Origin of the sequence: Scandinavium sp. NPDC088450 (assembly GCF_044900545.1) — a bacterium.
GTDB lineage: Bacteria > Pseudomonadota > Gammaproteobacteria > Enterobacterales > Enterobacteriaceae > Scandinavium.
The window spans coordinates 114540-218604 of sequence record NZ_JBJDNI010000005.1; the positions used below are offsets into that span (position 1 = coordinate 114540).

At 55.9% G+C, this 104065-nt stretch carries 70 protein-coding genes; 35 read left to right on the forward strand and 35 right to left on the reverse strand.

Features of this window, described 5'->3' with window-relative positions; genetic code table 11:
- Nucleotides 1–335: 335 nt before the first annotated feature.
- Together fumA and ACI2I2_RS06810 are read right to left on the reverse strand one after the other, a co-directional pair.
- Nucleotides 336–1985 (reverse strand): class I fumarate hydratase FumA, encoded by a 1650-nt coding sequence (gene fumA / locus ACI2I2_RS06805; RefSeq protein WP_404657215.1) that lies wholly within the window; start codon nucleotides 1983–1985, stop codon nucleotides 336–338.
- 52 nt (nucleotides 1986–2037) lie between these two features.
- Nucleotides 2038–3549 (reverse strand): anion permease, encoded by a 1512-nt coding sequence (locus tag ACI2I2_RS06810; RefSeq protein ID WP_404657216.1) that lies wholly within the window; start codon nucleotides 3547–3549, stop codon nucleotides 2038–2040.
- Nucleotides 3550–4186: 637 nt separating this feature from the next.
- On the opposite strand from ACI2I2_RS06810, the gene ACI2I2_RS06815 reads away from it, so the two are divergent.
- Together ACI2I2_RS06815 and ACI2I2_RS06820 are read left to right on the forward strand one after the other, a co-directional pair.
- Complete coding sequence (locus ACI2I2_RS06815) at nucleotides 4187–6961, forward strand: flavocytochrome c (protein WP_404657217.1); 2775 nt, start codon at nucleotides 4187–4189, stop codon at nucleotides 6959–6961.
- A 273-nt stretch (nucleotides 6962–7234) separates the two neighbouring features.
- A complete protein-coding gene (locus ACI2I2_RS06820) occupies nucleotides 7235–8200 on the forward strand; it encodes an FAD:protein FMN transferase (RefSeq protein WP_404657286.1) in 966 nt (321 codons plus the stop codon).
- Here ACI2I2_RS06820 and dcuR read toward each other — a convergent pair.
- Both dcuR and ACI2I2_RS06830 read right to left on the reverse strand, forming a co-directional pair.
- Nucleotides 8181–8900, reverse strand: coding sequence for a two-component system response regulator DcuR (dcuR, locus tag ACI2I2_RS06825; protein ID WP_404657218.1), 720 nt, complete (start codon nucleotides 8898–8900; stop codon nucleotides 8181–8183). The two genes, ACI2I2_RS06820 and dcuR, sit on opposite strands and share 20 nt — an antisense overlap.
- Complete coding sequence (locus ACI2I2_RS06830) at nucleotides 8897–10516, reverse strand: sensor histidine kinase (RefSeq protein WP_404657219.1); 1620 nt, start codon at nucleotides 10514–10516, stop codon at nucleotides 8897–8899. The genes dcuR and ACI2I2_RS06830 overlap by 4 nt, the downstream gene beginning before the upstream one ends.
- Nucleotides 10517–10688: 172 nt before the next feature.
- On the opposite strand from ACI2I2_RS06830, the gene ACI2I2_RS06835 reads away from it, so the two are divergent.
- A complete protein-coding gene (locus ACI2I2_RS06835) occupies nucleotides 10689–11600 on the forward strand; it encodes an N-acetylmuramic acid 6-phosphate etherase (RefSeq protein WP_404657220.1) in 912 nt (303 codons plus the stop codon).
- A gap of 25 nt (nucleotides 11601–11625) precedes the next feature.
- On the opposite strand, the gene ACI2I2_RS06840 is transcribed toward ACI2I2_RS06835, so the two are convergent.
- The 8 genes from ACI2I2_RS06840 to ACI2I2_RS06875 all read right to left on the reverse strand — a co-directional run bounded on the left by ACI2I2_RS06840 (nucleotide 11626) and on the right by ACI2I2_RS06875 (nucleotide 35125).
- Entirely contained in the window at nucleotides 11626–12609 is a 984-nt protein-coding gene (locus ACI2I2_RS06840) for a J domain-containing protein (RefSeq protein ID WP_404657221.1), read from the reverse strand.
- 101 nt (nucleotides 12610–12710) lie between these two features.
- Nucleotides 12711–14834, reverse strand: a complete 2124-nt coding sequence (locus tag ACI2I2_RS06845) for an HlyD family efflux transporter periplasmic adaptor subunit (RefSeq protein WP_404657222.1) — start codon at nucleotides 14832–14834, stop codon at nucleotides 12711–12713.
- The gene (locus ACI2I2_RS06850) at nucleotides 14834–16186 is read right to left on the reverse strand and encodes an efflux RND transporter periplasmic adaptor subunit (protein WP_404657223.1); all 1353 of its coding nucleotides are present in this window, start codon (nucleotides 16184–16186) and stop codon (nucleotides 14834–14836) included. Before ACI2I2_RS06850 ends, ACI2I2_RS06845 begins: the two co-directional genes overlap by 1 nt.
- Complete coding sequence (locus ACI2I2_RS06855; protein ID WP_404657224.1) at nucleotides 16183–16962, reverse strand: efflux RND transporter periplasmic adaptor subunit; 780 nt, start codon at nucleotides 16960–16962, stop codon at nucleotides 16183–16185. The genes ACI2I2_RS06850 and ACI2I2_RS06855 overlap by 4 nt, the downstream gene beginning before the upstream one ends.
- Before the next feature lie 25 nt (nucleotides 16963–16987).
- On the reverse strand, nucleotides 16988–18901 hold the full coding sequence (locus ACI2I2_RS06860) for a TolC family protein (protein ID WP_404657225.1): 1914 nt from the start codon (nucleotides 18899–18901) through the stop codon (nucleotides 16988–16990).
- 41 nt (nucleotides 18902–18942) lie between these two features.
- Nucleotides 18943–31575, reverse strand: a complete 12633-nt coding sequence (locus ACI2I2_RS06865; RefSeq protein WP_404657226.1) for an Ig-like domain-containing protein — start codon at nucleotides 31573–31575, stop codon at nucleotides 18943–18945.
- Nucleotides 31576–31799: 224 nt separating this feature from the next.
- Complete coding sequence (locus ACI2I2_RS06870; protein WP_404657227.1) at nucleotides 31800–33776, reverse strand: alkyl/aryl-sulfatase; 1977 nt, start codon at nucleotides 33774–33776, stop codon at nucleotides 31800–31802.
- Nucleotides 33777–34018: 242 nt separating this feature from the next.
- A complete protein-coding gene (locus ACI2I2_RS06875; protein WP_404657228.1) occupies nucleotides 34019–35125 on the reverse strand; it encodes a GGDEF domain-containing protein in 1107 nt (368 codons plus the stop codon).
- 246 nt (nucleotides 35126–35371) lie between these two features.
- Here ACI2I2_RS06875 and ACI2I2_RS06880 point away from each other — a divergent pair, with 246 nt between their 5' ends.
- From ACI2I2_RS06880 to ACI2I2_RS06920, 9 genes are all read left to right on the forward strand, one after another.
- Nucleotides 35372–45049, forward strand: coding sequence for an autotransporter-associated beta strand repeat-containing protein (locus ACI2I2_RS06880; RefSeq protein ID WP_404657229.1), 9678 nt, complete (start codon nucleotides 35372–35374; stop codon nucleotides 45047–45049).
- Nucleotides 45050–45160: 111 nt separating this feature from the next.
- Nucleotides 45161–46777: a mechanosensitive ion channel family protein gene (locus ACI2I2_RS06885; protein WP_404657230.1), complete on the forward strand. Its 1617-nt coding sequence runs from the start codon at nucleotides 45161–45163 to the stop codon at nucleotides 46775–46777.
- The gene (locus ACI2I2_RS06890; RefSeq protein ID WP_404657231.1) at nucleotides 46774–47901 is read left to right on the forward strand and encodes a BamA/TamA family outer membrane protein; all 1128 of its coding nucleotides are present in this window, start codon (nucleotides 46774–46776) and stop codon (nucleotides 47899–47901) included. The genes ACI2I2_RS06885 and ACI2I2_RS06890 overlap by 4 nt, the downstream gene beginning before the upstream one ends.
- Nucleotides 47902–47930: 29 nt before the next feature.
- Entirely contained in the window at nucleotides 47931–48887 is a 957-nt protein-coding gene (locus tag ACI2I2_RS06895) for a hypothetical protein (protein WP_404657287.1), read from the forward strand.
- Nucleotides 48887–50017 carry a BamA/TamA family outer membrane protein gene (locus ACI2I2_RS06900; protein WP_404657232.1) on the forward strand — a complete coding sequence of 377 codons (1131 nt, stop codon included), beginning with the start codon at nucleotides 48887–48889 and terminating at the stop codon, nucleotides 50015–50017. The genes ACI2I2_RS06895 and ACI2I2_RS06900 overlap by 1 nt, the downstream gene beginning before the upstream one ends.
- Nucleotides 50017–51123, forward strand: a complete 1107-nt coding sequence (locus ACI2I2_RS06905) for a DUF4056 domain-containing protein (RefSeq protein ID WP_404657233.1) — start codon at nucleotides 50017–50019, stop codon at nucleotides 51121–51123. The genes ACI2I2_RS06900 and ACI2I2_RS06905 overlap by 1 nt, the downstream gene beginning before the upstream one ends.
- A gap of 180 nt (nucleotides 51124–51303) precedes the next feature.
- Nucleotides 51304–52479 carry an OmpP1/FadL family transporter gene (locus tag ACI2I2_RS06910; RefSeq protein WP_404657234.1) on the forward strand — a complete coding sequence of 392 codons (1176 nt, stop codon included), beginning with the start codon at nucleotides 51304–51306 and terminating at the stop codon, nucleotides 52477–52479.
- Between the two features lie 177 nt (nucleotides 52480–52656).
- A complete protein-coding gene (locus ACI2I2_RS06915) occupies nucleotides 52657–53727 on the forward strand; it encodes a hypothetical protein (protein WP_404657235.1) in 1071 nt (356 codons plus the stop codon).
- A 58-nt stretch (nucleotides 53728–53785) separates the two neighbouring features.
- The gene (locus ACI2I2_RS06920; protein WP_404657236.1) at nucleotides 53786–55975 is read left to right on the forward strand and encodes a TonB-dependent receptor; all 2190 of its coding nucleotides are present in this window, start codon (nucleotides 53786–53788) and stop codon (nucleotides 55973–55975) included.
- A 33-nt stretch (nucleotides 55976–56008) separates the two neighbouring features.
- On the opposite strand, the gene ACI2I2_RS06925 is transcribed toward ACI2I2_RS06920, so the two are convergent.
- Complete coding sequence (locus ACI2I2_RS06925; RefSeq protein WP_404657237.1) at nucleotides 56009–56212, reverse strand: hypothetical protein; 204 nt, start codon at nucleotides 56210–56212, stop codon at nucleotides 56009–56011.
- 262 nt (nucleotides 56213–56474) lie between these two features.
- On the opposite strand from ACI2I2_RS06925, the gene pheP reads away from it, so the two are divergent.
- Entirely contained in the window at nucleotides 56475–57866 is a 1392-nt protein-coding gene (gene pheP / locus ACI2I2_RS06930; protein WP_404657238.1) for a phenylalanine transporter, read from the forward strand.
- A 158-nt stretch (nucleotides 57867–58024) separates the two neighbouring features.
- On the opposite strand, the gene ACI2I2_RS06935 is transcribed toward pheP, so the two are convergent.
- Nucleotides 58025–59266, reverse strand: coding sequence for a mechanosensitive ion channel family protein (locus ACI2I2_RS06935; protein WP_404657239.1), 1242 nt, complete (start codon nucleotides 59264–59266; stop codon nucleotides 58025–58027).
- Between the two features lie 64 nt (nucleotides 59267–59330).
- Complete coding sequence (locus tag ACI2I2_RS06940; RefSeq protein ID WP_404657240.1) at nucleotides 59331–60749, reverse strand: MFS transporter; 1419 nt, start codon at nucleotides 60747–60749, stop codon at nucleotides 59331–59333.
- A gap of 108 nt (nucleotides 60750–60857) precedes the next feature.
- Here ACI2I2_RS06940 and ACI2I2_RS06945 point away from each other — a divergent pair, with 108 nt between their 5' ends.
- The 3 genes from ACI2I2_RS06945 to ACI2I2_RS06955 all read left to right on the forward strand — a co-directional run bounded on the left by ACI2I2_RS06945 (nucleotide 60858) and on the right by ACI2I2_RS06955 (nucleotide 62653).
- Complete coding sequence (locus tag ACI2I2_RS06945) at nucleotides 60858–61724, forward strand: helix-turn-helix transcriptional regulator (protein ID WP_404657241.1); 867 nt, start codon at nucleotides 60858–60860, stop codon at nucleotides 61722–61724.
- Between the two features lie 331 nt (nucleotides 61725–62055).
- Complete coding sequence (locus ACI2I2_RS06950) at nucleotides 62056–62373, forward strand: type II toxin-antitoxin system RelE/ParE family toxin (RefSeq protein ID WP_404657242.1); 318 nt, start codon at nucleotides 62056–62058, stop codon at nucleotides 62371–62373.
- Nucleotides 62366–62653 (forward strand): helix-turn-helix domain-containing protein, encoded by a 288-nt coding sequence (locus ACI2I2_RS06955; RefSeq protein WP_404657243.1) that lies wholly within the window; start codon nucleotides 62366–62368, stop codon nucleotides 62651–62653. Before ACI2I2_RS06950 ends, ACI2I2_RS06955 begins: the two co-directional genes overlap by 8 nt.
- Nucleotides 62654–62690: 37 nt before the next feature.
- Here ACI2I2_RS06955 and nfsB read toward each other — a convergent pair whose 3' ends face one another.
- The 3 genes from nfsB to ACI2I2_RS06970 form a co-directional block, all read right to left on the reverse strand.
- Nucleotides 62691–63344 (reverse strand): oxygen-insensitive NAD(P)H nitroreductase, encoded by a 654-nt coding sequence (gene nfsB, locus ACI2I2_RS06960; protein WP_404657244.1) that lies wholly within the window; start codon nucleotides 63342–63344, stop codon nucleotides 62691–62693.
- Nucleotides 63345–63465: 121 nt separating this feature from the next.
- A complete protein-coding gene (locus ACI2I2_RS06965; protein ID WP_404657246.1) occupies nucleotides 63466–63834 on the reverse strand; it encodes an MmcQ/YjbR family DNA-binding protein in 369 nt (122 codons plus the stop codon).
- Complete coding sequence (locus tag ACI2I2_RS06970) at nucleotides 63831–64412, reverse strand: TetR/AcrR family transcriptional regulator (RefSeq protein WP_404657247.1); 582 nt, start codon at nucleotides 64410–64412, stop codon at nucleotides 63831–63833. Before ACI2I2_RS06970 ends, ACI2I2_RS06965 begins: the two co-directional genes overlap by 4 nt.
- A 190-nt stretch (nucleotides 64413–64602) precedes the next feature.
- Here ACI2I2_RS06970 and ACI2I2_RS06975 point away from each other — a divergent pair, with 190 nt between their 5' ends.
- The 3 genes from ACI2I2_RS06975 (at nucleotide 64603) to ACI2I2_RS06985 (ending at nucleotide 67528) form a co-directional block, all read left to right on the forward strand.
- The gene (locus tag ACI2I2_RS06975) at nucleotides 64603–65703 is read left to right on the forward strand and encodes an MBL fold metallo-hydrolase (protein ID WP_404657248.1); all 1101 of its coding nucleotides are present in this window, start codon (nucleotides 64603–64605) and stop codon (nucleotides 65701–65703) included.
- Between the two features lie 32 nt (nucleotides 65704–65735).
- On the forward strand, nucleotides 65736–66077 hold the full coding sequence (locus ACI2I2_RS06980) for a RamA family antibiotic efflux transcriptional regulator (protein WP_404657249.1): 342 nt from the start codon (nucleotides 65736–65738) through the stop codon (nucleotides 66075–66077).
- Between the two features lie 131 nt (nucleotides 66078–66208).
- Nucleotides 66209–67528, forward strand: coding sequence for an alpha/beta hydrolase-fold protein (locus ACI2I2_RS06985; protein ID WP_404657250.1), 1320 nt, complete (start codon nucleotides 66209–66211; stop codon nucleotides 67526–67528).
- On the opposite strand, the gene ACI2I2_RS06990 is transcribed toward ACI2I2_RS06985, so the two are convergent.
- From ACI2I2_RS06990 to ACI2I2_RS07005, 4 genes are all read right to left on the reverse strand, one after another.
- Nucleotides 67514–67753, reverse strand: a complete 240-nt coding sequence (locus tag ACI2I2_RS06990) for a DUF1158 domain-containing protein (protein WP_404657252.1) — start codon at nucleotides 67751–67753, stop codon at nucleotides 67514–67516. The two genes, ACI2I2_RS06985 and ACI2I2_RS06990, sit on opposite strands and share 15 nt — an antisense overlap.
- 53 nt (nucleotides 67754–67806) lie before the next feature.
- Complete coding sequence (locus ACI2I2_RS06995) at nucleotides 67807–68922, reverse strand: YbdK family carboxylate-amine ligase (protein WP_404657288.1); 1116 nt, start codon at nucleotides 68920–68922, stop codon at nucleotides 67807–67809.
- A gap of 102 nt (nucleotides 68923–69024) precedes the next feature.
- Nucleotides 69025–69705, reverse strand: coding sequence for an AbgT family transporter (locus ACI2I2_RS07000; protein ID WP_404657253.1), 681 nt, complete (start codon nucleotides 69703–69705; stop codon nucleotides 69025–69027).
- Nucleotides 69705–70586: an AbgT family transporter gene (locus ACI2I2_RS07005; protein WP_404657254.1), complete on the reverse strand. Its 882-nt coding sequence runs from the start codon at nucleotides 70584–70586 to the stop codon at nucleotides 69705–69707. Before ACI2I2_RS07005 ends, ACI2I2_RS07000 begins: the two co-directional genes overlap by 1 nt.
- A gap of 278 nt (nucleotides 70587–70864) precedes the next feature.
- Between ACI2I2_RS07005 and ACI2I2_RS07010 the strand changes: the two genes are divergently transcribed.
- Entirely contained in the window at nucleotides 70865–71566 is a 702-nt protein-coding gene (locus tag ACI2I2_RS07010; RefSeq protein WP_404657255.1) for a GNAT family N-acetyltransferase, read from the forward strand.
- Here the strand turns inward: ACI2I2_RS07010 and entD are convergent.
- Both entD and ACI2I2_RS07020 read right to left on the reverse strand, forming a co-directional pair.
- Entirely contained in the window at nucleotides 71537–72199 is a 663-nt protein-coding gene (entD, locus tag ACI2I2_RS07015) for an enterobactin synthase subunit EntD (RefSeq protein ID WP_404657256.1), read from the reverse strand. The two genes, ACI2I2_RS07010 and entD, sit on opposite strands and share 30 nt — an antisense overlap.
- A 104-nt stretch (nucleotides 72200–72303) precedes the next feature.
- Entirely contained in the window at nucleotides 72304–74529 is a 2226-nt protein-coding gene (locus tag ACI2I2_RS07020; protein ID WP_404657257.1) for a TonB-dependent siderophore receptor, read from the reverse strand.
- 137 nt (nucleotides 74530–74666) lie between these two features.
- Between ACI2I2_RS07020 and fes the strand changes: the two genes are divergently transcribed.
- The 4 genes from fes to ACI2I2_RS07040 all read left to right on the forward strand — a co-directional run bounded on the left by fes (nucleotide 74667) and on the right by ACI2I2_RS07040 (nucleotide 80558).
- Entirely contained in the window at nucleotides 74667–75869 is a 1203-nt protein-coding gene (gene fes, locus ACI2I2_RS07025) for an enterochelin esterase (protein WP_404657258.1), read from the forward strand.
- A 25-nt stretch (nucleotides 75870–75894) separates the two neighbouring features.
- The gene (locus tag ACI2I2_RS07030) at nucleotides 75895–76110 is read left to right on the forward strand and encodes an MbtH family protein (RefSeq protein ID WP_404657259.1); all 216 of its coding nucleotides are present in this window, start codon (nucleotides 75895–75897) and stop codon (nucleotides 76108–76110) included.
- Nucleotides 76103–79966: an enterobactin non-ribosomal peptide synthetase EntF gene (gene entF, locus ACI2I2_RS07035; RefSeq protein WP_404657260.1), complete on the forward strand. Its 3864-nt coding sequence runs from the start codon at nucleotides 76103–76105 to the stop codon at nucleotides 79964–79966. The genes ACI2I2_RS07030 and entF overlap by 8 nt, the downstream gene beginning before the upstream one ends.
- A 160-nt stretch (nucleotides 79967–80126) precedes the next feature.
- Entirely contained in the window at nucleotides 80127–80558 is a 432-nt protein-coding gene (locus ACI2I2_RS07040; RefSeq protein WP_404657261.1) for a hypothetical protein, read from the forward strand.
- 180 nt (nucleotides 80559–80738) lie between these two features.
- Here ACI2I2_RS07040 and ACI2I2_RS07045 read toward each other — a convergent pair whose 3' ends face one another.
- From ACI2I2_RS07045 to fepD, 4 genes are all read right to left on the reverse strand, one after another.
- A complete protein-coding gene (locus ACI2I2_RS07045; RefSeq protein WP_404657262.1) occupies nucleotides 80739–82238 on the reverse strand; it encodes a YadA-like family protein in 1500 nt (499 codons plus the stop codon).
- An 821-nt stretch (nucleotides 82239–83059) separates the two neighbouring features.
- Complete coding sequence (fepC, locus tag ACI2I2_RS07050; protein ID WP_404657264.1) at nucleotides 83060–83860, reverse strand: iron-enterobactin ABC transporter ATP-binding protein; 801 nt, start codon at nucleotides 83858–83860, stop codon at nucleotides 83060–83062.
- Nucleotides 83857–84849 (reverse strand): iron-enterobactin ABC transporter permease, encoded by a 993-nt coding sequence (fepG, locus tag ACI2I2_RS07055; protein WP_404657265.1) that lies wholly within the window; start codon nucleotides 84847–84849, stop codon nucleotides 83857–83859. Before fepG ends, fepC begins: the two co-directional genes overlap by 4 nt.
- Nucleotides 84846–85853: a Fe(3+)-siderophore ABC transporter permease gene (gene fepD, locus ACI2I2_RS07060; protein WP_404657266.1), complete on the reverse strand. Its 1008-nt coding sequence runs from the start codon at nucleotides 85851–85853 to the stop codon at nucleotides 84846–84848. Before fepD ends, fepG begins: the two co-directional genes overlap by 4 nt.
- Before the next feature lie 111 nt (nucleotides 85854–85964).
- Here fepD and entS point away from each other — a divergent pair, with 111 nt between their 5' ends.
- Nucleotides 85965–87212, forward strand: a complete 1248-nt coding sequence (gene entS / locus ACI2I2_RS07065; protein WP_404657267.1) for an enterobactin transporter EntS — start codon at nucleotides 85965–85967, stop codon at nucleotides 87210–87212.
- A gap of 73 nt (nucleotides 87213–87285) precedes the next feature.
- On the opposite strand, the gene fepB is transcribed toward entS, so the two are convergent.
- Nucleotides 87286–88272, reverse strand: coding sequence for a Fe2+-enterobactin ABC transporter substrate-binding protein (gene fepB, locus ACI2I2_RS07070; RefSeq protein WP_404657268.1), 987 nt, complete (start codon nucleotides 88270–88272; stop codon nucleotides 87286–87288).
- 148 nt (nucleotides 88273–88420) lie between these two features.
- On the opposite strand from fepB, the gene entC reads away from it, so the two are divergent.
- Genes entC through entH form a run of 5 tightly spaced genes read left to right on the forward strand, consistent with a single transcriptional unit; the run spans nucleotide 88421 to nucleotide 93247 of the window.
- A complete protein-coding gene (gene entC, locus ACI2I2_RS07075) occupies nucleotides 88421–89596 on the forward strand; it encodes an isochorismate synthase EntC (RefSeq protein ID WP_404657269.1) in 1176 nt (391 codons plus the stop codon).
- Nucleotides 89597–89605: 9 nt separating this feature from the next.
- A complete protein-coding gene (entE, locus tag ACI2I2_RS07080) occupies nucleotides 89606–91216 on the forward strand; it encodes a (2,3-dihydroxybenzoyl)adenylate synthase EntE (RefSeq protein WP_404657270.1) in 1611 nt (536 codons plus the stop codon).
- A gap of 11 nt (nucleotides 91217–91227) precedes the next feature.
- Nucleotides 91228–92079, forward strand: a complete 852-nt coding sequence (locus tag ACI2I2_RS07085; RefSeq protein ID WP_404657271.1) for an isochorismatase family protein — start codon at nucleotides 91228–91230, stop codon at nucleotides 92077–92079.
- Entirely contained in the window at nucleotides 92079–92834 is a 756-nt protein-coding gene (entA, locus tag ACI2I2_RS07090; protein ID WP_404657272.1) for a 2,3-dihydro-2,3-dihydroxybenzoate dehydrogenase EntA, read from the forward strand. Before ACI2I2_RS07085 ends, entA begins: the two co-directional genes overlap by 1 nt.
- Nucleotides 92834–93247 carry a proofreading thioesterase EntH gene (gene entH, locus ACI2I2_RS07095; protein WP_330984535.1) on the forward strand — a complete coding sequence of 138 codons (414 nt, stop codon included), beginning with the start codon at nucleotides 92834–92836 and terminating at the stop codon, nucleotides 93245–93247. The genes entA and entH overlap by 1 nt, the downstream gene beginning before the upstream one ends.
- A gap of 105 nt (nucleotides 93248–93352) precedes the next feature.
- Here entH and ACI2I2_RS07100 read toward each other — a convergent pair whose 3' ends face one another.
- Genes ACI2I2_RS07100 through ACI2I2_RS07110 form a run of 3 tightly spaced genes read right to left on the reverse strand, consistent with a single transcriptional unit; the run spans nucleotide 93353 to nucleotide 95659 of the window.
- Nucleotides 93353–94465: a M20 family metallopeptidase gene (locus ACI2I2_RS07100; protein WP_404657273.1), complete on the reverse strand. Its 1113-nt coding sequence runs from the start codon at nucleotides 94463–94465 to the stop codon at nucleotides 93353–93355.
- Nucleotides 94466–94478: 13 nt separating this feature from the next.
- Nucleotides 94479–94943, reverse strand: a complete 465-nt coding sequence (locus tag ACI2I2_RS07105; RefSeq protein ID WP_330984533.1) for a YjiG family protein — start codon at nucleotides 94941–94943, stop codon at nucleotides 94479–94481.
- Nucleotides 94940–95659 carry a nucleoside recognition domain-containing protein gene (locus tag ACI2I2_RS07110; RefSeq protein WP_404657274.1) on the reverse strand — a complete coding sequence of 240 codons (720 nt, stop codon included), beginning with the start codon at nucleotides 95657–95659 and terminating at the stop codon, nucleotides 94940–94942. Before ACI2I2_RS07110 ends, ACI2I2_RS07105 begins: the two co-directional genes overlap by 4 nt.
- A 292-nt stretch (nucleotides 95660–95951) precedes the next feature.
- Here ACI2I2_RS07110 and cstA point away from each other — a divergent pair, with 292 nt between their 5' ends.
- On the forward strand, nucleotides 95952–98057 hold the full coding sequence (cstA, locus tag ACI2I2_RS07115) for a pyruvate/proton symporter CstA (RefSeq protein ID WP_404657275.1): 2106 nt from the start codon (nucleotides 95952–95954) through the stop codon (nucleotides 98055–98057).
- 118 nt (nucleotides 98058–98175) lie between these two features.
- A complete protein-coding gene (locus ACI2I2_RS07120) occupies nucleotides 98176–98373 on the forward strand; it encodes a YbdD/YjiX family protein (RefSeq protein ID WP_097164648.1) in 198 nt (65 codons plus the stop codon).
- Here ACI2I2_RS07120 and ACI2I2_RS07125 read toward each other — a convergent pair.
- The 3 genes from ACI2I2_RS07125 to ACI2I2_RS07135 all read right to left on the reverse strand — a co-directional run bounded on the left by ACI2I2_RS07125 (nucleotide 98370) and on the right by ACI2I2_RS07135 (nucleotide 100024).
- Nucleotides 98370–98777 (reverse strand): helix-turn-helix domain-containing protein, encoded by a 408-nt coding sequence (locus tag ACI2I2_RS07125; RefSeq protein ID WP_404657276.1) that lies wholly within the window; start codon nucleotides 98775–98777, stop codon nucleotides 98370–98372. The genes ACI2I2_RS07120 and ACI2I2_RS07125 overlap by 4 nt on opposite strands.
- Complete coding sequence (locus ACI2I2_RS07130; RefSeq protein WP_404657277.1) at nucleotides 98752–99075, reverse strand: type II toxin-antitoxin system RelE/ParE family toxin; 324 nt, start codon at nucleotides 99073–99075, stop codon at nucleotides 98752–98754. The genes ACI2I2_RS07125 and ACI2I2_RS07130 overlap by 26 nt, the downstream gene beginning before the upstream one ends.
- 205 nt (nucleotides 99076–99280) lie before the next feature.
- Entirely contained in the window at nucleotides 99281–100024 is a 744-nt protein-coding gene (locus tag ACI2I2_RS07135; protein ID WP_404657278.1) for a 3-oxoacyl-ACP reductase family protein, read from the reverse strand.
- 332 nt (nucleotides 100025–100356) lie between these two features.
- Here ACI2I2_RS07135 and ACI2I2_RS07140 point away from each other — a divergent pair, with 332 nt between their 5' ends.
- From ACI2I2_RS07140 to ACI2I2_RS07150, 3 genes are read left to right on the forward strand one after another with little or no spacing between them, the layout of a single operon-like run.
- Nucleotides 100357–101859, forward strand: a complete 1503-nt coding sequence (locus ACI2I2_RS07140; RefSeq protein ID WP_404657279.1) for a sugar ABC transporter ATP-binding protein — start codon at nucleotides 100357–100359, stop codon at nucleotides 101857–101859.
- Nucleotides 101856–102854, forward strand: coding sequence for an ABC transporter permease (locus ACI2I2_RS07145; RefSeq protein ID WP_404657280.1), 999 nt, complete (start codon nucleotides 101856–101858; stop codon nucleotides 102852–102854). The genes ACI2I2_RS07140 and ACI2I2_RS07145 overlap by 4 nt, the downstream gene beginning before the upstream one ends.
- 36 nt (nucleotides 102855–102890) lie before the next feature.
- Nucleotides 102891–103955, forward strand: coding sequence for a sugar ABC transporter substrate-binding protein (locus ACI2I2_RS07150; RefSeq protein ID WP_404657281.1), 1065 nt, complete (start codon nucleotides 102891–102893; stop codon nucleotides 103953–103955).
- Nucleotides 103956–104065 lie beyond the last annotated feature (110 nt).

Genomic DNA, 104065 nt, shown 5'->3' on the forward strand with positions numbered 1-104065 from the left:
AAGGTCCTTTTGAGTATAGATAAGGCTAGTACTTTGCAAACTTTTAATTAGTGCAAAAATAAATGGTTACGATTTAATTTATTAATGATCTGGCTAGTTAAGTAAGTGATTTAAAAAGACGCATCATTATGAATTTAAAGCAATAATAAATTATTCAAATCAATATTGAATGAATTTAAAAATAGGCTAGCTGGTGTGAGGGGGTGCCGAAAAATGCAGAGTGCAAAATGACATAATGACAAGCGAGAATGAATCAAAAGCAAGCGGGGCGAGGAATCGACGAGTGGGAAATGAGAAAGAGAACAGCCAGAGCGACCTCTGGCTGTTGAAGGGCATTAACGCTGAGGACAACCCGCGCATTGTTTATTCTGAATTTGCTTAAAGAAGTCGTTTCCTTTGTCATCCACGAGGATAAACGCCGGGAAGTTTTCCACTTCAATTTTCCAGATAGCTTCCATGCCTAATTCCGGGTATGCAACGCATTCAAGGCTCTTAATGCTCTGTTGTGCCAGCACCGCTGCCGGGCCGCCGATGCTGCCCAAATAGAAACCGCCGTGTTTGTGGCAGGCGTCGGTCACCTGCTGGCTACGGTTGCCTTTGGCCAGCATCACCATGCTCGCGCCGTGGGATTGCAGAAGATCAACATAAGAATCCATGCGCCCGGCAGTGGTTGGGCCCAAAGAACCAGATGCGTAGCCTTCTGGCGTTTTCGCCGGGCCAGCGTAATAGATGGGGTGATCTTTCACGTACTGCGGCAAGGCTTCGCCGTTATCGAGCAGCTCTTTCAGCTTCGCGTGCGCAATATCGCGCGCCACGATGATGGTGCCGTTCAGCATCACGCGAGTCGAAACCGGATGCGCGGAAAGCTGAGCCTGAATGGTTTTCATCGGCTGGTTGAGATTGATGCTGACCACCTCGCCTTCGCCTTGCTGACGCAGGGCTTCAGGAATGTACTGGCCTGGGTTGGATTCCAGTTTTTCAATCCAGATCCCCTCGCGGTTGATTTTCGCTTTGATGTTGCGGTCTGCCGAACAGGACACGCCCATGCCGATTGGGCAGGATGCACCGTGACGTGGCAGGCGGATCACGCGAATATCGTGGGCGAAATATTTGCCGCCAAACTGCGCGCCGAGGCCCAGATTTTGCGCTTCCTGCAACAGTTCCTGTTCCAGCTGTACGTCGCGGAAAGCCTGGCCGTGTTCGTTGCCTTCGGTTGGCAGCTCATCGTAATAACGGGCTGAAGCCAGTTTCACCGTTTTCAGCGTGGCTTCTGCGGAAGTGCCGCCAATCACGAACGCAATGTGGTACGGCGGGCAGGCTGCGGTCCCGAGGGTACGCATTTTCTCGACCAGATAGTTTTTCAGCTTCGCCGGGGTGATCAGCGCTTTGGTTTCCTGATACAGATAGGTTTTGTTGGCTGAACCGCCGCCTTTCGCCATGCACAGGAATTTGTATTCGTTGCCGTCCACGCTGTAGAGGTCGATTTGTGCGGGCAGGTTGGTGCCGGTATTCACCTCTTTGTACATGTCCAGCGGTGCGTTTTGGGAATAACGCAGGTTGTCTTCGGTGTAAGTGTTGTACACACCGCGAGCCAGCGCCGCTTCGTCGCCGCCGCCAGTCCACACGTTCTGGCCTTTTTTGCCCATGATGATGGCGGTGCCGGTGTCCTGACAGGTCGGCAGCACGCCTTTGGCAGCAATCTCAGAGTTGCGCAGGAATTGCAGGGCGACGTATTTGTCGTTATCGCTGGCTTCCGGGTCGAGCAGAATCGAGGCGACCTGTTTCTGGTGAGAAACGCGCAACATAAAGGAAGCATCATGGAAAGCTTGTTGTGCCAGCAGCGTCAGCGCTTCAGGGGCAACTTTCAGCACTTCCTGACCGTCAAACTCCGCGACAGAAACGTGTTCACGGCTCAGCAGGTAATACTCGGTATCATCTTTGGCGAGAGGGAAAGGGGTCTGAAAGACAAACGGTTTATTTGACATACTCAACTCCAAAAGTGAAAAAACCGCCGGAGTGTCCCCCGACGGTTAAGAATCAAAACATCATCGACATCCACGGATAACCAATCAGCAGCAGGGCGGCGAGGAAGATAGCCCCGAAGAGGGTGCCCAGACGCCAGTAGTCTTTGGTCGGCAGGTAGCCGCTGCCGTAATAGATTGGGCTAGGGCCGGTACCGTATGGGGTGATAATCCCCATCACGCCGAGCGAGGTTACCATCAGCAGACAGAACACTTGCATATTCATGCCCGGAATGGTGGAGGCGATGGTCAGCATCGCGGGCAACAGCGCGGTGGTGTGTGCGGTGGTGCTGGCAAATAAATAGTGCAGCAGATAGAACGCCAGCAGCAGAGCAATGGTCGCTGTGCCCGGGGAGATACCGCCCATCAGCGCGCCACCTTCTTTACCCAGCCAGGCGATAAAGCCAGTGGAAGAAAGGCCATTCGCCAGCGCGACCAGCGTCGCAAACCACACAAAGGTGTTCCATGCTGCTTTGTTGCTGGTGATGTCATTCCAGTTCAGCACGCCAGTCCACAGCATCAGCACGATAACCAACAGGGCAGCCATTGCCGGTTCGATAAAGTCGGCGGCGAAGATCCACATCATCAGCGCACAGCACACGAACACCAGCAGCAGGATTTCATTGCGCGACAGTTTGCCGAGTTTTTCCAGCTCACGAGCGGCCCACAGCGGCACCTCGTTGTTCACTTTCACTTCCGGCGGATAGAACCAGTAAGCCAGCAGCGGCATCACCAGAATCAGGATCACCCCGAGCGGCAGGAACGCCAGGAACCACATGCCCCAGGAGATGTTCAGACCCACAATGCTTTTCACCAGCGCCAGCGCCAGCAGGTTCGGTGCCAGAGCAGACAGGAACATTGAGCTGGTAATACAGGCTGCGGTAATCGCCACCCACATCAGATAAGAACCGATTTTACGCGCGCTTGGGTCATTCGGTTTTGAACCGTACAGCGGCGGCAGGTTAGCGATGATCGGGTAGATAGTCCCGCCGCTACGCGCAGTGTTAGACGGGGTGAATGGGGCCAACAGCAGGTCTGCAAAGGTGATGGCATAACCCAGCGTCAGGCTGCGGCGGCCGAGGTATTTCACCAGGATCAGCGCCAGACGACGACCAAACTGCGTTTTGTCGTAACCGGCTGCAAACATAAAGGCACCGAAAATCAGCCAAACGGTGGAGTTACCGAATCCGCTGACCGCCCATTTAAAGGAAGCGGTCGCCAGTTTAAATTTCGGCTCCAGCATCTGATCCGGGCTAAACAGCAGCCACTGGCTGCACAGCGCGATGACCACCACGCCGGTCAAGCCGATCACGGCACCTGGCAGTGGTTCAAAGATAAGGCCAACAATCACGCCGACGAAGATAGCGAAGTAGTGCCAGGCATACGGAGGAAGTCCGTCCGGAACCGGAACGAACAGCAAAAGCACCGCGACGATGACGGGCAGAGCCATCATCAGCAGACGGTTCTTATTACCGGTTTTTGCGCTTGCTGAAGGAGCGGGCGCGGGGGTTGCAGTTTTGTCTTTCATAGTGAGACTCGACAAGTAGTTAAAAATACGGTGTGCTCCTGAAATAACCGATCGCTTTTTTTTAGTTTCTAAAGTTTCTTTAATTATTAATGGCGATATTGGTTTATTTCATTAAGCGATATTTAACGCCTTTGTGTTGGCATTAAATTAAATTCTTGGGTTATTTATATATTGCGCTTTCACTCTGTGTTGCAATTGATCGAGATCAAGAAATTGAAAATAGTCGCCGTTTTTTTTCATTAAGGAATAACCCTATTGTAGCATGGGGTTATTTTCATAAATTCTGAGGTATTGTTAGTTTTTTATTGTGATAAATTCTCATTTGAGTTTTTATTTAAGTGTAATCTATTGATTTCGATGGTTTTATTTATTGCATTTAACCGCTATTTAAATTTAACAAACGTAACCATTTTGTTATCTATGATGGCAGTGATGTGAATGCTCTATTTTTAAAATGCTAATACCGTGGTGGTATCTCTGTTATAGCAGGTATTAAATAGTTTAATAACTAACGTAATAACTTTAGTAATTAAAGAAAGCGTATATTAATAAGCATGAAATCGGACCACTAAATAAAACGCAAAAACTGTCCGTCACCGAATTCTTAAATTTCAATCTTAAAATCTGGAGTTCTATTATGACCAGTAACGAACGCATTCTGAGCCCTTTCACTTTACCGAATGGGACCGAGCTGAAAAACCGTTTGTTAATGGCTCCGATGACCACCTGCACAGGGTATTTTGACGGAACCGTCACCAGCGAGCTGGTGGAGTATTATCGGGTTCGCGCGGGCAGCATCGGCACCATCATTGTTGAATGCTGCTTTATTGACGATCTGGGGCTCGCGTTCCCGGGCGCTATCGGCATCGATAACGACGAGAAAATTGCCGGTCTGGCAAAAATTGCCGCCGCGATCAAAGCCGAAGGCTCTAAAGCGATCCTGCAGATTTACCACGGCGGCCGCATGGTCGACCCGAAACTGATCGGCGGACGTACTCCGGTTGGCCCAAGCGCTGTGGCTGCACCGCGTGATGGCGCTGCAACCCCTGTTGCACTGACCACGGAAGAAGTGGCCGGCATGGTAACCAAATTTGGTGACGGCGTGCGTCGTGCCATTCAGGCCGGTTTCGACGGTGTCGAAATCCATGGCGCTAACACCTATCTGATTCAACAGTTCTTCTCCCCGAACTCTAACCAGCGTGACGACGAGTGGGGCGGCAGCCGTGACAATCGCGCCAAATTCCCGCTGGCGGTGCTGGACATCACTCACAAAATGGTACGCCAGTACGCTGATGACAGCTTCATTATCGGCTACCGCTTCTCGCCGGAAGAGATGGAAGTCCCGGGCATCCGTTTTGACGACACGATGTACCTGCTGGAAAAACTGGCGGCGCGTGGTCTGGATTATCTGCACTTCTCGCTGGGTGCCAGCCTGCGTCCATCCATCGTGGACACCCAGGACCCAACCCCACTGATTGAAAAATTCTGCTCGCTGCGCTCCGACGCGCTGGCGCAAATTCCGGTGATGGGCGTGGGCGGTGTGGTGAACGCTAAAGATGCCGAAGAAGGCATCGACCATGGCTACGACCTGATTGCCGTAGGCCGTGCGACTATCGCTTATCCGGACTGGACCGACCGTATCGCCAACGGCGAAGAACTGGAACTGTTCATCGACAGCACCCAGCGTGAAGCCCTGAATATCCCTGAGCCGCTGTGGCGCTTCTCGCTGGTTGAAGCGATGATCCGCGACATGAGCATGGGCGAAGCGAAATTCAAACCGGGCGTGTTCAGCGAAACCGTGAACGACGACGCCAACGAACTGGTGATTAACGTCAGCCTCGACAACGACAGCATTGCCGATATCGAACTGGTTTCTGGTCCTTCGCAGGTTGAGTTCGTCACCAGCTTTGAAGAAATCAAAACCCGCATTCTGGATGCAAACACCCCGCATGTGGACGCCATCTCTGGTGCAACCAGCCAGAGCGAAGCGGTGAAAAAAGCCGTATCCAAAGCCATGCTGAAATCCACCAAAGCCCGCGTTGCGGAAGAGGGCGGCGATGAGCAAGCACCGAAAAACTACGACGTGGTGGTGGTGGGTAGCGGCGGCGCAGGTCTGGCGGCAGCGATTCAGGCGCACGATGAAGGCGCGAGCGTGCTGATCGTGGAGAAAATGCCGACCATCGGCGGCAACACCATCAAAGCTTCTGCGGGGATGAACGCCGCAGAAACTCGCTTCCAGCGCGTGAAAGGCATTCAGGACAGCAAAGAGCTGTTCTATGCCGAAACCCTGAAAGGCGGCGGCAACAAAAACAACCCTGAGCTGCTGCGTCGCTTTGTGGAAAATGCGCCGGAAGCTATCGAATGGCTGGCTCGTCGCGGCATCATGCTGAACGACATCACCACCACCGGCGGCATGAGCATCGACCGTACTCACCGCCCACGTGATGGATCGGCCGTCGGCGGCTACCTGATCAGCGGCCTGGTGCGCAACATCACCAAACGCGGCATTGACGTGATGCTGGATACTTCCGTCGACGACATTCTGTTTGTCGGTGGCGAAGTGAGCGGCGTGCGTCTGATCAATGACGAAAACGAAACCTTCACCGTGCAGGCGAAAAGCGTGGTGGTGGCAACCGGTGGCTTCAGCGCCAACAGCGCGATGGTGGTGAAATACCGTCCTGACCTCGAAGGCTTCGTGACCACCAACCATAAAGGCGCGACTGGCGGCGGTATCGCCCTGCTGGAACGCATCGGGGCAGGCACTGTCGACATGGGCGAAATCCAGATTCACCCAACCGTCGAGCAGAAAACCTCTTACCTGATTTCTGAATCTATCCGCGGTGGCGGTGCGATTCTGGTCAATCAGCAAGGTAGCCGTTTCTACAACGAAATGTCGACCCGCGATAAAGTCTCTGCGGCAATTATCGCGCTGCCGGAACACTTCGCTTACATCGTGTTTGATGAGCACGTGAGAGCGAAAAACAAAGCGGCCGACGAGTACATCGCCAAAGGTCTGGTGGTCAGCGCCAGCTCACCGCGTGAACTGGCTGCGAAACTGGGCATGGATGAGAACGCTTTCCTCGCCACCCTGGAACGCTACAATGGCTTTGTGGAAAAACAGCATGACGACGATTTTGGCCGCACCACCGCGCTGCGTGCGCCCATCAACGAGGGCCCGTTCCACGCCATTCAGATTGCCCCAGGCGTGCACCACACCATGGGCGGCGTGACCATTAACACCCAAACTGAAGTGTTGAACGCCGAGCATCAGGTGATACCGGGTGCGTATGCCGCTGGTGAAGTGGTCGGCGGTATTCACGGTGGCAACCGTATTGGCGGTAACGCTGTCGCGGATATCATTATTTTTGGTACGCTGGCGGGCCACCAGGCGGCTGTCAGAGCGCGGGGGTAAGTTAAGCGCGCGCCCCTCTCCCTAACCCTCTCCCAAAGGGAGAGGGGATCGACGGTGTTCTCCCTCTCCCAAAGTGAGAGGGGATCGACGGTTTTCTCCCTTTCCCAAAGGGAGAGGGGATCGACGGTGTTCTCCCTCTCCCAAAGTGAGAAGGAATTGCCGGATTTCTCCCTCTCCCTTTGGGAGAGGGCAGGGGAGAGGGGGAACAAATCGGCTCTATAGCCAAACGACTTTTGACCACTAAGAGCAGTAACCATGATGAGGGCAACCGCGATGCCAACAGACGAATCGGTTTACAGCTACTCCGCCGTCCTGATGGGCTCGCCCATTCTTCTCAAACTCTTCAGCGATAACCCGGCTCTGGCTTCCCGCGTGTTTGGCCTGATCAAACAGTATGAAGACCTGTTTACCGTCAACCGGGCTGAATCGCAGGTAATGGACATCAACCACGCCGCGGGCGTGCGTCCGGTCGTCGTGAGTCGCGCTGTTTACCAGCTCATCAAATGTGCCAAAGCCGCGAGCATCCTGCCGGGTAGCGCGTTCAATCTGGCTATCGGCCCGTTGGTGAAACGCTGGCGAATTGGTTTTAAAGGCGACAGCGTGCCGCCGGAAGCTGAAATCACTTCGCTGCTGGCGATAACGCAGCCGCAGGATGTGGTTCTCGACGACGCTCAACTGAGCGTGTTTCTGACTCACAAAGGAATGGAAATCGATCTTGGCGCGATAGCCAAAGGCTACATTGCCGACAGGGTTCGCGATTTACTGCGTCGGGAAGGTGTCACCGAAGGGCTGATTAATCTTGGCGGTAACGTACAAACGCTGGGCACGCCGCAAGGGCACTGGAGCATCGGGCTGAAAAAACCGTTTTCTGATGCGGATGTGTTAGTCGGCGCGATGGAGGTCAGCCATAAATCTGTCGTCACTTCAGGCACTTATGAGCGCTATTTCGAACAGGATGGCCGCCGATATCACCACATCCTTAATCCGCAAACTGGCTATCCGCTGGATAACGAACTGGACAGCGTGACTATCATTTCCACCGATTCGCTTGATGGCGATATCTGGACCACGCTGATTTACGGCGCGGGCATTGAGAAAGGCTGTCAGATGCTAAAAGGCAGAGACGACATCGAAGCGATTTTCGTCACGAAAGCGCGGGAAGTGGTTCTTTCTTCCCAGCGCCAGTTCCGTTTTACACTGCTGGACGACAGCTACCGGCTTATTGACCGTACTGCTTGAGCAAGCCGTATTGTTCCGCGACCAGACGATAGCGGTACACCGGTCGCCCGGTCGCGCCGTAGTGAATGCTGGTGAACAGAATGTTGATCTGCGCCAGCCAAATCAGGTATTTGCGGCACGATACGCGTGAAATATTCACCGCTTGTGCGAGATCGTCGGTCGAAAACTCCTGCTCGGGGTGAGCATCAATCCACTGGCAAATCGTGCGCAGGGTTTGCGGCGTTAATCCTTTCGGCAGCTTCTTGTTGTCGGCCACTTCCGGCGTGCCGCCGTGCAGCAATCTGTCGACATCGGCCTGCTCATAATAAGCATGGCTGCCCATCAGGTTTTTCTTCTCGCGCCACGCGCTCAGCGCCTCTTCAAAACGCGGGAACTGGAACGGTTTAATCAGATAATCCACCACGCCATAGTGAATAGAGGTCTGAATAGTGGCGGCATCGGCCGCCGAAGAGATCATGATGACGTCGATAGCGCGGCCAGACGCGCGGATAACCGGCAGGAGATCCAGCCCGTTGTCCTGCTGCATATAAACGTCGAGCAGCACCAGATCGATGGCAAGCGACGTGTCGTTGATCATCATTGTGGCCTGGGCCAGCGTGGAAGCCGTGCCGCAGCAGGAGAAACCGGGCACCCGGGCAACGTACATCCGGTTCAGCTCGGTGACCATCGCGTCATCGTCAACAATTAATACATTTATCACGCACTCTTCCTTTCACTGTCCCACGGGAGATGAACAAAAAATTGGGTAAACACGCCGGGTTCGGATTCCACCGTCAGGGTGCCGCCCAGCTCGTCAAGTTGTTGGCTGGCGAGGAATAACCCGACCCCACGGTTCTCGCCTTTGGTCGAGAACCCTTTGGCAAAAATGGCCTCCAGATTGGCTTGTGGAATGCCTGGGCCGTCGTCGCTCACTTCGCCCATTAGCCAACCGTTCTGATAATGCAGCAGCAGGCTCACTTCACCTTCAGACTGGCCGCTCATCGCGTCCAGCGCATTCTCAATCAGATTCCCCAGCACGGTCACCAGCACCGTGACCTGTTGCTCATTGGGATTATCCGGCACCAGGCTCTCTTCTGCCAGCGTCAGGCTGAAACCGCGCTCTTTGGCCCGGCTGATTTTGCCGAGCAGGAAGCCCGCCACGACCGGGGATTTCACCTGGTGCTGAATGGCCCCAATGTCGGTCTGGTAAGTTTGTGCGGTTTGTAGCACGTATTTCTCAAGGCTGTCATAGCTTTTCATACTGAGCAGGCCGAGGATCACGTGCAGCTTGTTCATAAATTCATGCGACGTGGTACGCAGCGCATCCACGTAATTCACCATGCCATCAAGACGCTGAAGCAATTGGCTGACTTCAGTTTTATCGCGGAACGTGCTGATGGCACCAATCACCCAACCCTGGCTGCGCACTGGCACGGTGTTGCTGAGTAACAACCGTCCGTTGCAGCCAAGCTCACGGTCCTGAATCGCGTTGCCGCTGGCGAGCACTTCTTTCAGGCTGGCGACCAGCGCAGCTTGCCCTGGTTCGCCCTGCATCAGGCTTGAAGAGGAAAGCAGAATTTGGCGTGCGGCGTGGTTTATCACGGTGACTCGCCCTTGGGCATCCACCGCCATCACGCCTTCTTTAAGCGATTGCAACATGGCCTGTCGCTGTTGATACAAGCTGGAGATTTCTGCCGGTTCTAACCCCAACAGCACGCGCTTTAAAACACGCACCAGGCAGAGAATGCCAAAGGTGCCGACAATCATGCTGAAAAGGGCGCTCCACACCACGCTCCAGCGGCTGCGGCTTATCTGTTCATCCACTTTACTCAGCGATATCCCAACCACCACCACACCAATTTGCTGATGATTATCGTCATACACCGGCGTGAACACCCGCAGGGCTTCCGCCAGCACGCCATGGTTGATGGAAACGTTCTCTTTGCCTGCCAGCGCTGGTTTAAGGTCTTCGCCGATAAACGGTTTGCCGATGATGGATTTATCCGGATGCGAGAAGCGAATGCCGTGCATGTCCGTCACCACCACAAACAGCAGGTCGTTGCGTTGCTTCACCGCCTGCGCCAGCGGCTCAATAACATTGTTCTGCGGCGACTGGCCTAATCCACGCTTCGCTTCCGGTGAATCGGCAACCGTGCGGGCAATCGCCAGGGCGGTCTCTTTCACGCCGTCGCGGGTGGTGTTGCCAATCTGCCCAAGCCACAAGGCATAGACCAGGATCAACACCGCACCCACAACGCTGCAGACCATGATGGTGACTAAGGTACTCAGTTTCATCGGGCGCTTAGCGGCGCTGCCGGGAAGGGGCGAATCGCTCATGTCAGGTCCAGACTCACAACAAAGAAGTCATTATCGCCGTCAGGGTGGTTTTTTTAAAGGCTGGTAAAGAAAAGGAAATTTATGCGGCTTGCCGGGGAAGCGTGACGGCACTCGCAGGTTCTTTTTAGGAATATCCTTATAGTGGGTGTGGATGCTTACAAAGGAGGATGTTATGAGCATAAAGCCAATGGGTCATGCAATGGAACGTCGCAACGCCGCCACCGTGGATATCGATAAACTCGCCACCCACGACATGCTGGCGTTGATCAACAGGGAAGATAAACAGGTCAACGATGCTATTGCCTCCTGTCTGCCGGACATCACCCGTCTGGTGGACAATGCCGCCGCTACGCTAAGCCGTGGTGGGCGCGTAATCCTGGCAGGAGCCGGAGCCTCCGGGCGCACAGCGGTAATTGCCGCAGGCGAATTTGCCCCGGATAACAAGCACTCGCTGATGGCACTGATTGCCGGTGGCGCGCAGTCGATGATCAAAACCGAAGAGGGCGTCGCTTCCGATTACGAGCGCGGCGTGAAGGATCTTGAGGTTATCGCCTTCAGCAATAACGACATGCTGGTGGGCTTGAGCGTCAGCGGGAAAACCCCGTGGCTGTGGGGCGCGCTGCGCTATGCGTGGTCGCTGGGCGCAAGAACCGCCATCATCACGCAGGACGCGGCAAGTGAAGCCGCACAGCTGGCAGATATCGCCGTCGTGCCGCCGACTGGCCCGGAAGTGGTCGCCGGGTTCAACAACCCGAAAGCCCATCTGGCGCAGAAACAAATTCTGACTATGCTGACGACCGGCATCGCCATTCGCAGCGGGCGGGTCTACAGCAACGTGCGCGTCGACGTGCAGGCCAACACCACGCGCTGGCAGGAGAGGCAGATTGCTCTGGTGATGGAAATTACCGGTTGTCAGCGTGCGCAGGCCAAAACCGCGCTGGAACAGTGCAACCATCATTGCCGCACGGCCATGCTGATGCTGATGAGCGGGCTGGATGCGTGGCAGGCGCGCGAAGTCCTGAGTGAGAATAACGACAACCTGCGCATCGCTTTGCGCGAAGCACAGGCAGTGAAAGCCAGTTAACCCTCATACTTCCCGGCGGCGAGCCTCAGAAGAGGTTGGCTGCCGGGCAAGCTTCGCTAAAGGGCAGGCTGACAGTGACCGTCTGGTCACGATAGTGATAGCGATAAGCAAACTGAAAATCTTCCGGCACGCCCGGTTTAGCGTCCCCCAGACTGCACACTTTCTTCAGGTTGCCGTGATCAAAGGCATCCAGCAAATTCTGCCGCAATCGGGCTTTTGAATAGCCTTTACTGAAGCTGGCGTTGACCGTAAAGATGTACATCAGCGTATGGTCTTCGGCCTGTAACGCATCGAGCGTCACGCCTTTTGAGGCGGTTTTCGGCAACTGCTGATTGGCCTGCGCGATATAGTCTTTCATCCCCTGATAGAACGTTGCCAGATTCTCTTCCCGCGTGGGGGCAGCAGGCGCGACATAGCTTGTGGCCTGGCTCTGTGAAGCGCCTTTCATCGCCTCGTTGATGATCCCCACCGCACCGCCCGCGAGGATCAATCCGCCAATTCCCAGTGCAATCTTCACCAGCCGACGAACAAGCGTTTTGCCGCGATCAACCACTCGCGTTTCCGCGATAAACGATTTCACGGCGGCAGATTTCTCCGCAATGTCATTGCGCAAATCTTCCCGGCGGCGTTCTTTGAACCACTGCTCTTTGCGTTTTTGCAGCTGGTATTCTTCTTCCCACAACGATTCCACCTGCCGCCAGAATTCGGCATATTCCTGCTCGGTTCTTTTTTGTTGCTCCCACCACGCGCTGTCGTACTGCGCCCCAGCGGTTTGCCTTTCAGTGGCTTGCTGCTGATCCAGCCACTGGTCATAGCGTTTGCGCGCTTCGCTGTCGCCCAGGATTCGCCATGCTTCGTTAATAGCTTTGATTATTTCGGTCTGAGCTTGCCGTTTATCTTCCGGAAAACGGTCCGGATGATTAAGGAAGGATAAACGTTTCCAGGCGCGCTTGAGTTCTTCCGTCGTCGCGTGGCGTGTGACCTTTAACGTATCGTAGTGGCTGTGCATTCAGGGTCTGTGAAATCGAATTGAGGGGAGTTTCCATTGTAAACAGCCCGCGAAAAAGCGCGAGCTACCCGTTCTGATAGTTAAGTTTGACTTAAATCTCGCTACGCCTCTTTGCCAAATCCGGTTTGCTGGATCAGCATCAAAATAATGCTGTTCAGCCAGCGGTGCGCGAGGCTTTGTTTCTCCGTGTTGATCGCGACCTGCACGGTTTGCTCATGGCCCACGTTGTGGTCAGCGGTTTCGCCCTCTATCGACACGCGATACCAGACGCTGTCCGGACGCAGATCTTTCACCGGAGCCTGAGCGTTGAGAGCCACCGGGCCGCCGTGATTTTTGGCCAGGATCAGCGAAGGCAATGTTTTCACGGCTTCATGATCGACGGACACGACTTCCCCGATCATTGGTTTCCACCGCCCACTCAACCAGACTTTTGCTTGCGCGCCTGTGGCGATGCGGGAGAGATCTTCCTCGCGCACCAATGCACGCACGCGCCAGTGACGGTCGTCGATCACCATCGCGATGGGCTCACCGGGCGATACCCAGTTTCCCGGCTGCAAAGTGATATCGCTGTCTGTCACCACGCCGTCTGCTGCGGCAACCAGCCTTAACCGTTGCAGCTCAATGGCTCCGGCGCTGGCTTCAAGCTGATACTGGCGCATCATCTGCTCGGCAATCACCTGTTTGGCCGGGCCGTCTTTCGCCAGCGCCAGTGCACCACGCGCGCTGTTTTCCCACGCCTGATGTAGGGCGCGAGCGCGATCCTGCGCATCCTGCGGCACAGAGGCCTGAAGCTCGAAAAGTGCCTCTCCGGCTTTCACTCTTTCACCATCACTGACGTGAATTTGCGTCAACTTCGCCGGGAAAGGCGTGTAGACAGGCTGCACCAGCGCACTTTCGAATACGCCATCAAGCGACACTCGACCCGACCAGGGCACAAAGAGCACGGCACCCAGAACCGCCAGCAGTGCGAACAGTCGCCAGCGGCGGCGGGGCTGGATTTCACTGCGACGCTCATACCAGACGCGCAGCTCACGCCACACGGGGTACACCACAAAAGTCATGATTTCCACCAGAAAAAGAATGACGCCCAGCGCTTTAAAAAACGCGTGATAGACCACCAACGCGATGCCGATAAACAGCATCAGACGGTAGATCCAGGTGACAAACGCAAACAGGGTCAGGAAGCGGGCGAAGGCCGGGGTGACGTTATCCGGCAGTGGATCGCGCAGGCCGATAAGATGCCAGCGCAGCCAGCGTTTGGCCCAGTTGCCCGCGCGTTCGTGCAGGCCGGGAAAATCCAGCAGATCGCTGAGAATAAAATAGCCGTCAAAACGCATAAACGGGCTGGCGTTGACCACCACGGTCATCACCCAGGCGGTGGTGGCGAGGAAAAACAGCGCATTTTTGATGCTGCCTTCTGGCGTGAACGACCACAAAAAGGTGGCCCAGCCTGCCAGCACCAGTTCAGAAATGATCCCGGCGGCGGCAATACGAAAACGCTCGGTTGAGCGTGAGAGTTTCCAGCTTTCGCCGGTGTCGGTGTACGCCATCGGTAGCATCACCAGCAGCGCCACGCCCATGTGTCCGACGCGCACGCCGTGCCGGGTCGCGGTAAACGCGTGCCCCAGCTCGTGCCAGAGTTTGGAAAACACCAGAGCGACAGCGAAGGCCAGCGCCCCGTGCCAGCTCACTGCGTTGTGCAGGCTGGCGACGACGCTATCCCACTGACGTGTTGCCAGCACTATTCCGGTGAGTGCGACCAGTAATGTCAGCAGTAAAAAGGGCAGGCTGAACAAGCCATTCACCCACGGCATCAGGGCTTGCAGCATTCGCTGAGGGTGAATGAGCGGAATGCGGATAAACAGATAAGTATGCAGCAGGTGCTGCCAGAGCGATTTTTCCGGACGGTAGCGGGCAGTGCGCAATAACTGCTGTTGCTGGAGATAAACCACGAACTCCACCACGTCCTGCTCTTCGACAAACAGCGTGGTTTCTGCTTCGATAGCGGCGGCAATTTTTTCTGCCGACCCCAGCGACCAGCGTTGCAGGATTTCCATCTCCAGCCAGCCGAGGCGAAAGAACAGATTGCGCACCGGGTCAGCCAGATGCCAGGCCGGAGAGCCATCGCGGTTGGCGCTGGCTGAATGCAGGCGCAGTTCGTCGCGCAGTTTCGGCCACGGCGGTGTCTGTGTGGCGCTGGTGAGGAGAGGGCGTGCGGTGTCCATTACACGCCAACCCATGCCCGCACGGTGGCCAAAGGGCGACGCAATAACAGATAGCCCAGTGGACGCCAGTCACCGGCCACTCGCGCAGTGCCTTGCAAGCCAATGCGGGCCACACTTTGGTCGCCTTCGAGCGAGCCGCGAAGCTGATAGCTCGCCACGCCGTTGGGGGCTTCGGTGGCTTTATAGCCCGCCCAGTTGAGTTTGCCGTCAAGCGGACTGAGCGGGGCGACTTTCAGAAATAGCGTCATCGGGGCGCCCTGGCGCAGGTTGACCGATTCTGCCACTGGTGCCCAGGCGCGAATGCCAAGCGTGCCCGGATCGGCCAGCAGGCCAATTCGTTCACCTGTCTGAACGGGCCTTCCTGCCCAGTCATCGGGATCGGAATAGACGAACACGCCGTCTTCCGGGGAGCGGATGGTCAGCTTTGCCAGTTCGCGTTTAAGCGAATCCACCTCGACCTGTTTCTCGCGCATTTTGCCCATTGCCATCGCCAGGTCGGCTTTGGCGGACTGATCCTCAATGGCCTGCTGTGACGCCTGATGCAGCGTGACATTGGCGGTTTGCAGTTCGGCGTTGGCCACAGCAAGACGGTTTTGCAGGGTGGTGTCGTCGAGCAGCGCCAGCACCTGATCTTTTTTCACTTCGGTATTGGGCTGCACCAGCATGCGCTTGAGCACACCGTCATTCGGGGCGGCGATCACATCGCTGTGCAAGGAGATAATTTCAGCGGGAACCAGCGTGTAGTCTCGCACGGGAATGCAGAGCGCAATCAGCACCAGCGCCAGTAACCCGAGCACAGCGCGTTTGCGATTGAGCCCCAGCCAGCGCCGTGCGCGCGCGGGTTTCACCGCCAGCGACCACCAGGCGTAGCCATAGGCTCCACACAGTTGCAGCAGGGAATAGTCTGCGCTGTCCATGTTCAGGCTGGCAGGCCACGGCTCGTCACGGGCCAGAATAAGCAGCGCGTGAGCTTGCTGGTCCGGCCCACGCAGGGCGATAACCCAGACATTCGGCGGCAGCCACTCCTGCCAGTCGACCGCCAGTTTTTCGTCAAGCATCTCCGCACTGAGCGGCAAAACAGGTGCGGCTTCGGGCAGCGCTTTTATGCGCGGCGCGAGCTGCTGGCACACCTGCACCAGCCACAGCGCATAAGGCGTATTGCGGTCGAGCGTGCTTAACCCGGAATGCCCGACCAATTTCGGCGTGCCGGTTGGCGAAAGGCTGAGCAGCGCGGCCTGGCGATAGCTCACCAGTTGGCGCGTGTCGTTACAGATAGCGAAGCCCAGTTCGCTCGCTTTTTCAATACGTTCCAGGCGCGCCAGCAGTGCATAAAAAACGGGCAGGTGACTCATGAACTCGTAGTTCCTTTACCCGCGCAATCGGTTTTGTCCGCAGGACACACCGGAACGGCCTGGCCGCTCATGCCCGGAAGCAAGTCTTTGACTTCGGGGCTGAAGGTGGTTTCAATCTCGATAGTCTGACTGACGGCATCCACGCGTCCGCTGATGTGGGTCACCGTCAGCGGATAATGCTGACCGGTTTCCGCGACCAGCGCATTCAGCGTGGAGCCGGTTTTCAGCCACACAATCCACGCTGATGGCACGTTCAGTCGCGCTTTCAGCGTACCACTTGCCACTAAATCGATAACCTGACCGCCAGCGGACACGCCCTGGCCTTCGCGAACATAAATTCTGGCCACTCGTCCGTCGAATGGGGCGACAAATTTGCACTGTGCCAGTTGGGCATCAAAGATCCCCATCTGGCCTTTGGTGCGGTTTACGTCTGCTGCGGCAAGGCCAACTTCCAGCGCCGCCGCCGATTGCAGACCCTGAAGTTTGGCTTTCGCCTCATAGCGCAACTGTGCCGCCCGATATTCCGCCTGTGCCGCCGCGCGGCGAGCGGTCAGGTCACTGCAATCAAGCTCAGCCAACTGCTCCCCTTTTTTCACCGTGTCTCCCAACTGGACGTTGACCTTGTCAATGCGTCCGGGTACCACGCTGGAAAGCGGGCTTTCGCGATTGGCGAGCACCAGAAAACGGACAGCGTTATCCTCAGACCCCGATTCCTGCGCCTGAACGCTGGTCACCGTCAGCAACATCAGCAGCCCGCAAAGCAACTTCATTTTCATCTTCACACTCCTTCAGACTGCTTTCCTACGGGGTACCGACCGGCGTTGGGATCACACCGCTTTGCTGCTGGACTTCGCCAGTGATGGACAGCGTGGCGGCCTCTGCCAGCGCTTGCACCGAACCTGTTGATACGGCATCTGGCAGATAGCTTTGGTACTGGCGCTGCAACACCAGTGCGCCTTTCGGGTCAACCAACTGCATTTGCCACTGCCCACGCTGTGCGCCTGGGCTTGCGAGGGACACGAAATCCATCTGCAACTGGAGCGTTTGCGGGCCAGAACCCAGCGTCACCTGATTGGCTTCCAGCACGTGGCGAATTGACTGGGCAACCGCGTTGCGGTCAACGCCGCGCGGCAGACGGCCCAGGTGCAGCTCAACCGGATGGTTTTGTGCCACCAGATTCGCCTGCTGCATAAACACTTCGCTTTCTGCCGTTTTCAGGCTGGTGTCAATCTGGCGGGAGAGCGAGGCAATGTCCGTTTTCTGCACGTTATCCGGTGTTAAATCGATGCCGACAGAGTTCAGCACCCGCCCATAAGCGGACTGGGCCTGCGCATAGGAAGAAGCCTGCTGGAAGCGTGAAACAATGGAACGGGCTTGCGTGCGTAAGGTTTCGAGGTCACTGGTCAGTGAGTTGTCCGAACCCGCGCGGGAGATGCTGGCGAGGCGCTGATCGACCCACGCCGATTGCTGGGAAATCTGGTAGTCGTAGACAGACAGGCGGTAGCGTTCGAGCGACAGACGCACCTGAGTCAGGACCGCCATACTGAGCGCCATCCGGCGGGCATCACCGGTTTTTTCACGCGCATCGTTGGTTTCGCTGATAGCCGGAATGCTCAGCAGTTTAAACAGGTTCATCGACACGCCGACGCCACCCTGTACCCAGTTGTTGTTGTACAGGTACTCGTTGGAATCGTAGTTGATCCCGGCGAACAGATTCAGGTTCGGGAACAGGGAAGCAATCTGGCGCTTGGTTTCGTAGCTGTCGATACGCGCTTTGTAGTCTTCCTCGCGCAGCTCAGGACGCCGTTCCAGCGCCATCTGTTCAAGCTGGCTGGCGTCTTTCGGTACCTGATTCAGCGGGGCAGGCGTTTCCACTTTCAGGGTAAAAGGTGTGCCCGGCGGCAGGTTAATCAGCGCCGCTAGCTGGCTTTTCGCCAGTTCCATCTCTTCGCGTTTCTGGTTCAGCAAACTCATGGCGTCGAGCAGTGAACGCTGATATTCCAGCCCCTCAACCGGCGGCAAGATCCCGGCCTGTTCGGCTTTGCGGGTTTTCTCGAGCGCATCGTTAATCTGGTCTGCCAGCGGGGCGCTTTCCGCCAGAAGCTGTTGAGCCCCTAACGCTCGCCAGTAGGCATCCCGCACTTCCTGGACGATGTTTTGCAGCACTTTGCGACGGCGCTCTTCGGCGATATTGACGTCATCCGCCTGCTGACGGGCGCGGAAATAGCTCATGCCGAAATCCAGCACATCCCAGGAAAACGTCGCGTCAGCCAGGAAGTGTTCGCGCTCTTCCGAGGTGGAAGGGCGCAGGCTCACCAGCCCGTCGTCAATGCCCACGCTGGTGCCGCCGGAGTCGTTATTTCGCCAGCGGTAACCTGCATCGGTCATCAGCTTCGGCAGCATGTCCTGCTGAGACACATCCAGCAGGCCGCGAGCCAGTGCGGTTTCCATGAGTTTCAGCCGATAGTCGAGGTTGTATTTCAGCGCGCGTGCCATCGCATCGGAGAGCGACAGCGGGGCGGAAATTGGCTCCTGATCTTTGTACATCGCCGCGCGGTCTTTATTCACTCGCGCGGTGATCTCATCCTGAGTAAACGGCTCCGGTTTGACGGTGCCGCAGCCGGACAGAATAGCCAGACTGACCAGCACCGCCAGGCTGGCTTTAAGCGGGACGCGGTTCACATTGCCACTGAACAGGAAAGATTCATTCTTCATTTATGATTCTTCTCGTCTTTATTCACAAACCCTCTTTCACCTCAGCGGGGCGCTGAGGGAGGAGGCGTAATCACAATCTGTTCCGGCAGGGACACTGCACGGCTGGCATTTTTTAGTTGAGCTGATAAAGACGGTGCTCCGCGCTGTTCTGCGTGCGTCGCCGGATGAGCGTGATGCGCTTTGTCGCGCTCGGGGGCTTTCGCCACTGAGAACGGGCTGAACGCATCCCACAGGAGATTCTCGCCAAGGCCATTTCCGCTGAGAGTGGGCGGTGTTTCACGACGTGCGCGATCCTGTTCTGCCAACATTCCCTCAAACAGCACCGCGTTTTGTAATACGGGCGCACTGGCATCCGTCAGCCCGTAACCACTTTGTGCTTCGGCCCATGAACGCCCGCTGGCGCTGTTATCCTGGTCGTAAATCATCGGCAGAATAAACAGCGCTGGTTGATAGCTCAGGCGTTGGCTCGTTTGCGGCTGGCTGCCGTCGTCGTAGCGCTGCCACGGACTGATAAAGCGGCTGTCCGTTGAGGGGGTAATCGGCGGCGTGGTGCCATAAATGGTCACCGTCAGCGTGGCGGTAGACGTGTCGCCATCGCTGTCGGTGATGGTGTAAGTAAAGACCTCAGTCAGCGAGGCGCTGGCATCCAGTGCGGCGACTTTGCTGTTGTTGCGGTCCAGTTCGTACTGCCAGTTGCCGTTTTTATCCAGCCGCAGCGTGCCGTATTCGCCCTGAGTATTGCCATCAATCACGCCATTGCGTCCGGTGTTGTCAGACTTAACTGCCGTCAATGGGCCATTGGCTGCCGGGCCATCAGCCCCGATGCGGTCATCGTTAAACAGGTTGCCCTGAGCGCTTTCCTCGCTACGATCCTGAACGATTTCGGCGCTATTGCTGTGCGCGGTCGGCACATCGTCGATGACGGTGATGGTCAGCACACCGCCAACCTGATCGTTATTGCCGTTGATATGCCAGGTGATGGTGTCGCTGGTCTGCCCAACGCCGGGCTGGTTCAGCGCGTGTTGCAGGATAAAGCGGTAGCTCAGAAGGCCGGTATCGCCCTGGTTCACATAGTTGAACAGTTGTACCAGACCTTGCTTGCTGTTGAGCAACAGTGGGTTTTCCGATAGCTGCTGGAGCCGCGCCAGGCTCAGCACCGTGCCGTTAAACGACAACTGGTTAATCGGGGTGAGGGACACAAGCTGTACGCTGGTGACCACTTCACTGCCTTTCAAATCGCCTGAAGTGAGGCTGGATTCGCGCACCGTGATATTGACCACTGGCGTGACCGCGATGCGCAGCAGGCTGGTGGCGGTGCCGCCGTCGTTGCCATCGCTGGCACGCCAGGTCACCAGCGGAACGACGCCGGAGTAGTTAGCTTCTGGCACAAAGCGCCAACTGCCGTCACGGTTGATGGTCAGGCGGCCTTGCCCGGCCAGAGTGACACTTTGCCCGGCTGCGAAGGTTTCGCCATTGACGGTGAACTGCTGGACAAAAATCCGATCGCCGTCCGGATCGCGGCTGTTATCCAGCAGGTTGCCACCAACCGGCACGCCTTCGCCGGTGATCGCACCTTTTGGCGTCACAATCGGCACGCTGTTGGTGACAGCAAGGGTCACCGTGGCGGTCTCTTTTACGCCGCCGCTGGTGACGGTGTAGGTGAAAGTATCCTGGCCGACAAACCCGGAGGCAGGCGTGTAAACCAACTGACCGTTGACCATCCGCACGCTGCCGTGACTGCCCTGAGTGAAGCCACTCAGGGTTTTATCGCTGTTGCTGAAGGTGTCGTTTGCCAGCACGTCGATGCTGATCGGCTGGTTGGCATGAGTGCTGGCGCTGTCATCGATAGCATCCTGCACGGGCAGGAAACCAAGCAGCAGCGCGGCTGATGAGGTGCCACCCAGATTGCCGTCGCTGACGGTGTAGGTGATGCGCGGCACGATGCCGTTCCAGTCGGCGATGGGGCTCAGGCTGTAACTGCCGTCAGCGCGCAGCGTAAAGGTGCCGACGCCAGTTATCGTGACTGTGTCTCCCGCATTAGCGGTCTGGCCGTTGACGGTAAACTGCATCACGGTCAGCGGATCGTTATCCGGGTCGCTGTCATTAACCAGCACATTACCGCTCAGTACATGATCTTCCTGAGCCAGATTCAGGTCATCAACCGCTTGCGGCACCGTGTCGGTGACGGTGACATGTACCGTGGCTGTTTCGGTGATCCCGGCGCTGGTCACAGTGTAGGTATAGGTGTCGTTGCCGACATAACCCGCGTCTGGCGTATAGCGCAATTCGCCGTTCACCAGCGTGACCGTGCCGTGCGTACCGTTGCTCCAGGCGCTGATGGCGGCATTCGGGTTGCTGAAGGTGTCATTCGCCAGCACATCCGTATCAACAGGATTTCCCGCGTGGGTAGTGGCTGAATCGTCAAACGCATCCTGCACGGGCTGGACGGTGATGGCGAGCGTGCTGCTACGCACGCCGTTACTGTTGCCGTCGGTCAGGGTGTAGGTGATGACTGGCAGCGTGCCGTTCCAGTCGTTGACCGGGTTGAACAGCCAGACGCCGTTGGCTAACAGCGTCAGCGAGCCTTTTCCGGCAATCGTGACGGCGGTTCCGGCAGCGTGAACCGTGCTGTCGCCCGCAACAGTGTAAGACACCACTTTCAGCGTATCGCCATCGAGATCGCGGTCGTTGGTCAAAACATTACCCGCCTGAAGCCTGTCTTCATTCCCCTGCGCGACATCCGGCAGCGGCGTTGGCGCAGTGTTGGTGACGTTGACTGTGACGGTAGTGGTTTCGTTCACGCCGCCGCTGGTGACGGTATAGGTGAAAGTGTCAGTGCCGACATATCCCGCCGCCGGGGTGTACCGCAACTGACCGTTTTCAATGGTGACCGTTCCCCAGGACCCGTTGCTGGTGGCGGTGATAGTACGATCGCTGTTCTCGAACGTATCGTTACGCAGCGGGTTAAACAGAATCGACACGCCCGAATGCGTAGAAATAGTGTCCGGCACGATATCCGCGACAGGGATGACAGTCAGATCCAGCGTACTGCTGCTGGTGCCGCCAGTGTTGCCGTCGCTGAGGTTGTAGGTGAGGGTCGGTACCACGCCGTTCCAGTCAGCAACTGGCGTGAAGCTCCATGTGCCGTCGCTGTTAACGATGATTGTGCCTTTCCCGGCGATCAACACGCTGCTGCCTGCCGGGTGCGTAGCGGTTTCACCGGGGAGCTGGAAGCTGGTGACTCGCAGCGTGTCGTTATTGGCATCGGTATCATTGCTCAGCACGTTGCCGCTGAGCACGGTGTCTTCGTTGCCGCTACTGACATCCGGAACGCCGACTGGCGGGGTGTTGGTGACTGTCACCGTCACGGTCGCGGTTTCCTTCACGCCGCCACTGGTGACGGTGTATGTGTAGGTATCGTTGCCGACGTAGCCCGCAGTTGGGGTGTAGACCACCTGATTATTCACAATACTGACGCTGCCATGGCCTGGCTGGGTGACGCCGGTTATCTGCGGATTGCTGGCTTCAAACGTGTCGTTTGTCAGCAGATTGCTGGTTACCGGTGTGCCCGCGTGAGTGGTGATGCTGTCGTTGACGATATCGGCAACGGGCAACACGGTAATGAACACTTTCCCTGAGACTTCGCCCGCGCCTGTATCGTCAGTGGCGAAAATGGTGACGGTCGGCACCAGCCCGTTCCAGTCGGCAGCCGGGACGAACGTCAACTGGTGATTGGCGGTGATCGTGATGCGGCCCACGCCGCTGATATCGGCGAAGGCACTGCCGCTCAAATCGCCGGGTGCACCAGGGATGTCGTAGCGAGTTCCGTTGATCGAGAAGCCGGTAAAACGCACCACGTCGGTGTCCTGATCCAGCGTGCCGATAGTGTCGGTAAGCGTGTGATCTTCCTGCACGGCCAGAATGGCGTCTATGACCACCGGAGTGGCGTTGGTGATATAGACCGTGACGGTGGCGGTTTCAGTCACGCCGCCGCTGGTGACGGTGTAGGTAAACGTGTCTTGCCCCGTTGGCACGCCTGCTGGCGGCTCATAATGGACAATGCCATTGGCATCCACGCTGACCGTGCCGCCCAGCGCGGTGCTGTTTTGCGGCAGTGAAACCGTGCGGTCGCTGTTGCTGAAGGTGTCGTTTTCCAGCACGTCAATGTCTACGGCTGTGCCTGCGTGGGTGGCGGCCATGTCATCGTAAGCATCCTGCGCGGGCGTGACAGTAATACTGAGTGTATTACTGACCGCACCGTTGCTGCTGCCGTCGCTGACGGTGAAGGTGATCCCGCTTACCGTGCCATGCCAGTCGCCCAGTGGCGTAAAGGTGTAACTGCCATTGGCATTCAGGGTAAATGCGCCCTGGCCGGCGAGTTGAACGGTGCTGCCTGCGGCAACCGTTGTGCCGTTGATTGTGAAGTTGCTGACGCTCAGGCTGTCGCCGTCGCTGTCGATGGCGTTGCCGAGCACGCTGCCGTTAAGCGGCGTGTCCTCCACGGTGCTGACAACCAGCGGGGTTACCGTCGGCGCGATGTTCACCACATCAATGGTGATGGTGGCCGTTTCAGTGACTCCGCCGCTGGTGACGGTGTAGGTAAAGGTGTCGCGGCCGACAAAGCCCGCCGCTGGGGTGTAAATCAGCTGATTGCCGTTTTGCACTACGCTGCCGTGCTGCGGCGTGCCGAGTGCGGTGATCGCGGCATTGCTGTTTTCAAAGCTGTCATTGGCGAGCGGCGTGAGGGTCAGCGTTTTTCCGGAATGTACCGTGGCGCTGTCGTTAGCAATATCGGCGACCGGGGTGACGGTAATATCCAGCGAGCTGCTGTTGGTGCCACCGTCATTGCCGTCACTGACGGTGAAATCAATGTGTGGCACCGTGCCATTCCAGTCGGCTACCGGAATAAACTGCCAGTTGCCGTTGGTCTGAATCGTCAGCGCGCCGTAGCCCGCCAGCGTAATGGTCTGCCCGGCCTGGTACGTTTGCCCGTTGACGGTGAAATCGGTGACCTGAATCGGATCGCCGTCCGGGTCCTGAATACGCGCCAGCAGATTGCCGCTGACGGGGGTGTCTTCCGGCGTGCTGACAATAATGTTGTCGGCGGTGGGCTCGGTGTTGGTGACGTTGATAAATACCGTGCCGCGCTCGGTCACGCCACCGCTGGTGACGGTGTAGGTGTAAGTGTCGGTGCCGACAAACCCGGCGTCAGGGGTGTAGATAACCTGATTGTTCGCGCCAATCGTCACCGTGCCGTGGGTGCCCTGGCTGACTGCGGTGACCATCTGGTCAGGGTTGCTGAAAGTGTCATTTGCCAGCACGTCGGTAGTGACTGTCACGCCTGCATGTGTGGTGCTCGCATCGTTAACGATGTCCTGCACTGGGGTGACGATAAGCCCGATATTCGCACTTTTTTGCCCGCCGTTATTACCGTCGCTGACCACATAGCTCAGGCCGACCACGCCGTGCCAGTCGCCCACCGGCGTGTAGTTAAAGGTGCCATCGGCATTGAGTTGCAGGGTGCCGCGGTTGTTGGCCAACGTGACCAGTGTTCCGGCGGCGTAACTTTGCCCGTCAAGCGTAAAGCTGGTGACGGTGAGCGGGTCGCCATCGGCATCGGTGTCGTTATTCAGGACATTGCCTGTGAACGGCGTGTCTTCCGGTGTGATAAACAAATCGGCTGCCGGAGCAGGCACGGTATTGGTGACATGAATCGTCACGGTCGCCGTTTCGGTCACGCCGCCGCTGGTGACGGTATAGACGTAGCTGTCATCGCCCACGTAACCCTGCGAAGGCTTATAGGTCAGCACACCATTCACGAAAGTGAGCGTGCCATGCTGCGGCTGAGTCACGGCGGTTATCTGCCGTCCGGCGTTTTCGAAAGTGTCATTCGCCAGCAGATCGGCCGTGGTTTTCACCAGCGTGTTGTTGGCGTGGATCGTGTACTCGTCGTTAAACGCATCCTGCACCGGTGTGATGCTGATGCCGATAGTGTTGCTGTTCGACCAGTGGCTGGTGGCGGTGTCGAGATTGGTCAGGGTGTAGATATCGCCCGGCGAGCTCACGCCGGTCTCTGCGCTGGTGTTCGAATCTGAACCGCGTACCGTCAGGCCGCCACTGACCGGGCCGTTGTAGTCGGCTAGCGGCACGAAGCGAATCAGGGTGCTGCTGCTCAACACCAGTGCGCGGCTGTCGCTGAGGCCGGTGGGTAACTGTAGCCAGGTGGTGCCGTTCAGCGAATATTCCCAGTGGCCTTTGCTGCTGTCCACGCTATTGCCGGTGATGGCGACGAATTGCAGCGCGCCATCGGCTTTGCCACCCCCTGCGATAGACGACTGATCGTCTGTTTTATCGCTCCAGGTGGTTTGCAATAACTGGCCAATGGTCTGATTGGTCTGCGGCGAATCTTCGTTAATGGTGGTGTTGGTGACCCCGAGCGTCGGGCGATCGTTCACGCCGGTGACCGAGGTGCTCAACACAATCACGCCGTCACTGAAACGCGAGGTGCCGCCGTGGTTGCTGCCAATATTGAAGGTGGCGCCGTTAGTCGGTTCTGTGGTGGTGCTGGTCTGATCGTTGTTGCTGTTGGCCTCAACCAACCGCACGCCAAGGGTGGTTGGTGTGCCGAAGAAGTTGGCGGCGGGGACAAAGCGGATCAGCGCGGTGCCGTTGAGGATCAGCGCATTACTGTCGCTGCGTGCGCCCACGGCAACCCAGCTTGCGCCGTTATCCAGCGAGTATTGCCACACGCCCTGAGCGGCGTTCGGCGTGAGCTGGGTGATGGCGACACCAAAGAAGCCGTCGCTGCCGGTGCCACCGGTTGCACCATTGCCGCTGTTGCTGACTAAATCTTTGCTGTCATCAAATTTGCTCAGGAACAGGCTTGTCACAGAACTGCCGCCGAGGCTGCTCGCTGCGCTGTCTTCGCTGACGGCGGGCAGCGTTTGTGTCAGTGAACCATTCACCACCGGCGCATCGTTCACCGGAATGACGGTAAAGGTAAATTCACGCGTGGTGACCAGCGCGGCCGAAGTGCCATCCTGATAGGAAACGGCCCCCGGGTCAGCATTGGGATCGTCAGGCTGGTTATCAATATTTGACGGACGTCCGCCGCTGTTGCCCAAATCATTGACCACCACCGTGACGCCAAACGCGCCGTTCCAGTCTGCGGCAGTGGCTGAGCCTGGCACATCCGGCAGTTGTACCACCAGCGAAGCCAGCCGGGAGTTAATCTGATCGGTGGTGCCGGTCAGGGTGATATGCCCGGTGCCGACGCCGGTTAACGTGCCGCCGCTGCCGCCGACGGAAGAGAACATAAACCCATTGGCGAGCGTGACATCGACCTGAATCACGTCATTCAGCGCATCGATATCGTCGACGTTGATGGCGGGAAGATTAACCGTGGCGCTGCCTTCGTTAGCGGTCAGGGCAGGGGTGTCGCCCAGCGTGACGCGAGCCGGATCGTTGGTGCTGTTCTGGAAGACGCGAACAAAGCCGACGGTCACGTTTTGCGTGAGTCCGCCTGGCACTGCGGCGAAAGGATTCACTTCGGTTGAAGGCGGCGCAACAGTGCCCACGCCTCCGCTGGCGTTGTCCGGGCCGCCGTTGGCATCCGCCCCGACAATCAAATTACCGTTGGCATCACGCGCGCGGTCATCGGCGATCACCTCCACATGAAGATAATCGTTCATGTTGTCGACCTGAATCCCGGTCAACTGGACCTGTAACCCGGCCAGGAAAGCGTTGATTTGCGCCACGGTGCCACGGATAACCAACGGCATTCTGTCGCCGTTATACGGCGGGTTGCCGTCGACGGATGTGCTTTGAATGGTCACGCCCGAACTGGCAGCGTTAGTGGAGGTAATGGTCACCGCCGAGTTTTGCAGGTCGCGGTATTGGATTAGCGACAGCGGCACGCCGTTATCGTCCGTTAAACGGATGGTGACCTGAATCTGATCGCTTTCACCAGGCTGAATGCCCCCGGCATCGCTCACATCGACATCGCCGACAGAGAAACCGGGCACGTTATTGCCACCCGGCGTGCCGTTCTGCAACTGAATGATCGTGCTGTTCGGGACCGTCACGGTCGGCGCGTCGTTGACGATGCCAATGGTGACCGCAATTTGCTGATCGGCAGGCGCTGGCCCGGTATCGCTGCCGATGTGCGAGGCGCTGGTGTCCATATGCATGTTGATGGTGACATCGCCTGCTGCCGCGTCGTTCTGATCCTGGTTGGCGTTTAACGCTGATTTGTAGGTCAGGCCGAGGCTGCTGTCATTGAGCAGCGCTTCGATATCCCGCGCCACGCCCGTCAGCACCAGCGTTCCTGTGTTGTCGCCGGTAATTGTCACGCCATTCACGGTGGTCTGCGAGCCATTCCCACCGATACCCAATGTGCCTTGCGCCACCGTGAGCGTCACGGTCACCGGTAAATTGAAGGCGTTGGATTCCACATCGCTGACCACAAACTGCCCGCGTCCGATAGGGGAGTTCTGATCTTCAAGCGCATTGGCGCTGGTAGGCGCGGTGAAGTTGCCCGGATCGTCGGTCTGTGAGGCCCGAATCACCACTGAAGAGGCGGTGATATTGCCATCGTTGGCAGGCACTTTATCGGCGTACCAGTTATAGGTATTGGCATCGACCGGCAGCGGATTGCCCGGAATCGGGTTGGGCTGGTTAACCGGGCCGCCGTTGGCGCTGCCGGACAATGAACCGTCCGGGTTACGCAAACGGTCGTCGGCAATGACCTGAAGCTGATACTGTTCGTTATGGTCTGTGCTGAAAGCGACCGTCAGGCTGGCGAGCGCGGCGTTAATTTGTGCGACTGTGCCGCTGAACACCAGATAGCCGCCGTGCACGCTCGGGGTGCCGGTGACGCCGCTTGCCGCATTAATTGCCAGCGTCACGTCGCCGTAGTCCGCCTGGCTGAAGGCGCTGCCGTCGCTGTGCAGCAGGCGAACAATCACCGTGGTGTTATCCGTGACATTGCCCGCGCCGACGCTTAAATCCGGGTCGCTTAAGCTGAAGCCTGGCACGTTGGTTGGCGTGTCGCCGCCGACGTTTACAGGTGCGGAAGGCCCGGACACGGCAGGGGGATCGTTCGCCGGGAGCTGATTAATGGCGAAGTGAACGTTGGTTTGCTCTTTGTTCCCGTCGGAGAGCGTGAAGTTAAAGCCATCGGTGGTGTTGCCTTCGGTGCCGTTGTTCACATACCAGATGTAGCCGCTGTTGATGTCCTGCTGAGTAAAGGACGAACCAACACCGATGGTGCTGAAATGCACGCCGTCAGTGGAGTAGAGCAGGCGGCCCTGAGTTGGCACGCTGGTGATAGTGAACTGCACCTGATCGGCGGTGCTGTCCGGATCGTAAGCCTGCAGCAGGCCGTTGGTGATTTGGCCGTAGCTGCCTTCCACCACGCTTAAAGGATTGTTAGCCGGAGGCCCGCCGATATTATTGGGCGAATCGGGAGGCACCACCGGGTCGGCTCCGTCAGGCGTTGGCGCAATCGTTGGGCCATCGTTCACATTAGTGATGACGATATTCACGGTGGCGACGCCGCTGGAAACCGCCCCCCAGCGGTCAATCGCTGACACGGTAAAGGAGGTTGAACGTGTTTCACCGCCGTTACTGACAAAGCGCAGGCCGGTGGTGCCCGCAGAGGCTGTCAGCAAGGAAAGATCTAACTGCGTATTACCGATATCCGCTTGGGTCAGCGTGACCCAGTTGCCGTTACTCAGGTATTGCAGCGAGCCGCCCTGCGGCAGACTTTCGAGAACAAACTTCAGGGCGTCTGCGCCACTGGCTTCATTGTTCAGGGCGTAGTTGGTGTTGCCATCAAGCGTGGGGCTGGTTTCCCACGGCGAGCCACTGTTGGAGTCATCCGGATCGGTTATCGAAATCAGTCCGCTGGTGATCGGCAGCGTATCGCCTTCTTTGATCACGGCCTGGGTGGTGCCGCTGGCGTCCGGCGCATCGTTGACCGGCGTGACGTAGATATCGATAACAGGATGCCAGGCGTCATCAAGCGGGTTGCCGTTGCTGTCCAGTCCGACTAATCCTGCAGACACCGAGAAAGTAGCCTGGAAATGGAAGGTTTCATTGCCGTCATGCACGATGCGGATCAGGCCATCGTTAAGGTCAGCCTGGGTGAACGTGCCATACGGCTGAATGGTTATCCAGCCGCCGTTGCTGTCAGATTTTTGCAACGTCAGGCCCGGGGTGTTAAATCCTTCAAAGGTATACACCACCTGGTTTTCCGGAATGCCGCTGACGGTATAAGTCATGCCGGGGTTGGTGGTGTTGGTGCTGTCGCCCGAGAGCGTTAAGGTGCCACCTTCGCTAAAACTGCCGTGCGAGGTACTGCCAGGATTATTGACGTTATCACCGAAATAATCGGGATCGCCGATGGTCACCTGTGGGTCGATAACCGGTACATCGGCCGGTGGAGGCTCAAGCTGGCCATTGGTTTGGGTGGTGTCAATCAGGTCAACATTAAAGCGGAAATGGGTCACCGATGAATCAGGCTCGGTGCCGTCCCAAATCCCGCCATTGCGATCGTGCGGGTTGCCCTCGCTGTCCCAATAGCGTGTTTCAGAGTGGTCAATTACCACAAAATCAAAGCTGTCCTGCTGGCCGTCAAAATCCGCATCGGCGTACTGGTGATAGACCACGTTGCCGTCGAGCACATCCTGCATGGTAAAGCTGTCGCCGTTCTGCACGCGCTCGCCGTTTACCGTCAGGTAACCGTGCGTCATGTTGGTGGTATCGACGATAAAGCTGATACTGCCCGGCGAGGAGTCGACGTCGGTCGCATTGATCATCCCCGGTGTTAGCACCAGCGTGGCGCTGCCGTCATCCACCGCGCCCTGGCTGGTCATGTTCGGATCAATCACCGGTTCGTCATTGACCGGGCGGACGTCCAGTTTAATCACGCCATCGCTGCTGGCTGGCGTGCCCGTTCCGCCACCGTTATCGGTGACGCGAATCCCGAAATCATCCTGCGTGACGCCTTCTTCCCCGTAGTTTTGATAGGTCAGGTACTGTTTGTCGGCATAGCTGAACGTCTGGCCTACCGAGACCGGCTGGCCGCGAAAATAGAGCGTACCGTGCGTAGGAAGCGAGGTGATGGTCAGGGTTAAATTGGTGTCCTGCGGATCGCCACCGCCGTCAGCGGTGATGTACTGCCCGACGTTGCCGGTATCCGTTGCATTAGCAGGCTGGCCTTCATACACCAGCCCTTCGCCGCTGACGGTTGGCGGCTGGTTCACCGGAGAGACGTTCAGCGTGACGGTGACGGTATCAGAATCACTGGCAGGGGTTGCACCATCGTTGACGACAGCGGTGAAGTTGTCACTGTTGTTCTGCGTCGCGCCTGTGGCGGTATGCACATATTTCAGCTGACCGTTGATCACATCCTGCTGGGTAAAGACGGACCCGACCCCTAGCCGTTGGCCGTTCAGCGTCAGGTAGCCATACTGCGGCATGGCGCTCAGTTCGTACACCACCTGGGTCCACGTTTGCCCGCCTGCGGTCACATCGCTGTCCTGGGGGTTCAGCGCATCAGTGCCGAGCGTTGTGGTACCGTTTTCGCTCACTGATACCGTGCTGTCAGCCACAGTGGTGGGATCGTTGGCTGGCGTGATAGTCACACCCAGTTCGCTGGTCGACGTTCCGGATTCACTGCTGATATTGACGTCTAAAAACGTCGAGGCCGAGGTTTTACCGGTTTCGATATCCGCTGCGGTGAAGGTGAGAGAATTCAGCCAGCTCTGCGCCTGAGCCGCCGTGCCGGTAAAACTGAGCGTTGAGCCCTGATGCGTGCCATCACTCAGGCTGCCCAGAGTGGTATCACGTACTCTGATACTGACGGTTACGCTGTCATCGGTCGCCGTAACCTGCCAGCCGCTAAGCTGCCCGCGTTCCGCACCTGGGTTAAGCACTGTGGGTTCGGAAACGGTGAGCCCGCTGCTGCTGGTGCGCACTTCAGGCACATCCAGCAAGCGGTCGTAGTCCAGCGCCAGGCTTCGGGTGTCGACAGTCCCGATATGGCTTTCCAGCACCCAGTCTCCGCCGAGCGCGGCGGACCCGGTCATGTCAGTTGAGGAGGCGACATCTGCCTGAGTCAGGCTGGCGATACGGGTCACGAGTGCCGTGTCGCGCGAGCTGATGTCACACCCATAAAGAAGAATATCGCCGTCAGCGCTGAGGTGGCTGCCAAGCGTGTTGAGTTGTTCGCTGTATTTCGCCAGGTTTTGTGCGGTCAGCGTGTCGCTTCCCAGACCCAGCGTGTCGGACGCGCCGTGGCTGAGAATATGGATTGCCTGAATATTCTCGCTACCCTGTAGCGCTTTGTTGATCTGATCGAGGCCCGAGCTGTTGTCGTTGAGCACCACCACTTTGCTGCCCTGCGGCAACTGGCTGACCAGTGATTGCCAGTTTTGAATATGGCTGTCGACAACATAGACTTCCGCAGGAGCAGCGGAAACCGCTTTGGGTGCGGGAGGGGCGACGGTTATCGCTTTTGGCGCTTCGGCAACGCTGTCGTGATGCAGCGTGTCGGCATCGGCGTGGTGTGCCGCTTCAGTGACCGCCGCGCCATCAAACAGCTGGCGGGCTTCCAGAGCGAAACGGTGGCGGCGCGGGCTCAGAGCGCGCAATCTTTCGTTCATTGTCATACAGGTACCCAACTCAGCTCAGCACGACGTTGCAACAACGATAAATACACAGCGTTAACAGGGTCTTATCGGGGTAAAAACGGCGATTTTCCGCCTTTTTTAATCCTAAGCAGGAATGGCGGAATTTGCCTTAGATGAGGTGAAAAAAAAGATGCTGAAATGTTGCTGAGTTGTGTTGCGAGGAATTCCCCTGCAGACATTCTGCAGGGGAAGAAGGGCAGGGATTACGGCGTCACGATGTTGAACCAGAATTCAAATTTATCCATTGAATTCAGCAGTTCATCGAGCTTGCCAGCGTCGCCGGTGATTTTCACGTCACCTTTGTCTTTCGCCTGTTGCAGGCTTTCTTCTTTCAGCACGATTTTGTTCAGCGTATCGCGAGAAAGCGTAATGGTTGCATCGGCTTTATCGGATTGCGCATTGGCGGTGTGGTTCAACACCCCGTTTTCCAGCTCAAGTTTGTACTTGTCGCCGGTGTCGGTGAAGTCGAAGTTCAGCACCGCGGTTTTACCTGCGGCTTTTTCGCCGTTGACGTGAACCGCCAGATAGTCAAAGAACATTTCCGGGGTCATCGCACGCACGGTGTCCGGACTTGCGGTGTTCGGCGTTGGGCCTTTCACCACGCCGTTACGCAGTTCCTGCGCGCCGGTCAGGTAGAAGTTACGCCATGGGCCAGATTCCGCCTGATAACCCAACTGTTCCAGGGCATCGGCTTCGAGGTTTTTCGCCTCCTGGTTGCTCGGATCGGCGAACACTACTTTGCTGACCACCTGCGCGACCCAACGGTAGTTGCCCTGGTCGTAATCCTCTTTGGCTTTCTTCAGGATGGCATCCGCGCCGCCCATGTAATCGACGTATTTCTTCGCTGCATCTTCCGGTGGCAGCTCGTCGAGGGTCGCCGGGTTGCCGTCAAACCAGCCAAGGTACAGCACGTAGGTGGCTTTCACGTCATGGCTGACAGATCCGTAGTAACCACGGTTGGCCCAGGTGTTAGCGAGGTTTGGCGGCAGCTTGAAGTTAGCGGCGATTTCGTCGCGGGTCAGGCCTTCGTTCGCCATACGCAGCGTCTGGTCGTTGATGTAACGATAGAGGTCACGCTGTGATTTCAACAGTTTGTTGATGTTGTCGTTGCCCCAGGTCGGCCAGTGGTGCTGGGCCATCAGCACTTCGGCTTTGTCGCCCCAGCGCACGATAGCTTCGTTGATGTATTTCGACCATGGCAGCGGCTCACGAATTTTCGCGCCGCGCAGGGAATAGGTGTTGTGCAGGGTGTGCGTCACGTCTTCCGCGGTTTCGATGAGTTTTTTCTCTTCGATGTACCACAGCATTTCAGACGGCGCTTCTGAGCCCGGTGCCAGCATGAAATCATAGGTCAGACCGTCGATGGTCTCTTTCTGACCGTCTTTCTCGATGATATTGGTTGGCGCAATCAGCGTCACTGTCCCGGCGGAGGTGGTGGTGCCGAGGCCTGCGCCGACCTGGCCTTTCGCGTCAGGTTTCAGCAGGTTGCCGTACATGTAACTTGCGCGACGGCTCATGACGTTACCCGCCATGATGTTCTCAGCTACTGCTGCTTCCATAAAGCCAGCTGGCGCGTAGATTTTCACTTTGCCCGATTTCACATCGGCTTCATCCACCACGCCGCGCACGCCGCCGTAATGGTCTACGTGGCTGTGGGTGTAGATAACCGCAACCACGGGTTTTTTGCCGCGGTTTTTAAAGTACAGGTCCATCCCGACTTTGGCTGTTTCGGCGGAAACCAGTGGGTCAACCACGGTCACGCCTTCTTTACCCTCGATGATGGTCATGTTGGACAAATCGAGGTTACGAATCTGGTACACGCCGTCGGTGACTTCAAACAGCCCGCTGATGTTGATCAGCTGCGACTGACGCCACAGGCTTGGGTTGACGGTGTCAGGGGCTTTATCCCCTTCTTTGATAAACGCGTACTGTTGCGGGTTCCAGATGACGTTACCCTGTTCACCTTTGATGACGTCCTGCGGCAGCGCGGCGATAAAGCCTTTGTGCGCGTCGGTGAAGTCGGTGTTGTCAGAGAACGGCAGTTGGTTGTAGAGGGCATCATTGGCTTGTTTTGTTGCCGCGGTAGCATCTTTTGGCTCTACCTGTGCAAAAGCAGGCGCCGCCACCGTGGTTAACATCCCTGCAAGCGCCAGGCTCTTAACAATGGCATTCAGTCTCATCTTGTTAGCCTCATGAGAAGTGCGATCGAAAACGGAATCGTGTAAAGGAACTGTGAATAAGTGATTCTTTTTATAACTGCATATTTACATGAGCCAGTTTAGATGAGGATGTCAAAATTGTCTGGTCGAGAGGCAAAAAAAGCAGAATATATCGCTGTTGATTGTCATTACTCACCGAAGTTAGGGGTGAGTAGGGTAAACCGAAGGAAAAACCGAAAGGTTGCCAGAGTTAATGATAGAAATCAGGGTGTTGTCGCCTGGTTGATACGGTTTCTGCCGTCACGTTTGGCCTGGTAAAGCGCTTTATCAGCAAACTCCAGCAACAGTTCAAGCGACATGCCCGGCTGCCATTCGGCGATACCCATGCTTGCCGTAACCCGGTCAGAAACGGACGATCCCGCATGGCGAACCCGTGCATCAGAAATCGCCTGTTGGATGCGTTTGGCGATGGTCACAGCGTTGGGCATTTCGTCGCACACCGCCAGCACCACGAACTCTTCTCCCCCGTAACGGAAAGCGGCATCACTGGCTTTTCGCAGCGATTGCTCGATGCATCGAGACACCTGAACGAGGCATTTATCCCCTTCAACGTGGCCGTAAATGTCGTTGTACTGTTTGAAGAAATCGATATCCAGTACGATCAGAAACAGCGATTTTTCGGTGCGCTCAAGCTGCTGAATGCTTTGGGTGAAATAGTCCGCGAAACTGCGACGGTTAAACAGCCCGGTTAAGGTGTCGTAATTCGCTAACTTGACCAGTTTTTTTATCAACAAATTTTTTTCGTATTCGCTGCGTTGGGTGCGAAGCCACGACTCCAGCAAGATGTAGCGAGCGGAAAGCACCACCGCCAGAATGATGACCGCGCCAATGCCCTGAATCAGGGTAAATTTCACCGGGGAAAAGACTTCACCGTAAATCAGCGAGAGAATAATGGGCGCGGTGAACAGCGCCAGCAGTCGAGCGGAAAGATAGAACGTTATCGTGGCGGGCAGCAGGATGATCACCAGAATGACCATGGTGATGGTCGGCTGGCTAAAGTCATTGAGCAGGTTATAGAAAATGACTGACCACAGAATGCTGAACACCAGCACGATCCCCGGCAGGCATTTTCGGTACAGGCCTTTGTTGATGTTCTCGCGAAGCTGAAAAGTCAGCAGCAGGTTGAGCACAGAAAAGATCATCACCGCAATCAGCGTGTAAGCGTAATCATCAGCCTCCAGCGGGATCATGCCGCCGGTGTACACCCGCATCACCAGCCATGCACCAAAGATAATATTCAGGCACAAAAACCAGAGATACCCCTTGACGCTGGCAATCGTTATTTCCCGTTTTCCGTGCTTGATATCCATGAAAAGACTCCAGATTTTGTTACCACTGATCATAGTGCATCCTTGCTTCCCGCTCAAATAAGCCCCTTCGCGCTGAGAAGTCGTTGATAGCTCGCTATTTACTATTGGGTAACATTTGGCCTTAATTTTTCACAAATTGCAGGTTGAAATGAGCGGTCTGTACTACTTTTACCCAAAGTGACAACCCATTTTGATTGTCCATTCTGCTTGAATTTTATTCAATTTATTGATCTTCATGGAAAGCGTATGAACAAAATTTACCGTCTGATCTGGAGTCCTGTTGCAGGTGCGTTGATCCCCGTCGCAGAATTTACCGCCGGGAAAAAGGGGAAATCATTACGTTCTCGCCAGCGCAAAATCCTGCTGGCTGGGATGCTATTTGCACTTTGCCAGCCTGCTTTCGCTGACAATGTCCAGTGGGCGACGGTCTATCCTGACTATGCGTTTCCTACCGATCCGGGCTATAACTTCGACCAGATTATCAGCACCGGATATGCTTTCACCGTGGCGGGCACGCCGGGCCCGAACAACTATGTGGCGGGCACTACGCTGAATGTTCTTGGCCCGATGCCGCTGTTTCCCGATTTCACGTCGGGCAATGGGGTCAGCGGGACTTCTGTTGCGGTCGTTGATGCCTTACCGGATGCCACGGGGTCGGAAGCGGGGCGCATCATTCTTATCAATGCTAAGGATTCTCAGGGCGTCCCTACACCCATCACGACAGCCAATATCAACGAATATAACTATTCACCTGCTCCGGCGAATCCACAGCAGGATCAGGAATTGAACGTGGAGGTGCCGGGGCTGGATGGCAGCTATCAGGTCATCAGCGTTTATGACTCTTCAACGTTTATTCCTGCGGACGATACGCCCGTTTCGGGCTTGATGTTGCCGGTTTACGATCCCTCTTCAGTGCGCATTCTTTATCAGTTTGGCATTGTGAACGTCTCTGCCGGAGGCGGAACGGCTAACGTCAATATTGGGGCAAGTACCGTTGGCACCACACCGATATCCGCGGCAGCCAACACCCTCGATTTGCTGGCCAAAGCGTCCACCCTGGCGCGGGCTGACGGTGACGGTAGCGCGCAAAGCAACGTCAACTGGCTGTCAGATAACTACATTCATTTCCGCCCTGCTGCGACTATCAATAATCAGGAGCAGGACGTCTCCGCACAAAGCACGGCTTATAACTATACCCTGACGATCCCAAACTACACGGAAGTGGCCGGGCATGTGATACGTGCCGGGAACAAGACGTTCACCATTAACTCCGCAGCAGATATTGCGGATGTGAATAACTACCTGATTGGCCAGGGCAGTTATGCTGGGAAACCCCAGATTCAGTACTGGCTGACGGCCGGGGCAACGGTCAACGGCGAGGTGATTGATTCGTCCGTAGAAGCTCAGCAGGTCTATAACACCCTCATCAGCAATCTTCTGTCGAAGGCGGAAAGTACCTCTATCGATATGAGCTACTACGTCTGGGACGATCGCGGCTCGCACACCAATAATGCCACCGTCGGGACGGGCGATTTACGTGTGATTTATGCTAACGGTGAGGGCACAACCGGTACGGTCACCAGCACCGGTAGCCTGGCGGTCGATGGTGCTTCGGCGGTGATGGAGGCCAACGCCGGAGGCCAAATTACCAACAACGGCGCAATTAATGCGTGGCGTAGCAGCGGCAGCAGTCCGCTGCCCGTGGGGATGCTGGCGACGGATTCGGTGGCGACCAACAACGGTGTGCTGAATGCCGGGCTGTTCCTGGAAAAAAATGGCGACAATCAGGATGTGAACAACGCCGGTGCGATTGGCATGGCAAGCCAGGGTGACAGCACCCTGACCAACAAAGGCATTATCAATGTCGCGATCACGGATTCAGCCACTCATAACGCCTGGGGCATGATTGCCGCGGGTAACACGCAGGGCAGTAACAGCGGAACCGGGACGATTGTTTTAACCGGCAACAGCCACAATGTTGACGGACACGGTGGCGGTTACGCTGTGCAGGTGGGCGACAGCGCGACCTTCACCAACAGTGGCAACATTTACCTCGGTGGTACGCCATTAACCAGCAGCGGCACCCCGACAGCAGTAAACCTGGTTGGAAGCGGCGATCTTAGCGCAGGCATTTTCACCCAAAGCAGCGGCGCGGTAACCAATGCGGCCACTGGCGTCATTACGATCCTTAACAGTACGCGTAATGCCGCCGGGATGATCGCCAACGCAAATGGCGGAACGGTGACCAATAACGGGCAGCTTAACGTGCTCGGGGAACTGACTGCTGGCTCAGCGGCCGCCAACTACGGTATGTACGTGCAGGACAACACCGGAGCCGCCACCAATAATGGCAATATTCTGGTCGATGGCGATAACAACATCGCCCTCAACATTCTGGCGCTGAATACCAATGCCAGCCTCACGTCCACCAACAACAGCACCATCACGGTCGGCAGTTCTGGCGACCAGGGCGGCTCTGATAACAATCCTTATACCTACCGCAATTATGCAGTGTACGCCGAAGGGCTGAACGGCAAAGCCGCGACGGTGCAACTGGACTCCACCATCCGCTTGCTTTCTGCCGGTGCCATTGGCGTACATGCTCGTGGCAATGCCACCATCAATATCGGGAATGACTCCACGCTGACCTTTGAGAACCAGAAACAAATTGGCTACTACGCCTGGGGGCAAGGCGCGAAGATCAACATCAGCAACCCGACGATCACTGACAGTGGAATGGCGGATTCCATCCTGTTTGCCGTCGACAGCGGGGCGATTTTCAACGGCTCGACCACCGGCGGCGATTATGTGCTGAACGTCAACGGCAGTGGATCGACCGGGGTGTTTGCTAACGGTGTGGACGATTTGAACACGGCGGATGAAAGCGACGATGTGCCCACGCAGATGTCGACCGGAGCCGCGCAAATTAATGTCACCGGCAATAACGCGGTAGGTGTAAAAGTCACCGGCGGCGCAGTGGGTACCATCAATAATGGGTCCATTGTGTTAGGCGGCAATAACACCACTGCGGTGCTGGTGGATGGCCGTGATTACGGCATTAACGGCGATATTGGCGATACGCCTCGGGCGACTAACGTGACGTCCGGAGCGGTGATTGGTTCCGCGTCCGGCCAGAGTGGGATCGTCGGCTACAACGTGTCGAATCTTGGGAATTTAACGCTGAATGCCGGCGCGAATCTCAATCTGTTGGGCACGAACAGCAGCGGCATTGTGTTACACGATGCCGGGATTGCGACGGTCAACTCCAACGTCAGTGTGTCCGGCAGCGGCAACATCGGGGTGGATATTCAAAACAGCGGCACGTTGACCAATAACGGCACCATTTCTGTGTCAGGCGCAACGGGCAGCAACAACGTCGGGGTTCGCGTTCAGGGAAGCGGCGCTGTTGTCGACCGCCTTGGCGTGGTGAATGCGAGCGGCGGAAAAGCGGCCGTTCAGCTTACAGGCAACGGCGCGCAGTTGACGGTTAACGGTACCGGCAACCATATCACCGCGGGCGGTGATGCCGATGGTGTGCTGATCGACAGCACTGGCGCATCTTCGTTTACCGCCAGCAACACTCAAATCGATTTAACCGGCACGGGAGCGGGCATTAATAACAATGCCAGTTCCAGTAATGTAAACCTGAACAATGTCACGATTAATGCTGCCAATGGCCCGGCTATCCGCACGGCGGTGACTTTTGATGCAGAAGGCACCGGCAATATCCTGAATGTCAGCGGCAGCGGGAGCGGGTTTGCGTTTATGAAGGCCGATGGCTCTGCCACCACCGGGAACCTGACCATTGGTAACGGCTACACCATCAATGGTAATGGGGCGAACAGCGTTGGCGTGCTGGCGAAAACCAACGGGACCGTCAGCAGCGGAACCAATATCACCATGGGTTCTTCGGCGGGGGCGGCGATTGACGCGACGAATGCCAGCAGCCTGACCAACAGCGGTAACATTCAGACGTCAAGCAATACCGGTAGCACTATTCTGGCGGCCAATACCGGCGCATTCACCAACAGCGGCACCATCAATTCCAGCAGTACCAGTAACAGCAGTTCGCTGATTGTGCTTAACGGCACGGCGGCAAATCGCACCATTAACAACACCGGCACCATCACCAGCCAGAGCCAGAACGCGAAAGTGATTGATGCTTCAGGCACGGCGAATAATACCGTCACCAACAGCGGCACATTGCAGGCGGCGAGTTCTACGGCGCAGGCCATTCTGACGGGCAGCGGCAATGACAGCGTGACGCTGAACGGCGGCAATACTCGCGGGGAAATTACCCTGGGAAGCGGCAGCGACCAGTTCACCTGGAACAGTGGGGTGTTCGCGGGCGGCGTCACCTTCAGTGGCAATGACGGTCAGGACCGGGCGACGGTCGGGAACGTCGATTTGAGTCAGACAACCCATATTTTGAGTCAGGGCGGAACGGGCAGTACGCTCACTCTGAATGGCACCAATGCAGGGGCTAATCCGGCGAAAATTGGCACGCTTGCGGCAGATAACACCGGCGTGGCAACCAACATCGGTACCGGCTGGAGCACGCTGACGCTGGATGGCGCAACGACCGATGTGCGGGTGGTGAACGATCTGACCCTTTCCGGCACGCCGCTGATTAACGTCAATAACGGCGCGACGTTAAGAACGGGCGACAGCGTGACGCAAAGCGGGCAGGCCACCATTCATAATTACAATATCAGCACGCTCGGCGCGGACAGCCTGGTGTCCTTTGATGGCGCACTCGATCAAACCTATAGCGGCGTGATTTCCGGCAGCGGTGGGATGGAGCGCATTAACAACGGCGACACGATCCTGCTTGGCAATAACACCTACACGGGCAATACGTTTATCGGCAGTGGATCAGAACTGTCATTAGGTAATGGCGGCACCACGGGCAGCCTGTCGACGGCCACCAACATTACCGACGACGGCACGCTGACGGTGAACCGTTCTGATGCGGTTGCGCTCAACGGCGTGATTTCCGGCAGCGGGAATTTCCGCCAGATTGGGGCAGGTGTGACTCGTCTTGGCGGCAATAACACTTACGCAGGCACCACGAATGTTGAGAAAGGCACCTTGCTCATCAACGGCGTGCAGACGGGCACCGGGCTGACAACCGTCTACAGCGGTAGCACGCTGGGCGGTAACGGTACGATTGGTGGCGATGTGGTGTTCCAGACTGGCACGACAATCAAACCGGGCGATGACAATCAGGGCAACGGCACGGGCACGCTCACGGTTAACGGCAACCTGACGCTGGCGAGCGACACCAACAGCCAGTTCCAGCTGGGGCAGGCCTACCAGCCAGGCGGAGCGCTCAACGATTTGGTGCAGGTTAACGGTAATCTGACGCTGGACGGCACCATCAACGCGACAGTACCTGATGGCGGCAGTTTCCTGCCGGGTGTTTATCGCGTTTACAACTACACCGGCACATTAACCAACAACACTCTGGAGATCGGATCGTTGCCGACGGCCTTCCCCGGTCGCTATACGGTTCAGACCAATATCGATAAAGAAGTTAACCTGGTACTGAATTTCACCCTGCCGTCAGGTCAGTTGCAGTTCTGGGATGGTGAAATCTCCGGTACTAACCACGGAGCGACCGGCACAGAAGGCAACAATGTGGTCGATGGCGGGGATGGCTACTGGTTCTCCGGCTTGGGGCGTTCCTCCAACAACTGGACGCAATCCGATGGCGACGGGAATGCTCCCTGGTCGGATGGCGCTTTTGCGATTTTCCAGGGGCAGCCAGGTGACGTGCAAGTGACCAACGCCTTTGGTCAGGTGCGTACATCCGGGATGCAGTTCACGACTGACGGCTATGTGCTTAACACCGATCCGTTGAATCCTGACTCTACGCTGGCGATGGTCACCACGCTGATTGGAGGCAATGCTAAGCCAGATAACACCTATGCGGCACAAGGTCAGACTGCGGCGGATCGCTACTTCCTGATTCGTGTGGGGGACGGGGCGGCTGGCGCAGATGTGACGGCGACGATCAATGCCGATCTGGTGAAAAACAGCATCAATCTTGCCAGCCTACGTTTGTTAAAAACCGATCCGGGGCGGCTGATCCTCAACGGGGATAACGCCTATGCCGGCGGCACCGAAATTTGGGGCGGTACGTTGCAGGTCAGCAAGGACAGCAGTCTGGGCGACGCTGGCACATCCATCACCATGAGTAACGGTGCTGCGCTCCAGTCTGGGGCTGATTTCACCACTGACCGTCTTATTTTCCTCAACGTTGACGGTGGCGGTACGCTGGACCCTTACGGCCATACCTTTACGCCTGCAGGTGTGATTGGCGGTGATGGCGACCTGGCGGTGGTCGATACGTCGACCGGCACGGCAGGCGGCGTGCTGGATCTTAATGTGGCGAATACTTATAAAGGCGACACCACGATTACCGGGAAAAACGGCACTGGCACGCTGACGGTTAACGCAAATACCACCGGGGCGCTCGGAGGAACGGCAAACAGTACGGTGACAATGACCGACCAGGCGCGGCTGAACTTTAACAACAGCGCTAACGCCCAGTCTCACGTCTTTGATGTCAATAACTCGACGCTGGCCTTCACCAACAGTGCCAGCGCCGGGCAGAGCAAAATTGGCCTGACGGGCGGCACGGCCAGCTTTGGGAACAGCAGTAATGCCGGAAGTGCGGCAATCACCGTCGATGCCACTTCTCGTGCTCTTTATTCGGGCAGCGCTGACGGCGGCACCAGCACCACCACCAACTCAGGAACTGTCGCGTTTTCCGGCAATGCCCAGGCGGCAAACGCCACCATCAGCAACCAGAGCAGCGGGAACGTCACGCTCGCGGATGCTTCCGGGAAAACGTCCATTGGCTCGCTCTCGGGTGCAGGCACCGTCAATCTTGGCGATAACACGCTCAGCGAAGGCAATCTCAATCGCAATGACACCATCAGCGGCCTGATTTCCGGTATTGGTGGCGGGCTTGAAAAAGTGGGCACCGGTATTCTGACCCTGACCGCAGATAACACCTTCACTGGCGCGGCTTCTGTGCTGAAAGGCGTGTTGTTGATAAACGGTAATCAGAGTGCAGCGACAGGCGCAACCAGCGTGGCAAGCAATGCCACTCTTGGCGGGAACGGCACGCTCGGCGGCAATGTCAGCGTGGCGGATAACGGGCATCTGACGCCGGGTAGCACGCTCGAAAGCGTCGGGGCACTGACCATGCAAAGCCTCAATTTGGCCAGCAACGCGCAGCTTGATTTCCAGTTCGGTAAGTCAGGTACGCCGGGCGGGGCACTGAATGATTTGCTGAACGTGAACGGCGATTTAACCCTCGACGGTAAGCTCAATATCACCCAAACCCCGGGCGGGAATTTTGATGTCGGTGTGTATCGCGTCATCAACTATTCCGGTGCTTTGACCAATAACATTCTGGAGATTGGCACCGCGCCGGAAGCGGCAGACGACCTGTATGTGCAGACCTCGATTGACGGTCAGGTCAACCTGGTTAATCGCACGGGTTACACCATGCGCTTCTGGGATGGCACTGGCGGTACCGGCGGGGCGTTGAAGAATAACGGCAAAATCGACGGCGGCGACGGCGTCTGGCAAAACAGCAACGGCAACGATAACTGGACCACGGATTTGACCGCTCCGGCAGGCAAATTCAATACCCCGTTCAGCGATGGCGCATTTGCTGTCTTCGGCGGGGAAGCAGGTAATGTCACCGTCGATAACAGTCTCGGCGCGGTGACTATCAGCGGGGCGCAGTTCACGACCGATGGTTATGTGATTAACGACGGGGTGATCACCACCAACACCGCGGACACATTGATTCGTGTCGGTGATGGTTCTCTGGCCGGGAAAGGCTATACCGCGACCATTAACTCAGTCATCAACGGCAGCGGCGGGCTGGACAAAGCCGATCTCGGCACGCTGATCCTGACGGCAGATAACCAGTATCAGGGCGGCACCACCGTCAGTGATGGCGTGTTGCAGGTGGCGAAAGACAGCAATCTGGGCGCATCCGGCACCGGCATCACGCTGAATGGCGGGACCTTCCGTTACGCTTCAGCCTTTGATACTTCCCGCGCCTGGACCCTGAGCGGCGACGGCGGCACCATCGATACCAACGGCAATAACGTGACATTACTGGCGGCCGTCGGCGGAAGCGGCGATTTGACCAAAGCAGGCGACGGCACACTCACCCTGACCAAAGACAGCACTTTTGACGGCACCACCACCATTCGCAACGGCACCCTGCAACTGGGAACAGGCGGGGGCAGCGGCAGCGTGACGGGCAATATCGTCAACCTGGGCGACCTGGTGGTGAACCGTAATAACACCCTGGATCTCGACGGCAATATTTCCGGCACCGGTGATTTCATCCAGCGCGGCAGCGGCACCACGGTGCTGAACGGCATCAATACCTGGCGCGGTATGACGCTGGTGGAAAACGGCACATTGCTGGCTGGCGGCATTTCCCGCTTCAGCGCTAACTCGGTGCACATCGTCAGCCAGAACGCGACGCTCGATACCGGCGGGCGTAATCAAACCGTGGCAGGCCTGGTGAACCAGGGCACGGTGAATCTGCGCGGCGGAAACGTGGGTTCAACGCTGACGGTGAACGGGGACTACGTCGGGATGGACGGCACGCTGAAAATTGCCGCTCAGCAACACAGTCCTGGTGTAGCCGACAAGCTGGTGATCAACGGCGGAACGGCGACCGGACGCACGCTGCTGGATATCGACGTGAGCCAGTTGGGGGAACCGACAACCGGCGATGGCATCATGGTCGTCGAAGCCCTTAATGGTGCGACCACGACCGCGCAAACCACCAAAGATGCCTTTACTATCGGTGGGCAAAAGCTGATTGCCGGAGCCTGGCAGTATCAGCTCTACGCCGGGAATGCGAGCGGAGCAGGCGAAGACTGGTTCCTGCGTGCGGGCTACAGCCCAGTGGTTCCGGGCTTTGATACGCTGCCGTCGATCGTGCGCCAGGCCGATTTGTTTGTACTCGGCACGTTGCACCAGCGCGTGGGGGATGAACAGCCGTGGCGCGCCGATGTGCCGGAAGATCAGGAAGGGCGCTTCTGGGCGCGCTATCTGACCAAAACAGTGGATCAGCATCTGAATGACGCGACCAGCAGCAAAAGCCATTCGCAGTACGACGGCATGCAAATGGGGCTGGATCTGTGGCAGAACGACAAATGGCGTTCAGGTGTTTACACCACCTTTATGGATCTCGATAGCTCAGTCAGCGGCAACACCGGGATGGGCGGCGGTTCCGCTTATAACTCCACCTTCTCATCCTACATTGGTGGGTATGCGACCTGGACGGACACCGACGGCCTGTATGTCGATAACGTCCTGCAATACGGCTATCACTCGGTCGATTTGAAAAGTGAAGGCAGCAACGACACCTATCACCCGGATGGCAACACTATTACCGCGTCGGTTGAAGTGGGCAAACCGTGGCAGATTGGCGACAGCAACTGGGCCTTTGAGCCACAGGCGCAGCTGGTCTGGCAGTGGAGCAACTTCGATGACACCACGCTCAATGACGGTGTGAATACCAAAGTAACGGTCGATGCCGACAGCGCCGTGATTGGGCGTCTGGGCGCACGCCTGACGGCCGATTACGACACTAACATGGGCAAGGTCAAACCGTATGTTCGGGTGAACTACTGGCAGGAACTGAGCGACGGTGAAGACGCGGTGACCTACCGCAGCGGCGACAACAGCAACGGGAAAACCACGCTGAAATCCAGCCAGAAGTTTTCTGCGACGGAAGCCGCGATTGGTGCCACCTGGACCGTCACCCATGACGTTCAGGCCTATACGGAAGTGGGCAAAACCTGGGATAACGGGGGCGACTCCAGCCTCGATGCTGACCTCTCTGCCTCAGTGGGGATGAAAATCCGTTTCTAAGGCGTCTTGAAATAGCCTAAGGCTGGTCTATGCTCAACAAAGAGTAAGCCAGCCTTTTGCTTTTGAGCTTATGAATAATAACGAGAATATTCACTTCTGCGGGTGTTGATTATGAACAGGATGCGGCATGTTTTGGTGGCGTGGATCTCATTGTTGCTCGCGTTTCCGCTGTTTGCCGCCGAGCCCCGGCAGCAGCCGACCGATCAGGAACGGGCGCGAACGGTCTACATTTTCCATCAACCCATCGTCATGCTTCAGGCCACTTTTGGCCTCAGTACGCCGGAAGAACGCGTGCTGCGCATTCGTAACACGCTGCGAGCCTTCACCCGTGAAGATGTCAGTAAACCACTGACCATCGAACCTCTCACCCGTTACAACCAACCCGCGCGGCTGTTCCTGATGAACGGCAAACCTATCATGCTGCTCAGCCAGGCTGACCTGGATGAAGGCGACGATTTAACGCTCGATCAGGCCGCACAGCGAGTGCTGGCGCGAATGGAGCTGCAACGTACCGCGCTGCGTGACCAGTACAACTCCGGCTATCTGGCGCTGGCAGTGGTTAAATCATTGCTGGGCGCAGGCGTTCTGGCGCTGTTTTGTTACGGCGCTTACCGTGCCTGGCGCTGGGTGCGGCGCTATAACCGCCGAATGTTGCTGGAAAAACGCGGCATCATCCCGCACAGCTGGCGGCGATTCCTTGGCGCGATTGAGTCAAAGCTGTTTGGCCTGTTGATGATCCTGTTGAGCCTGGTGGCGGCTTACCTGTGGCTCGGCTGGATGTTCAGCCTTTTCCCGTGGACCCGAGTGTGGGGCGAATCGCTGGGCGACTGGACCGTGCTGGTGCTGCAAAAGATTGCGCTGTCGATAGTCTCGGCGTTGCCTGGTTTAGTTATCGTCTTGATAATCTTCCTGATTACTTCGTTTATAATTAAATTACTCAAGGTTTTACTTAACCAGGTTGAGGCGGGTAAAGTTCAGGTCCCTGGTCTTCATCCCGAAACGGTCGGCGCCACGCGCAGGCTGATTTCCGTCATGGTCTGGTTATTCGCTTTGTCTGCCGCTTACCCCTTTTTACCCGGAGCCAACTCGCTGGCCTTCAAAGGCATCAGTGTCTTTTTCGGTTTGATGCTAACGCTGGGCTCGGCCGGATTGATGAACCATGCCATGAGCGGCCTGGTGCTGATTTACTCCCGCGCGTTGCGTAAAGGCGATGTCATTCGCATTGCGGATAACGAAGGGCAGGTGAGTGAAATCGGCATGCTGGCCACCAAAATCATCACCCGTGAAAATTATGTCGTGACCGTGCCGAATGCGGTGGTGGTCAGCGGCAAAATCACCAACCTCAGTGCACAGAATCCTGGCGGCGGCGTCAATCTCACCACCGGCGTCACTATCGGCTATGACACGCCCTGGCGGCAGGTTCACGCCATGCTGGAACTGGCGGCTCGTCGGGCTGACGGCATTGACCACAGCCAGCCTCCGATTGTGCGGCAACTGAGCCTGATGGACTGGTATATCTCCTATGAACTGCAGGTGAAGTTGCTGCCCGGCACCTCATTGGCGGTGGCTCGTAATTCGCTGCACAGCAACATTCAGGATGTGTTCAACGAATTCAACGTCCAGATAATGTCGCCAAACTTTGTGCTGCAACCGGAAGGCGCCGTGATGGTCGCCAAAGAGAACTGGTATGCGGCTCCGGCTACACCGCCTCAAAGGACCGATGTATGAGACGACCCCGACTGGGATGGCTGCTGATGCTGCTGTTGTATGCCAGCACCAGCCCGGCGGCGAGCCTGTTCGATCCGGAAGACGGGATGCTCGATATGAGCGCGTATCTGCGGGATAACCCGTACGGTTTCCTGCCCGTACCGATGATTATCACCGAACCGGCGGTCGGTTATGGGGGCGGCTTGTTTGGGTTGTTTTTGCATGGCAAAGGGACCCAGCAAGGCGGGCGGTACATTCCGCCTGCCTTCAGCGCCTTTGGCGGCGGTGGCACGCAAAATGGCACCTGGTTTGTCGGCGGCGGGCATCGCCACACCTGGAATAACGATCACATTCGCTGGCTGGGCGGCGCAGGCTACGCCAACGTCAACATCGATATTTATTCGGGTGATGTCGCCGGATTTGGCCACGATAAGGCGATCAACACCACCTCCAAAGGCTACGGCGGAATGCAGAAGTTGCAGTTTCGCGTGGGGGATTCCCCGGTGTTTGTTGGCGTGAGCCAGGTTTGGGTCAACCTGGACGTGTCGGCAGACAACAACCCCGTTATCAATAAAGTCTGGAAACGCGTGTTGGGCGACAACAGCACCTCGTCGGCGGTAGGGCTGGTGGCGGAGTATGACACCACCAACAATCTGTTTTGGCCGAGCGACGGGCTTTCCCTGAGCGGAGAGTACCGTTTTTACAGCAGTTTTTTGGGCGGCGACTATCGTTATAACCAGCTTGAGCTCGACGGGAAGTACTTTGTGCCGCTCAGTTCAACCGTAACGCTGTCGCTTGCTGGCAACTATCAGTCACTCACGCACAGCGATGCGCATCTCCCGCCGATGGCGCGGCCGTTTATCGATTTACGCGGCATCTCGCGTTATCGCTATCAGGGTGATTATGTCGGCACGGTCCAAACCCAGCTGGCGTGGAATGTGACGCCGCGCTGGGTGCTGCTTGGCTTTGTCGGCGCAGGCAGTGCCAGCGACGAGGCCAGCCATTTGTTTGATGAAACCCAGGTTGCCTGGGGCACAGGGTTTCGCTATTTGATTGCCCGGGAGTACGGGCTGCATACGGGAGTAGACGTCGCTTTTAGTGACCATGAGCAGGCGGTCTATTTTAATGTCGGTTCCGGGCTGTAACCGGGGCGACGACCTGACGAGAAACGATGATGAAATGGAACCGAATTCTGGTCTCGCTGGTGCTGCTCTCCGGAGCAGCCTGCGGTGCGACGACCACGAGCAGTGCGGCAGACGACGCAACCTCAAGCGACAGTATGTTCCCCATTTGGGGTGATGAGGCGCGTGCGCGTGGGTATTCCATCCCGCTGCCTTTTGGCGTCAATTTGAGCTACATGAATATGCGCCAGGACGTGAGCGTCGAGAGCATCGCGCTGAGCGGACTGCAAATTGGCGGCAGGCCAATTCCGGATGACATGTTCATGATTGGCGTGGGCGATACCCGCGAAAAAAGCAAAACCGAAAACCTGCGTCTCGACATGTGGGTGTTCCCGTTCCTGAACGTCTATGGGATCGTCGGGCATACCAAGGGATCGTCGGTGTCGCAGATCTCGGTCAATGCCGATCCGTCGCAGTACGGTCGCCTTGATCCCAATCGCCTGATTGCTCAGGCGGTTCACGCCGGATATGAAAGCGGCGCATTGCAGGATTTAAATTTCACCCTCAACTTTGAAGGCACAACTTACGGTACGGGTGTGACGCTGGCGGGCGGCTATCAGAACTGGTTTGGGCTGGTGGATACCAACTACACGCAGACCAGTTTTGACATCCTTGACGGGAAAATATCAGCGCTCACAGTGTCGCCGCGCGTGGGGTATCGCTTTGAGTTTCAGGGTATTTCCGGGCCTTCGCATCTGGGCATCTGGATTGGCGCGATGTACCAGGACGTTGAGCAGGAATTTAAAGGCAACCTGTCGGACCTCAACCTGCCTTCCGCACTGGATGGGGTGGTGGAGAACGGGCGCTTTGACGTCAAACAGCACCTCACTTCGCCGTGGAATATGCTGGTGGGCGCGCAGTATGAAATTACCCAAAACTTTAACGTGTTGACCGAATTTGGCTTTAACGACCGCAACAGCTTCTTTATCGCGGGTGAATACCGATTCTGATGAAAAAATGGATGATGGCGGCGTTGGGCATCATCAGCGTGAGCTGGACGCCCGCAACGCTCGCGGCGCTGGATGAAAAAACCATTGATGACTTTCTGGGAAAACTGGGCGCGGATAATCAGTACGATCCCAGTAAAGGCATTGACTGGAGTGTGTTGCCGGGGCCGTTTTACACTCCGGAGCTTCGCCTTGGGTTAGGCACGGCGGTGGCCGGGATTTACCGTGTTGACCCGAAAGATAAAGTGACCCAAAACTCTTCTCTCTCTTTTACCGGCTTTGTCAGTACCAGTGGTGCGTTAGGATTAGGGCTGCACAACTATACGTTTTTCACCGATGACCGCTGGCGACTGTTTGTCGATGGGGCGATAGCGAAAGTGCCAACCAAATTCTGGGGCGCGGGCTACGACGCGGCACAGGGCAGCTCGCAAAAATACGACAACAATTCGATTCAGGTGCATCCGCAGTTGATGCGGCAACTGGCTCCGAATTTATATCTCGGCGCGGGCTGGGATTTCTCAGCCATGGATGCCCGTGTGGATAATCCTCAACCGGGTGATAAATTTTCGCAGTATGCTGACTCGACTACGCCTATTAGTTCCGGCGCGACCATCAGCCTGAATTACGATTCCCGGGATGTGATTACCCGGCCACAGCACGGGCAATTTATCAGCATTGAATACAGCTATTTTGACCCAACGCTTGGCTCGGATACCCATTTCACCGCCACTCAACTGCAATACAATTATTATCATCCGATAGATGATAAACGGGTGCTGGCGTTCGATTTATGGGGGCGCTTTACTCATGGTGATGTGCCGTGGGACAGGCTCTCTCAGGCAGGCGATGACAGCCGTCTTCGGGGTTATTACCAGGGGCGTTACCGCGATAACGACGTGGTCAGCGGCCAGGTGGAGTACCGTCAAAAACTAAACTGGCGGCACGGTTATGTGTTGTGGGCAGGAGTAGGGGCGCTGGGCAGTTCACCCGCAGATTTAGGTGATCACCCGCTGTTGCCAACGGTCGGTGTCGGGTATCGTTTCGAAGTGAAGCCGTCGATGAATATCCGGCTCGATTTAGGCTTTGGTCGCGAGAGCGCCGGTTTTTATTTTCAGGTTGCGGAGGCGTTTTGATGCGAGGGTGGTGGCTGGGTCTGATGATATTGAGCAGTACAGCGATGGCGGCAGAAACCTTGCTGCCGATAGAACACGCTCATCGCGTTTCGCCGGTGGTGCAAAAGCTTTCTGCGCCTGAATCGCTGCGCCCTTGCTGTGCCTTCGGTTACGATCTCAATGTTCGTGCGGTGGGGGTGCCAATTCCGGTGTATCAGATTGGCAACGTGCTGACGCTGGATGGCTTAGGGCATCATCATTACAACGACAGTGCGCTGGGGGCAGTGAAAAATCTGGTCGGGCTCAGCGATGAAAAAAGCGGTCTGATTTACACCCATCGCGGTGGTTTTATTGATATCGCCCACGTGCGAGACACCGCCGACAATACCTTCTATTTATTCTCTGAAATCTACCCCAAACTGGGGCAGCAATGGCGACTGTTCTACAGCGAAGAATTAGGGCTACGCCGCATTCAACTGAATGCCTTCACGCCGCCAGCGGGTATGACGCAGCGCTATACGCTTGCCGCCTGGCTTGCCGGAAAGCTGGGGTTTGAACTGGCGCAATGGCATGAAATTGCGCAATGGTATGGCTTCCAGTCGGTGCCAGGCTTCTCAGAGGAAATATCGGCGTTTTCACCCGAAGATCTCTATTCGAATTTGCTCGGGGCCAGGCTTGCGATTAACGTCATTCTGCAAGGCCATGCAGGCTCGGTTGAGGATTACAACAAAGCCATGGATGCCGAATTACACAAAGCATTGGTCGGACTGGATGTTGCCACGCGAGAAGAGACTGAAAAGAAATTCCGCGAAATTGACGGTGACTGGTGGAACAGTAAACGCAGAGTGCCGGATAAATTCCTCGTGCTGAAGCGCAATTATTCGCTGAGCGAGAGCCGTGTCCCCACTCCGGTGCCGTTTGAAAAAGCCGAACCGTTCCATTTAATGATGCCGGAAACGGTTGTACGGTATCGACTTTCTACGCTGGGTGAACTGCAAATTCACAAAGGGCGCGACATGGAACGCTTGCCAGCACCCGCTGATTATTATTCGCCAGAGGAGTTTCAGGGGCTGGCAAATAAAGCAGAAGCAGCCGACCAGACACAGCTCAATCGTCTGCAAAAATAAGCGGGCAGGTTTAATAATAAACAACACGGAAGCTGAATAAATAAGCGCCTCTTTGTTATTCTTTCGCCCCCTTAAAATAAAGGGGTATTCGCGCCCGGCCACATGGCAAATTTGGCGCATGTAACTATGCTTCATTTACACATAACAATGATGAATTCGCTCAATTTCGGCAGGTAGCAAATGAAAAAAATCGCCCTCGTGTGTTCTGGTCTTATTTTCTCCTCTGTGGCGAATGCCAGTGCGCTCTATTTCTATGAAGTCGGTACCGAATCAGCCGGTCTGGCCAATGCCGGACAGGCTGCGCTCGCGCAAGATGCGTCAACGATTGCCAGCAACCCGGCAGGGATGACCCGTTTACCGGATCACATGTTCACCGGTGGTCTGCAGACCATTGGCGGCAACATCGATTACCAGCTCGACAACAGTAACCTCAAAAGCCCGGGTAATGTCATGGACCTGACGCCGAGTGCCAGCGGTTTTTACAGCCAAAAGATAACCGATGACCTGTATGCGGGAATTGGCTTATACGGTAACTTTGGCCTGGGTATTGATTATGGCAATTGGGCTGGGTCAAACGTGATTAAGAAGAGTAATCTTCTGGCGATGACCCTGAGTCCTTCTCTGGCCTATAAGCTCAACGATCGCCTTTCTCTCGGCGCATCCGTCAACGCCAACTATGGCATCTTCAGCCTGACCCGTGATGTGAACGGCGAAGACGACAAACAGAAAGATCATGACTGGGCGATGAGCTACCGCCTGGGTTTGCTGATGCAGTTAACCGATCAGACGCGTGCGGGTATTACCTGGAACAGCAAAACCGATTATGACTTCGCGATTGATGAAACCGCGCATCTGCCACAGGGTGACTATAACCTCCCGCTGACCGCTTCGATAAAAGCACCACAGCAGTTGATGTTCAGCCTGGTGCATGACATCGACAAGCAGTGGTCGGTGATGGGCGACCTCGGCTGGCAGGACTGGAGCCAGTTTGGTGCACCAAACATCACGGTAAATGGCCAGAAGGTGGACAATGCCAGCCGCATGAAAGATACCTGGCACACCGCACTGGGCGTGCAGTATCGTCCAACCGAGCAGTGGCGTCTTAATGCGGGTGTGGCGTTCGACAGCACGCCTTATCGTAGTCAGAGCGATACCAGCCTGAGCCTGCCGACCGGCGACGAATGGCGCTTCGGGACCGGGGCGAACTACCAGATTACTCCGGCCAGTAACATTGGCTTTGCGGTGGAATACCTGCATATGCAGTCTTCCCGCGTTTCTTCACCTGCCGTGCTTTCCGGTAGCTTCGACCACCCTTATCTGTGGTTTGCTAACGTGAACTACAGCTATCAGTTCTGAGTTCAGGCCAGTCTGAAAAAAGTGGAGAGTGTCGCAAGGCACTCTCCTTTTTTTATCTCTACTTCCCATCCTGCTGCACTCTTGCTGCACTCCCTCTGCGCTTTTCTCTTGAAGAAATAAAGATAATGAGTATAGTTCTCATTCTCTTTTTTATTTGATTTTGGCAGGGAACTTTTGATGAAACGTACACTCACCGCGTTCGCCGTCGCGTTCGCGCTGGTTGGCTGTGCTGCGCAGAGCACGCCGACGGCAAAACAAGCGCCACAACCCGTTGTGCCAGCCGCCACCGATATCGTGACCCGCACTCTGGCCGAGGGCCTGTATGAAATGGCCTTAAGCCCGACGGGCGATGCGCTGTATGTCGCCAGCGCCGAAGGATTTAAAGATGTGCAGGGCGGGGTGGTGTACAAACTCGACCCGGCCACCCTGAAAACCACGGGTGCCAGCCATACCGATCTGAAAAACTTCGCCATGGCGATGTCAGGCGACGGCAAAACGGTGTACGTCACTAATTCTCTCGACGGCGGCATCAGCGCCATCAATACTGCCGATGGCAAAGTGAAAGCTCGGCTGCTGTTCCCGGAGCGTAACGAAAAAGGCCTGCCGTACGGTGCGCGTCAAATCCTGCTGCACAACGACACGTTGTATGTCGGCGCTGTCGCTGACCCTGCGGTGATTTGGGTGGTGGATGCCAAAACGCTGAAACTGAAGACTCGCATCAAAAACACCGGGAAGTGGATGACCGGCCTGCATTACTCCGATAACACCGGGCGTCTGTATGCAGCGAATGGCGGCGGCGAAATTCTGGTGATCAACCCGCGTAATAACCGTATCGAACAGCGCTGGAAACCGCTGGGTGATAAGCCTGCGCTGCTGCTGAACATCGCCGAAGACAGCGAAACGGGGCGTCTGTTTGTGACCGACAATTCGCAGGCCAAAACTACGCTGGTGCTGGATATTCACAGCGGCAAAGTGATGAAAGACTTGCACATTGGTGACTCACTGGGCGTGGTCTTCAACCCGAAACGTCACGAGATTTACGTTTCCCAGCGTGAAACAGGCAAAGTGCTGAGTCTCGATGCCACAAGCTACGCGGTGAAAAAGAGCTGGGACCTGAAGCCAAACCCCAACAGCCTTCTGCTTTCCGCTGACGGACAAACGCTGTACGTCACCGTCAAACAAGCCTTCAACAAAGACCATTCAACCGATGGGCCCGACAGCGTCGTGCGCATTGCGCTGAACCACTAAAAAAAGACCGGCCCGGTGACGGGCCATTTGTTTCACTTAGCCTCGTTAAAAGCAAATTATGCATACTTCCAACACAACTGCGTTTCGTAAAACGCTGCTGGCACTTGCCATCGGTGCGGTTTCTCACTCTGCCCTGGCGGCAGATACTCAGCAAAAAACAGCCAGCGAAGAAACCATGGTGGTTCAGGCGACCGAAGGGACTGATTTCAAACCCGGTGGCAACGATTTGGTGCCGGCGTTTCTCGATGGGCAGGTTGCCCACGGTGGGCGTCTGGGGATGCTCGGCGAACAAAATGCAATGGACGTGCCGTTTAACATCGTCGGCTACACCTCAAAACTGGTAAAGGATCAGCAGGCAAAAACCATCGCCGAGGTGGTCAGTAACGATGCCAGCGTGCAGCCGGTGCAGGGTTACGGCAACTTCGCGGAAACCTATAAAATCCGTGGCTTTGAACTCGATGGCGACGACATGACGATGGGCGGTCTGGCGGGCGTGGTGCCACGCCAGGTGATGGACACCCAAATGCTTGAGCGCGTCGAAATTTTCAAAGGCGCAAACGGCCTGCTAAACGGCGCGGCGAGCACCGGTGTCGGCGGGATGATCAACCTCGAACCTAAGCGTGCGGAAGACACGCCGACGGCGAGCGTAGGCGTGGACTACACTTCGGATTCACAGGTTGGCGGCACGCTGGATTTGGGCCGTCGCTTTGGTGACAACAACCAGTTTGGCGCACGCTTCAACTTTGTTGATCGCGAAGGGGAAACGGCTGTCGATTCTGACAAACGTCGCACCACGCTGGCCTCGCTCGGCCTGGATTATCGTGGCGATCGCCTGCGCACTTCACTGGATTTGGGCTATCAGAAGAAAACGTTCCACGGCGGGGAAATGGGCGTCAACATCAGCGGCGTGAATTTCATTCCTGCTGTGCCGGACAGCAGCAAAAACTACAGCCAGACCTGGGGCTACAGCGATATCGAAAGTGAGTTCGGGATGGCGAAAGCCGAATACGATCTGACCGATAACTGGACGACCTATGCGGCGTTTGGCGGGCAGCATTCCCACGAAATCGGCACGTACTCTGCGCCTAAGTTGATCAATGAAAACGGCGATGCCACCGTCGGCCGTCTGGATACCAACCGTATCATTGACGCCTGGAGCGGAATGGGCGGCCTGCGCGGTAATTTCGATACCGGCCCCATCAGCCATAAAGTAAACGTGGGGTACGCGGCGCAAATTAAGGAAGACAAAACGGCCTGGCGCATGTCTTCCAACAACCCGACCACCAATATCTATGACAATCAGGGCGTGGCGAAACCGGACAACGCCTGGTTTGGCGGCAACTATTTCGACCCGCTGACCACTGCGCGTAGCCGGACTCAGGGCTGGTTGTTGAGCGACACGCTTGGCTTCTTCGACGATCAGGTGCTGTTCACGGCGGCGGCTCGCCACCAGAAAGTGGTGGTGCGCAACTACAGCAACGCGACGGGGCTGGAAGATACGTCTGCACGCTATACCGAAAGCCGCTGGACGCCGACTTACGGCATTGTTTACAAGCCGTGGAAAGAGCTTTCGCTGTACGCGAACCACACCGAAGCACTGCAACCTGGCGACAACGCGCCAACCGGCGCAGCAAACTACGGCCAGAGCATGGGCATTCTGCATTCCAAACAGAATGAAGTGGGGGTGAAGATTGATTACCAACGCGTGGGTGGCTCACTGGCGCTGTTCGAAATTAAGAAACCTTCCGCGCTGCTGAACAGCGATAACTATTATGTGCTGGATGGCGAGCAGCGTAACCGCGGAATCGAACTGAATGTGTTTGGTGAACCGGTGCTCGGCTTGCGTCTGAACGGCAGCACCACCTGGCTTGATCCGGAACTGACCAAAACGGCGGGCGGCACCAATGATGGCAACGATGCGATCGGCGTGTCTCGTTTCTATGCGGTGTTAGGCGCGGAATACGATATCAAGCCCGTGGATGGCCTGACTGCGACGGTAAAAGTGAGCCACACCGGTTCGCAGTACGCCGATGCGGCGAACACCAAAAAGCTGGACAGTTACACCACGCTTGATCTCGGCGTGCGCTATCGTACTCGTGTCAATGCCAACCAGAACGAAATGGTCTGGCGTGTGGGCGTGGATAACGTCACCAACGAGAAATACTGGTCTGGGGTAGAAAGCTACGGCACCTACATTTTCCAGGGCGAACCTCGCACCGTGAAGGTCTCGATGAGCTACGACTTCTGATGACGCAACAGCCCGGCGCTCGTCGGGCTGCTATCACTTCTTCAGGTTTGCCAGAGCGGATTCAATCAACGCTTTCGCCTGGGCCTGAATCTGCTCAATGACACACTCTTTTGACAACCCTTTTTGGCATCCTGTGCACACCACAGGCGCGGGAACCGTTGAATTTTTGATGGCGGGAATATCGCTGACTGTCTGAACCTGCCCACACCACGGGCAGGTGATCGTACTTTGACTCATCACTCAATCCTTGTATTGATGTGATGAATAAATTAACCCGAATTGTCCAGACATGCAGCGAATGTGTGAGTCTCATTGAGGAACCATTGATGAAAATCAGCAACGCGCTAATCAACATCGGAGCTTGATCACAAACACGTGTTTTTGTTCCATGGCACCCCCTGCCACCCGAGCCAGATCAGGAAACCCGGGAGTTTTGTTGCGACACCCCCGATGAAGTGTTAAAAGGTGCCCCTTCGAAAAAACGCTACAGGGGAACGACGTGAGAAACGCGTCATCTGCATCCGAAAACTTGCCAACGGATGCTGAGTCGGACAGTCAGCCGACGCTACACCGCGGTTTGCAAAATCGCCATATCCAGTTAATCGCTCTCGGCGGGGCCATCGGTACCGGGCTGTTTCTTGGGATAGGCCCTGCCATTCAGATGGCCGGACCTGCCGTGGTGCTGGGCTACGCCCTCGCCGGAATCATCGCTTTTCTTATCATGCGTCAGCTTGGTGAAATGGTGGTTGAAGAGCCTGTCTCCGGCTCTTTCGCCCACTTCGCTTATAAATACTGGGGGCCGTTCGCCGGGTTCCTGTCTGGCTGGAACTACTGGGTGATGTTTGTGCTGGTCGGCATGGCTGAGCTGACCGCCGCAGGGATTTATATGCAGTACTGGCTGCCCGACGTACCGACCTGGGTCTGGGCGGCAGGCTTCTTTATCATTATTAATGCCGTGAACCTGGTGAACGTGCGCCTGTATGGCGAAACGGAATTCTGGTTTGCGCTGATCAAAGTGCTGGCGATTGTCGGGATGATTGGCTTCGGGCTGTGGATGTTGTTTACCGGTCACGGCGGTGAGCGCGCCAGCTTCGATAACCTTTGGCAGCACGGAGGATTCCTCGCCACAGGCTGGCATGGGCTGGTGCTGTCGCTGGCCGTTATCATGTTCTCATTCGGCGGGCTGGAGCTGATTGGCATTACCGCAGCGGAAGCGCGTGACCCGGAGACGACCATTCCCAAAGCCGTGAATCAGGTGGTGTACCGCATTTTGCTGTTCTATATCGGTTCGCTGGTGGTGCTGTTGGCGCTCTATCCGTGGCTGGACATTAAATCGGACAGCAGTCCCTTTGTGATGATTTTCCACAATCTCGACAGCAACCTGGTTGCCTCTGCGCTTAATTTCGTGATTCTTGTGGCGTCCTTGTCGGTCTACAACAGCGGGGTTTATTCTAACAGCCGCATGCTGTTTGGCCTGTCTGTGCAGGGGAATGCGCCGAAATTCCTGACGCGCGTCAATCGTCGCGGCGTGCCAGTCAATTCCCTGATGCTCTCCGCTGTGATCACTTCGCTGGTGGTGCTGGTGAACTACCTGCTGCCACACGAAGCGTTTACCCTGCTGATGGCGCTGGTTGTGGCCACGTTACTGCTGAACTGGGTGATGATTTGCCTGGCGCATTTGAAATTCCGTGCCGCGCAGCGTCGCAAGGGGCGTGAGCCGAAATTCCGTGCTCTTTGGGCACCTGCCAGCAACTATCTGTGCATCGCCTTTCTGCTGATGATTTTTGTGCTGATGCTGACGATGGACGGGATGCGCCTGTCGGCCATCCTTCTGCCAGTGTGGGTGATTTTCTTGTTCGTTGCTTTTAAGGCGCTGAGAAAACGCGCCTGATAAATGAATCCCGCCAGATGGCGTAACACCGTTAGTTTAAGACCGAGATACCCGGGGCGACCACCGGGTTTGGCGTCCCTCCGGGAACCAAATCCCGGTGTTTCCCCTAATTCATTGGCTTAAGTGAACGGCGTTAGCCAGCTGGCGGGATTTTTTTGCTATGCGCGGGCTCCCGAAAGAGCGCGAATATCATTTCCGGTCGGGCTCTGGTGAATGCGTAATCCGAACTCGTCGACGACCGCAAAAATGTGGTCAAAAATATCCGCCTGAATCCCTTCATATTCCGCCCAAACCACGGTGTTGGTGAAGGCGTAGATTTCCAGCGGCAGTCCGTTCGCATCCGGCGCTAGCTGGCGAACCATCAAGGTCATGTCTTTACGAATGCGCGGGTGATTGCGCAGGTACTCATTCAGGTACACGCGGAACGTGCCGACGTTGGTCATTTTGCGGCGGTTCAGAATGGACTCATCGCCACCCTGTTGCTGGTTCCACTGACTGATTTCCTGATGGCGGCTGTCCATGTACGGCTTCAGGAGTTTGGCCTGAATCAGACGTTCTTGTTCCTGCTCATCAAGAAAATGGATGCTGGTGGTGTCGAGGCTTAGGCTGCGCTTGATGCGACGGCCGCCGGAAGCCGACATGCCGCTCCAGTTTTTGAAGGAATCCGACACCAGTGCCCAGGTGGGAATGGTGGTGATGGTGTTATCCCAGTTGCGCACTTTGACGGTGGTCAGGCCGATATCGGTGACGGCGCCATCTGCGCCGTATTTCGGCATTTCCAGCCAATCGCCCAGACGCAGCATGTCGTTCGCCGACAGCTGTATTCCCGCAACCAGCCCAAGAATCGGATCTTTAAACACCAGCATTAATACCGCAGCCATCGCGCCAAGGCCGCTGATTAATATGGCGGGCGACTGACCCAGTAGCAGCGAGATAATCAGTATCCCGACCAGGATAGCGCTGACCAGTTTAATCCCCTGGAAAATGCCTTTCAGCGGAAGCTGGGAAGAAAAGGTGTATTTGCGCGACAGATTAAGTACGACATCCAGCAGCGAGAAAAAGGTCAGCAGCGAATACAACATCACCCAAAGCTGAGCACAGTTGATAAGAATGGTGGACGCGTCGCTGCCTTTTTGCAGCCAAAGCACCGCTTGTACGTGAACCACAATCCCTTGAACCGTCAGGGCGACACGGTGAAAGAGCTTGTTTTGGGTGATGATTTGCAACCATAAATGTTGGCTGGCCTGCGCCCGTTTTTCAAAGGCGCGCAGCACCACCCGGTGCAAGATCACGTGCAGAATAAGCGCGGTGAGAAAAATAATTCCGAAGATGATAATTAGCGATGTGGTGTGATTAACGTCGATGCCCCATTTCTCGAAGGCTTTTATTATTTCCTGCATAACTTCTCCTCTATTTCAGCGGCCATGATGACCGCTGAGAGAATAAGATGCAAACCGCGTGGTCTCAGAGTGACGGCACAGGGCACCGTGATAAGTGCTGACGGAAGCTCAGGGCGATGGCGGCAAGCAACAGCATCAGCAGCACTTCCAGCCCGAGAAAGCCGACGATAGCCGTGATGTAACCGCCGCCTGAGGCCAGCGCCAGAAACACGCTGCCGAGTACCGCAGGGCCAAGCCCCAGCGTGGATTGCTGAAGCGTACTCAAAATGGCGCTGCCTGCTCCCGCATCCCGTGATTCGATGTCACGCATGCCAATTCGGTAAAAGCTATTGACGATAAGCGCCTGCCCGTAGCCCACAAGCGCCGTGGCCGGAGCCAGCGTTATCGCACTGGTGTGCAGCCTAAAATGCCAGAAGGTCAGCATCAACAGCAGCAAGCCCGCGATTTGCACCGACAGGCCAATCAGCAGGATTTTGCCCATGCTGTAACGCGCAATCAGCTTTGGCGCGAAGAGGGCTGAAACAAAATAGGCGATGCCCAGCGCGATAAAACTGTTGCCCGACTGCCAGGGCGCCATACCCAGCCCGCTCTGCATGGTCAGCGCCATGCAAAACATAAAGCTGGACCAGGCGCTGAAGAACAGCAGCGCGATCACCAGCCCAAAACGGATACTCGGGAGCTTCAGCAGACGCGGTGGCAAAAGCGGCATTTGTCCTCGCAGCTGCTTTGCCACCGCGTTTTGACGCATTAGCCAGATGAGTGGGATCAGCGCCACTAACATCAGTTGCAGGAGCAGCGGCCAGTGGAGTTCTCTGCCGAGTGCCATCGGAAACAGCAGGCAGCAAAGGATCAAGGCCAGATAAACGGTGCCCGGCCAGTCGATGCCAGAAGGGCTTTCACTGCGGGTTTCCGGGACATAGCGACGACTCAGTGCCAGTACCAAAAGACAAATGGGTACGTTGATGAAAAAGGCATTTCGCCAGCCTAATCCGGCAAAATCGGCGGAAACCAGCCAGCCGCCGCCCATTTGCCCGACAATAAACGCGATGCCGCCAATGCCGCCGTAAAGACTGATCGCCCGGGCATGTTCGCGCCCTTTAAGCGTCACGTGCAGCGTCGCCAGAATTTGCGGCACGATGAGAGCGGCCCCCGCACCTTGTAAGGTTCGCGCGGCAAGCAGGGCGTGAACCGAGCCCGCCATCCCGCACAGCAATGAGGCTAAGCCAAACAGGGCGACACCCCACATAAACACCCGGCGGCGACCATGGTTATCGCCGAGTTTACTGCCCATCGCCAGACACACAGCGAAGGCTACGCCGTACAAGGCGACAATCAACTCCAGTTGCGTGGGTGTGGTGTGCAGCGACTGGGTGATGGAATCCAGCGCCACGTTGGTAATGGATGTGTCTATCAATGGCAGCATTTGTCCGGTCAGAAGCAACAGCAAACCGGCACGGCCAGGTGAAACAGCAGACGAATTCATGGGAGACTCCATTGCGTCATTCAGGGATCGGACGTAGCATCGCTGAATGAATAAACGGGTACCAGTTCCTGGTTATACTGGTACTGGCACTACTATGCTGGAGGACCGATGTCACTGATCGCGCCTGTTGAATTGACCCCATCACTGCATGACGATAGCCGCAAACAGTTGGGCGCGTTTCTGCGCTCGCGGCGTGAAAGCCTTGACCCACAGCGGCTAGGAATGCCACGCAGTGGACGGCGGCGAACGCCTGGATTGCGTCGGGAAGAAGTCGCGATGCTGGCCGATGTGGGCGTCACCTGGTACACGTGGCTGGAACAGGGCAGGGAAGTGAACCCGTCTGCGGCGGTGATGCAGGCGGTGGCCAATGCGCTTCAGTGCTCGCCGTTAGAAACCCGCCATCTTTTTGTATTGGCAGGATTACCACCGCAGGAATCCTTGCAAATTCCCCAATGCGAAGGGATCAGCGCTGGAACGCGGCGGATGCTGGACACGCTCATGCCTCAGCCCGCCAGCATTCAGAAGCCCAATTTCGATATCGTGGCCTGGAACGACAGTTTTTGCCGCTTAATGGGCGTGGATTTTGCCACCTTGCCGGAGGAAGACCGGAACTGCATTTATCTCTATCTGACGCATGAAGCCTGGCAAAGCCGTCTTGCCAATCCGGAAGTGTTGCCTACCTTTGTCTCCTATTTCCGTGCGGCGATGGCCGAGCATCGGGGAGACCCGGCCTGGGAAGATAAACTGGCGCGGTTTTTTGCCGCCTCATCTGAATTTGAATCGCTCTGGCATCAGCGCTACGAAGTGCGCGGCGTCGAAAACCAGCTCAAAACGTTTCACCATCCCGTGCTCGGCGTTTTCAATCTTCAGCAGATGTACTGGTATTCTGCCCCCCGGAATGGTTCGCGCCTTTTAGTCTATTTGCCAGTGGATGAAGCCGGTGAAAACGCGCTGCAATGGCTCGATTCACAGTGATAAGTCAGGGGCCGTTATGTTGTTACCAACCTTTGGCGGCCAGGCTCTATACCCGTTTATTGGGGTATTTCTGAGATGGCCGGCATAAAGTGGTTTTCTTCCTGATTTTTAGCGGCTTCGCTGGTCGTTCTGGGGCGATATGCCGGGAAAATCTGGCCTCCAGGAATGTATCACGCTGCAAAAAAGGAAAACTCTTCTGAAGCCAGTTCCCTCTTTTCCCCGCGAGTTCCTGCGCTTTTCTGCCTGATACGTTAACGTTCAGGCGAAAAGTGCAAATTTAGCCTTTAAGGCAATTTGCCTTATATGCTAAGTTCTCAGGGAGAAGAGCAATATGTTTCATCTGGAAGTACATGACTCAGCGCAGGATGAGCTTCTTGCTTTGCCGAAGCGAGTTCAGGCCCGGTTTATTCGCCAACTGGATAAACTGCGGGCAAATCCTACGGTGTTACGTGAGCCAGACTCAAAGCCATTAGGAAACGGGTTATTTGAAATCCGCACCGTGGGTTTCTTTCATACTCGCGGGATCTATGTGTACCGACGGGGCAAAGTTATCTGGTTATTAAGAGTCTTTGTGAAGAAAACACAGAAGACGCCGCAGGCCGAGCTTCACCTCGCGATGAACAGATTAAAGGAGATGCACGATGAGTAAGAAAATCATTCCCTGGGATGAAGTCAGAGCAAAAATGCTTGCTCAGCCTGGCGTGAAGGAAGCTTATGATGCCCTGGAGCGGCAAGAACGCCTGCGAGATATGCTGGCGCAGTGGCGCAAGATTGCAGGTTTAACGCGGTCTCAGGTTGCTGAACGGATGGGCGTGACGCCGCCGACGGTGTCCAGAATGGAGGCCAATGTGACTCGTGCAAGCCTCGACACGCTGACACGCTATGCGCTGGCGTGTGGCGTTGAAAATCCGATCATTAAACTGTACTGAAAGACGCCCGACGACAGACCATCGCCGGGCAGTGAGATTAGATCTCGGTCACCGTGGTGCTCTGCGGCAGACGGGATTTTGGCAGGCTGGCGTTGAAGTCTTCCACGCTGTGACGGCCAACTGGCACCACCACCACGCTGGTGAAGCCTTTTTCATTCAGGCCAAATTCTTCATCCATAATCGCGGCATCAAACCCTTCGATAGGCACTGCATCCAGACCCATCGCGGCTACGCCCAACAGGAAGTTACCGACGTTCAGATAGACCTGTTTCTGCATCCAGTGGCTGTCATCTTTCAGCTCTTTGCGATGCAAATCGGCGAAGAAGGTACGGCCTTTGTGGTTGCCCGCTTTGGCTTCTGGAGTGGCGAAACGGCCATCTGCATCTTCCTGATCGACCACTTTTTCCAGCCAGGCATCGTCCATCGCGGTTTTCGCACAGAACACCACCACATGAGAAGCATCAAGCATTTTGCGTTCGTTGAAAACGAAACCGCCCGCAGCGGATTTCGCCACGCGCGCTTTGCCTTCTTCCGTGCTGGCAACGATAAAATGCCACGGCTGGGAGTTGGTGCTGGATGGGCTGAACTGCAGCAGAGTTTTCAGATTTTCAGCCTGCTCAGCGGTCAGCTTTGCGCTGGCATCAAAAGCTTTAGTTGAGTGGCGTTTTAAGGCGACGGAAATGATGTCCATGATGGCTCCTCAAAGGGGTAACACCGCGTAGCGGGTGCGTTCAGTGGGAGCAGAGTACAGCGCAAGCTGCGAAAAGATAAGTATTAAATATCCGATAACACTTGTTGTTAAAAACAGAAAATCACACCGGGCGCATCATTTTTTGCTGCCGTTTAGGCAGCTTATCCACCACGCAATGCCAGGAGTCGTCGATGAGCGCCTCGACCAGCTCAGGGCTGATATCCTCGCCGCCATAGACGGTTATCCAGTGTTTTTTATTCATGTGATAACCCGGCCCAATGCTCTTATAAATTTCCTGATGCAACAGGACGTTATCCGGTTTGGCTTTGAGATTGATAATCGGCTTTCCGCGTAACGTCATGGCAAGCATAAACATTTTTCCGCCAACCAGATAAACGTCGCATTCAGGGCCAAACGGCCAGGCTTGCTCGGTGAAGGGCAATTCAAGGGCGAACCGGTGCGCATGTTTGACAACCGCTTCCCCATTCATGCAACACCTTCCTCAGCCAGTGCCAGCCACATCGCTTCAAAACCCAGTGCGGTCAAATCACCCGCTCGTTTCGGTTCGTGGCTCGCAAACTCAATGGTGGTTTCGGCAAGGGACAAGAAAAGTGCATCGCCAAAGGCACGGTAGGATTCAGACTGAAACACCTCGCGCACGGAACGCTCACAGAGCTTATTCAGCTCCGGGAACATGTCGGAAACCTGCTGTTTGGTGTCGGCGGTGATTTTCTCACTGACGGCCATACGGCGAATGGCTTTATGACCAATTGGGTTTTGCACGCCCCAACTGATATAGCTGTTCCAGATGCAGCGCGTGAAATCCTTCGGCGTCACGGCATTGCCAATCCCGGCAAGCATGGTTTCACACAGTGAGCTTTTCAGGTGCAGATAAAGCGCATTGAGCAAGTCGTCTTTAGTGGCGAAATAACGAAACAGCGTTCCCTCGGCAACCCCTGCATTACGGGCAATCAGGGCAGTCGATGCCGCGATGCCCTGCTGGGCGATGGCGACCGTGGCGGCCTCCAGCAACGCTTGTTTTTTGTCTTCACTCTTCGGACGAGCCACTACACTTTACCTCTCAGTCTGTAAAAGACGGTGATTGAAACATGCCGCTTGCAGCACTTCAACGGCGAATGTCAAAAATTGAAAATCGTCTTGACGACTTTCATCTCCTTTCTATAATGAGTGCTTACTCACTCATAATCAAGTTTCTTCCCACAGCGTCTCCAGGATGGAGTCTGTCTACGGTCAGGATATGAAGCGTCTTCTGTTAAGTGTGGTCGTCATTATGTTAATTGCCAGCGCAGCAAGTTTACCGTTTGTCCTCAATGCCGGGTTTGGCAAAGCGCCACAGGGCGCACAGCTCAGCACAGTTGAACGCTCCACAAACTATCGCGACGGTCAGTTTCACAACCAGCAGCCCACTCCAAGCTGGTCCGGGCAAAAGAGCATGCCTGCCGCAATCTGGGAATTTCTGACCGTCAAGCGTGAAAACGCTCGTCCGCAGCAGCCGTTACCGATGGTGAAAACCGATCTTGCGAGCCTGCCGGTGCAACAAGATGTGATGATTTGGCTCGGGCATTCTTCCTGGTATTTGCAGCTTTCCGGGAAACGCATATTGATTGACCCGGTCTTCAGCAGTTACGCCGCACCGTTTTCCTTTTTGAATAAAGCCTTTGCAGGGGACTATCCCTGGAGTGCGGCGACAATGCCGGAGATCGATCTGCTGATTATCTCGCACGATCACTACGACCATCTGGATTACGCCACCATCAAAGGGCTGATGCCCAAGGTTAAGCGTGTGGTGACGCCATTGGGCGTAGGGTCACATCTGCGCTACTGGGGAATGGACAGCGAGAGAATTTCCGAAGCGGACTGGAACCAGAAAGTTGAGATAAGCGACTCGCTGGCCGTCCATGTGCTGCCTGCTCGCCACTTTTCAGGCCGTGGCCTGAAGCGTAACCAGACCTTGTGGGCGAGCTTCATGTTCGTCACCCCAGAGCAAAATATTTACTACAGCGGTGACAGCGGCTATGGCCCGCATTTCAAGGCCATCGGCGAGCAATTTGGTCAGGTCGATTTAGCCATCATGGAAAACGGCCAGTACGACCAGGACTGGAAGTACATTCATATGCTGCCAGAAGAAACGGCGCAGGCAGCGGTTGATCTCAACGCCCGCGCCGTGTTGCCAGGCCATGCCGGGCGTTTCGTTCTCGCGAAACACACCTGGGATGACCCGTACAAACAACTGACCAAAGCCAGTGAAGGGAAAGACTATCGTCTGTTAACACCGGTTCAGGGTGAACCTGTTTGGGTTGCTAATCGCGACCAGCAATTTCGTGCCTGGTGGGAATAATCACCAGGCCATTCAGAGGAGGGGAGGAAGGTATGACGATTTCCGCTCAGGTTATTGACACCATTGTCGAGTGGATTGACGACAATCTGCACCAGCCACTGCGTATTGACGATATCGCACGTCATGCGGGGTATTCAAAATGGCACCTGCAACGCCTGTTTGTACAGCAAAAAGGGGAGAGTCTTGGACGCTACATTCGCGAGCGTAAGCTGCGACTGGCAGCAGAAGAACTGCGAGAAACCGATCAGAAAGTGTATGACATTTGCCTGAAGTACGGCTTTGATTCGCAACAGACGTTCACCCGGGTCTTTACCCGAACGTTTAAGCAACCGCCTGGTGCCTGGCGTAAAGAGCACCAGAGCAGTACGCACTAGTCCCCATCTACTAGCCCGTTTAACGGGCTTTTTTTATGTCTTCACGACAAACCCACAGCATAAATGTTATTGAAAACAATTCCCATTTGCATTAGCGTGGTGCGCAATGTTGACAAAGGGAAACAAGCACAATGAAGATGGCGTGGAGTGGCTTACTTATTGGGCTAAGTGCAATGCCCGCAGCGGCAGTAACCTGCGAATCTCCTTCGGCTCAGGGAGAACAAAAAGGAAAGTTGGATGCCAGTGAAGAAGCGTGTTTCGAACGTCCTTTGCCGACAAGCCCTTTGTTGCAGCAACTGGCGAAAACCCTGAAGCAGGGCGGAACCACTGCCGATTTCTGGCAAGCTCGTCAGCAGGAAGGCACACCGTTGGTGGAGCCCGTTGATGCTAAACATAAACGCGTCACCTTCCTTTGGCGCGGCGCTCGCAACAATGTCTTTATTCTTGGTTCTCCCGCGGGCGATCACGACCCGCTTTTTCGACTAGGGGATTCCGACGTCTGGTATCACAGCTATGTGGTTCCCGCCGACACCCTGATGCAATATAAACTCGCGCCTGATGTTCCACTGATTGAGGGAAACATGCGTGAAAAGCAGCGTGCGATGTTGGTCAGTGCTCAGGCCGATCCGTTGAATCCCAATACGCTACAGCCCCAGCAAGATCGCTGGAGTCGTTCTTCTCTGTTGGCGCTCAATCCTTCGCGCTACTGCAGCCTGTCGGCCATGAAGGCACCGATTAAGTCTGGCTCGCTAACCCGCCATCAACTGCACAGTGATTTTCTCGGTAACACCCGGGAAATTACGCTCTATCGCCCAAGGCTGCCGCAGCCCGCACGCTGGACGTTGCTGCTTTTTGACGGCAAGCAATATCAGGACGATTACCATTTCGCCAACATTCTCGACGGCCTGATTGCCCGTCATGTGTTGCCGCCCGTTAACGTGGTGTTTATCGATTCTTTGGATCACGCACGCCGCAGCGCCGAACTGCCGCCGAATCCACATTTCGCCGATTTCATGGCGCACGAGCTGCTGCCCTGGCTTCATCGTCAGGGGCTGAATATGCAGCGGCAGAAAACCGTCGTGGCCGGATCGAGTTACGGCGGGCTTGCCGCCTCGTGGGTGGCGTTACGCTATCCACGCTTGTTCGGGAATGTGCTCAGTCTTTCCGGCTCGTATTGGTGGGCACCGAAAGGGGAAGCCGCCAGTTGGCTGACCCGTGAATATCAGCGAACGCCGCGATATCCGGTGCGTTTCTGGTTACAGGCGGGCACTTTTGAGGCCAGTGGTCCAGGCGGTGGCAACTACAAACACACGCTGGAGTTTGAACAGGTGCTGCGTGAAAAAGGGTATCGCGTGAGCTTTCATTCTTCCTCCAGCGGCCATGATTATGCTGGCTGGTGCGAAGCGCTGGTGGAAGGAATGAGGGATTTCACCGGATTAGCGAGAAGGTGACAGCCAGCGTCGCCAGACATAACGAATGACGAAAAATTCAATCGCGCCGAGCACCAGGAACCAAACGCAAAACAGCAGCGTATAGAGCTGGTTCAAATCCATCAGGTGGAAAACGGTCACCAGATTTTGCGCCACTGTCAGCCCCAGGGAAGGGGCGGGCAGCAGCAGGCAAGAGAGAAACGCCATCAGTAAAATGCCACCGGCGGTGATCAGGGAGTCGAGCATAATAGTTATCGTAAGCCAAAAAATGATGCCTGATGATACCTCAAGTTCCTGCCTCAGGCGGCCCAAATCTCGCAGTGTTTTTCCACCAGTGAAATCAACGATCCTCCCTCTGCGATAAACGCTCTCATCTTATCGGCCTCGCTATGACCTTGTTTTACCAACAGAGAAAGAGCATCGATGGCGCTGCCTGCCTGGTGCGTTTCGGCCCACGGGGCAACGGTGTCCAGCAGGCGTTGAATCTCTTCGGCAAGCGTGCGTTGTTCGCCGCTATGAACGTCGGTCAGCACGCCTTCCAGCCCGTATCGGCAGGCCTGAAAACGGTTAAATTTATACAGCAGGTAATCGCGTTCCTGATGTTTAAAGGGTCGGGTTTCGAGCAGCCAGCGGGCGGTGGCCTGAATCAGCCCGGCAATATTAACTGCGTGACCCAGGGTCAGCGGCGTGTCCATCACACGCACTTCCACCGTGCCAAAGTGCGGGCTGGGGCGAATGTCCCAGTGCAAATCTTTAATGCTGTCAATCATGCTGGTGTAGCTCAGCCGACGAAACAGCCCTTCAAACTCCTGCCAGTTTGTCACCCAGGGCATGGGCCCCATATCGGGAAACGCAGAGAAAACGTTGAGGCGCGAAGAGGCAAACTTGCTGTCAGCGCCCTGAAGATAAGGCGAGGCTGCACTCAACGCGATAAAGTGAGGGACAAAGCGCGAAAGTCCGTGCAGCAGATAAATCGCGTCATCGCCGTTCGAACACCCCACGTGAACATGCTGGCCGAAGACCGTTGCCTGTTGGATCAAATAACCAAACTGTTCCAGCGTTCGCAGATAACGCTCGTTATCGTACACTTCCTGGCGTTGCCATTTCTGAAACGGGTGGGTGCCACCGCCACAGATTTGCACATGCTGGCGAGAAGCCGCCTCCAGTACCGTCTGGCGAATGGCAGAAAACTGCGCGCTGGCCTGGTGGATATCCTCACAAACGCCCGTCGCAATCTCCAGCATGCTTTCGGTGATGTCGTGCTTGATTTCGCCTACGGTGACCGCCTCTTTTATCTGCGCAATCAGCGCGGAAGAGTCCTGGCTCAGGTCAAATCCCGGCGGATTCACCACCTGTAATTCCAGTTCAATGCCTAAGGTAAACGGGGTGGAAACATGGAAATCGGGGAGCGGCATGAGCATCTCGGCGCGTGGAGGGATGTCTGAACAGTATTGCCTCGCTCAGACATCTGCGCCACTTCCCCGGCCACAAAGCTGAACCGGGGAAGGGAAGGCGAATTAACCTGCGGACCAGGTATACGGTGCAGCAACGCCCAGCGGCATGCCCAGTCCCCACCATGCCAACAGGAACAGGCTCCAGGTGACAAAGAAGGCGATGGAATAAGGCATCATCATCGACACTAACGTGCCGACTCCAGCGCCTTTCACATAACGCTGGCAATACACCACGACCAGCGGGAAGAAGACCATCAGCGGGGTGATGATGTTGGTGCTGGAGTCACCGATACGGAAGGCAGCCTGAGTCAGCTCCGGTGAAATCCCTACCGCCATCAGCATCGGCACCATAATCGGCGACAGCAGCGCCCATTTCGCCGAAGCGGAACCGATCAGCAGATTGACCACCGCCGTCAGGACAATCATCCCAATAATGGTGGCTTCACCCGGCAGCGCCATCGCTTTCAGGCCGTCTGCCCCCGCCAGCGCAACCAGCGTGCCGATGTTAGAATCGCTGAAGGCCTTGATAAACATCGCGCAGAAGAACGCCATCACCATGTAGGAGCCCATCTTGCTCATGGAGTCGTTCATCGCGCCGATGACATCTTTCCCGGTTTTAAACGTGCCGGAGGCGAAGCCAAAGACAATGCCAGGAATAATGAAAATCAGGAAAATCAGCGGCACGATGGATTTCATGATCGGCGCGCTGTAAGCGGTCAGTGAGCCATCGGTGCTACGCAGCATCACCCTTCAGGCCAGGCCGCAGCCGCAAGGGCTACCAGACCGAGGAGCATCACCAGCCCGGCGCGGGTAAACGCGCGGTTTTCCTGGTCGCTGACGTGAGACATATCTTCGTCGTGCTTAAAATCACCGTCGATGGTCATCTTGCTGACGCGCGGCTCAACGATACGTTCAGTCACCCACCACCCGACCAGCGTAATCACGATGGAAGAAGCGATGCCGAAGAACAGGTTGCAGAGCGTATTGACGGTGTAAGTACTGTCGAGCAGTTGTGCCGCCGCCTGAGTGAAGCCCTGCAGCAGTGCATCGTTGCCGGTGGGCACCATGTTGGCGGCAAAACCGCCGGACACGCCGGAAAATGCAGCGGCAATACCGACCAGTGGATGGCGTCCCGCAGACATAAAGATGATGGCACCCAGCGGGATCACCAGAACATAGCCTGCATCAGCGGCAACATGGCTGAACATTGCGACAAAAATCAGCATCGGCGTCAGCAGTTTTTTCGGCGTCACGCGCAGCATCTTTTTCAGCGCCACGTTGATAAAACCAGAGCTTTCGGCCACGCCAACCCCGAGCATCGCAACCAGCACAATACCGAGTGGCGCAAAACCGGTGAACGTGGTGACCATGTTGGCGAGTGTATGGGTTAACGCTTCGGCAGACAGCAGGTTATTGACCTGCACCGTTTGCTGATTGACCGGGTTCACGATGTCGAACTCAACCATCGACAGCACGGCAGACAGGCCCATCACCGCGAGTAAAAAATAGAAGAAAATAAGGGCGGGCTCAGGCAGACGGTTACCCGCTTTTTCAATGGCATTGAGGAAGCCGCTCATCAGGCGACTTTCCTGCCCATCCTTGTTGGTCCTTGTCAGTGTATTCATAGATCCCCTCTCAACCGACTGGATGTTTCATTTCATTGCTGAATGTATCAAGGGGAGATAATAGAGATTCCGCGAGCGGGTGACACGTCATTTTTCGTCATTAAAGCCGATTTTGATCTCGATTTCAGAATATGATTCCGAATTATTCGATGAAAACTGGTTTTTGATTCGGCTAATGTTTCTTGTGGTGGTGATATTGGCTGTGTGGTGGGCTGGTGCCCTTAACCCCGTTTCCGACGGCATGCTATAACGTGGAGGAATGTAAAAAGGGGGATGACGTGGCAGAGTTGAATGAATACGGGCAATGGGTAGGCGATCGAGTTCCTGACTGGAAGGGCGCAGAAACATTGGTCAGAAAAGTACTGACAGGACGAAGCTGTCAGTTGCAACCGCTGAACGCGAGCCAGCATGCCGCCGATCTTTTTGATGCTTTTGCACAGGTGGGCGACGATCGCGACTGGACATGGCTTGGCAGCGAGCGCCCTGCAACAATAGACGCCACCCATGCCTGGTTACAGGCAAAAGTCGACGATTCAGGTTTAGTGCCGTTTGCGGTCATTGATCTGCATTCGGAGCGTGCCGTCGGCGTGGTGTGCCTGATGGCTATCGACCAGTCGCACGGCACTGTCGAAATCGGCCACGTCAGCTGGTCAGTACGGATGAAACGCAGCACGTTGAGTACGGAAGTGGTTTGGCTGTTACTCACAGAAGCTTTTGCCTGCGGTTATCGCCGTGTGGAGTGGAAGTGTGATTCCCTCAACACCGCCTCCCGAAAAGCCGCAGAACGTATTGGTTTCACCTTCGAAGGGCGTTTTCGCCAGCGAATGGTCCGTAAAGGCCGCAACCGCGACAGCGACTGCCTGTCGATAATCGACGGTGAATGGCCGGACATTGAGAAAGCGCTACAGGCGTGGCTCGCGCCCAATAATTTTGATCAACAAGGCCAGCAGCTACGCAAACTGGAGAGTTTTCGCCAGTAGCGTCACGACCAGCTGATCCCACCGCTGCCAGACGAGCGAATGATGCTGCCCATCAAGTTCCGGAGAGAACGCTGCTGTCGTTTTCAGTACGATTAGCCGCTCGCTTAATCCGATGATTTGCGCGCTGGCAAAACCAGGCATTCCGGAGGTTGCAGAAGAGAGCGCTTTGAACAGGCTTTCTTTCGCGCTGAAGGCGAGCGTTAGCGCTAAAGGGAAGGGCAGATCGCTGGTTCGCAGAATGTGTTCTTCATCAGGACAGATAACGCCAGAGGCAATCTCTGCACACAGCGCTGGCGTAAAAATCTCTTCGAAATCAAGACCGACAGCGCTTTGGCTCACCACCGCCAACGCCGAATTTCCGCAATGGCTGATACTGCCAAACCAGCCTTCAGGCCAGAGCGGCTGACGCTGCTCGCCAATATCGGCAATGTGCCTGATCCCTTGTTCCCGCAAGGCATAAAAGGCCGCGACTCGCCCGGCAAGGTGTTCGGCTTTACGCTTTCTTCCAGAGTGCGAAAGTTTGACGTGATGCGGCAGCCACAAGAGATCCGCGTCGATGAAGGTTTCGGGCTGGAAGTCGATTCGGTGTAGGGTGAGATTGGCTAATGGAAAGATACTGTGCTGAACATTCATCGCGAGTTACCCCTCTCCCTGACCCTCTCCCAAAAGGAGAGGGAATTTCTTTTGCCCCCTCTCCCTTGAGGGAGAGGGTTGGGGAGAGGGGGTTAGCCTCCTGATCAGAAGTGCGTATTCACACTCAGATAGTAAGTCCGACCTGACTCGTTATAAGTCTCAGCCCCCGCACCGTACATATACCCGGTGGCACCGCCAGTGGTCTGGGCGTTACCCGCGCGCCAGTGGCGTTTATCGAACAGGTTGTCGATACCGGCCGTCAGGCTGACGTACTTCGTTGCATCCCAGGTGCCGCTCAGGCCAACAATGCTGTACGGGCTAACTTCGTTAAGTTCGCTGCCGGTCGCCGGTTGGCCTTTGTAGTTGTACTTCTTCGGTTGCTGTTTGCCATACCAGGTAAAGGTCGACTGCACAGAGAAGTCCTGCACCACCTGCCAGCTCAGCGTTGAGTTCAGGGTATATTCCGGGATGATCGACAGACGATCCCCGGTTTCCTTGTTCTTACTCTGCAGCATATAGGTGATGTTGTTGGTCCAGTTCACGGTGTCGGTGACGGGAACATTCAGCGTCCCTTCCAGGCCTTCAACCACCGCTTTCGGCACGTTTTCCCACTTATAGACATCGGTCCCGGCGGCATTGGTGTACACCGACGCGTAGCCTGCTTCAATCTTGTTGCGGTAATCGTTACGGAACCAGGTTGCTCCTGCCAGCCAGCCGTCGCGTTTGAACTCCAGCCCAATCTCTTTGTTGATGCTGGTTTCGGCCTTCAGGTCATCATTACCTTGCAGGTAGCAGCCGCTGGCGCTGGCATAGCAGCCCTGGCCTTTACTGTAGAGAATGTAGTTCGGGTTGGTCTGATACAGGCTTGGCGCTTTATAGGCGCGGGCGATGCCCATTTTCAGGGTGAAATCATCCCACAAACCTTGTGACAGGTTCAGCGATGGGCTCCAGTTGTCGCCCACAATGCTGTGATGATCGTAACGCAGCGCTGGCGTCAGCATGGTGGTGTCGGTGACTTCGATATTGTCTTCAGCAAACAGCGAGAAGATTTCCGCCTGAGAGTAAGGGCTGCGGCCGGTGCTGCTAAAGCCAGGGATTGTGCCGCCCATAAAGGTCTGGGTGTTCGAGCCGTTGTCCTTCATCTTCTGCTGATTCCACTCGGTGCCGAGCGTCAGGTTCTGGTTGAAGACGAAATCAATCGGGATGTTCACTTCGCTGTGCAGCAGGATATCGTCGAGGTCGATATCGACGAATTTATTGGTATTGAAAATCCCCTCGGTGCCGCCCGCCAGGCCTTCGCCTTTACGCGAGTTACGGGTGTGCTCGTATTGCACCCAGTTGCTGGTGGTCAGGCCGTTATCCCAGCCGCCGTTCCAGGTCAAAGAGAAGTTCTGGCGGTAGAGGCGGTTGGTCTCTTTGCCATAGTTTTCTTTGACGAAATTGTTGGTGTTGGTGTTCTGAGTATCGCCCGCATAAAGGTTGTTCTGGCGGCTGTAGCCTGCCTCCAGTTCCAGAGACTGCATCGGGGCGAAGTCCCAGCGCAACAGGCCGTTGATGTCTTTGTTTTCAACGCCTTCACGCCCGGCAGGCAGGGTATTCTGGTAAATACCGGTACGCTCAGACTGATGGCCCTGGTTGATATCCCAGGCATCGGCCTGCGTTTTATCGAGGTTGCCGTACAGACGGAAGCTGAAATCGCCGCCCATCGGGCCGGTCAGGCTAAAGTTGGTGCGTTTGGTGGAGCCTTCGTCTTTGTGTTCCGGCAGGTTCATGTAGGTGTCCCAGGAACCGTGCCACTCATTGCTGGATTTTTTGGTGATGATGTTCACCACGCCGCCTGCTGCGCCGTTGCCGTAACGGGCCGCAGCAGGACCACGAATCACTTCAATGCGCTCAATCATTTCTGGCGGAACCCAACTGGTATCACCGCGGGTATCACGTTCGCCACGCCAGCCCAGACGCACAGAGTTACGGCTGGTGACAGGCTTACCGTCAATCAAAATCAGGGTGTTTTCCGGGCCCATACCGCGAATATCAATCTGGCGGTTGTTGCCGCGTTGGCCGCTGGTGGAGTTGCCGGTGAGGTTTACCCCTGGCATGGTGCGGATGATTTCAGAGACGTCGCGAGCGGGAGGCCTTTTGCGAATTTCCTCTGCTGTGATGGTGGAAACGCCCGGTGCCTGCAAGTTCTGCTGAGCTGCGGTCACAACCATCGTTTCGTCATTCGCTGTGGTTTTCTCCTCAGCGGTTCCCTCGGCGTGCAAAGGAAACGCCGCCCCATAAATCCCCAGATTGACCAGTAAGGCCAATGATTTGAGCTTGTTATTCATTATCGTCCTGCTTGGCAGTTGTGTGTGTCAAAAACGCGCGTCAATACGCTATTGCAAATGCAAATAGTTATCAATAATATTATCAATAATTTTTAACGTGTAACAAAGAATTCCACAGCAAACACGGGGTTAACGTGATGCAAACGGCAGTAACAGGGAGTGATGAGTGGTGGAAAACCCTCCACGGGCCGCAGTGGCACAGGGAAGGTGACCAATGCCATGTCACGTTTTACTGGCGTGATCCTGCTGGAAAGGAAGAAACATCGCCGTACCAGCGGGTGTGGATTTACATCACCGGCGTCACCGATCACCACCAAAACGCCGTGCCGCAGACGCTGTCCCGTCTGCCAGGCACTGACGTCTGGCAGTGGCAAACCACGCTGCCCGCCAGCTGGCGTGGGAGTTACTGCTTCATTCCGGTGACAACTGAAAACGATTTTGATGCCTCTTTGTTTCTCACCGACAAGCCCGACCGCCCATTGCTGCGCGAAGGCTGGCGAAAGCTGCTGCCTCAGGCGATAGCCGATCCGCTGAATGTGCAAAGCTGGCGGGGCGGGCGAGGCCATGCGGTTTCAGCGCTTTCACTGCCTGATGCGCCTGTTCAGCCCGGCTGGGATTTACCCGACGTGCCGTACGCGCCGCCGGTCTGCATTCACTGGCGAAGCCCGCGACTGGGAAATTCGCGCAAAGTGTGGATTTACACCACGGGTGAAGCCGCAGAACGGCCAATGGCGCTGCTGCTTGATGGCCAGTTCTGGGCTGAAAGCATGCCTGTCTGGTCGCCGCTGGCCCGGTTGACCCGCGAAGGGCAGCTTCCGGCGGCGGTATATGTGCTGGTGGATGCCATCGACACGGCGCATCGCGGCGCAGAACTGCCCTGCAACACGGATTTCTGGCTGGCGCTTCAGCAGGAACTTCTCCCGCAAATTCAGCGTATCGCGCCTTTCTGTGAGCGTGCGCAACGTACTGTGGTCGCCGGGCAAAGCTTCGGTGGCTTAGCGGCAATGTTTGCCGGGCTGAACTGGCCGCAGCGGTTTGGCTGTGTACTAAGCCAGTCGGGCTCTTACTGGTGGCCGACACGCGGCGAAGGTCACGGCGGCGTTATCCTCGAAAAACTTTCTCGTGGTGAAGTTTCACCGCAAGGTTTGCGGATCTGGCTTGAGGCCGGGCGACGTGAACCGATTATCTTTCAGGCCAATCAGGCCCTCTTACACCAACTACAGCAAACACAGCAGCCGCTTTTCTGGCGTCAGGTTGACGGCGGACACGATGCGCTGTGCTGGCGAGGTGGACTCACGGCCGGGCTGATTGCGCTCTGGCAGCCACTCGTCACGGCATAAGCGCGCTTTACGACAGGAGTTTGGTATGCAAATCAGTAACCCTTTCGATGATGCGCAAGGGCAGTTCTATATTCTGCAAAATGCTCATCATCACTACAGCCTGTGGCCGCAGCACTGCGCATTGCCCGAAGGCTGGCTGGTCGTTTGTCAGCCGCAATCGGCACAGGCGTGCAATGCCTGGCTGGCCGAACGCTGGACAACCCTGAATCCTTCTTATTATTCCGGAGCCCGCCATGAGTGAACGTTTACCGCTGGTGGCGGCACAACCGGGGATCTGGATGGCGGAGCAGCTCTCCACGCTGCCCAATGCCTGGAGCGTGGCCCATTATGTTGAGCTGGAAGGCGACATCAACGGCGCGCTGTTCCAGCAGGCGATTGCAACCGGCCTGAATCAAACAGAGACCGTGCGGACGCGCTTTGCGCAAGAAAATGGCGAAGCCTGGCAGTGGCTGGATGATCAACCGTTCGCCACGCCAGCCCTGTTCGACCTGCGCGGTGAGGCCGATGCCTGTGCCACAGCAAAAGCGCAAATGCAGGCTGATTTAGCCCAAAACACGCGTGTGGATAGCGGAAACCCGCTGGTCTGCCATCAGCTTTATCAGGTCGCAGAAAACCGCTGGTACTGGTATCAGCGTTACCATCACTTGTTGGTCGATGGCTTCAGTTTTCCGGCCATCACCCGCCAGATTGTCCAGATTTATAAAGCGCTGCTGAGCGGCGAAACGCTTCCCGACTCTCCCTTCACGCCTTTCGCTGAAGTGGTGGAAGAGTATCAGCGATATCGCGAGAGCGAAGCATGGCTTCGCGATGGCGCTTTCTGGGCTGAACAGCGAAAAAACCTGCCATCACCGGCATCGCTTTCTTCTGCGCCGTTGCCTGGGCGCGCCCATTCCACTGCCATCTGGCGGTTGAAGCTGACAGCAAACAAGCAAGCATTCACACGATTAGTTACAACATACTCAAGCCCTCGTACCGATTTGGCGCTGGCACTGGCGGCACTGTGGCTCGGGCGTTTATGCGGGCGCAGTGACTATGCGGCAGGGTACATCTTCATGCGCCGCATGGGATCTGCGGCACTGACGGCAACCGGCCCGGTGCTGAATGTGTTGCCACTAGGCGTTGAAATTCGACCACACGAAACGCTACCTGAACTGGCTGAACGACTCGGCTCTCAACTGAAAAAAATGCGTCGTCATCAACGCTATGACGCCGAACAAATCGTCAGAGACAGTGGCAAAGCGGCTGGGGATGAACCGCTGTTTGGCCCGGTGTTTAACGTCAAAGTCTTCGACTATCAGCTTGATATTGATGGCGTAAATGCCACGACGCACACACTTGCCACCGGCCCGGTGAACGATCTCGAACTGGCCTTGTTCCCGGATGAGTCCGGTGGCTTGTCCGTCGAAATTCTGGCAAACCAGCAGCGTTACAACGAAGCCGAACTGCATACCCATGCCTCGCGTTTGCTGTCGATGCTGGAGCAGTTTGCTGCTAATCCTGAATTGCGCTGTGGCGAGGTGGAGCTGGTATCAGAGGCAGAATATCAACGTCTGGCGGGTATCAACGACACTGGCATGATGCTGCCAACGGAAACCCTCAGTTCGCTGGTGGCTGCACAAACAGAGAAAACCCCAGATGCTCCGGCGCTGGCGGATGCGCACTGGCAATTCAGCTATCGTGAAATGCGCCAACAGGTGCAGGCGCTGGCTGCGCTGTTGCGTGAACGTGGCGTCAAGCCAGGCGACAGTGTTGCGGTGGCCTTGCCTCGCTCTGTTTTCCTGACGCTGGCGCTGCATGGCATTGTTGAAGTAGGTGCAGCCTGGCTGCCGCTCGACACGGGTTATCCTGACGATCGTCTGCAAATGATGCTTGAGGATGCAAAGCCCTCGCTGCTCATCACCGCCGACGATCAATTGCATCGCTTCGCTGACATCGACACACTTTGCTATACCGCACCGTTGCCAGTGACAGATGACGTTCTGCCTACGCTTTCCCGACCGGAACAGACTGCCTACATTATCTTTACTTCCGGCTCCACCGGGCGGCCAAAGGGCGTGATGGTCGGGCAAACGGCCATCGTGAACCGCTTACTGTGGATGCAGGAAAGCTACCCGCTCAGCGCCGAAGATGTGGTGGCGCAGAAAACACCGTGCAGTTTTGACGTTTCGGTATGGGAATTCTGGTGGCCTTTTATTGCCGGAGCAAAACTGGTGATGGCGGAGCCGGACGCGCACCGTGATCCGCAGGCGTTGCAGCAATTCTTCGCAGAACATCGTGTCACCACGACTCACTTTGTACCTTCTATGCTGGCGGCTTTTGTGGCTTCGCTGGATGAAGACAATGTTCATAGCTGCAAATCACTGCGACGCGTATTTTGTAGCGGCGAAGCGCTGCCAACCGCTTTGTGTCGCGAATGGGAACAACTGACCGGGGCGCCACTGCATAACCTTTATGGCCCCACGGAAGCCGCCGTGGATGTGAGCTGGTATCCGGCATACGGGCCAGAACTTGCCGCGGTAACCGGCAATAGTGTGCCGATTGGTTTCCCTGTCTGGAATACCGGGCTGCGAATTCTGGACGGCATGATGCGCCCGGTACCGTTTGGCGTGGCGGGTGATCTCTATCTGACCGGCATCCAGTTAGCGCAGGGCTACATGGGCCGTCCCGATCTGACCGCCAGCCGCTTTATCGCCGATCCGTTTGCTCCCGGGGAGCGCATGTATCGCACCGGTGATGTTGCACGCTGGCTGGATAACGGCGCAGTGGAATATCTGGGCCGCAGTGACGATCAGCTTAAAATTCGCGGACAGCGTATCGAGCTGGGCGAAATCGAACGCGCTATACAGAGCCTCGATGACGTAGAGCAAGCCGTCGCTCACGCCTGCGTACTTAATCAGGCTGCCAGCGTGGGCGGCGATGCGCGTCAGCTTGTAGGTTATTTTGTCTCCGCTTCAGGGATTCCGCTGGATAGCGATAAGTTGCTTGAACAGCTGCGTGGAATGCTGCCTCCGCACATGGTGCCAGTGGCGCTTATACAGCTGTCATCCTTACCGTTAAGCGCCAATGGCAAACTGGATCGCAAAGCGCTGCCACTGCCGGAGTTGTCACAAAAAGCGCCAGGCAGGGCAGTGGAAACGCAAACAGAGCAAGCGGTAGCTCAAGCCTTCAGCGAATTGCTGGCCTGCGAGGTCAATGATGTGGAAGCTGATTTCTTTGCCCTCGGCGGACACTCACTGCTCGCCATGCGGCTGGCAGCCCAACTGAGTCGACGCTTTGAACGGCAGGTGACACCGGGTCAGGTGATGGTCGCTTCGACCGTGGGTAAACTCAGCCAACTGCTTGAATCCGCGAACGATGAGCAAAGCCAGCGTCTGGGCTATGAAGCAATTTTACCGCTTCGTGAAGGCACCGGGTCGACGCTGTGGTGCTTCCATCCGGCGTCCGGTTTCGCCTGGCAGTTCAGCGTGCTGGCGAGATGGCTGACGCCACGCTGGTCAATCACCGGCATTCAGTCGCCACGTCCGGAAGGGCCGATGGCGAGCGTAGAAAATCTGGATGCGCTGTGTGAACACCATCTTGCGACGCTACTGGAACAGCAGCCGCAAGGGCCGTATTACCTGTTCGGTTATTCCCTTGGCGGCACGTTAGCGCAGGGTATTGCAGCACGTTTACGTCAGCGTGGTGAAACCGTCGCCTTCCTCGGCCTGTTGGATACCTGGCCACCGGAAACACAGAACTGGTCAGAGAAGGAAGCAAACGGCCTGGACCCGGAAGTGCTCGCAGAAATTAACCGTGAGCGGGAAGCGTTCCTGGCCGCACAGCAAGGGCAAACTTCAGGCGAACTGTTCACCGCCATCGAAGGGAACTATGCGGATGCAGTACGGTTATTGACGACAGCGCACAGCGTACCGTTCGACGGCAAAGCGACGCTGTTCGTGGCGCAGAAAACACTAACGCCGGGCATGGATCCGTATAAAGCGTGGGCACCGTGGGTGGCCGAACTGGATGTGTTTAACCAGGATTGCGCGCACGTAGATATTATCTCGCCAAAGGCTTTTGAGCGGATTGGTCCGGTATTAAAGGAAATATTGGCTTAACCCTTCATCTTCAGGCAGGCCAGATTCTTTGGCCTGTCTTTCCTTCCGTCCTTTATTTTCTCTTTAAAAGTAAATACGCGATTATTTTATCGAGTTTATTGTATATGATGCCAAACCCGAGAGGGATAATGGTTTTTGTTAATATACATAAAGGGAATGTATGGATATTCAAAATAGTATTGGTGGCATTGATGAACATATTCCGCCGTATAAACTTTACAGCTGGGGCGGGGTCATTGTGGCCAGTCTCTTCGGCACTATCCTGGCCGGTGGGATATTAATGGGGATGAACTATCAAAGAATGGGTATGCAGAAAGAGGCGACAAAGACCTACTGGATAACGGTTCTGGTCACGATTGCTGGGATGACGGTGGGAACCTTGATGCCTGAATCGGTCTCTCCTACGACACTGTCTGTCCCCCTTTTATTAGGGATTTCGTACGCAGCGAAACAGCTTCAGGGACCCGCTATTTCTCAGCACATTGAAGCGCAAGGACAAATGGAATCTAACTGGAAAGCCTTTGGATTATCACTGCTGGTTGCCCTTGGATTATTAGCAGTTGGCATTACCATTGCCGCGATTATTAGCTGATATAAATGAAAGCTGGGCGCTTGCCAATAAAGCAGAGGGAAGCGTTCATGCAAACATAAATGTATATTCTTAGAGGTGCCATATGAACTCTGAGGAACTGGCCAATTACTCTGTTCATCTCCATTCAGGCAAGGCATGCCCCGCAGGCGCGAGGCATGTTTTAAAGAACGAAATTTCCGCTTACCAGCCGTAGCTCACGCCACCACCAACCACGAAGTTCTGCTGAGTGTCATCAGACACCGAAGCTTTCACCACAACGTGTTCAGTTGCGCGAGCTGAGAAACCAACCGCTAATGCGCTCTCGCTATCGGTCGTGCCCACGCCAGCCCCTACGCTGAAAGTCTGACCCTGAATCACCTGAGGAATGTTTGCCATCGCCGCCACGCCAGAAATTGCCGCAGAAGCACGCTGGCGGTTGTCATCCACTTCGTTTTTCAGCTTGCCAAAACTAGCGTTGTTATTGGCTTCCAGAGTTTGAATGCGCTGCTCATGGTTCGCTAATTCCTGGCTGTTTTCAGCAACACGGTGGTTGGTGGCTTTCAGCGCCTGCTGATTGGCTTGAGTATTGGCATAAGCCGCATCAGCGCGAGATTGGGCATAGGCACCCGTGTTTTTGTTTTGCTGCACGCCAACGGTCAGGGTGTTGATGGCAGTGGATTGCTGGTCGTCAAGCTGCTGGGTCTTCTGGAACGCTTTGCCAATATCCTGATCGATTTCATTCTGGCGATCTGTGCGGATATCAAGCTCATGCTGTATCTGATCGATCTGTTGATGTTTTTCGGCTGAATTACGGGCATTCACTTGCTCAGCGGTGCGAGCCTGATTTGCTTCAAGGCGAGACTGACCTTCAGCAGTATTCAGGGCGGTAACCTGCTCCGCAGTGCGAGCAATATTTGCTTTTACCTGGCCGAATTTCTGTTCCAGGATAGCGGCGTGCAGGGCAGTGGTCTGCTCAGCGGTGCGAGCCTGATTCGCTTCAAGGCGAGACTGACCTTCAGCAGCATTCAGGGCGGTAACCTGCTCGGCAGTACGAGCAATATTGGCTTTTACCTGACCAAATTTCTGATCCAGAATAGCGGCGTGCAGGGCAGTGGTCTGCTCAGCGGTACGAGCCTGATTCGCTTCGAGGCGAGACTGACCTTCAGCAGTATTCAGGGCGGTAACCTGCTCGGCAGTACGAGCAAGATTGGCTTTTACCTGACCAAATTTCTGCTCAAGGATAGCTTTGTGCAGGGCAGTGGTCTGCTCAGCGGTGCGAGCCTGATTCGCTTCGAGGCGAGACTGACCTTCAGCAGTATTCAGTGCGGTAACCTGCTCGGCAGTGCGAGCAATATTTGCTTTTACCTGGCCAAATTTCTGCTCAAGTACTTCCTGATTTGCTGGCTGAGTCGCTGGCGTTAAGGTGGTCAAAGGGATTTGATTCACCGGTGTTACAGGGGCATCCAACGGGGGGAAATCAACCAGAGACTGTCCATCCCAGTAGGTGTTGTGGCTAATATAATCACGAACTTGTTGCAGTGAGCCTGCCTGCCGTATTGTTGTCACTTTATCCGCTGGAATTCCTGAATTAGCCGCAAGGTAATTATTCAGAAGTTGTTGATCGGCAGCGGTCAATTCTGCATGCGCCATTCCAGAGACAGCACCCGCCATAATTGCTAATGCAATAAGTTTCATTTTCATATCTAATAAGCCTGTTAATTTGATGTCGAAATCACTTAACGTCGGAGCTCAGGTTTTCGCGAACCTAACACTCCATCCCCTACGCGACGGGTACTTGCCGGTATCCGTCGCGTTACTTTTTTGTCTGTACGACGTTCTTCAGACGAAATTTATCCTGTGCTTGTATTCGCACATTCTTTATTGCTTTTTATGGTGTTAGCTAAGACGTGCATAAGCACGGTTTATCATTATTATTGACGGTATTTAACGTATCTGACAGGCAGAAAAAACTGCTTTTTTGCAAGCGGATACACGCAATAACCTTCAACGGATAATAAACGCGGTGCATATTACCTCCTCATTTTAATTATTCAAAATTTGGAGGGAGTTATTTTTTTGTGAGATTTATCTTATTGTTTCTTATGTATTTAATTTGCTTTCAAAAGTTCTGCGTCACATGAGTAAATTTCATGTGTGAGGGGTTTTTACAGGATTGTTTTATTCTGTGATTGGTGATTGTTGAAATATTGTTTTAATCTTATTTATAAACTGTTTTTTAAAACCTTTGTGCTTTTTCTGCTAATTGTTTTTAGGGTGATAGAGTAATTTTATTAAACTATTTCATTGAAATTCTCTTTCACTTGAAAATTTCTTTACGCTGCAAACGAAACTGCATTGATAACGGCTGCAGTGTAATAAGTCAGTGAAGCGAAAAAATAGTAGCCTTAATCACCAGATAATGTGCTGGTCATACGTTGAGTGGATCTATTTTTCGATAATAGATAGTTTATTATGCTGCAACAGGATGTATTAGGCTTATTACTGTTCGCAGAATCCGCAGCTTAGCCGCCGGATCTCCCCAACGGCACCACCAACGGCGTGCCAGCTACCGGGTCGTCTATTATCATGCAGCGCATGCCATAGAGTCGTTCGATCAACTCTGCGGTCACGATGTCGCGCGGTGCGCCTTGCGCCACAATTTTGCCTTCACGCAGTGCAATCAGGTGTGTGGCGTAGCGGCAGGCCTGATTCAGATCGTGCAAGACCGCTGCAAGGGTGTAGCCCTTTTCACGATTTAACTCACTGAGCAGTTCCAGCAGGTCAATCTGATGGCTGATATCAAGCCAGGTGGTGGGCTCATCGAGCAGCATAATCGCCGTTTCCTGAGCCAGCACCATGGCTATCCACGCACGCTGGCGCTGCCCGCCGGAAAGTGTGTCCACGCTCTGATTCGCCAGTTCTACGACGCCAGTGGCTTGCATGGCCCGGTTAACGGCATCTTCATCTTCTTTTCGCCAACGGCTAAACAGGGGTTGATGCGGATAGCGTCCTCGGGCCACTAATTCCTGAACGGTGATATCGCCGGGCGTGGTGGCATTTTGCGCTAACAGGCCGATACGTCGCGCCACGTCTTTGCTGGCAAAGCGCTGGATCTGTTCGCCATCCAGCCAGACATGGCCTTGTTGCGGAGCCATCAGGCGGCTGAGTGTGCGCAGCAGAGTCGACTTCCCGCAGCCGTTGGGGCCGATTATCGCGGTGAAATGCCCGTCCGGGATCGCCACCGTTAAATCGTCGGCGATGACTTTTTTGCCATAACTGAGCGTTAGGTGCTCGCCGTGCAGTCGGGAGGAGAGGGCGGTCATTTTTTACGAGACTCCTGAATAAGCAGCACGATGAGATAGAGGCCGCCAAGGCTGACGGTCACCACGCCCACCGGAAGCTGGTAAGGCATAAACAGTTGTTGAGCGCAGTAATCGGCCAGTGCCAGCACGAATGCGCCACACAGGGCGGACTGAGTCAGCCCCCAGCGAGCGGTGCCGCTGAGCCTGCGAGCAATATGTGGCGCGACAAGGGCAATAAAGGAAATCGGGCCTGCCAGCGCCGTTGCTCCGGCGGTGAGTACCACCGCGACCAGCATCATCAACAGGCGAGAACGTTCGACTTGCACGCCAAGGGCGCAAGCGCTGTCATCGCCCATTTCCAGCAGGCGCAGGCGGCGTACTAACAGCGCCGCGCAAGCCAACATAATGAGTAACAGAGGCGCAGATGGCCAGGTTTTCGCCCACGTTATGCCATTGAGCGAACCTGCGTACCAGAGCCCGGCCGACACGGCGGTTTCCAGCGAGGCACGCAGCAGCAGCCAGGTGTTGAACGCCATCAGCATGGCCCGCACGCCGATACCAATAATGATCAGGCGAAACGTGTCTATGCCATCGCGCCACGCCAGCAGCCAGACGATCAGCGAAGTCACGATCCCACCGGCCATCGCAGCGAGCGCAATGGCGGTCAGATGTTGACCATACAACACCATCGCCACCAGCACGCCGCTCCACGCCCCGGTGTTGAAACCCATCACATCCGGGCTGCCAAGTGGGTTACGCATCAGCGACTGAAAAATGGCTCCGCTGACGCCCAGCGCTGCGCCAACCAGGAGCGCCATCAGCACGCGGGGCAAACGCCACTCGGTGACGACTAAGGTGACATTACGTGGCGCATCACCGAATAACGCCGAGAAGATTTGTGAGAACTCAAGGGTGACAACACCGCTGCGAAGGCTGAAAAGCGCGGTCATCAGGCTGGCAAGCACCAGTAAAAGGCAACTCAGGATTAGCCTGCGGGAAGGGGCAATCATGCTACACCTCCGCGAGGCTGGCGGCGTACCAGCCATATCAGCACTGGTGCGCCGATAAAGGCGCTTACGACAGAAACGCGTAATTCACCCGGCACCAGCAGGCGACCGAGAATATCCGCAAAAAGAAGCAGGGCAGGTGTGGCGAGCAGTGTGACGGGCAATGACCAGCGATGATCGGCTCCTACCAGCCAGCGCGCCATATGCGGCATCATCAGGCCGATAAAGGCTATTGGGCCGACCAATGCTGTCGCGCTGCCGCTCAAAAGTGTAATGGCGAGCAGGCCGAGCAGCTGCGTGCGTGCCACTTTATTGCCCAACGCGGTCGCTGTGTCTGCCCCCAGGCTCAGGCTGTTTAACGAACGGCTCAATCCTAACGCGAGTGCTGTGGCCAGCAACATGGGGAATACGGCGACCTTCAGGGTTTGCAGTGAACGAATATCGAGGGAACCCGCCTGCCAGAATCGAAGCTGATCGTAGACATCCGGGTTGAGCAGTGAAATCCCGGTCGATAACCCTTCCAGCACGGCGGCAAGCGCCACGCCCGCCAGTGTCAGGCGAACCGGGCTGAGCTGCCCGCCGCCCTGGCTGCCAGTGAAAGCCACCAACAGTGAAGCGACAAACGCGCCACAATAGGCGAGCAGTAATTGTTCCTGCGGGGAAGTCATGCCCAGCAACGCGGCACCCAGCACAATGGCGAAACTGGCTCCGGAATTGACGCCCAGAATACCCGGGTCGGCGAGCGGATTTCGGGTCAGCGTTTGCATCAAGGCGCCCGCCAGGCCAAGCGCGGCGCCAGCCAGCAACCCGGCCAGCGTTCGTGGCAGACGGGCATCGAGCACGATGGTGCAATCGGCGCTTTGACAGCTGCCGGAAAGGGCATCCACCACCACGTTCAACGGCAGAGATTTGGCACCAACCAGCAGGCTGAGGGCAACAGCAGTAGATAACAGTATCAGCAATCCGGGCACTGCGACGGTGCGCAGAGCGGCGGGGGAGAACGACATCGCCAGGTCCTTTGGTTGATAATGATAGTAATTATCGTTATCGATCTTATTCGTTTATGTTAGCATGTGCGGCCACGGAAATGGTACCGAAAGTTCGTTGAAGGCCCTGTGATGCAAAGACAATCCTGGCTGCTGAACATCAGCCTGCTGAAGACTCACCCGGCGTTTCGCGCCGTCTTTATTGCCCGTTTTATCTCCATTCTTTCTCTCGGCTTGCTCGGCGTTGCGGTGCCGGTGCAAATCCAGATGATGACCCATTCAACCTTGCAGGTCGGGCTGTCCGTTACCTTAACTGGCGGTGCGATGTTTATCGGCCTGATGCTGGGCGGGGTATTGGCCGATCGCTACGAGCGCAAAAAGTTGATCCTGCTGGCGCGCGGAACTTGCGGCATTGGCTTCTTAGGCCTGTGGCTGAATGCGTCGTTGCCAGACCCTTCGCTGCTGGCGATTTATTTGCTCGGCATTTGGGACGGGCTGTTTGCTTCCATCGGCGTGACAGCACTGCTGGCCGCCACGCCAGTCCTGGTCGGGCGGGAGAACCTGATGCAGGCCGGGGCTATTACCATGCTGACTGTCCGTTTGGGCTCAGTGATTTCTCCGATGGTCGGCGGGTTGCTGCTCGCCAGCGGAGGCTTCTCCTGGAACTATCTGTTGGCGGCGATTGGAACGTTTATCACCACTCTGACACTGCTGCGTTTACCTCAGTTACCGCCACCGCCGCAGCCTCGTGAGCATCCCCTTAAATCGTTAATGGCGGGTCTGAAGTTTCTCTTTAACAGCCCGCTAATTGGCGGCATAGCGCTGCTCGGCGGTTTGCTGACGATGGCGAGCGCGGTGCGCGTGCTTTATCCGGCGCTGGCGATGCAGTGGCAAATGTCAGCGGCGCAAATCGGCCTGCTTTACGCGGCAATCCCGTTGGGCGCTGCACTCGGGGCGCTCACCAGTGGACGACTCGCGCAGCACGTACGGCCTGGGATGTTGATGTTAACCACCACGGTGGCGGCATTTATCGCGATTGGCTTATTCAGCCTGATGCCCGTGTGGCTGCTGGGCGTAATTTGTCTGGCGCTGTTCGGCTGGCTGAGCGCCGTCAGTTCGCTGCTGCAATACACCCTTATTCAGACGCAAACGCCTGAAGCGATGCTCGGCAGAATAAACGGATTGTGGACGGCGCAAAACGTGACGGGCGATGCCATCGGCGCAGCACTGCTGGGCGGAATGGGCGCGATGTTAACGCCAGCCGCCGCAGCAAGCGCGAGTGGCTGGGCGCTGGCTGTGGTGGGGCTGTTACTGATTCTGCTGTTGCGGGAACTGCGTGGATTTCGGCGGGAAGATGAGCCAGTGGAAGAAGCCGCCTGATTGCCCGGCGGCGCTTCTGGACTGACCCCATAAAGTAGGCCGGGTCAGGCGAAAGCCGCCACCCGGCAAAACATCAGCCAAACAAAGCCTCAAGACGCTGCAATACCAGCATCGCGCTGTAGTAATCAAGACGGAATGTTTCGGTGCCGAGCGCATAAACATGCTTGTTCTGCACGGCTGTCAGGTGCGAGAGAAGCGGATTGGCATAAATCGCGTCGGCATCTTTTTGGTCGCCTGCAAACAGGAACAGCGATTGCCCGTTCAGACCGGTCGCCAGGTTTTCCCCGCCAAGCTGAAGGATGTCATGACGTTTGCCCTGGCTTTGGCTGGTGTGCAGCCCTTCAGGCAGCGGTGCCAGGCTGAAGCCGAGTTGTTCCAGAAGCTTGCCCTGTGCGGATTCCGGCGTCCACAGATTGGCGGTATGTGCCGCGGCGGTATACACCAGTGCGCTGACAGGCTGCGGCGGCAGTTTCATTTTTTGCTTCAGCGCGTTGAGCTTGCTGTCGAATGCGCTGATGCGTGCTGTGGCCTGTTTCTCCTGCCCGGTGATCGTGCCGAGCTGCGCCAGGAGTTGCTGCCAGCTCTTGTCGTCGTAATTGATGATAAGCGTTGGCGCGATGGCGGAGAGCTGATCGTAGAGCGCTAACGCGGAATCACCGCCAGTGGCGCTGATGAGGATCAGATCCGGCATTTGAGCGGCAACCGCTTCAGCGCTGGGTTCTCCAATGTACAGGCGTGCGAGTTTGCGCTGTTTGGCGACATCCCCCCATTGGCGCAGAAAACCCTGGTCATCCGCGACGCGATTATTTGGGGTTGTCGCGCCACTTGCTACCACGGGCGCATCAATGGCGAGAAGTGAACCGGTAAGGGTGACACTGGTGGAAACAATCCGCAGCGGCTTGCTGTCGAGCGTATGTGTCCCGCGGCTGTCAGTGACCTGACGAGGCCAGTCGGCGGCCAGCGTTGAGGTTAATCCTAAAAGCGAAAGACTGAGAAACAACAGGGCATTACGGAAAAAAGCGGGGGATTTCACGAGGTCAGTATCCTGTTTTGTTGACATTAATGCTTCTCATTTTCACTTGAGGGGCGCGCAGATGCAAGCAGGATGATGCTGCGGAAGTTGACAGTACGAGCGTTTACTTTTACCTTACCGAACCAAAATATAAATGATAATCATTATTAATATCTTTATCGTTTTGGAGGATGATATGGAAACGTCACTGGCTGAGGCCGTTCAGGAAGTCGCACCAACACTGTCTCCCGACAGCTTCTTTTTTATGTCGCCGTACCGCAGTTTTACGACACGCGGCTGTTTTCGCCGAATTTCTCAGCCCGTGGAAGGGGGCGAAAAGTTGGCTGGCGAATTCCAGACCAGCATCGCTCAAGCCTTTGCTGACGCCAAAGCGGCAGGCATCGACAAACCGTTGCTGGTCGGGGCCATTCCCTTCGACACGACACAACCTTCCGCGCTGTTTATCCCCAAAAGCAGCGAAGCGTTTTCCCGCACGGACAAACAACACTCCGCACCTTTCGCCGCGACGCTGAAACCCATGCAGGTAACAGCCCGCAAGGAGATCCCCGAGCAGGATGTGTTTATGTCGATGGTGGCGAAAGCTGCAGAGCTCACCGCGACGCCGAAAGTGGACAAGATTGTCCTGTCGCGTCTGATTGAAATGACCACCGATACTGCCGTGGATACCGGAGCCTTGCTGGAACGTCTGATCGCTCAGAACCCGGCGAGCTTCAATTTCCATGTGCCCCTGGCAGACGGCGGTGTGTTACTCGGCGCAAGCCCGGAATTGCTGTTACGCAAAGAGGGCAAGCATTTCAGCTCTCTGCCGCTGGCAGGTTCTGCGCGCCGCCAGCCGGATAATGTGCTGGATCGCGAAGCGGGTAACCGTCTGCTGGCGTCTGAAAAAGATCGCCATGAGCACGATCTCGTCACTCAGGCGATGAAAAAAGTGCTGGCTCCACGCAGCGAAAAACTCTCACTGCCGTCATCCCCGCAACTGATTACCACCCCAACACTCTGGCACCTCGCCACGCCCATCGAAGGCGAAGCGAAAGCGCAGGAAAACGCGCTGTCGTTGGCTTGTCTGCTGCATCCAACTCCTGCCTTAAGCGGCTTCCCCCATGATGTGGCTAAAGCGCTGATTGCCGAGCTTGAACCTTTCGAACGCGAGCTGTTCGGCGGCATTGTTGGCTGGTGCGATGCGGAAGGAAACGGCGAATGGGTGGTGACGATCCGCTGCGCCAAAGTCCGTCAAAATCATCTTCGTCTGTTTGCGGGCGCGGGCATCGTGCCTGCCTCTTCGCCGCTCGGTGAGTGGCGTGAAACGGGCGTGAAGTTAACCACCATGCTGAATGTGTTTGGCCTGAATTAAGGAGTGATCATGAGCGTTGCGTTTACTCGCTGGCCAGACGACCTGGCGGCTCGCTACCGTGCAAAAGGCTACTGGCAGGATTTGCCGCTGACCGACATGTTGACCCGTCATGCTCATAGCGATGCGCTGGCGGTGATTGAGGGAGAGCGCCGTGTCACTTACAGGGAGCTCAACACTCAGATTGATAATCTGACGTCGTCATTGCAGCGTCTGGGTCTGAAACCGGGCGAAACTGCGCTGGTGCATTTGGGCAACGTAACGGAGTTTTACATCACGTTATTTGCACTGCTGCGTATTGGTGTGGCACCGGTCAACGCGCTGTTCAGCCATCAGCGCAGCGAGCTGCATGCTTACGCCGCGCAGATTGAGCCTGCCCTTCTGATTGCCGATCGTGAACACGCGCTGTTTGCCAATGATGAGTTTCTGAACTCGTTTGTGAGTGAGCATCGCTCGGTGCGGGCGGTGCTTCTGCGTAACGATCATGGCGAGCACGACCTGGCGGCCGCTATCGCCCAACCGGCCGATAATTTTTTGCCCACGCCGACCAGGGCCGATGAGGTTGCCTTTTTCCAGTTGTCCGGCGGCAGCACGGGCACGCCAAAACTCATTCCTCGCACCCACAACGATTATTACTACAGCATTCGCCGTAGCAATGAAATTTGTGAGTTCGATGCCCACACGCGTTATTTGTGCGCCTTGCCTGCGGCCCATAACTACGCCATGAGCTCGCCTGGCGCGCTGGGTGTTTTCCTCGCTGAAGGTTGCGTCGTGCTGGCGGCCGATCCCAGTGCGACGCTCTGCTTCCCGCTGATTGAACAACACCAGATTAACGTGGCGGCGCTGGTTCCGCCTGCCGTGAGCCTGTGGCTCCAGGAAATTCAGGCCACCGGCAGCAATGCGCAACTTGCTTCCCTGAAACTGTTGCAAGTGGGGGGCGCTCGCCTGTCCGCGACGCTCGCCGCGCGCATTCCTGCAGAAGTGGGCTGCCAGTTGCAGCAAGTTTTCGGCATGGCGGAAGGGCTGGTGAATTACACCCGTCTGGACGATTCGCCGGAACGCATCATCCACACCCAGGGCTGCCCGATGTCGCCTGACGACGAAGTGTGGGTGGCTGATGCCAACGGAAATCCTTTGCCGCAGGGCGAAGTGGGGCGGCTGATGACGCGTGGCCCTTACACCTTCAGAGGCTACTACAAAAGCCCTGAGCACAACGCCAGTGCCTTTGATGCCAACGGGTTTTACTGTTCCGGCGATCTGATTTCCATCGATGCAGACGGTTACATCACCGTTCAGGGGCGCGAGAAAGATCAGATTAACCGTGGTGGAGAGAAGATTGCCGCAGAAGAGATTGAAAACCTGATGCTGCGCCATCCGGCTGTTATTCATGCCGCGCTGGTGAGCATGGAAGACAACCTGCTGGGCGAGAAAAGCTGCGCGTATCTGGTGGTTCGCGAACCGCTGAAAGCCGTGGCGGTGCGTCGCTTCCTGCGCGAGCAGGGCGTTGCGGAATTTAAGCTGCCGGATCGCGTGGAGTGCGTTGCCGCACTGCCGCTGACGCCGGTAGGGAAAGTCGATAAAAAACAATTACGTCAGTGGCTGGCTGAACGCGCCCTGGCCTGAAGGAGAAGAGTATGGCAATTCCAAAACTGCAGGCCTATGCACTGCCAACCGCCGCCGATATGCCGGTCAATAAAGTGGACTGGGCGTTTGAGCCTGAGCGCGCAGCGCTGTTGATCCACGACATGCAGGAATACTTCCTCAACTTCTGGGGTGAAAACAGCGAAATGATGGAAACCGTGGTGGCGAACATTAAAGCCCTGCGCGATTTCGCCAAAAAGCACAACATCCCGGTTTACTACACCGCGCAGCCAAAAGAGCAGAACGATGAAGATCGCGCGTTGCTCAATGACATGTGGGGTCCGGGGCTGACTCGTTCGCCAGAACAGCAGCGCGTGATTGCCGCGCTTGCCCCGGATGAAGCCGATACCGTGCTGGTGAAATGGCGTTACAGCGCGTTTCATCGCTCGCCGCTGGAACACCTGCTGAAGGAAACCGGACGCAATCAGCTGATCATCACCGGAGTGTATGCGCACATTGGCTGCATGACCACCGCGACAGATGCGTTCATGCGTGACATCAAACCGTTCTTTGTCGCAGATGCGCTGGCGGATTTCAGCCGCGAAGAACATCTGATGTCCCTGAAGTATGTAGCCGGACGTTCAGGCCGGGTGGTTATGAGCGAAGAACTGCTGCCGTTACCGGTTTCGAAAGCTGCGCTGCGGGCGATGGTTTTGCCACTGCTGGATGAGTCCGACGAGCCGATGGATGATGAAAACCTGATTGATTACGGTCTGGATTCGGTACGCATGATGGCGCTGGCGGCACGCTGGCGTAAGGTGCATGGCGATATCGATTTCGTGATGCTGGCGAAAAATCCAACCCTGGATGCCTGGTGGGCGCTGCTTTCCCGTGAGGTGAAATAATGGCGGGCTGGGATTTTCAGGGCAAAACAGTTTGGGTCACCGGAGCCGGGAAAGGGATCGGCTATGCGACCGCGCTGGCCTTTGCTGAAGCCGGGGCGAACGTGACCGGTTTCGATATTGCCTTTGGCGAAGACGTTTATCCGTTTGCGACTGAAGTGCTCGATGTGGCAAATGCCGAACAGGTTCAACAGGTGTGTGCTCGCGTGTTAAACGACGTGCAGCGCCTGGATGTTCTGGTCAACGCGGCGGGGATATTGCGAATGGGCGCAACGGATCAGCTCAGCCTTGAAGACTGGCAGCAGACGTTCTCGGTGAATGTGGGCGGTGCGTTTCATCTGTTTCGCGCCACGATGTCTCAGTTTCGCCGTCAGCAGGGGGGAGCGATCGTCACGGTAGCGTCCGATGCTGCGCACACGCCGCGAATGGGAATGAGCGCTTATGGCGCATCAAAAGCGGCGCTGAAAAGCCTGGCGCAAACCGTCGGGCTTGAGCTGGCTTCCAGTGGGGTGCGCTGCAATATTGTCTCGCCGGGGTCGACGGACACAGATATGCAGCGAACGCTGTGGGTGAACGAAGATGCAGAACAGCAGCGCATTCGTGGCTTTGGCGAGCAGTTCAAATTGGGCATTCCGCTGGGCAAAATCGCCCGTCCGCAGGAGATTGCCAACACCATCCTGTTCCTCGCTTCGGATAACGCCAGCCACATCACGCTGCAAGATATCGTGGTGGACGGCGGGTCGACACTGGGGGCGTGATGATTTGGGTTCGACATTTAACGCTTGAGCAGCTCAACGCCACCAGCGCCAATACGATGGTCGCGCATTTAGGGATTGTCTACACCCGCTTAGGGGACAACACCCTTGAAGCAGACATGCCAGTGGATGGCCGAACGCATCAGCCGTTTGGCCTGCTGCACGGTGGTGCGTCTGCGGCGCTAGCCGAAACGCTGGGGTCAATGGCGGGTTACCTGATGACGCGCGAAGGGCAATGTGTTGTGGGCACGGAACTCAATGCGACTCATCATCGGGCCGTTTCTCAAGGCAAAGTGCGTGCGGTCTGCCAGCCGCTGCATTTGGGTAAACAAACCCAGAGCTGGGAGATTGTGGTGTTTGATGAGCAAGGACGACGGTGCTGTACGTGTCGTTTGAGTACGAGGGTGATGGGGTAGCTCGGGCGGCCCCTCACCCCGACCCTCTCCCCAAAGGGGCGAGGGAGAAAACCGCACAGTCTGGTTCCCTCTCCCCTTTGGGGAGAGGGCTAGGGTGAGGGGAAATTAAAGCATCGACACCACCCGACGAAGCAGGCGAATTCGTGGCTCAATCGAAGCAATATCCAGCCATTCTGCCGGGCTGTGGAAGCCTGCTCCTACCGGGCCCAAACCGTCCAGCGTTGGAATGCCTAGCGCTGCTGTGTGGTTAGCATCACTGCCGCCACCCACTGCTTGCCAGGTGACTTTAACGCCTTCTTCCTGGCCAGCCAGTTCTACCAGGCGCATCAGCAACTGAGTTTCTTCGCTCGCGGCCATCGCGGGTTTATGGTTCGCCCGTGTCAGGCTGGTGGAAACTCCCTCCAGGAACCCTTTTTCGCACAACGTCGTTAACGCTTGATGCACGCGATCGTACTCGTCGTTTTCCCAGAATCGAACGTCCAGTTCTGCGCTGAGTGCGGCTGGCACTACGTTCGCTGCACTTCCACCCTGAACCACGCCGACGTTCAGCGTGGTGCCACGGTCGGTGTTAGACAGTGCATTGATTGCCAATACGCTGTTCGCAAAAGCGGTGATGGCGGAACGGCCTTTCTCCGGCTCATTCCCTGCATGCGCGGCGACACCTGCGAAAGTGAGCTTATAGCCCGCCATCCCCTTACGTGCTTTGACCAGTGAGCCATCTGCGCGAGCGGCCTCACAGACCAGAACACAGCGGGCGCGTTTAGCGAGCTTGCCGATCCACTCATGCGAATGCACGCTGCCCGTTTCTTCATCAGGATTCATCGCCACGGCGATAGACAGGCGTGCAAGATGTTCTGCCGGAAGCGTACGCATGGCCCACAGGATATTCAGCAATCCGCTTTTCATGTCGGAAACACCCGGCCCATACAAGCGTTCTTCATCGCGGCTCATTGGGCGCTCAGCCACAGTGCCCGCTGGGAAAACAGTATCCAGATGGCCGACTAACAAGACGTCAAATTCTGTTGCCTTCGGTTTGTTGCAGACAAATACGCCCGGCCCAACGGCTGAACCTAAATCGACTTGCTCTGTGTGCCAGCCTTCTTGCTGCCAGAGGGTTTGCATTATGGCGGCCACTTTCGCCACGCCTTCGTGGGTCTGCGTTCCGCAGTCAACATCCACCAACGTGCGTAATTCTTCGATGTATTTTTCCAGTTCCATGGTCAGTCCTTGTTTAGATAATGACGCGCATCAGCAGCATGGCTAAGAAGGCGTTGATGACGGAGATTGCAATCATCAGCGGAATACGTTTGGCACGGGTGCCGATAACGCCAAGAATGCGGCCCAGATACTGCACCTGAGAGCCCATCAGGTAGATGGCTGGCGCAAGAATCGCTAAATGTTCCCCCGTCAGAATGCCTTTATCGAACAGGCCGATAGCGACCCCAATAGCGCCGCCCATCGACATCCAGCCGCCGATAAGCACCGCTGCCGCTTCACCCGGCAGGCCGAACAAGCCCATCAGTGGCGCGAATACAATGCCCAGGCCTTTCAGTGCTCCGGTGATTTCCAGCGCTTTGATGATAATGAACGCCATGACCACATTTGGCAGGGTGCTGGTGGTGGCGATATTCCAGCCCTTGCGGGCACCTTCGACAAAGACGTCGGTAATTACGGGATTCGAGGTTGGGGCACTCATGAGGCTTCTCCCTGTGCGGTTGTAGAGGCAGTCGCTTTTTTCTCGCTGATGCTGAGGATCAACCTCATCAGGTTGGCACCGACAATTTTCATCATGAACATCACGGCGATGCAGGCCCCGATGGAAGTTGGCACCGCGGTTGTGCCATCCACCGCCATGAGGGTGAACAGAATGGCACCTGAGGAGAAAAAGTTAGTGATCATCGCGCCGGCCGAGAACTGAAACATGGCGAAGATATCTTTCTCTTTTTCGCTGATCTGGCCTTCATCTGCCAGATTTCGCGTTAGCGAGGCACCGACATCCGTACTTTGCAGGCTGCCTATCAGCGCCAGCCCGGTCGTTCCCGGAATGCCCATCAGCGGGCGTAACAGCGGGGTCAGAAGGCGACGAGCGGCACGTAAAGCGCCGTAATGCTCAAGCACGTTAATCATGCCAAGGGCGAACATCACGGCGGGGATCAGCCCCAGTGCAAACAGAAAGCCGTCCATTGCCCCGTGGCCGCCATGGCCGCGAAAAGCGGAGGTCGTGGTGGTGATTGTCTCGCCTTGTTGGTTGACGCTGCTCACGACTTTGCCGAAAGCACCGTTGAGGGTGGTGAAATCAAAAACGCCGTACCATTCCTTGCCGCCGAGCAAGCCTGAAAAAAAGACAGCGGCAAAGGCCAACGCGAAGTACGCGCCGGGGCCCACTCTGTTTTCCTGCAGTTGTGTACTCATTTCCATTTCCTTGTAGGTGGCTGTTTCGCCAATTCATTCTGCGTACTGCGGCAGGAAAAATAATGATGCAAATCATTTTGTAACGTGAGGAAATTAATTAAGAATCAAAAGTGTGACGCAGAAAACGAATGGGTTCTGAGGCGGGCTTTGAACGAAAAGTGATCGGCTTAACAATGTATTGTAAATACCTGGTGAGATGTCGGTTTTCCTTGGTTGTCAGGTTGTTAAATCCAAGGGCGGTGTTATAGATACAAAATGTAACATCTTCCCCCTACACTGACGGACTAAGACCATGAACAACCCAGGGAAATACCTTATATGGGCAGTTCTCTCGATTGTGGGAGCCTTTGCCCTTGGCTACATCGCACTGAATCGTGGTGAACAAATCAACGCCCTGTGGATAGTGGTGGCGGCGGTTTGTATCTACCTTATTGCCTATCGTTTTTACGGCCGCTATATCGCCAAAAATGTGCTGGCTGTTGACCCTACCCGCATGACGCCAGCGGTACGTCATAATGACGGGCTGGACTATGTGCCGACCGATAAGAAAGTGCTGTTCGGTCACCATTTTGCGGCGATTGCCGGGGCTGGGCCGTTGGTTGGGCCGGTGCTGGCGGCGCAAATGGGCTATCTGCCCGGGATGATTTGGATCCTGGCAGGCGTTGTGCTCGCCGGTGCCGTGCAGGACTTTATGGTGCTGTTTGTCTCCACGCGCCGTGACGGACGCTCCCTTGGTGAGCTGGTGAAAGAGGAAATGGGCGCCACCGCCGGGGTTATCGCGCTGATAGCGACCTTTATGATCATGGTTATCATCCTTGCGGTGCTGGCGATGATCGTGGTGAAAGCGCTGACTCACAGCCCTTGGGGCACCTATACCGTCGCCTTTACCATTCCGCTGGCGATTTTCATGGGCATCTACATTCGCTATCTGCGTCCGGGACGTATTGGCGAAGTGTCGGTCATCGGCCTGGTGCTGCTGGTGTTTGCCATTATTTCTGGCGGCTGGGTAGCAGAAAGCCCGACGTGGGCACCGTGGTTTGATTTCACCGGTGTGCAGCTGACCTGGATGCTGGTGGGTTACGGTTTTGTCGCCGCAGTATTGCCTGTCTGGCTGCTGCTGGCTCCGCGCGATTATCTTTCTACCTTCCTGAAAATAGGCACCATCGTGGGGCTGGCGATTGGCATTCTGATCATGCGTCCTACGCTGACTATGCCAGCGCTAACCAAGTTTATCGATGGTACTGGCCCGGTGTGGACAGGGAACCTGTTCCCGTTCCTGTTTATTACCATAGCCTGTGGCGCGGTCTCTGGGTTCCACGCTCTGATTGCTTCTGGCACCACGCCGAAAATGCTCGCCAATGAAGGTCAGGCCTGCCTGATTGGCTACGGCGGGATGTTGATGGAATCCTTCGTGGCCATCATGGCGCTGGTCGCCGCGTGTATTATCGACCCGGGTGTCTATTTTGCCATGAACAGCCCGATGGCCGTTCTCGCGCCAGCGGGTACCACCGATGTGGTCGCTTCAGCGGCGCAAGTGGTTAGTAGTTGGGGCTTCGCCATCACGCCGGACACACTGACACAAATCGCCAACGAAGTCGGGGAGCAGTCGATCATTTCCCGAGCAGGCGGCGCACCTACGCTTGCCGTAGGGATGGCGTACATTCTGCACGGTTCGCTTGGCGGCCTGATGGATGTGTCTTTCTGGTATCACTTCGCCATTCTGTTTGAAGCGCTGTTTATTCTGACGGCGGTGGATGCAGGCACACGTGCGGCGCGCTTTATGCTGCAAGATTTACTGGGCGTGATCAGCCCGAATCTGAAACGTACTGACTCGTTGCCAGCCAACCTGCTGGCAACAGCGCTGTGCGTGCTGGCGTGGGGTTACTTCCTGCATCAGGGCGTGGTCGATCCGCTGGGCGGCATTAACACCCTGTGGCCGCTGTTCGGTATCGCCAACCAGATGCTGGCCGGTATGGCGCTGATGCTCTGCGCAGTAGTGCTGTTCAAGATGAAACGTCAGCGCTACGCGTGGGTTGCGCTGGTACCCACGGCGTGGCTGTTAATTTGTACCCTGACCGCAGGCTGGCAGAAAGCCTTCAGCAGCGATGCCAAAGTGGGCTTCCTGGCGATTGCCAATAAGTTCCAGGCTATGATCGACAGCGGTAAGATCCCGGCGCAGTACACCGAATCGCAGCTTTCGCAGCTGGTGTTCAATAACCGTCTGGATGCCGGGCTGACCATCTTCTTTATGGTGGTTGTGGTGGTGCTGGCGTTCTATTCTGTGAAGACCGCGCTGGCGGCACTGAAAGAAGACAAACCGACCGCCAAAGAAACGCCTTACGAGCCGATGCCGGAAAATCTGGAACAGATTGTGGCCCAGGCGAAGAGCGCACATTAATCTGGGTGCCAGCCCCTCTCCCTAACCCTCTCCCGCGGGGAGAGGGGACAATTCTGGTGCGGTTTTCTCCCTCTCCCTTTGGGAGAGGGCAGGGGAGAGGGGATCTACAGGAGATAACATGTTCGACACACTCTCAAAAGCCGGAAAATACCTCGGCCAGGCGGCGAAAATGATGATTGGCGTACCTGATTACGACAATTACGTGGAGCACACACGCCTGAACCATCCGGACAAAACGCCGATGACTTATGAAGAGTTTTTCCGTGAGCGTCAGGACGCGCGCTACGGTGGCAAAGGCGGCGCGAAGTGCTGTTAGCCTTCTTTCGGCAGAAAGAGACTGATTTGTTCCTGAGTGCAACCATAGATGGCGGCCAGTTTCTCTCTGGTGCGCTTTTGCGGGCGGGAATCAGGTGATTCCAGTTGCGAGACCGCTGACTGAGTAATGCCAAGTTTATCTGCCACTTCCTTCTGCGACAGACCACACGCGATGCGCCAGGCTGCCTGTAGACTGACATCCTCGGAGGTCATGAGGCAGGCGATTTCGTGGGGGATACCCACATTGTCATACTCATCATGTTCAGTGGGGATCTCTTCCCAATTATCTTCTTCACCTTCCTCCTCTACGGGGACACGGTCGAGCATCATGTTGAACCACACATGGTAGGGCACCACGACGTATTGGGTGTTGCCTTGTTCATCTTTGATAAATTGTATATTCATAGCGTGCTGGTTCCTCATGAAAGGCATAGGTTTTTGAGGTTCTTCGCAGGACTGCCACGACAGAGCAGATTTCATCATTGTCACCCGAACGAGTGAAAATAATCCTGTAGTCACCAACCCTAAGCCGATAGTGATCTTCTGGTACTTTAAGTTTTCGAATATCGAGCGGTGGGGCGCTTATATCCCCCAAATAGCCTAATTTCATCTCGATGTTTTGTTGATAACGCTTATCCAGCGACAGAAAATTTTTCTTCGCCGCTCGTGACCAAATGATCGTCAACTTGTCTTCCTGCAACATAGTCCTTCCTTATTTATTAGTAAATAATTAGATTATTAGTTGTTCGTGTATTAGAGAATGTCAGGCAGTGTAGAAGCAGAAAGGCGAGGGAGAAAAGAGGCAATGCATCAGCTTACGAGGCAGGCTGCAAGCGCCTTTGCCAGTCGACAAAGGCGTGCAGTAAAACGGGAAGCGGGGTCGCAAAAGCAGATGTACGAAACCGGACTCAGGCGTTTACGCCGCCATCAACATCGAGACCTGTGCCAGTAATTTGCCCGGCGGCAGGGCTCGCGAGGAAGGTCACGGCGGCGGCAATGTCTTCCGGTTTGCCGTAATGGCCGACGGCAATCTGTTTGACTTGTTCTCTGCCCTGTTCGCTGTCAGCCGGATTCATGTCGCTGTCGGTAGGGCCAGGGTGCACAAGATTGACGGTAATGCCGCGCGGGCCCAAATCTCGTGCCAGGCCACGAGTAAAGGAGTTCAGCGCGGATTTGCTCATTGAGTAAACGGCGATCCCCTCGAACGCTACCCGGTTGGCGAGGCAGCTGCCGATGTTAATAATGCGTCCTCCTTGTCCAAGGTGGGGAAGTGCTGCCTGAGTAGCAATCACTACGCCGCGAATATTCACGCCGATCACGGCATCAATGTCTTCGAGTGACATTGTTTCCAGCGGGCCGCCGCGTGCAATTCCGGCGTTATTCACCAAAATATCCAGCCCACCCAGCGTATGAGCCGTTTCATTCACCGCGTCCACAATGGCCTGCGCATTGCTGCTGTCAGCCTGAATCGCATGCCCCTTGCGTCCCAGGGCGCGAATTTCATCAGCCACGGCTTGCGCCTTATCGGCCGATTTTTCATAGGTGATCACCACATCGGCCCCGGCTTTCGCCAGTGACAATGCTATAGCTCGCCCAAGCCCGCGGCTGGCACCGGTTACCAGCGCGCGTTTACCCGTCAAATCGATATGCATAGTTGCTCCGAAGTTATGGTGTGAGAGTCATCATTAGGTATAGAGGGGGAATGTTCCCCGTCAATGGACCTGAAAGAGGTTATTTACGGCCACGTTGAGGATCAGCGGGTTAGCGCAGCGACCTTTACAATCGCCAGCAGCGACGAGCCTCCTGAATATCGCTGTTGCTCATTTGTTATTTTTCTGTGTATTATCGCTGGCCTGAGAAACCATCCGGACATCCGGACGGCTAATATCTTTTGGCTTTATCTTATGCTTTTTACGCCGTTGTCAGTGCAGAACGGCTGTGGAAGAGTCAGTGAAACAGACAATTAACAAAGGGTTCGCAGCGGATGGCAGTCAATCGTCTTGACATGCGCGGTATCAGCCTGGCCTTTTCCGGCTTTAAGGCACTGACTCAGGTGGAATTTACGCTCACCGGAGGGTCTGTGCATGCCCTGACAGGCGCGAATGGCGCAGGAAAATCGACGCTGATGGCGGTGCTTTGCGGCACTTACGACCATTACGAGGGCGAGATTGCGATTAACAGTCAGCCCGTCAACATCCGTTCTCCACGTGATGCGAAGCAGCTTGGCATTCATCTGGTACAGCAGGAAGTCGATGTGGCGCTGGTGCCGGGGTTGTCGATTGCGGAAAACATCATGCTCGACCATCTTGCGGGGCCGAATTACCGCTTTAGCTGGCGACAGATTCGGCAGCAGGCCAAAGAAGCACTGGCGCAACTGGATGTGGCGCTGGATGTTCGCCGCTCGATAGACAGTTGTTCTCTGGCCGAAAAACAGCAAATTTTGCTGGCACGCGCGCTCTCACACCATTGTCGTTTTCTGATTCTGGATGAACCGACGGCCCCGCTAGACAGCCATGAAAGCGAGCGGTTGTTTAACGTGGTCAGACGCCTGCAACAGCAGGGCATCGGCATCGTGTTTATCTCTCACCGCATTCATGAGCTGAAAGCCATCTGCGACACGTTGACGGTGTTGCGTGACGGGCGACTGATTGAAAGCGGCCCGATGGCTGCCCTGAGCGGAGAGCAAATTGTTGAGAAAATGCTCGGCCACGAGCTCACCGATATCTTCCCGCCTAAACGTGACGGCTACAGCGATGACGTCGTGCTGAACGTCGAAGGTCTGCATGATGAGAAGCTGTTGCAGGATATCTCGCTGCGCTTGCGTAAAGGGGAAATCCTGGGCATCGCAGGGCTGGCAGGGGCCGGAAAAACAGAGCTTTGCAAAGCGCTCTTTGGTGCGACGAAAAGCCGGGTGACTCGCGCTGAGCTTAACGGGCAGCCGTGGCAGCCATGCGATCCGGCAGATTCTGTCGTTCGTGGTTTGGCATTGGTGCCTGAAGAGCGCCGCAAAGAAGGCATTTTCATCGATGAACCGATCAGTATGAATCTGGCGATTGGTGCAGATAACAGCTTTTCACGCTGGAGTCTGTTTGGTCATCGTCAGGCCTGGCGCTGGGCCGAAGAAGTGATTGCCCGCGTAGGCATTCGTGCCACGGGGCCGGCTCAGACACTTCGCCGTCTTTCCGGAGGCAATCAGCAAAAAGTTGCCATTGGAAAATGGCTGCGCGGCAATGCCAATGTGCTGATTTTTGACGAGCCGACCAAAGGCGTGGATGTCAAAGCCAAAACCGATCTGTTCAACCTGATCGATGGCCTTGCCCGTGAAGGCAAAGGCGTGATTTATGCGTCCGGTGAATTCGCGGAGTTGGTTGGCTTATGCGACCGCATCTGCGTGCTCTGGGACGGAAAAATTGTGGCAGAAGTCTCGGGCGCTGAGGCCCGCGAAGAAACCTTACTTTATTACTCCACCGGAGGAACGGCGTCGTGAGCAAGGCCCTGGCAGTGAAAACGACGGCATCGGGCCGTCAGCAGTTTTTCGATTTTCTTTATAAATGGGGCATGTTGCTGACCGTGGTGGCGCTGGTGGCGATTTTTGGCCTCGCGTCGGACAACTTCCTCGATCCGTTCAACATCATCAACATTCTGCGTTCAATCGCTATCGTGACGGTGATTGCCGTCGGCGTATCGATTTCGCTGACGGTAGGCGGGTTTGATTTGTCTGTCGGTTCTACGGCTTCGCTCGCCAATGCCCTGGTTATCTCGCTGTTTGTCTGGCACGGATTTGGCACAACCGAGGCCATTGTGATCACTTTACTGCTGTGTACGCTGGTGGGGCTATTTAACGCCTTTTTGATTGTTATCCTGCGTATTCCCGACATGTTAGCCACACTTGCCAGCCTGTTTGTGATTCAGGGCGTGGCGGCGACTTACAGCTTCGGCGGCTCCATTACTGAAAACATGGTTCTGCCGAGCGGTGATATGGCTGAAGGCACGATCCCGGCGGCTTTTGGCCTGCTGGGGCAGGTGCCGACCATCGTGATTATTATGCTGGTGGTGACGCTGGTCGCCCAACTCGCGCTGTCACTGACCACACATGGCCGCCGGATGTATGCTATTGGCGGCAACCCTGAAGCGGCAAGGCTCTCCGGAATTCGTACCACTCGCTACAAAGTTGCGGCTTACGTTATCGCCTCGTTACTGGCAGGGCTTGGCGGCATTTTGCTGGCTTCACGAATTGGATCTTCGCAGGTCAATGCCGGCAGCAGCTATCTGATGGATGCCGTCGCCGCCGCCTGGATTGGCTTCTCCCTTGCCGGTTCCGGTAAACCTAATGCGCTTGGCACGCTGGTGGGGGCTGTGATTCTGGGCGTGCTGTCGAACGGGCTGGTGATGCTGTCAGTGCCATATTACGCGATGGACATTATCAAAGGTCTGGTGCTGGCTGGCGCGCTGGCGCTGACCTATTCCCAGCGCCGCGCATAACACCGTATGTACATAACAACAATCAGGGTAAACACAATGAAAAAAATCACGCTGTCACTCATCGCCGTGGGGCTGCTCAATTCCGTGGCAGCTTTTGCCGAAACGCCCACACCTGTTCCGGCGGCGATTGCCAATCACAGTGGCCCAATCCGTATCGCTGTTATTCGTAATCTGGGCTCGGATGACAACACCACGCAGTTCGTTGCAGGCGCGATTCAGGAAGGGAAAAAGCTCGGCTTTAAGGTCAGTGCTTTTTTAAGTAATGGCGATGATGCTAAGTTCCAGGACTTCGTTAACCAGGCCATTAGCCAGAAATACGACGGGATTATTCTTTCTCAGGGTCGTGATCCGTATTCCACCGCGCTGGTGAAAAAGGCCGTAGACGCGGGCATTAAAGTGGCCGCCTTCGATACCGCCGTGAATGGCGATATTCCGGGCGTAACGGTCTCCCAGCAGGATGATGCCTCGCTGACCGATCTTTCTTTCGGCCAGTTAGTCAAAGACTTCAACGGCAAAGCCAACATCATCAAGCTGTGGGTCGCAGGCTTCCCGCCAATGGAACGCCGCGAGACGGCCTACAAAGCGCTGCTGAAACAAAACCCGGGTATCAAAGAGCTGGAATCTATCGGCGCGGTCTCTTCTGATGTGCAGGGCGATACGGCGAACAAAGTGGGCGCGGTGCTGGCGAAATACCCGAAAGGGAAAATCGACGCTATCTGGGGCACCTGGGATGCCTTCAGCCAGGGCGCTTACAAAGCGCTGAAAGAGAACGGACGTACCGAAATCAAGCTCTACAGCATCGATGTTTCCAATCAGGATCTGCAGCTGATGCGCGAAGCGGGTAGCCCGTGGAAAGTGAGCGTGGCGGTAGACTCTAAGTTGATTGGCGCGACGAATGTGCGTTTGATTGCCAACAAGATTGCCGGAGAACCAACGCCTGCAACCTACGACTTCAAAGCCGCAGCCATTCCACAAGCGCTGTTAGTTGCACAGCCTGGGGCGGTTAACGTGGCAACGCTTGGCAAAATTATTCCGGGTTGGGGTCAGACTGAAGACTTTATCGCGCCGTGGTTTGCGACGCTGGAAGCTAAGGCTAAGTAAGTGAAGCGGTGAAGTTTGTAGATACTGTTATGCCACGCAAGCATTTTCTGTGTGCAACGTGGCATCGAACGGGCGTCCTGATTTCAGGACGCCGTACGCCACTTGTGCCA

What these genes read in the sequence shown, in the direction of transcription:
- ACI2I2_RS06830 (WP_404657219.1), bottom strand. Translation starts at nt 10,516, where the DNA reads ATGAGCGATTCGCCCCTTCCCGGCAGCGCCGCTAAGCGCCCGATGAAA.
- ACI2I2_RS06880 (WP_404657229.1), top strand. Translation starts at nt 35,372, where the DNA reads ATGAACAAAATTTACCGTCTGATCTGGAGTCCTGTTGCAGGTGCGTTG.
- ACI2I2_RS06810 (WP_404657216.1), bottom strand. Translation starts at nt 3,549, where the DNA reads ATGAAAGACAAAACTGCAACCCCCGCGCCCGCTCCTTCAGCAAGCGCA.
- entE (WP_404657270.1), top strand. Translation starts at nt 89,606, where the DNA reads ATGAGCGTTGCGTTTACTCGCTGGCCAGACGACCTGGCGGCTCGCTAC.
- fepD (WP_404657266.1), bottom strand. Translation starts at nt 85,853, where the DNA reads ATGTCGTTCTCCCCCGCCGCTCTGCGCACCGTCGCAGTGCCCGGATTG.
- entS (WP_404657267.1), top strand. Translation starts at nt 85,965, where the DNA reads ATGCAAAGACAATCCTGGCTGCTGAACATCAGCCTGCTGAAGACTCAC.
- ACI2I2_RS06955 (WP_404657243.1), top strand. Translation starts at nt 62,366, where the DNA reads ATGAGTAAGAAAATCATTCCCTGGGATGAAGTCAGAGCAAAAATGCTT.
- ACI2I2_RS06945 (WP_404657241.1), top strand. Translation starts at nt 60,858, where the DNA reads ATGTCACTGATCGCGCCTGTTGAATTGACCCCATCACTGCATGACGAT.
- ACI2I2_RS07100 (WP_404657273.1), bottom strand. Translation starts at nt 94,465, where the DNA reads ATGGAACTGGAAAAATACATCGAAGAATTACGCACGTTGGTGGATGTT.
- ACI2I2_RS07020 (WP_404657257.1), bottom strand. Translation starts at nt 74,529, where the DNA reads ATGAATAACAAGCTCAAATCATTGGCCTTACTGGTCAATCTGGGGATT.
- ACI2I2_RS06900 (WP_404657232.1), top strand. Translation starts at nt 48,887, where the DNA reads ATGAAAAAATGGATGATGGCGGCGTTGGGCATCATCAGCGTGAGCTGG.
- ACI2I2_RS06850 (WP_404657223.1), bottom strand. Translation starts at nt 16,186, where the DNA reads ATGAGTCACCTGCCCGTTTTTTATGCACTGCTGGCGCGCCTGGAACGT.
- ACI2I2_RS06975 (WP_404657248.1), top strand. Translation starts at nt 64,603, where the DNA reads ATGAAGCGTCTTCTGTTAAGTGTGGTCGTCATTATGTTAATTGCCAGC.
- fumA (WP_404657215.1), bottom strand. Translation starts at nt 1,985, where the DNA reads ATGTCAAATAAACCGTTTGTCTTTCAGACCCCTTTCCCTCTCGCCAAA.
- ACI2I2_RS06980 (WP_404657249.1), top strand. Translation starts at nt 65,736, where the DNA reads ATGACGATTTCCGCTCAGGTTATTGACACCATTGTCGAGTGGATTGAC.
- ACI2I2_RS06845 (WP_404657222.1), bottom strand. Translation starts at nt 14,834, where the DNA reads ATGGACACCGCACGCCCTCTCCTCACCAGCGCCACACAGACACCGCCG.
- ACI2I2_RS07125 (WP_404657276.1), bottom strand. Translation starts at nt 98,777, where the DNA reads ATGAATATACAATTTATCAAAGATGAACAAGGCAACACCCAATACGTC.
- ACI2I2_RS06890 (WP_404657231.1), top strand. Translation starts at nt 46,774, where the DNA reads ATGAGACGACCCCGACTGGGATGGCTGCTGATGCTGCTGTTGTATGCC.
- ACI2I2_RS06940 (WP_404657240.1), bottom strand. Translation starts at nt 60,749, where the DNA reads ATGAATTCGTCTGCTGTTTCACCTGGCCGTGCCGGTTTGCTGTTGCTT.
- ACI2I2_RS07045 (WP_404657262.1), bottom strand. Translation starts at nt 82,238, where the DNA reads ATGAAAATGAAACTTATTGCATTAGCAATTATGGCGGGTGCTGTCTCT.
- entH (WP_330984535.1), top strand. Translation starts at nt 92,834, where the DNA reads ATGATTTGGGTTCGACATTTAACGCTTGAGCAGCTCAACGCCACCAGC.
- entA (WP_404657272.1), top strand. Translation starts at nt 92,079, where the DNA reads ATGGCGGGCTGGGATTTTCAGGGCAAAACAGTTTGGGTCACCGGAGCC.
- ACI2I2_RS07040 (WP_404657261.1), top strand. Translation starts at nt 80,127, where the DNA reads ATGGATATTCAAAATAGTATTGGTGGCATTGATGAACATATTCCGCCG.
- ACI2I2_RS07110 (WP_404657274.1), bottom strand. Translation starts at nt 95,659, where the DNA reads ATGAGTACACAACTGCAGGAAAACAGAGTGGGCCCCGGCGCGTACTTC.
- ACI2I2_RS06875 (WP_404657228.1), bottom strand. Translation starts at nt 35,125, where the DNA reads ATGGATATCAAGCACGGAAAACGGGAAATAACGATTGCCAGCGTCAAG.
- nfsB (WP_404657244.1), bottom strand. Translation starts at nt 63,344, where the DNA reads ATGGACATCATTTCCGTCGCCTTAAAACGCCACTCAACTAAAGCTTTT.
- fepG (WP_404657265.1), bottom strand. Translation starts at nt 84,849, where the DNA reads ATGATTGCCCCTTCCCGCAGGCTAATCCTGAGTTGCCTTTTACTGGTG.
- ACI2I2_RS06860 (WP_404657225.1), bottom strand. Translation starts at nt 18,901, where the DNA reads ATGAAGAATGAATCTTTCCTGTTCAGTGGCAATGTGAACCGCGTCCCG.
- ACI2I2_RS06920 (WP_404657236.1), top strand. Translation starts at nt 53,786, where the DNA reads ATGCATACTTCCAACACAACTGCGTTTCGTAAAACGCTGCTGGCACTT.
- ACI2I2_RS06835 (WP_404657220.1), top strand. Translation starts at nt 10,689, where the DNA reads ATGAGCATAAAGCCAATGGGTCATGCAATGGAACGTCGCAACGCCGCC.
- ACI2I2_RS06985 (WP_404657250.1), top strand. Translation starts at nt 66,209, where the DNA reads ATGAAGATGGCGTGGAGTGGCTTACTTATTGGGCTAAGTGCAATGCCC.
- ACI2I2_RS06820 (WP_404657286.1), top strand. Translation starts at nt 7,235, where the DNA reads ATGCCAACAGACGAATCGGTTTACAGCTACTCCGCCGTCCTGATGGGC.
- ACI2I2_RS06925 (WP_404657237.1), bottom strand. Translation starts at nt 56,212, where the DNA reads ATGAGTCAAAGTACGATCACCTGCCCGTGGTGTGGGCAGGTTCAGACA.
- fepC (WP_404657264.1), bottom strand. Translation starts at nt 83,860, where the DNA reads ATGACCGCCCTCTCCTCCCGACTGCACGGCGAGCACCTAACGCTCAGT.
- ACI2I2_RS07120 (WP_097164648.1), top strand. Translation starts at nt 98,176, where the DNA reads ATGTTCGACACACTCTCAAAAGCCGGAAAATACCTCGGCCAGGCGGCG.
- ACI2I2_RS06965 (WP_404657246.1), bottom strand. Translation starts at nt 63,834, where the DNA reads ATGAATGGGGAAGCGGTTGTCAAACATGCGCACCGGTTCGCCCTTGAA.
- ACI2I2_RS06865 (WP_404657226.1), bottom strand. Translation starts at nt 31,575, where the DNA reads ATGACAATGAACGAAAGATTGCGCGCTCTGAGCCCGCGCCGCCACCGT.
- ACI2I2_RS07030 (WP_404657259.1), top strand. Translation starts at nt 75,895, where the DNA reads ATGCAAATCAGTAACCCTTTCGATGATGCGCAAGGGCAGTTCTATATT.
- ACI2I2_RS06840 (WP_404657221.1), bottom strand. Translation starts at nt 12,609, where the DNA reads ATGCACAGCCACTACGATACGTTAAAGGTCACACGCCACGCGACGACG.
- fepB (WP_404657268.1), bottom strand. Translation starts at nt 88,272, where the DNA reads ATGTCAACAAAACAGGATACTGACCTCGTGAAATCCCCCGCTTTTTTC.
- ACI2I2_RS07130 (WP_404657277.1), bottom strand. Translation starts at nt 99,075, where the DNA reads ATGTTGCAGGAAGACAAGTTGACGATCATTTGGTCACGAGCGGCGAAG.
- ACI2I2_RS06855 (WP_404657224.1), bottom strand. Translation starts at nt 16,962, where the DNA reads ATGAAAATGAAGTTGCTTTGCGGGCTGCTGATGTTGCTGACGGTGACC.
- ACI2I2_RS06915 (WP_404657235.1), top strand. Translation starts at nt 52,657, where the DNA reads ATGAAACGTACACTCACCGCGTTCGCCGTCGCGTTCGCGCTGGTTGGC.
- entC (WP_404657269.1), top strand. Translation starts at nt 88,421, where the DNA reads ATGGAAACGTCACTGGCTGAGGCCGTTCAGGAAGTCGCACCAACACTG.
- ACI2I2_RS07005 (WP_404657254.1), bottom strand. Translation starts at nt 70,586, where the DNA reads ATGAATACACTGACAAGGACCAACAAGGATGGGCAGGAAAGTCGCCTG.
- entF (WP_404657260.1), top strand. Translation starts at nt 76,103, where the DNA reads ATGAGTGAACGTTTACCGCTGGTGGCGGCACAACCGGGGATCTGGATG.
- ACI2I2_RS06895 (WP_404657287.1), top strand. Translation starts at nt 47,931, where the DNA reads ATGAAATGGAACCGAATTCTGGTCTCGCTGGTGCTGCTCTCCGGAGCA.
- ACI2I2_RS07140 (WP_404657279.1), top strand. Translation starts at nt 100,357, where the DNA reads ATGGCAGTCAATCGTCTTGACATGCGCGGTATCAGCCTGGCCTTTTCC.
- ACI2I2_RS07150 (WP_404657281.1), top strand. Translation starts at nt 102,891, where the DNA reads ATGAAAAAAATCACGCTGTCACTCATCGCCGTGGGGCTGCTCAATTCC.
- ACI2I2_RS06935 (WP_404657239.1), bottom strand. Translation starts at nt 59,266, where the DNA reads ATGCAGGAAATAATAAAAGCCTTCGAGAAATGGGGCATCGACGTTAAT.
- ACI2I2_RS06910 (WP_404657234.1), top strand. Translation starts at nt 51,304, where the DNA reads ATGAAAAAAATCGCCCTCGTGTGTTCTGGTCTTATTTTCTCCTCTGTG.
- ACI2I2_RS06870 (WP_404657227.1), bottom strand. Translation starts at nt 33,776, where the DNA reads ATGAGACTGAATGCCATTGTTAAGAGCCTGGCGCTTGCAGGGATGTTA.
- ACI2I2_RS06885 (WP_404657230.1), top strand. Translation starts at nt 45,161, where the DNA reads ATGAACAGGATGCGGCATGTTTTGGTGGCGTGGATCTCATTGTTGCTC.
- ACI2I2_RS06950 (WP_404657242.1), top strand. Translation starts at nt 62,056, where the DNA reads ATGTTTCATCTGGAAGTACATGACTCAGCGCAGGATGAGCTTCTTGCT.
- cstA (WP_404657275.1), top strand. Translation starts at nt 95,952, where the DNA reads ATGAACAACCCAGGGAAATACCTTATATGGGCAGTTCTCTCGATTGTG.
- ACI2I2_RS07105 (WP_330984533.1), bottom strand. Translation starts at nt 94,943, where the DNA reads ATGAGTGCCCCAACCTCGAATCCCGTAATTACCGACGTCTTTGTCGAA.
- fes (WP_404657258.1), top strand. Translation starts at nt 74,667, where the DNA reads ATGCAAACGGCAGTAACAGGGAGTGATGAGTGGTGGAAAACCCTCCAC.
- ACI2I2_RS07085 (WP_404657271.1), top strand. Translation starts at nt 91,228, where the DNA reads ATGGCAATTCCAAAACTGCAGGCCTATGCACTGCCAACCGCCGCCGAT.
- ACI2I2_RS06990 (WP_404657252.1), bottom strand. Translation starts at nt 67,753, where the DNA reads ATGCTCGACTCCCTGATCACCGCCGGTGGCATTTTACTGATGGCGTTT.
- ACI2I2_RS07000 (WP_404657253.1), bottom strand. Translation starts at nt 69,705, where the DNA reads ATGCTGCGTAGCACCGATGGCTCACTGACCGCTTACAGCGCGCCGATC.
- ACI2I2_RS07135 (WP_404657278.1), bottom strand. Translation starts at nt 100,024, where the DNA reads ATGCATATCGATTTGACGGGTAAACGCGCGCTGGTAACCGGTGCCAGC.
- entD (WP_404657256.1), bottom strand. Translation starts at nt 72,199, where the DNA reads ATGAATGTTCAGCACAGTATCTTTCCATTAGCCAATCTCACCCTACAC.
- ACI2I2_RS06815 (WP_404657217.1), top strand. Translation starts at nt 4,187, where the DNA reads ATGACCAGTAACGAACGCATTCTGAGCCCTTTCACTTTACCGAATGGG.
- ACI2I2_RS06905 (WP_404657233.1), top strand. Translation starts at nt 50,017, where the DNA reads ATGCGAGGGTGGTGGCTGGGTCTGATGATATTGAGCAGTACAGCGATG.
- ACI2I2_RS06995 (WP_404657288.1), bottom strand. Translation starts at nt 68,922, where the DNA reads ATGCCGCTCCCCGATTTCCATGTTTCCACCCCGTTTACCTTAGGCATT.